We start from the raw sequence: 113,109 nt of genomic DNA, 5'->3' as shown, positions 1-113,109 counted from the left end.
CTCGACAGCTACGAGACCTGACGCCGCATCATCCTGGGTTGTCGGCCGTCCCCCTCGCAACTGAGCCGCCGCGCTGTCGATGATTACCTGGCGAATCGTTACAAGCGACGGCGGACCTCGCGCTCGCGGAGGCCACGGTGCTCGCGTCGACGGGCCAGCCGTGCGATCCAAGTCTCGACCGGCGGAAGTTGGAGTTTGCGGAGAGGGTGCAAGTGGGGTTGGAGTCTCACGTGGCGAACCAACTAAGCGTGGCTTCAGTTCTTCCTGACCGCCATCAACAAGCAAGCCCAGGATGGCTCAGCTCGCGCGCGCATGCTCGTCCAGAAGCGAGAGGAGTACCTGGCGGAGGCGGCCACCTCACGGGCGCGACTGTCCGTCGTTGCCGACCTCATCTTCAAGAACCCGGTCGTTACTGTCGCCGCCGTCCAGGAGGCGTCAGGGTTGACGAACCAAGGTGCCCGGAACCTTGTCCTGGACGCCGTGCACCGAGGGTGGCTGGCCAAGGTGGGGTCGATCAGTGGTCGCCATCTCTGGGTGGCCGCAGAGGTGTACGCGATAATCCATCAACCCGTGAACGAGGATCAGGGGGCACGGGACTGACGCCGGGGCATCAGCATCGAGGTGGAGGCGCTCCCAACCTCGCGGCGGATGGCGGGGCAGAAGGCGGTCCGTACGCTGAGGGCGACCCCGACCAGAGGAGAGAGCTCGTGCTAGACCCCGCGCCCGCGCAGTCGCCGTCCGCCGAGCCGGAGGGCGTACTGCCCGCCGACGGGGCACCCCGGCCGCCCCGTCACCGCGTCGCCCCGGCGGCCCGCACCTACTGGCTGGTGTCGCGCGCGTCGGTGCTGGTCGTGGCGCTCGCGGTGACGGTCGGGCCGGCGCTGGCGTGGGAGCCGGGCCGGACGTGGCTGCTCCTCGTGGCGGCGGCGCTGGCGGTGCTGCTGGTGCCCGGCGTCGTCGTCGCGCCGTGGCTGCGCTACCGCACCCACCGGTGGGAGGCGACCGGGACCGCGGTGTACTCGCGCACCGGGTGGCTGGGGCGCGAGTGGCGAATCGCCCCGCTGTCGCGGGTGCAGACCGTCGAGGCCAAGCGCAACGTGCTCCACCGGGTGCTCGGCCTGGCTGCGGTGTCGGTGACGACCGGGTCCGCGTCGGGCGCCGTCGTCATCCAGGGGCTCGACGCCGACGTCGCCGAGCAGCTCGTCGGGCAGCTGACCGACGCTGTCGCCCGGACGCGGGGGGACGCCACATGACCGTCTCGTCGTCGCCGCAGGAGGCGGCGGAGGCGGACGTGCCGACGGTGCCCTGGCGGCGGCTCGACGCGCGCATCGTGCCGGCCGCGCTGCTGCGGATGCTCGTGCGGCTGGTGCCGGCAGCGGCCGGCTGGTGGTTCTTCAACACCGACAACGACGTCGCCCGGTACACCGTGATCGCGCTGGCCGCGCTCGCGGTGCTCAGCCCGCTCAACCAGGCGCTGAACTACCTCAAGGTCCGGTACCGGCTCACCCCCGAGGAGCTGCGGCACACCACCGGGCTGCTGGTCCGCAAGAGCAACCGCGTGCCGCTGCACCGCATCCGCACCGTGGACATCACGGCCCCGCTGACCAGCCGGCTGTTCGGCCTGGCGGTGCTGCGGGTGGGCACCGGCGGCAACGCGTTCACCGGCACCGGCAGCGGCAGCGGCACCGTCGTCCTTGACGGGCTGCCCCGGCGGGTGGCGCTGCAGATGAGGCACCAGCTGCTCCAGGCGGCCGGGCCGGACGTCACGTCCGAGGTTGACCCCCGGCTGGCCGGTGCGTCCGGCGACGTCGTCCAGACGGTGCGGTGGCGCTGGGTGGTGTTCGCCATGGTGGGTGCGTGGCTCGTCGCCGGGCCGCTGAGCGTCGTCGGTTCCACCTATGGGCTGGTGTCGCTGTTCGGCCAGGAGGAGTGGGTCGGGGACCGGATCAGCTCGCTCGTCGACCAGGTGCCGTGGGGTGCGTGGGCGGCCGCGACCGTGGTGCTCGCCGTCGTCATCGGGGCGGTGGCCGGCGCGGTGGTGTTCACCGAGGCCTGGTGGGGCTTCCGTCTCGTGCGCGAGCCCGGCGGTCGCTTCCTCGCCACCCGCGGGCTGCTCACCACCCGGTCCTTCACCGCCGACCAGGAACGGCTGCGCGGCGTGACGGTCAGCCAGTCGGTCACCATGCGGCTCCTGCGCGGCGCCCGCGTGCTGCCGGTGATGACGGGGGTGAGCCTCCAGCAGATGATGTCCGAGACCGCGGCGCTGCTGCCGACGACCACCCGCGACGTCGCGATCCGGGTGAGCAACACCCTGCTCGACGACGCCGTGCTCGACGACGCCTTCCTGCCGCCCGGCGGCCCGCTCGTCGCGCACCCGCCGGCCGCCCGCCGCCGCGCCGTCGTCCGCTACCTGCTGGCGACGGCGGTGCTCGCCGGGGTGCTCGCCGCGGGGGCCGCCGCCGGCTGGTGGTCGACTGCACTGCTGCTGGTGCCGGCAGTCCTGGTGCCGGTGAGCGTGGTCGCGGGCGTGGGCTACTACCGGGCGCTCGGCCACCGGCTGGCGGGGGACTACCTCTACCTGCGGCGCGGCTTCTTCAACCGCCGGACCGACGTCCTGCAGGTCCGCGGGATCAACGGCGCGCAAGTGCGGCAGAGCCTCATCCAGCGGCTCCTCGGGCTGGCCTCGCTCACGGTGACGACGGCGGCGGGCGAGCAGGGGTACGTCGGCGTCGACCTGGCGCTGGCGGACGCGACGGCGCTCGCGGCGGCGGTGACCGAGGAGCAGCTGCTGGTGGTGTGAGGTCCCCACGGCGGCTTCCGCTGCCCAGGCGGGATGTGGGTGGGGCGCTGGGTCAGTCGCTGGGCGCGGTCGTGTCCCAGGGATTGAGGCAAGGGACGCCGAGAGGTTCGAAGTGCCTGGTGTTCCGCGTTACTACGGTCATCTTGGCGGACTCCGCGACGGCCGCAATGAGTGCGTCGTCGAACGGTGCATGCTCGGGAACCCGATAGTGGCAATCCCCTGAAACTGTAGAGACCTGATTTTGTCTGACTCGGTTTCTTCTGCGGTTCCCCCCGTCCTTGCTCCGCGGTGCCGCTCGCAGCCGTGGTCAAGGCTGGGCCGCAGGCCCACCCCGAAGGGGCATGGCCTTGACCACGGCGAGGACGGTGCCACGCTGGTCGACGGGGTGACCGCAGTGTGTTCATCTACGCCGCCTCCTTGTCAGTCGTCGCGGCCAGGGCCAGCTCGTAGGCGACCGGGGAGATCATGCCCAGCGCGGAGTGGCGCCTGTCGTGGTTGTACTCCTCGATCCAGACAGCCACGCGCACCCGTGCCTGGGCCTTGGTCGCGAAGTGCTCAAGGGCGCGGAGCTCGAACTCTACGGTGGAGTGCCAGCTCTCGATGACCGCGTTGTCCAGCGCGGAGCCGACCCGGCCCATGGACTGGCGGATTTGGCACCGGATGCAGGCCTTGCGGAAGTCCCCGGCGGTGAATTCACTGCCCTGGTCGGTGTGGCATATGACGCCGGCGACCTGGTCGCGCCCGCCGCGCACGGCGACCGCCATCTGTAGCGCCGCGGTGGCCAACGCGGCGTCGTGGTGCTCGCCCAGCGCGAACCCCACGATCCGCCGTGATCCCATGTCCAGCACGCTGTCGAGGTAGAGCTTGCCCTCGTCGGTGATGATCTCGGTACCGTCGCCGTACCACTTGTGATTCAGCGTGCTGGTCGCGAAGTCGCGGCCGATCAGGTCCGGTGCCCGCCACCGTCCCCGCCCCTGGCGGGTGGTCTGCTTGCGCCGCCGCGGGCGCCGAGCGGCCAGGCCCAGTTCGCGCATCAGCGCAGCGACGGTGTTCTCGCTGACCTGCCAACCCTCATCACGTAGGTCGGCGGTGATCCGCGGGGCGCCGTAAGTGCCATGGTGCTTGGCGAACCACCGCCCGATCGCTACCTTCAGCTGCTCGCGGCGGGTGTGGGCCGCCGAGGCGTCGCCGTGGCGCCACTTGTAGAACCACGGCTGGGACACCCCCAGCGCCCGGCACGCGACCGCGTAGGGGACCTGGTGCTCGGCCCTCTGGGTGACGATGAAGGTGGCCACGGCTACCGGCCCATCGCCTCTTCCACCCACAGGGCCGTGGAGCGTTTGAGGACATCACGCTGCATCCGCAGCTCGACGTTCTCCTTACGCAACCGGACCAGCTCCGCACGCTCGTCCTCGCTCAGCCCCGCGTTGCCGCCATCACGCTCGGCACGCGCCTTGGCACACCAGTTACCCAGCGTCCCCTCGTTGATACCCAGATCCCTGGCCACCTGCACGATCGGCTTCCCCGTCTCGGTCACCAACCGCACCGCACCCTGCTTGAAGTCCTCATCGAACTTCCGATACTGCCTGCTCATCGCCGCTCATCTCCCTCAAAGGCGATGTCTCTACGGTACGAGGGGAAACCCATAGGCCGCGAGGATGCGGGCCGCCGGCAAGTCAAAGGACAGCACCCGCCCGGCGAACGTGGGCAAGACGTTCTCGTTGAACCAGCGACGCAGTACATCTCCTTGCTCAGCGTGGGATCGCTCCTTGGCAATGACTCCTCGCTCGATCTCCGCGATGGTGAATGCTGAGACGAACTGGTCGCCGAATGGAATCGATGCCGCCCACACCTCGACGGACCGGTTGGTCGGTGGCGCATCGGGCGTACCCGACATGCAGCGCGCTCATGGCGCACCTCCATGAGATTGGCCCGATCCCGCCGCGGGAATGCGGTCGGCTTGGGCATCAGGCTCGGCGCCCGACCCCACCAGCAAGGCCCTGCCCGTTGCGAGCTGCAAGGGCCGCCGCGCTACCGGTGACCCGGCAGAACAGCCCGCTGCACCGGACGCGTTCCACATGCCACGCTCGGGTGCCCATCGCAGGCCAAGGTGCACCCGAAGCGGGTAGCACTACGGTAGTATTGCGGTATGAAACTCAGCGTCAGTTTGCCAGACGAGGATGTGGCCATCCTCGACGAGTTCGCCCGTACCGCCGGCCTGCCCTCGAGATCGGCTGCGTTGCAACGTGCAGTGCGAATGCTGCGCCTGCCCGACTTGGAACAGGATTACGAAGCCGCATGGCAGGAGTGGGAAACCTCAGGCGATCAGGCGGCGTGGAGCACGACCGCGGCCGACGGGATTGCTGATGTTGCGCGGTGAGATCCGGCTCGTCGATCTGGACCCCGTTCGTGGAAGTGAGGCCAACAATCGCCGTCCGGCTGTGATCGTCAGCAACGACCGAGCGAACTTGATCGCGGCGCGGCTCGGCCGCGGAGTGATCACAGTGGTGCCGGTTACCAGCAACACGGAGCGGATCTTCCCGTTCCAGGCATTCCTGCCCGCAGCCGCGACCGGCCTCCGGCAGGACTCCAAGGCCCAGGCCGAGCAAGTCCGCTCGATCGCAGTCGAGCGGCTCGGCGCCGTCCTCGGCCGAGCTCCCGCCGACGTCATGGCCCACCTCGACGACGCACTGCGCCTCCACCTGCAACTGTAGGGACCGCATGCCAGATGGGGATCCCGAAGCGGTCACGCTCCGCGCGACGCCCCCCGCACTCCCGGTGCGTTCCGGTGACGGAAGAGCAAGACGGTGAACAAGAGTGCAGGACGCTCCTACGGTCTGAGGAGCGCACGAAGTCTAGAGCGAGGCGGCGAGCACCCTGGCGCGCTCGGCGATGGCAACAGCATCAGCCGGCATGTCCGGCTCGAACGGTAGCTCCAGCCGGTCCTTATCTTTGTCGCGGTAACGCGGGATCACGTGCAGGTGGAAGTGGAAGACGGTCTGCCAGGCTTCGGCGCCGCAGCAGTTGAGCAGGTTGACGCCGTCGGCGCCGAGTGCGGAGAGCGCGACTTTGGCGATCCGCTGGGCAGCCAGTGTGGTGGCAACCAGGTCGTCGGCGGAGATCTCGACAAGGTCGGCGCTGTGCCGCTTGGGGATTACCAGCAGGTGGCCGTCCGAGCCCGGATCGATATCCATGAAGGCGAACGTCGTCGCATCCTCGGCCACTTTCGCGCACGGAATCGTCCCTGCGACAATCCCGCAGAACACGCACTGGCCGGTCGAGTCAACCTCTTCTCTCACAACGGCGATGGTAGCGAGTCGCCGCCTGGGCCTCGGAGCGTTTGGCGTACCTCAGCCGGATCGACGGCCGGGGATGCTGCAGCGAAGGGTCGGGGGCGGCGTCAGTGACTCTTGTTGCGCGGGTGGTTCTTGGCTGTGCGCTCGTTGCCATGCTTGTAGTTGCCGGTCAGTCTGGCCATGAGCTCCTGCGGGTCGGCGTCCTCAACATCGGCCAGGAACCGCTTGGCAGTGGCGCCCCGCAGCGTCGTCGCGGGCCGGCCGTGGTGACTGATGAGGACGTCGTCTCCGATGACTCGGTAGACAAAGCTGTCGGGTGAGACCACGACCAGCAGTCTTTCATCCCAGCCGCCTTGGTGCACGTAGATTTTGAAGAGGAGGAGACCTCAATTGAACGAGACCGGACGATGCAGCGACTTACCGCAAGGGGATCCCTTCTGCGACGCAACCCCTACTTGCCGCAATGGAAAGTAGGTGCCAAGTTGCCGTCATGGAAAGTAGAGACGCTGTCACTCCGGACGAGGCCAGAGCCGCCCTCGAGGACCTTACTGGTGCGCAGGAGCGCATCGCCGCTCAGGTCGTCGCACCTTGGTGGTACCGACTCGGGGCGGCCCTGTGTACGGCGTCGCTGTTCGTCGGCATGGGCCTGGTTGTCGGCCAAACCAACCCCAGCGACGCTGCCGAGACCGCCTCTAGCCTCCTGATCGTGCTCGGAGCGGTCGTGGCGGCCATCGCCCTGCTCGCAGGGCTGAAGCGCTCGACGGGGGTGTCGGTCGACCGCTACTCCCAGGGGATGGGGGTCTGGTACGTCATCGTCTTCGGCCTACTGGCCATCGCCTTCGTCCTCCAGCAGTTCGCCGGCGTTCCCTTCGCACTTGCCGGCGGCGGCGTGGGCGCCTTCATCGCCACCGTCTCCAACGAGCGTCGCATCGACGCGCTGCTGGGTGGCCGCGTGCGAACAGGTCGGTGGCGGTCGTGACCCGACCGGCCTTCGACGACATCATCCACGCCCCCAACCGCCTGCAGATATGCGCAATGCTCGCGCCCGTCGACGCTCTGGATTTCGCCACCGTTCGTGAGTCGCTTTCGGTCAGCGACTCTGTCCTCAGCAAGCACGTCAGGGTCCTGACCGACGTCGGTTACCTGCACACGGCCAAGACCCGCCATGCCTCGCGCAGTCGTACCTGGCTCAGCCTCACCGATACCGGCCGGGCGGCCTTGCACTCACATCTGGCCGAGCTGCGTCGCATATCAGCGCTCGCCACCGTCCAAACGTCGACGAGTACGTTACCGGGAACCAATCGCGGGGGCGCTGCCCCGTAAGCCGAACTCGCTGCGGCGCATACGTGCCCGGGAGCTTAGTTGCTGACGCCCCGGCAGGGAATGGCCTTGCGGCCCTCTACCCGACAGCCAATTTTCGTAATACGATCGAGCCATGGTCGCTGACGAGCAGATCCAGAAGTGGGCAGACGAGGCTGAAGCTGGCTACGACGTCGAGAGCTTGAAGCGTCGCGGACGCGGTCGGCCTGGCCGTGGTGCTGAGCCGATGCAGGTCGTTGCTGTGCGCCTCACTGCCGAAGAGCTCGCGGCAGTGGACGAGTTGGCGAAGAGGGAGCACGTGTCACGCTCCGAGGCAATCCGCCGCGCTCTGGCTGCCTTCGCGGCGTGAGGGTCCATGCCAGCGCACTGAAACACGGCATCTCGCCCGAGGATGCGGTCCACGCAGCCGACTGGTCCCAGTGGGTCGAGCCCCTCGAGGAGGATGACTGGCCGAACCGCGAACTGCGGCTTGGCTTTGACACGCACGCACGTTTGCTGGAGACCGTCGTGCTGGTCTTCGAGAACGGCGAGGAACTGGTTATCCACGCCATGCCTGCGAGGCGCAAGTATTGGGACCTGCTGCCATGAGGGCACCCACGCTGGCTCCGGCTGGCGCACGTCCCGCCTGAATTCGCCGATCCCCTTGCGGGACTCCCGAAGGTGGGACGGCCGCTCAATGCTGCGGTGGGATGTGGAAGTCGATCGCGTTGTCGCGGCTCACGCCGTTCTCGTCCCCGACCGAGGCGATCGTGTACGGGTCTAGGTTGATCGTGTCTCCCGCGTAGAGGGGCATCGATCCGTCGAGATCGAGCACCGACGTGGCGTCCCCTCGCCGGATGGCGTTGATCCACTCCAGGTAGGGGTAGTGGTCGATGCAGAAGCGGGTGGCGATGGCCTGCATGGTGTCGCCGGGTGCTGCGACGTATGCGACCGGCTGGTCGTCCTCGTCGTAGGTCACCTCACCGGTGGCACCGGCGATCGGGCCGACGTCGCGCAGGCTGGAGTACCAGTACCCGTGGACGCGGTCCTCGGTGGCGTTGGTCCGCGGTTCCAGGCTGGGAAGTCCCTCGCAGCCATCCCCGCTTCGCTCGGGCACCGTCGCCTGGCCGTCGTCGACGACGTAGTAGCCCTCGGTGCCCGGCTGTTCCGCCCCTGCGCCGGTGCCGGGGGACGGCCGGGTTGTGGCGGTCTGTGAGGGTTCGGGTGACCCGCTAGCGACAGTGTCCTCAGTGGCCGGCACCGATGTAGCCGTCGATGGCGGCTCCTCGGTCGAGCTGCACGCCGACACGGCCGTGATCACCAGGACCACGGCTGCCAGGCCACAAGCACGGCTCTGCGGGCGCCTCCGGGCCGCCGCTGTGTGTCTCATCCGCCGGTGAAGACGTTGATCGCGAGCGGAGCGCCGAGACCGTCACAGACGGCGCCGAGATCGTCCATGGCGTCGTCCCACTCGGGGGAGCGCACACCGGTCGGCTCGTGACCTGCTCCGGATGGGACGGTTGGCGCGATCTCCTGGAGCTGGGCGATCGCAGTGTGCACGGCGCTGTCCCCAGCAGAGGGCAGGTGATCGAGCACGCGGGTTGCCAACTGGTGCCAACCCTCATGCTCTTGCGCCTCCATACGGCCGTCCGCGAGGCCGAGGTCGGCGTTCTCCACGATCGTCAACACATCACCGAAGGCGGTGCAGATGGCGGCGTCATCCAGAGCCTCGGGCACTGGTGCGGCGGCCGAGGAGGGTGACTCGGTGGCGGTGCCGGCCTGCGGTGTCTCGGTCTGACCTGCATGAGCCTCGTCATCGGCACTGCAGCCACCCGCCACCACGGCGCCGAGCACTGCTGCCGATAGCACTGCCCACCGTCTCGCTCGCATCTGTGCGCACTCCTGATGTCGACATCTGATGACTACAGACTATGGGCTTGTAGCCGCCCTGGAAGTGGGTTCTGTCGACGAAGTCGGGGGCTAAGGCAATCTCGGCCTCGCCCGTTCCAATGCTGTATGGCCGCGAGCACGAAGCTGGGATCGAGCGGTAGTTCCTCCCGCCTTCAAAGAGGGCGCCCCGAATCTCACGCCGCTCAGACTTTGCTGAACCGAGCGAGTGCCCTCTCGAGCGGCTCGAGCCTGGCGCGGTCTGCCGTGGCGAGAGGGGCTGGTGACAGTGACGGCCTTCGAGGACGCTGGCGCGACCGCCGCCCGAACAGGTCCGCTGCGGCCCCCGCTAGTGTGCTGACATGCGTTTGCTCGCGCGCTATGTGACCAGCGCACTCACCGCCGTAGGAGTGGTCGCTCTCGCCGGCTGTTCCTCGCCCGCGTCCCTGGGCAAGGAGTCCGCGAGGGACGCCATCGACTACCTGCTCGCACCGACGGTCTTCCACTCGCACGCCTGGGACGTTGTGCAGTTCTCCGAGCACGTCCAAGCAGCTACCGAGGGCACCGAGATCGTCATGCTCGGCGTTGAGGAGGTGGCAGCCGACCAGCAGGTGGCCGGCAAGGCGATCGGCTGGATCACCCTGGGCCTCACGGTCTCCGACAGGCGAGCACCGCGGGGGTACTGGGGCTCACCGGCCGAGCAGGACCCGGGCCCGCACTGCTTCCGGGTCGGGTTCAACAACTGGGGCGTGGATGACGTCCGCGGCGTGGACTGTCCGGGCGAGCTCGTGGCCGCGCCGGCACCGCCGTCTCAGCGTCCCAAGATGGCAGCTAACGCCGAGGAGGCCGTGCGGTCGGCGCTGACAACCCTGCCCGACGACCTGCCGCCAGAGGCGGACGTCGTCGCGGCGGTGACGGCGCTGCTGGAGCCGCACCCGAACGGCGTCACGCCACTCGCAGAGGTCACGGCGAGCATCGAGGGCCGGGCGGTCGCCGTCGCCACGGGCGACGACGACGACTGCGTTCTCGTGGTGCGCTCCAGTAGCGGCGAGGTGCGCGACGTGCATGTGCCGCCGATCTACCTGAAGCCCGGCGAGCTCGGCTGCAGGGCCAGCACGGCGTTCGCAGATCTGCGGCCGCCGCACTGACCACCTCCTCCGCACCCCCCGAGAGCTCGCCGCGAAAGCGGCAGGCACGGTCAGGAAACGGCGGCCCGCCACTCACCGGCAGGGGACTCGCGGCCAGCTTCCCCAGGCAACAGTGTGCCGACCGAAAGAGCCCGGACGTCGGTAGATCCGGACGTCCCGTAAGCCGAACCCTCACCGTGGCGGAGCACGGCACCGGGTCGGCCTGATCGCCGTCTGGGCGGGTGCAGTCCCGTGAGACCCGCCCGCGACTATGCCCGGTGAAGGGAGGCTGACTGGTGAGGAACTCTCGGCCCCAGGCGCCCGGCTGGACGCCGTCGGCCCGCGGTCGGGGTACCAGCGGCCCTACCGCATTCGTCTACACTCCTCCGGGCGGCAACGGGTGCCGTCCACCACTTGGAGGCAATGATGCGCGCACAGATCCGAATCGCCGCGGTCGTTCTCGGCTTCGGTCTCGTGACGGCGGCGTGCTCCGACGCGCCCCAGGAGCCCGCGGAGCCCGAGCCGACCACTGCCGTCGACGCCACGACGGAGCCCACCGAGGACGACGCCGACGCGCACGATCACGGCGGACACACCGACCACGACGCCGAGGCGACCGCCCCGGTGGAGGGCCCGGTCGCCGCCAACGTCCTCGGCACCTCCACCGGCAGCTACGGGGAGCTGGGCGAGGGGCTCGGCAGTGCGACCAACACGCTGGTCGTCGAGGGCACCGCGACGATGGTCAAGAGCGAGTCCGGAACCGAGATCACCACGGAGGTGGAGGGCTTGCTCTCCGGTGAGCCTCACCCGGCTCACTTGCACGACGGGTCCTGCACGGAGTTCGGCGGGCACTACATGAACGACCACTCCGGCCCGATGGCGCCCCCGAACGAGATTTGGCTGTCCTCCTCCGGTGACCCGGAAGGGCCCCTTGAGCCGAGCATGACCGGTTCGGCGACCGGCGCGGGCAGTGCGGACTGGGTGCCGCGTCAGCAGCCGCTGTCGATGATGATCCACGACTCGGAGTTCCCCGGCCTGCCGATCGCCTGCGCCGACTTCGCCGCCTATGACGCGCCGGCCACCCTCGTCCTCGAGGCCACGGCGGACGACGTCGAGACGGTCGAGTACTCGATCAATGACGGCGACTGGCTGGCCTACGACGGCGTCGTCGAGGTCGACGAGCCCGGGTCTTACACCGTCTCCTTCGCGGGCGTCGACGGCGCGGGCGAGCGGAGCGAACCGCAGGAGATCTCGTTCGAGGTCACCGGCGGCGCACTGTAGGGGGCGAGCGGGGGAGCCCGGCGAACGACAGTACCGACGCGCAAGCTCACGGTGATCGCGAGCGAATGGAGCAGTTGGTAGACGGCAATGGCACGCCGCGATCAGTCGAGGGTGCAAGGGACTCGCTCCACCCACCTACTTCTAAGATTGCGTCATGACTCGGTACGGACCACTCAGCAGCAAGGTCGGCGTCCTCGTCATCGGCGACCTATTACGCCATCACGTTCGACTCACCCCCGGCGAACTGGTCCAGCACAACGGCGCGGTCGAGGTCGCCTCGTTCGATTGGGACGACGTCGAGAGCGCGATCTTGCGTTTGCCGAGTACCCGCTTCCGCTTTCCCGGCGCCGTTTCCACAATCGGCTTGGGGGCGCTCGCCGCGGTCCTCCTCGATGATCCCGGCGCCACTCCCGACGACGGTGGAATCGACATCGCGGTCGATGGGGAAACTCACGGGCTCACTATCAGCCGTCATCATGTCGGCGGCTACTGGGTTCGCATCGTGACGCCCACACAAGAGTTATTGGATCGCCTCGTCTCCCGCCGTGCGGCCCGCGACTCCTTGACCCGGCCCGAGAAAGTCATCAAGTTTGTCGCGGAGGCCGCTCGCCGCAATCGATGACGCATCGTGATCGACGATCGCGAACGCGTCGCCGCAACGCCAGGGGGGCGGTGGCTCATTCTGCGGGCGGTCATGTGGTGGTGGTCCGCGCGGTGCGGCGCATCCGGCGCGCTACCTCCGCGCAGACGGCACCGACGGCGATCAGTGCGATGCCCATTGGCCAGGGCAGCTCAGCAACGACCTGATTCTCGAGGAAGCCGGTCGCCAACCCGCCAACGAGCCCGGCCGCCACGACTCCAGCAATCCCCAGCAGGGTCACCGCGCGAGTGCTCAGCTGGCCCCGGTGGTGGCGGATAATGTCCACCGCGATCATCGCCAGGACGGCGACGATGAGGACGACCAGGGGAGGTCCACTGAGCGTGAACGGGTCTTGATCGAGGGTGATCGGCCCCAGGAGGGCCAGGAAGCCGGTGGCCAACGCTAGCGTGGCCGTGGTCCTGAGGGCGGTGGTGAGCCAGGGGCGGGTCCGGTCGGCCGCCATCCAATCTGCTGCAAAGGCAGCGACGTCGGTGCCGACAACCTCATCCGCACGGCGCCCCGCGGTGCTTGCTTCCTGCAAGTGGCCGCGGAGCTCCTCGAGGCGGTCGCGCCGCTCGGGTCGCGGCACTCCGCCGCCTCGCCAGTACCGGTTGACCTGGCGCAGGACATCGTCGATCTGGCGCTCGTGGCCCGATGGGCGTGCGGTGCTCATGGAGGTCCTTCCGGTTTCAGGTGCTGGCCCAAGACGGCCTCTACGCCGCCGGAGACCTGGGCCCAGATGGCAGCAGCGCTGTGCAGCTCTGTCCGGCCGGCGGAGGTAATGGCGTAGTACCGGCGCCGGGGCCCGCTGGCCGATGGGGCCAGATAGCTGTCCAGGTGTCCCTTGTGCTCCAGTCGCGACAGCAGCGGATAGATCGACCCGTCACGCACCAGGCCAAGACCCGCCCCGCGCAGCGCGTCGGCGATCTCGTACCCATATCGGTCACGCTCGGCCACCAGGGCCAGGAGGCAGGCATCCAGGATCCCGCGCAACAGTCGCGAGCTCCTGTCACCACCGTCCCGCACCGCCATTGGGCTATCCTGCTGTACAGGACTCATGTACTGCAAGCGTTCGAGGTGTAGAGCAACTTCGCCGTGCTGACGACTCCGTGTTGACGAGCTCGCCATCGCTCGAGAGGTCGGCGGCGGAATCGGGGCAAGCATCGCGGACGACGCGTTCCTCCTGCTCGCCGCACCCTGAGGTTCTACGGCTCGCCGCGCCGGTCAGCGGCGGAGCTTGCCCGTCGCGCGCTCCACCATCCGGGCGAGCTCGTGAGCAGGACGGCGCCGCAGCAGGCTGAAGGCGACGATCTGCAGGGGGAAGCAACCGCGGAAGGCCTTTGCTCGGGCGGCGGTCGCAGAGTCGACCACCTCGTGGAGTAGGTGCCAGCCGTGCCAGCTCAGCAAGCTCGCGACGTCCTCAGCCGGGTCCTCCTCGCTGGTGAGGTCCCAGTCCAGCAGTCCGCTGACCCGCCCGTCGGCCCACAGCACGTTGCTGCTGGCCAGGTCGCCATGGTTGACGACGACGTCGCCGATGGCCAGGCCTGCGAGGGCATCGATGCGGTGGCGGGCCTCGTCCCGGACGTCTGGTGGCAGCGCCGGGACGACCTGTTCGCGGAGGACGTGCTCCCAGTCTGGCCCGCCGCAGAACGACCTGGCGGGCGCCAGGTGCGGACGCAGTTCCGCTGGCGGCAGACTGTGGACCGCGTCGAGCAACGCCCGCAACTCTGCCGGGTCGCCGCTGCCCGGAGGATGTGCGCTACCCGACAGGCGTCGGGTGGGTACCGCCACCAGTCCGCCGTCGTGGACGGCGTCGCCGATGCTGATGGGGACGGGGAACGGCAGCCGGGGGAGCGCATCGACAAGCCGCTGAGTACGCAGAACCGCGGGGGTGGTCCACGCGTCCCGCGCGACACGGACTGCCGCCGGCCCCGCCAGTACGACGATGCTGCTGGAGCCGGACTCGACCCACTCCCACTCGGCGGGAGCGGCTTGGACTCCGGCTTCTGCCAGTGTGGCCGCCACCAGTCCCTCGAGTACCCCGGCGCTGGGGCGGACGTAGTCGGTCTCCATCATCACGACCTTACGCAGGGTCGATGGCGTGTCAGCCGCGGGGGTCGTGAACGCTGCCGAGGAAGAGCACGACGCCGGTTTCACGGTCACTCACGGTGAACGCGAAGGGCCGGTCGACCTGGAACGGCGGCGGTCCTGTGGATGACGTCGTCATGGCCCCGCCCGTGACGGCCGCGGCCTCGGTGCCCTCCTCGTCGACGCGGATGTAGGTCTTCTGCGCGACGGCGTCGAGGGACGGGTTGGCCGGCGACATCGGGGTGAAGTCCCCGCCGCCGAACGCAGACTCCATCCCGAGCGAATGCAGCACCTCGGTGAGGTCCGCTTCCCACTCGAGCTCGAAGCGCGGCAGCGCGACCCCGGAGACGGTGGCCGGCTGGAGGCCGTCGACCGTCTCCTGCCAGGTCCCGGCGTCGAGGTCGCCGAGCATCTCGTCGAGGGCGACGTCCTCGTCGGGCAGCAGTACCTCCATGCCGAACCGTTCGTCGTCGCCGTAGGGGAGCCGGAGCATCTGGAAGCCGTCCCCGACGGAGGTCTCCAGCTCGGCGGCGCTGCGGTGCATCGTGGGGACATCCACCACGTCGCCGTCGGCCAGCGTGAATGGCGCCGGGCGGGTGTCGTCCTCGTTGAACGTGGTGGTCCACGTCCCGAGGAAGTAGACCGTGTTGAGCAGCACCAGCACCGCCTGCGCGTCGGGCAGGCCGAGGTCCGCGGCGATCTCGTCGATGAGCCCCTCGGTGCCATCGCTGACCCAGTCGTCGATCGTGTCGGCGGCGTCCTGCGAGCCGAGGTCGACCTCGTCGAGAGTCGCCCGGTAGGTGTCCTGCACGAACGAGACGTAGTCGTCCTCGAACGGGTAGCCCTCGGCCGCCCACAGCGAGTTCGCGATCGCCAGCGTCACGTCATCGGTGTCGACCAGATCAGCGAGCAGTGCCGCGTACCGGGTGTCCTGCGGACCGTCGAGGCCCAGCAGCTCGACCATCTCCTCGGCGGTGTCCCCGTCGGCGCCGGCCGTCACCATCGCCAGCAGCACCGACGCCGAGAGCGGTGAGGTGACCGTGTTCTCGCCGTCCTGCGCCACGCCGGTGTGCAGGTCGAAGCCGAACGCATTGACGCCGTCGGCCGCCGCGGCAGCGTCCGCTGCGGACAGGCTGCCCGCGAGATCGGCGCCCAGCGCGTCCCCGGCCCCGTCGCGCGGCTCGCTACCGGCGTCGCCGCAGGCGACGAGGGCGAGCGAGACCGCGGCCGCAGCGGCGATGATTCGTCCAGCGACACGGGTATGAGTGGCTGCCGAGGGATCTGGGCTCATACCCGGATTGTGTCTGCAGGCAGGCGGTCCTTGCAGTCCCTCGGTCCTCAGCGCGCTCGCGCAAACGAACTGCGGCTGTTAAGCGGTGTGCAGGTACGTCGCCAAAGCTTGGCGCACGACTGCGTCGGGCGACTGCCCATCTCGCCGTGCGCGCTCGTCGATGGCCTCGAGGAGGTCGTCTGGCACGAGCTGTAGTCGCTGGAAGTGGGGGTTCGGCTCCGCCACGGTTTCGGCCAGGTCGTATCCGTCCTGAGCCTCCGCGGTCATCGCGGCCACATCTTTGTCGCTGACCCCAGGCACACGGTTGGTGATCTCGAAACTCACGAGTTCCCTCCTCCTTTCGGGTAGTGCTTCTTAGGCAGCTTCATCGCATGGATGACAACCTCGGTCCCATCATCTCCTGGACGGTCACTATCTCCAGGGGTCTCGCGGAGCCGTCGACGCCGACGTACAGCCACCTATCCGGTTCCTCGCCCACGCGGGTTCGTTGCCACGCGCTGGCGATCGCATGCACGATGTCTGCCGGCGTGCACCCGTGCTTGAGTGCCGACTGGAGAATCCGCATGCTCGGAGTCTGTCAGGCACCACCGACGGCCGTGACAACATCCAGCACGTCTTACCCCACACGCCGCGTCGGCTCACGTTGCGCGAGATAGTCGTGTTGAGAGCAACGCTTCGCGGGCCTACTGCTCGCCGCGGCGGTCAGCGGCGGCGGGCGGCGCCGACGGCGGATTCGTTGGTGCGGGCCCCGGTGCCGCGACCGGCCCGGGGACTGCGTGCGACCCGGGCGGCGGCGCCGACGCGGGGAGGCCGCCGACGGTGACCGCCCGCATGAGCCGCTCGAGCGGCCCGCGGCCGAGGAACCGTGCCCACAGCGAGCACGCGACGAGCGTGACGACGATGAACCACACGAGGACGGCGTTGGACTCGGGGTACCAGACGACGTCGACGCCGAGAATCGCGATCGCGACGATGTGCACCGAGTACGCGGTCAGCGCCATCGCGCCGGTGGCGGCGATCGGATAGAGCAGCGCGCGCGCCACCCGGGCGATCGCTGCCGTCGTCGTGAGCAGGAGCAGCACGGCGAGGGTGAGCAGCGCGACGCCGCTGTTGCCCAGCAGCTCGAAGGTCGAGTCCATGTGCGGCTCGGCGCTCACCAGCCGGTACCCCAGCTCGGAGTCGCCGGCGCCGGCGGAGAGCAGGAGATCGGAGCCGCCGTGGCCGACGAGCAGGAGGCCCAGCCCGGTGACCGCCATGGTCAGCTGCACCCGACGTGCTCGCAGGTCCAGCCGCCCGATGGCGAGGCCGAGCAGCATGTACGCCGCCCACACCAGCGCCGGGTAGTGGCCGGTGACGAACAGGTCGAGCACGAAGGCCTCGTCGGTCCCCAGCGTCCGCAGCAGCCAGCTCTCGCCGTCGTCGCCAGAGACGGTCAGCGCCGCCACGAGCGTGGGGCCGGCGACGGCGACCACGCCGGCGAAGAACGCCGCGAGCTGCCACCGGGCGGCGATCGCCGGCATGACGAGCAGGAACGTCACCGCGTAGGACGGCAGGATCACCGCGACCGGCGTCTCCAGCAACATGAGCACGACGCCGATGACGAAGATCGCGATCGCCCGGGTGGCCACCCGCAGGTAGCCGCGGACCAACGCCTCGTCGCGCGGCACGACCCGGCCCCCGGTGAACAGCGCGATCGACACGCCGGCGAGGATCGCGAACAACGACGACGGCCGACCGTCGGCGACGACGAGCCACGACGGCGAGGGCACCCCGTCGACGGCGTAGCCGAGGTGGGCGACGAACATGCCGAGCACGGCGAGACCACGGGCGATGTCCACCGCGATGATGCGTTCCTTCACCGGGCCAGCGTAGTGGCGCGGGGGCCGCAGGAAGGCGTTGGAATCGCCCCTCTCACTCATATCAGCCCTGTTGGAAGGGGCGACCGTTGATCGGGAAGGGCGTGCTGAGCGCTGAGGGGTCCGGGCTACCGGCGTGGGCGGGTCGGGCACCCGCGTCAGCGGGCGTCGCGCCAGGCGATCCAGTCCTTCAGCAGGGACAGGTCGTAGTCGGGGCCCTCGGCGCCGATGGTGAACAGCGTGGCGCCGGCGGCCACCAGCGCGTCGCCGACCTCGGCGGGGGAGTGCTTGACGCCGACCGAGCGCTCGATGCTCGCCGAGTCGCGGCCGACGTCCTCGCAGTGCCGGTCGAGCACCGCGCTCTTGTGCCGCAGCGTGTCGAGGTCGGCGAAGCTGTGCCAGATGTCCGCGTGCTCGGCCACGTACCGCAACGTCTTGCGCTCGCCGCCACCGCCGATGAGGACCGGGATGTCGCGGGTGGGGGCCGGGTTGAGCTGCGACCAGCGGTCCTTGATCCGCGGCAGGGCCTGCCCGAGGTCGGCGAGCCGGCTGCCGGCGGTGCCGAAGTCGTAGCCGTACTCGGTGTAGTCGCGCTCGAACCAGCCGGCGCCGATGCCGAGGATGATGCGGCCGTCGCTGATGTGGTCGACCGTGCGGGCCATGTCGGCCAGCAGCTCGGGGTTGCGGTAACTGTTGCAGGTGACCAGCGCACCGATCTGGGCGCGGCTCGTCGCCTCCGCCCAGGCGCCGAGGACGGTCCAGCACTCGAAGTGCTTGCCGTCCGGCTCGCCGGTGAGCGGGAAGAAGTGGTCCCAGGTGAAGATGACGTCGACGCCGGCGTCCTCCGCGCGCGCCACCGCGTCGCGGATCTGGGCGTAGTCGGCGTGCTGCGGCTTGAGCTGGACGGCGATCCGTACCGGAAATGTCATGGTCGTCATCGTGCCAGCGTCCAGGCACCGCCGCGTCGTCGGGCCGCCTGCGTCTCAGATCGGCCGCGGAGCCCCGCACCGGCCGCGCCGTTGTACCGTGAGCGCCATGCGCATCGCTCGGTTCACCACGGGGGACAGCCCCAAGTACGGCATCCTCGAGGACGGCTCCACCGACCTCGTCGTCATCAACGGCGACCCCCTGTTCACACCCATCTCGACGACGGGGGAGCGGGTCGGCCTCGACGAGGTCCGGCTGCTGTCGCCGATCATCCCCCGCTCCAAGGTGGTGGGCATCGGCCGCAACTACGCCGCGCACGCCGCGGAGATGGGCAACGAGGTGCCCGCCGAGCCGGTGGTCTTCCTCAAGCCGAACACCGCCGTCGTCGGCCCGGACGACCCGATCGTCATGCCCGGCTACACCAACGAGCTCAGCTACGAGGCCGAGCTCGCCGTCGTCATCGCCAAGATGGCCAAGCACGTGCCGGTAGAGAAGGCCCACGAGTACGTGTTCGGCTACACCGTCGCCAACGACGTCACGGCGCGCGACGCCCAGCGGGCCGACGACACGTGGACGCGGGCCAAGGCCTTCGACACTTCCTGCCCGATCGGCCCGTTCCTGGCGCTGGACCTCGACGTCACCGACCTCACGGTCCGCTCCTGGGTCGACGGCGAGCTGCGCCAGGACGGCCGCACCTCGGACATGGTGCGCTCGGTGCCCGAGCTCATCGCCTACGTCTCGACGATCTTCACGCTGCTGCCAGGCGACATCATCCTCACCGGCACGCCGGCCGGCGTCGGGTCGATGGAGCCCGGCCAGCGGGTCGAGGTCGAGGTCGAGGGGATCGGCCGCTTCGGCAACAACGTCGTGCGGCGCTGACCCGGGCGCTGTCCACAACCACGTCGATATTCCGCGCCGCACGCTGGCCAGCTGTGTCATTCTCGGAGCATGACCGCCGATCGTGCCGTTGATGGGGGCAAGTACGGCCTGCTCGACAGGCCGATGTACAGCCACGCTGATGTCGACCGCCACCTCGGTCTCCACTCCGGGACTGCGCGGCGGTGGCTCAACGGCTACCGGCGGGGACGCGACGAGTACCCACCCGTGCTGCGGCCTTCTCCCGCGGGTGAGGATGTCGTCACCTGGGGAGAGTTCGTTGAGACCAGGCTCCTTTCGGAGTATCGGAACAGGGGCGTCTCACTGCAGCGACTTCGGCCGGCGGTTGAAAGGCTGCGAGAGGAATTCGGTCGCTATCCTTTGGCGCACGCACGGCCATTCCTCGAGGTCGAGGGCAGGGAGCTGGTGCGCCGGATCCAGGACGACGTCGGCTTGCCGCGAGAGCTGCAGCTCGTGGTCGTTCGCTCTGGACAGGGACTGATCTCAGCCCGACCGGTCGAGGCGTTCGTCAGGGCGGTCGACTACGCCGACGGCATGGCTGTGCGTCTGCGGCCCGCGAGCAGCGACTCCCTCGTGCTGATTGACCCGGAACGGCAAGGAGGCCGGCCCGTTGTCAGGGCCGTTCCCACGGATGTGCTGCTCGAACAGTTCAACGCCGGTGAGAGCGTGTCGGAGCTCGCCGAGCTCTGGGAACTGAGCACCGAGGAGATCGAGTCCGCTCTCCGCTACGAGGTCGCCGCTTTCTCGGCGTAGCCCATGCACGGCGCCTACCGGTGGTTCGCTGACGAGAGCGTCCTCGGTTTCGGCAAGAAGCTCGCTGCCCGGCGAGGAGACGTCCTGTACCCGGGTCATCCCGACCTGCCCGCAGTCGGCCTCGGCGCTCGCGACGTGGAGTGGATGGCCGTGATCGCCGCGGGCGGGCTGGTCGCATTCCACCGCGACAAACGGATCAGGACCCGTCCGATCGAGGTCACCCGCTACATCGACAACGGTATGCGCTCGATCTGGTTTGGTGGGAAGAAGGACATGTCGTCCGACGACCAGGTGGATCTCGTGGAGCGCCACTGGGCACGGATCGAGCTGTCAGTAGCCGAGCTCGGTCCAGGCCCGTGGAGTCTCACGTTGACGAGCAACGGTCTGGTGGAGCTTCCTTGGCGGCCGGCGAGCGGTTGAACGAGATACCCAGCCGGCCGGGCCGGCCCGCTCAGCGCGCGACGACGCTGGTGTGGAAGCTGTACCGCGATGCGCGGTAAATGTGGGTGCCGTACTCCACCACGGTGTCGGTGTCCGCGATCGCGACGCGCTCCATGGTCAGCACCGCCGCGCGGACCGGCTCCTCCAGCATCCGGGCCTCGGCTGCGGTGGCCTGCCGGGCGCCGATGGTCTGGTGGGCGAGCCGGAGCCGGACCCCGCGGGCGCGCAGCGAGGTGTAGAGCCCGTCGCGCTCGAGCTCGGCGCGGGTGGGCGCGACCTCGGCGACGATGTCGTTGGTCAGCAGCGCGAGCGGCTCACCGTCGGCGTACCGCAGCCGCCGCACGTGCACGACGTCCGACCCGACGGCGACGCGCAGCTTCGCGGCCGTCGCCTCGTCCGCGGGCAGCGTGTCGTAGCTGAGCACCGCGGTGCGCGGTGCGCGGCCGGCCGCCGCGAGGTCGTCGTGCAGGCTGGTGAGCTCCACCGCCCGTCGGATGATCTCCGGGGCGACCGCGGTGCCGACGCCGCGCTTGCGCACGAGCATCCCCTTGTCGACGAGCTCCTGCAGCGCCTGCCGCGCGGTCGGGCGCGACACCCGCAGCCGCTCGGCCATCGCCAGCTCGTTCTCGATCCGGGTGTGCGCGGCGACCTCGCCGGAGACGATCGCGGCGTGGAGCACCGAGGAGATCTGCTGGTACAGCGGCACCGGGCTGTCACGGTCGAGGACGACCTGCGGGCGGTAGACCTGCGCAGCCGCTGTCGCCCTGCCGGACGCTGTCATCTGCGGTCACTCCCGATCAGGCGTTGAGGATGTCGCGACATGGTGGCACGACGAGCGCGCGTCTGGCGAGGCGCTCGGTCGTCACGGAACCGGGACGACGACGTCGCGCACGAGGGCGTCGAGGTCGCCAGTTGCTGACCTCTCCGGCGCTCGACCGCGCACCTGCGCAGGCGTTACCGCGCAACTCCGAGCGTTTGTCCGGACAAATGCTTGACTGCCGATCCTCGCTGCGGCAGGGTTGGGGCAGCGCCCCGGGGGAGGGTGCAGCTGCGACGAGGACGTGAGCAGGAGGATGCGTGCCGTGACAAGCTCGACCACCGCGCCGCTCGACGTCCTGACCATGGGTCGTTGCGGCGTCGACCTCTACCCGCTGACTACGGGCGTCGGGCTCGAGGACGTCGAGACCTTCGGCAAGTTCCTCGGCGGCAGCCCGACCAACGTCGCGGTCGCCGCCGCCCGGCTCGGTCACCGGGCAGCGACCGTCACCGGGGTCGGCGACGACCCGTTCGGCCGCTTCGTGCGCCGCGAGATGGTCCGGCTCGGCGTCAGCGACGCCCACGTCATCACCGTGGCCCACCTGCCCACCCCGGTCACCTTCTGCGAGATCTTCCCGCCGGACAACTTCCCGCTCTACTTCTACCGCGAGCCGAGCGCCCCGGACCTGCAGGTGAGCCCGGCGGACATCCCGGCGGCCGCCGTCGCCGGCGCGCGGATCGTGTGGTTCTCGGTCACCGGGCTGTCCGCCGAGCCGTCGCGCTCGGCCCACCGCGCCGCGCTCGCCGCCCGGCAGCGCCGCGAGCACACCGTCCTCGACCTCGACTACCGGCCGATGTTCTGGGACTCGCCCGAGGCGGCCACCGCCGAGGTGCGCGAGTTCCTGCCCGGTGTCACGGTGGCGGTGGGCAACCGCGAGGAGTGCGCGGTCGCCGTCGGGGAGACCGACCCGGAGCGGGCGGCCGACGCGCTGCTGGAGGCCGGCGTCGAGATCGCCATCGTCAAGCAGGGGCCGCGGGGCGCCCTCGCCAAGACCCGTGAGGAGCGCGTCGAGGTTCCCGCGCCCCTCACCGAGGTGGTCAACGGCCTCGGCGCCGGCGACTCGTTCGGCGGCTCGCTGTGCCACGGTCTGCTCGAGGGGTGGTCGCTGGGGCGCACCATCACCGCCGCGGGAGCCGCCGGCGCCATCGTCGCGTCCCGCCTCGAGTGCTCGACCGCCATGCCGACCGAGGCCGAGGTCCTCGAGGTCGTCGACGCCGGCGCCCGTCCCCAGGACGTCCAGCGGAGGGAAATATGACGACGACGCTGGAGGAGATCCGCCAGCTCCGGCGGCACGAGCCCGAGCGGATCGCCCGTGCGCTGGCCGAGCGCCCCCGCGGACGGCGGCCGTCGGAACCGGGCAGCAAGCTCATGATCATCGCGTGCGACCACCCCGCGCGTGGCTCGCTCGGCGCCGGGCGGGACGCGGCCGCGATGGCGGACCGCGGCGAGCTGCTGCGCCGCTGCGCCGCCGCGCTCGGCCGCCCCGGCGTGCACGGCTTCCTCGGCACCGCGGACATGGTCGAGGACCTCACCCTCATGGGTGCGCTCGACCACAAGCTGGTCTACGGCTCGATGAACCGCGGCGGCCTGCTCGGCGCGAGCTTCGAGATGGACGACCGCTTCACCGGCTACACGACGCGGTCGATCGTCGACGCCGGCCTCGACGGCGGCAAGATGCTGCTGCGCATCGACCCCGACGACCCCGGCTCGCTACGCACCATGGCGGCCAGCGCCCGCGCCGTCGACGAGCTCGCCGACGCGCGGCTGACGGCCATGGTGGAACCCTTCATCACCCGGCGGATCGACGGCCGGGCGACCAACGACCTCACCACCGAGGCAGTGGTGAGGTCGGTGGCGATCGCCGCCGGGCTGGCCGGCAGCTCCGCGTACACCTGGCTAAAGCTGCCGATGGTGCCGGACATGGCGGCTGTCGCGGCCGCCTCGACCTTGCCGGCGCTGATCCTCGGCGGCGCGGTCACCGAGGACGCTGACGCGACCGCGGCGGGCTGGGCGCAGGCGCTGCGCCTGCCCGGCATCGAGGGACTGGTCATCGGACGAGCTCTGCTGTACCCCCACGGCGGCGACGTCGAGGGGGCGGTGGACCGAGCGGTAGGACTGCTGTGAACCACACCAACGACCTCGTCGTCCGCGCCGGGCAGACCGCGCACGGCCGCTACGCCCTGGACATCACCCCCGAGCGAGCCGGCTGGACCTTCACCGGCATCAAGGTCCTCGAGCTGGCCGCCGGGCAGCGCGAGGAGGTAACCACCGGCGACGACGAGATGCTCGTCCTGCCGCTGTCCGGCTCCTGCACCGTGACGGTCGAGGGCCGCAGCCACGAGCTGGCTGGCCGGCCGGACGTGTTCACCGCCGTCACCGACTACCTCTACGTCCCGATCGGGACGACGCTGACGATCACCTCGGCCGACGGCGGTACCTTCGCCCTGCCCAGCGCCCGCGCCACCCGCCGGCTGGCGGTGTCCTACCAGGGGGCCGAGAAGGTCCGCACCGAGCTGCGCGGCGCCGGCCGGGCGTCGCGCCAGGTGAACAACTACGCGCTCGCGAACGACCTCGAGACCGACCACCTGCTCGTCTGCGAGGTCCTCACCCCGGGCGGGAACTGGTCCTCCTACCCGCCGCACAAGCACGACGAGCACAACGACGTCGAGCGCGAGCTCGAGGAGATCTACCTCTTCGACGTCCGTCCCGGGCCGCACGGACCCGGCTTCGCCTTCCACCGCACCTACGGCACCGCCGAACGGCCGATCGAGATCGCCACCGAGGTCCGCGCCGGCGACGTCGTCCTCACCCCGCACGGCTATCACGGCCCCTCGATGGCCGCCCCGGACTACGACCTCTACTACCTCAACGTCATGGCCGGGCCCGCCGAGGATGGCAGCTGGCTGATGACCGACGACCCCACCCACCACTGGGTGCGCGGTACGTGGGACTCCCAGGAGGTCGACCCCCGGCTGCCGATGACCCGACCCGTCGAGACACCCGAGGGGGGACCATGACCGATGCCGCCCAGCCCGGCACCGTCCGGCTGACGGTCGCCCAGGCGCTCGTCCGGTTCCTCTCCGTGCAGTACTCCGAGCGCGACGGCGTCGAGCAGCGGCTGATCGCTGGCGCCTTCGCGATCTTCGGGCACGGCAACGTCGCCGGCATCGGCCAGGCGCTGCTGCAGAACGAGCTCGACCCGGCGCCGGGGGAGGAGCCGGTGACTTTTTACCAGGCCCGCAACGAGCAGGGCATGGTGCACGCCGCGGTGTCCTACGCCCGCACCACGAACCGGCTGCAGACCTTCGCGTGCGCCGCGTCCATCGGCCCCGGCTCGACCAACATGGTCACCGGCGCCGCCCTCGCCACCGTCGACCGCATCCCCGTCCTGCTGCTGCCCTCGGACAACTTCGCCACCCGCTCGCCCGACCCGGTGCTGCAGCAGCTGGAGAATGAGCAGACCCCCGAAGCCTCGGTCAACGACGCCTTCCGCCCGGTGTCGCGGCTCTTCGACCGGATCCACCGGCCCGAGCAGCTGCTCGCCAGCGCGCTCGCGGCGATGCGGGTGCTCACCGACCCGGCCGAGACCGGCGCGGTGACCATCTGCCTGCCGCAGGACGTCCAGTCCGAGGCGTTCGACTGGCCCGAGGAGTTCTTCCGCCGCCGCGTCTGGCACGTCGCCCGCCCGGTGCCCGAGCCGGCGGCCCTCGACCGCGCGGTCGAGGCCATCCGCGGGGCGCGACGGCCCGTGATCGTCGCCGGCGGCGGGGTGGTCTACTCCGAGGCGAGCGCCGAGCTCACCGCCCTCGCCGACGCCACCGGGATCCCGGTCGTCGACACCCAGGCCGGCAAGGGCGCGATCAGCTGGGAGCACCCGGCCGCGGCCGGCGGTGTCGGCTCCACCGGCAGCGCGGCGGCCAACGCGCTGGCCGCCGAGGCCGACGTCGTCATCGGCGTCGGGACCCGGTACACCGACTTCACCACCGCCAGCCGCACCGCGTTCCGTCACCCCGGCGTGCGCTTCGTCAACCTCAACGTCAAGGCGTTCGACGCCGCCAAGAACGCCGCCGAGATGGTCGTCACCGACGCCCGCACCGGACTGGCCGCGCTCACGACGGCGCTCGCCGGCTACCGCGTCGAGGCGGACTACTCCCGGCGGGTGACCGAGCTGGTCGCGGACTGGGCACGGGTCACCGAGGAGTGCTTCCACCGCAACCACTCGCCGCTGCCGGCGCAGACCGAGGTCTTCGGCGCGCTCAACGAGCTCATGGCCGACGACGACATCCTCATCAACGCCGCCGGCTCGATGCCGGGCGACCTCCAGGCGCTGTGGCGGGCCCGCACCCCGGTGCAGTACCACCTGGAGTACGGCTTCTCCTGCATGGGATACGAGATCCCCGCCGCGATGGGCGCCAAGATGGCGCGCCCGGGCAGCGAGGTCGTCGCCGTCGTCGGGGACGGCACCTACCAGATGGCCCCGCAGGAGATCGCCACGATCGTCGCCGAGGGGATCAAGGTCGTCCTCGTCGTCCTGCAGAACCACGGCTGGGCCTCGATCGGCTCACTGTCGCAGGAGCACGGCTCGCAGCGCTTCGGCACCAAGTACCGGATGCGCAACCCCGAGACCGGGCTGCTCGACGGCGCGAAGGTTCCGATGGACATCGCCGCCAACATCCGCAGCTACGGGGTCGAGGTCCTCGAACCCGCTTCGATGACCGAGTTCCGCCAGGCCTACGCCACCGCCGCGGCCAACGACGCCACCACCGCGATCGTCGTCGAGACCGACCTCGAAGGCCCGAACCCGCCGTCGTCGGGCTGGTGGGACGTGCCCGTGGCGCAGACCTCGCGGCTGGCGAGCACCCAGCAGGCCGCCGTCGCGTACCGACCCGCCAAGGCCGCGCAGCACCCCTACCTCTGACCCCGCCCAGCAGACCTACCCGCGACAGCAGACTTGTCACCGACAGCAGACTTGTCGCCGACAGACGACTTGTCCGCGAGAGCAGACTTGTCCGCGAGAGCAGACTTGTCGCCGAGAGCGGACTTGTCGCCGAGAGCAGACTTGTCCGCGAGAGCAGACTTGCCTGCGAGGGCAGACTTGTCGTCGACAGCAGGATTGCCTGCGGCCGTTGTTCACCCGAGAGGACCCCATGCTGAGAATCGCCGTTGTCGGAGCCGGGCGGATCGGCGCCGTGCACGCCGCTACCGTGGCCCGCCACCCCGGCGCCGAGCTGCGGGTGGTGTGCGACCCGGTCGGTGACGCCGCCGCACGCCTCGCCGGCACGTACGGCGCCCGCGCCACCCACGACGTCGAGGACGCCTATACCGCCGAGGACGTCGACGCCGTCATCATCGGCTCCCCGACGCCGATGCACGTGCCGCAGATCATCGCCGCGGTGGCCGCCGGCAAGGCGGTGCTCTGCGAGAAGCCGATCGACCTCGACCTCGCCCGGGCTGACGAGTGCATCGCCGCCATCACCGGCCGCGAGGACCGGGTCATGCTCGGCTTCAACCGGCGCTTCGACCCCACCTTCGCCGAGATCCATGCCCGGGTTGCAGCCGGGGAGATCGGTCCGCTGGAGCAGCTGACGATCATCAGCCGCGACCCCGCACCGCCGCAGGTCGCGTACGTCGCGGTCTCCGGCGGGATCTTCCGTGACATGACGATCCACGACTTCGACACCGCGCGGTACTTCCTCGGCGACATCGTCGAGGTCCGCGCCGTCGGGCAGCTGCTCGACCCGGCACTGGCCGAGACCGGAGACTTCGACGGCGCCGTCACCACCCTCGTCGCCGCGAGCGGCGCGGTCGCCACCATCATCAACGCCCGCCACTGCGCCAGCGGGTACGACCAGCGCCTCGAGGCGTTCGGTCCGCGCGGCTCCCTCGAGGCGGTCAACCACACCGCGACCGCGGTGCGGGCCTCCGGGGCGGCGGCGTCGGGCGCCGCCGGCCCGTACCTGGACTTCTTCCTCGAGCGCTACGCCGACGCCTACCGGCTCGAGCTCGACCACTTCATCGAGAGTATCCAGGCCGGCCGGGCGCCGTCACCGTCGATCGCCGACGGGCGCGCCGCGCTCGTCCTCGCCGACGCTGCGACGCACAGTGCCCGCACCGGCGAACGGGTGCTGCTCGACCGGTCGACGGCCCGTGAGATGTCCTCGGCCGAGTAAGTCACGCGGGCCGCGGGCGCAGCTAGCCGAGCAGCGACCGCAGGTAGGCCAGCGAGGTGCTGACGTCGGCGACCGGCCCCTCACCCTGCGGCTCGGCTGCGAGGATGGTGTCCTGCTCGAGGACGAACCAGCCGTCGAAGCCGACCTTGCGCAGCTCGGCGACGATGACCGTGAAGTCGACGTCGCCCTCGCCCAGCGGTACGTAGATGCCTTGGCGCACCGCGTCGGTGTAGCCCAGCGAGCCGTCCTGGACCCGGCGGGCGAGGTCGAGCCGGACGTCCTTGGCGTGCACGTGGTTGATCCTCGCGGCGTGCTCCCGGGTGAGCTCGACCGGGTCGGTGCCACCGATGAGCAGGTGCCCGGTGTCGAGGCACAGCGGCACGGTGGAGCCGGCGAGCACCCGCTCGACCTCGTCGCGCCGCTCGACCATGGTGCCGACGTGCGGGTGCAGCGTGGCGCGGACGCCGCGGCTCGTAGCGAGCTCGACGAGCCGGTCGAGGTTGGTCAGCAGCGTCCGCCAGCCGGCGTCGTCGAGCACCGGGCGCTCGTCGTAGCCGTCCTGCCCGGAGGCGGCGGCGATGACCAGGACATCCCCACCGGCGGCGGCGAAGCTGTCGAGCTCACGATCCACCTCGGGCACCGGGTCGTGCTCGGGGTAGTGGAGCACGACCGGCACGAACGCGCCGACGGCGCCGAGCCCGTGGCTCTGGACGGCGGCGGCCCGGGCGGCCGGCTCGACCGGCAGCCAGCCCTGCGGGCCGAACTCGGTGGCCGTCAGGCCCAGCTGCTTCATCTCGGGCAGCACGCGGTCGGGCGTGAGCTGGTGGCCCCAGCCGGGGACCTCGCACACGCCCCAGCTGATCGGGGCGGCGGCGATCTTCATGGTGTCTCCTCCAGATGGGGGCGGGTCTCTCTGACGGTACGAGTACCAGGCACCCTGCCAGCGTCGGCTGGATACCTCACGACTCAATTCTGCGGCAAAGTTTGTGCCGACGGGCCGACTACAGCTCGCGCCAGTAGTAGAAGGCCCGCTCGTCCGAGCCGGGCTCGCTGGTGGTGAAGCCGTGGCGGGCGTAGAAGCGCTGGGTGTCGACGTCGCCCTCGTCGACGTTGATCTCCACGAGCCCGGCACCGACCTCGCCGGCGTGCGCGAGGAGCCGCTCGATGATCGCCGAACCGGTTCCGCGACCGCGCAGCTCGGGGACCACGTAGAGCTCGTCGAGGAGCAGCACCGGGCCGGGGTACCAGACGTTCGGGCGGGCGGTGACGAGCGCGACGGCCACCGCCGGGTCCCCGGCGAGGAACGCCGTCGTCGAGGGCCCGGCCAGCAGCCAGCGCAGCCGGTCGGCCAGCACACCGGCGCCCGGCGAGGGGGTGGCGAACTCGGTGTTGAAGTCGTGGAGCAGCCGCGCGACCACCGGGGCCTCGTCCGGCGTCGCGCGGCGAACAGTCGGGACGTCCATGGTGGCGACGGTACTCGGGGATGCAGCTGTGTGGGACTGTCGGCAGCGTGAACTGGCACCGTCGAGTGCAGTGAGGTCGCGAGGCTGAACCGATGAGTGAGGCGCCGCGGCGAGATCCAAAGACGGAGATCCTACGGCGAGGTACTCCGAGCGGACAGGCCTTGAGCTCTACTGCCGGACGTCGTCGAGCTGCACCGTGGTGCGGCCGAGCCGGGAGCGCTCGGCGGCGAACGCCATCCAGTGGCTGTCGAGGGAGGCGGTGAGCGTCGTCGTGACGTTGGCGTCGAAGTTCTCGGACCGCACGGCGTTGACGAACCTGCGGGCGAGCGCGGCGTCACCGCCGCCGTGACCGTTGTAGGCGCCGTCGTCCACGCCCTCGGGCAGCACCCGCCACTCGTGGACCGGGTGGCCGAGCGGGCCGGTTGTCGTGGTGCGGAGGTCGGCGCCGGCGTCGAGCCAGCCGGGCACCGAGGGGTCCTCGTCGGGGGCGAGGTCGCCGACCAGGGTGGGTGCGGGGGAGAACAGCTCGAGCCGCAGCTCGCCGTCCTCCATGTGGCCCGACAGCTCGCCGCGGGTGCCGGTGATCTGGAAGGTACGGGTGTTGGCGCCGGTGAAGGCGGAGGTGGTGAGCGACGCGGTGAGGCCGCTGGGGAAGGCGAAGACCGACTGCTGGTGGTCGACGACGTCGTTGTCCGACTTGTACACGCAGCGCCCGTACGGACTGGTCTCCAGCGCGCGCAGTCGCCCCGCCGGCGTGACGTCGGGGCCGAGGAGGGTGACCGGCCAGCCCTGGACGTCGCTCAGCGCGTCGACGTAGTAGCGCGGCGCGTAGAACGGGCAGGTCGCGGCGGCCGGGCAGCCCTTGACGCAGTGGCTCGGCGCCCCCTCTGGTGCGTTGCCCTCGTGGAAGTGGCGCAGGCTGCCGACGCTGGAGACGTCGACGGGCGGCTCGTCGGCGAGCCAGCGGATGATGTCGAGGTCGTGGGAGGTCTTGGCAAGCACCATCGGGCTGGAGATGTCGGTGCGGCGCCAGTTGCCGCGCACGTAGGAGTGCGCGAAGTGCCAGAACCCGATGTTCTCCTCGAGCCGGATCGTCACGAGGTCACCGAGCGCGCCCGAGGACGTCACCCGGTGGACGGCGCGCCAGAACGGCGTCTCGCGCAGCACATGGGCGACGACGACGCGTGGTGAGAGGGCCTCGAGCTGCTGCTCCAGGTCGCGCAGCGCGTCCTCGTTCGGTGCGATCGGCTTCTCCAGCAGCACCGCCGCGCCGATCCGGGCGGCAGCCACCGTCGGCTCCAGGTGGTCGGCGTCGGGCAGGGCGACGACGACGGCGTCGAGCGCGAGCCGGTCCGCCTCGGCGAACAGCTCGCGCCAGTCGGCGAACCGGTTGGCGCGCGGCACCCCGGCACGGTCGGCGAACGCGTCACGCTTGAAGTCGACGAGCTCGGCGACGGCGACGACGCGGCCGTGCTCGGGATTGGCGACGAACCATCGGCCGTAGGCCTCGGCGCCGCGGCCGCCGGCGCCGAGGACGGCGATCCGGACCGGGGCCTGCCGGTCGGTGGCGCTGGGTTGGTCCGGCGCCGGGGTCTCAGCCGGCTGCCGGGCCAGTGCCTCGGGTGCCGGTGTCTCGGACTCCGGTGGGGCGCCGGCGCTGCGGGCCCGGGTCGAGACGCTCATCGGTCATGGTCCGAACCGGCGCAGCGCGCCGCCGTCCACTGCACAGTCACGCCCGGATCATGGCAGGCTTCCGGGCCGGTAGCGAACCCCGCCACGCGCGTCTCACCGGCCGTCTACGGCCGTTCATCTGGCGGACATCTGCCGTTCGCCGCGCGGCTTGCCAGCCGGGTCGATCACTGCCCGGCCATCACTCTGTCGCATCCGAAAAGCGCCGCACCCCACGCCTGGCTGCCACGAACGGACGGTCAGGCGTGAGGTGCGGCGTCGGTGATGGCGGAGCCGGGCTTACCCGAGCGGACCGTAGAGCACCGGCGATGTTCGCGCCTGCGTTGCCTGCTCGAACGCGTAAGCGAGCCCGAGCAGCTCGCCCTCGGTGTAGTCACGCCCGAGGAGCTCGAGGTTGACGCCGGCACCAGTGATCGTGGCGTCGGCCTCGGTCGCCTGCCCCATCGGCACGGTGAGCGACGGCATCCCGGTGTTCGGGCTGAGCCGCATGTTGGTGCTGTGGGTGCCGTACGGGGTGCCGCTGGGGTAGATGAGTGCGTCGAGCTCGAGGTCGTCCATCAGCTGCGTGACGAGCGTGTGGCCGTCGGCGAGCGCCTGCGTGTGGCTGCCCTCGGGTCCCGCCCACCCCTGGTAGGTCTCCTCGGTCACCGCGTCACGGCTGACGTAGGTGCGCTCGCGCGAGGTGACGTACCGGCCGGAGGCCACGATGTCGGCGAGCGACCGCGCCTCGACGTCGGGGGCGAGGTGGGACGCGATATAGACGTCCAGGTCGTGCTTGAACTCGTTCGTGCTGCCGCTCGGCTCGCCGAGCACGTCGGCGAATCCCGCCGGGGGAGCCACCTCGACGACGGTGGCACCTTGGGCCTCGAGGGCCGCTCGCGCGTCGGTGAACAGCCGGACGGTGGTGGCGTTGCTGCCGACCATCGAGGGGATGTATCCGAGCCGTGCGCCGTCGAGCGACGCGGTGTCGAGGTAGGCGGTGTACGACTCGGGCACGACCTGGTCCGCCGTCGCCGGATCGGCCGGGTCGACGCCGACGACCGCGTCGAGCGCGACCGCGGCGTCGATGACGCTGCGGGTCATCGGACCACCGGTGTCCTGGCTGAGCGCGAGCGGGATGATCCCGTCCCGGCTCGCGAGTCCCACGGTGGGCCGGATCCCGACCAGCTGGTTGTACGACGACGGCACCCGGATCGAGCCGCCGGTGTCGGTGCCGAAGCCGATCCCGGCGAGGTTCGCGGCGATGGCCGCGCCGGTGCCGCCGCTCGAGCCGCCCGCGCTCCGGGCGGTGTTGTACGGGCTGGCCGCGAGCAACGTCTGGCCTGGCTCGAGGAAGGCCGAGAACTCCGAGACGAACCCGAAGGCGAACTCGTCCAGGCTCGCCTTGGCAAGGACGACCGCGCCGGCCTCCCTCAGCCCGGCGACCATCGTCGCGTCGGTGCCGGTCTGGTTCTCGTCCCAGCAGCCGCAGCCGCCGGTGGTCGGCATGTCGAGGGTGTTGTAGTTGTCCTTCACCGCGACCGGCACGCCGAGCAGCGGGTCGGTCATGCCCTCGACGGCGCGGACGGCGTCAGCCACCGCTGCTGCCTCGAGCGCCACGCTGCTCGTCGTGATGATCGAGCTCAGTGGCCGGCCGCCCTCGGCGGGGTCGACGAGCGTCCGGTCGTAGGCGGCGATCCGGTCGAGGTACTGCTGGGTGATCTCGACGGACGTGGTCACCCCGGCGTTCATCGCGGCCTGCATGTCGATGACTGACGCCTCGACGATCTCGAACGGGCCGTCGTCGTAGACGATGCGCTGCGACACCGCGGCCAGGTCACCGACGGTCAGGACACCGTCGGCGTTGACGTCTGCCGCGGCGACGGCGGACCAGTCGTCGGACGTCGACGTCGCCCCGAGGTGCTCGGCGAGGAGGTCGAGGTCGGCAACCGTCACCTGGCGGTCGCCGGTGAGGTCGAGCTCCGTGTAGAACGGCGCGAGGAGCACGCCGGCCGCGGGCTCAGGGGCGTGGACCGTTGGATCGGGGGTATCGACGGTGGCCTGGGCCGCGGTGCCGCCCACGGCGAGGGCCGCGAGCACGGGGATCGAGACGATGATCGCCGTGCTGCGACGTCGGGCGGTCATGGGGGTACTCCTTCGGGACTGGTGCCGGTGAGCCGGGAGGCTCGCGTCGGAACGGGGACGGTGGGGATCGACGACGGCGTTCATCGGGCTCCCGCCTTCCGCAGCCGGGCGGCGCGGGCGGCCAGCAGCAGCGCGCCGACCGCGATGGTGGCGGCGGCGATCAGGCCCGCGGTGAGGACGGCGGCGCCGGTGCTCGGCAGGGCGCTGTCGTCTCCGGCGGAGCTGTTGGGAGACCCCGGGCCGGCGCCTGCGTCGTCGTGGCCGGTGTCGTCGTCGGATCCGTCGCTGTCATCGGGCGCGCTCGGGGTGGGCGACGGATCGTCGCTCGGCGCGGGCGCGGGCGTGGGAGTGGGCGTGGGAGAGACCACCGGGGCGGCGACCTCGACGACGGCGTCGGCCGCGTCCGCCAGCTCGACGGCGCTGCCGTCGGCACCGATGAGCGTCACCGACATCTTGATCGTGCTCGTGCCCGGCGCGACGCCGGTGAGCGGCACGGTGGCGGCGAGGTCGCCGTCGAGCGCCGGGGAGGTGCCGAGCCGGCTGTGGACGACCGTCACCACGCCGTCGTCGACGGCGGTGTCGTCGAACCCGCCTGCCGGACCGGTCGCGTCCTCGGCCGCCGGCTGGAGGACCTGGGGATCGAACTCCGCGGTCAGCTCGTAGGCGTAGATGTCGGCGCCCCCGGTCAGCGCGACCTGGAGGCCGACGGCGTCGCCGACGTCGACTTGCTCCGGCGCGCTGACGGTGACGCTCTCCGTGGCCGGAGCGGCCAGCGCCGGGGCCGGTGTGAGGAGGACGGCGGCGCATATCGCGCCGATGGCGATTGTCGACTCGGGGAGTCTCGAACGCGCGGATGGTCTCATTGGGCTACCTGCTTTCGAAAGATGGCGGTATGTCCGAAGCACGCTATTGCGCTCGACAACACTTGTCATCGCCCTGGCGTGCATCGGATCGGACGTTATTCGCGCCGTGTTTCGCGCAGGGGCGTCGCAGGTTTCAGCGGTGTTTCTCGTGCGAGGTGGGCGTCGGAATGCGAGAAGGGCCGGCAGGACCTCAGGAACCGTTTCTGCGTGTCAAGGGAGACTAGACGATTGTTGTCTAGCGCAACTGGACGTACGCTTACGAAGGTGAGCATCTACGACGTTCAGGTAAACCGCGAGGGGCGCTGGTGGATCGTCGCCGTTCCGGCCGTGGGGAGCGTGACTCAGGCCCGCCGCTTTGCGGAGGTGGAGGCCATGGTGCGAGAACTGATCGAGGTGACGACGGGCGACGTCGACGTCGTTCTGCGGGTCTCGGTGGAGCAGGTGGGTGGCGTCGAGGTCGGCGAACGACTGGCGCAAATTAGGCGGGAGCGCGAGGAAGCCGTGCGGCTGGAGCGCAAGGCCTCTGTGGAGGTGCGCGCGTTGGCGCAGGATCTCGTCGCGCAGGAGATTCCGCTCCGTGACGTGGGGGCCGTTCTGGGGATCTCGCACCAGCGGGCCCACCAGCTCGTGTCGAGCCCAGCGAGCTGACCGTATTGTCTCCCTCGGTTGACGAGCGATGTGCGGCAACGCCGACGTTGATCGGTCCCAAGATGCCGGCGCTGTTCTCCCCCCTCTCTCTGCTCTCGTTGAGCGGGCGAGGGGCGCGAGCGCGGTCGCCTCGTCGGATCCGAAGCTCCGGCGAGTCGTCAATGCGTTACGGCAAGCCGGCTCGGTGTCAGTCGGCGCCGTCAGCCGGGGTGCGACATGGGGGCGACTGCTCCGCAGCGACGGAGGTTGAGCCGGTCAGCGCCACCCGAGTCCCGGCGCGACGTGCGTGAGGATGCCCTCGATGACGTGGGCGTTGTAGTCGACGCCGAGCTGGTTCGGCACGGTGAGCAGCAGGGTGTCCGCGGCGGCGATCGCCTCGTCCTGGGCCAGGTCCTCGATGAGCTTGTCCGGCTCGCCGGCGTAGGACTTCCCGAACCGGGCGAGTCCGCCCTCGAGCTGCCCGACCTGGTCGGTGGAGTGGGTGTCGCGCCAGAACAGCTGGCGGTCGAGGTCGGTGACCAGCGGGAAGATCGAGCGGCTCACCGAGACCCGCGGCTCCCAGCCGTGGCCGGCGGCACGCCAGGCGTCGCGGAAGCGCTGGATCTGCTCGGCCTGGAGCTGGTGGAACGGCGCGCCGGTGTCCTCGGTGAGCAGCGTGGAGCTCATGAGGTTCATCCCCTGCTCGGCCGTCCACTCCGCCGTCGCCCGAGATCCGGCGCCCCACCAGATGCGCTGCCTCAGGCCCGGCGAGTGCGGCTCGATGCGCAGCAGCCCGGGCGGGTTGGCGAACATCGGGCGCGGGTTGGGCTCGGCGAAGCCCTCGCCGCGCAGCACGTCGAGGAACCGCATGGTGTGTGCCCGGGCCATGTCGGCGTCGGTCTGCCCGTCGGCCGGCTCGTGGCCGAAGTACTCGTAGCCGCGGATGACCTGCTCTGGTGAGCCGCGGCTGATCCCCAGCTGGAGCCGGCCGCCGGAGATGAGGTCGGCCGCGCCGGCGTCCTCCGCCATATACAGCGGGTTCTCGTAGCGCATGTCGATGACGCCGGTGCCGATCTCGATGCGGCTGGTGCGCGCCCCGATGGCCGCGAGCATCGGGAACGGCGACGCCAGCTGGCGGGCAAAGTGGTGGACCCGGAAGTACGCGCTGTCGGCACCGAGCTCTTCGGCCGCGACGGCCAGGTCGATCGACTGCAGCAGCGCATCGGACGCCGTCTGCACCTGCGACTCGGGGTGCGGCGTCCAGTGGCCGAAGGACAGGAATCCGATGTTCTTCATAGCGGGGACAACGTCCGTGAGCCCCGGTCGATTCCAGGTGGGCGGCCGAGGTCTTTGCTTAGGTGCGTGTTCTTGGGCTGTGGGAGGGGTAAGAACACACACCCAAGGTCGTGGACGAGGTTCGCCTTGCGCGAGCCGGTGGCGAGACAGACGTCCGCCCGACGGCGCGGATGCTGTCGGGCGGACGCCTGTGAGTGAGCGAGTCGTGCTCGCTGGCTACTCCATGCGTGCGCGAGTCCGTCGCTGGACGGCGAGCAGTCCGCCGCCCACGAGCAGCAGCAGTGCGGTCACCAGTCCGCCGGTTGCGGCGCCTCCGACTCCCGTCGTTGCCAGCGACGGCGCGGGCGTCGCCGCTGGCGAGGACGCCGACGGCGCAGCTGTCGTGGGGGCCTCATCGGCCGGCGGCTCAGGGGTGGGAGTGGCCGACGGCTCGGTCACTGCGGTCACCTGCAGTGCGGCGGTACCGACCGCTGCCCCGTAAGTACCGGTGACCGTGTACTCGCCGGCTGTTGTCGACGTGCAGGTCGCGGCGTTGCAGGTGGCGTCGCCGTTGATGGTGAACGTCGTGTCGGCGGTGGTGTCGGCGATGTGGTTGCCGAACCGGTCGTAGGAGTCGGCCGTGTAGGGCTGCTCCTCGCCCGCGTTGATGGTGGCCGTCGGGGGGCTGAGGACGAGGTGGTCGGCGGCGGTCGGGGTGATCGTGAGGTCGGCGGTGGCGACCATGGCGTCATAGGTGCCGGTGACCGTGTAGACCCCGGCCGTGGTCGAGGTGCAGGCTGCGGCGTCGCAGCTGGCGCCGTCCTCGAGGGCGATTGTGGTGTCGTCGGTGGCGGAGCCGTTGATGGTGAACGTGGTGTCGTTGGTGGTGTCGGCGATGTGGTTGCCGAACTGGTCGTAGGAGTCGGCCGTGTAGGACTGTTCCTCGCCCGCGGTGATGGTGGCCGTCGGGGGACTGAGGATGAGGTGGTCGGCGGCTGCCGGGGTGACCGTGAGCTCGCCGGTGGCGACCATGGCGTCATAGGTGCCGGTGACCGTGTAGACCCCGGCCGTCGTCGAGGTGCAGGCTGCGGCGTCGCAGGTGGCGCCGTCCTCGACGGTGAACGTCGTGTCGTTGGTGGTGTCGGCGATGTGGTTGCCGAACTGGTCGTAGGAGTCGGCGGTGTACGTCTGTTCCTCGCCCGCGGCGATGGTGGCCGTCGCCGGGCTGAGGACCAGGTGGTCGGCGGTCGCCGCGGTGACCGTGAGCTCGGCGGTGGCGACCAGGTCGTCGTGGGTGCCGGTGACGGTGTAGTCGCCGGCCGTGGTCGAGGTGCAGGCCGCAGCGCCGCAACTGGCGTCGCCATTGATGGTGAATGTCGTGTCAGCGGTGGTGTCGGCGATGTGGTTGCCGAACTGGTCGAAGGAGTTGGCTGTGTAGGTCTGCTCTGCTCCCGCGGTGATGGTGGCTGCCGGGGGATTGAGGACGAGGTGGTCGGCGGCTGCCGGGATCACCGTGAGTTCGCCAGTGGCGACCATGCCGTCATACGTCGCGGTGACCGTGTACTCGCTGGCCGTGGTTGAGGTGCAGTTCGTGGCGTCGCAGCTGGCGTCGCCGTCGATGGTGAACTCGGTTTCAGCGGTGGTGTCGGCGATGTGGTTGCCGAACTGGTCGTAGGAGTCGGCGGTGTACGCCTGCTCCTCCCCCGCGGTGGTGGTGGCCGTCGGCGGGCTGAGAACCAGTTGGTCGGCAGCTGCCGGGGTCACGGTCAGCTCGGCGGTGGCGACCATGCCGTCGTGGGTGCCGGTGACGGTGTATTCGCCGGCCGTCGTCGAGGTGCAGTTCGTGGCGTCGCAGCTGGCGTCGCCGTCGATGGTGAACTCGGTTTCGGCGGTGGTGTCGGCGATGTGGTTGCCGAACTGGTCGTAAGAGCCGGCCGTGTAGGTCTGCTCGGCTCCGGCGGAGATGGTGGCCGTCGGCGGGCTGAGAACCAGCTGGTCGGTAGCGGCCGGGGTCACGGTCAGCTCGGCGGTGGCGGCGAGGCCGTCGTGGGTGCCGGTGACGGTGTAGTCGCCGGCCGTGGTCGAGGTGCAGATCGCGGCGTCGCAGCGGGCGTCGCCGTCGATGGTGAACTCGGTGTCGTCGGTGGTGTCGGCGATGTGGTTGCCGAACTGGTCGAAGGTGTCGGCGGTGTAGGCGTGCTCCTCGTCCGCGGCGATGGTCGCCGTCGGCGGGCTGAGGACGAGGTGGTCGGCGGCGGCAGGGGTAACCGTCAGGTCGCCGGTGGCGACCATGCCGTCATAGGTGCCGGTGACTGTGTACTCGCCGGCGGTCGTGGAGGTGCAGACCTCGGCGTCGCAGCTGGCGTCGCCGTCGACGGTGAACTCGGTGTCAGCGGTGACATCTCCGAGAGGAAAGTCTCCGGCGTCGTACGCCTGGGCCTGGTAGGTCACCGACTCACCCGCCGCGATTGTGTGCGGCGAGGGGCTCAGCTCGATCCGGTCGGGAGTGGTGGTGACCGTCAGGTCCACCGTCGTCGTCGCCCGGGACACCAAGGTGATGTTCTGGGCGGCGACGTCGAAGGTCAGCGAGCCGACGTCGGCGTGCGACGGTGCCACCGTGAGCACACAGGTGCTGCGGTCTTCGGAAAGTGCGACGGAGGCGAGTGCGCTCGCGCCGTCCAGGGCGCAGCCCCAGGTGTTAGTCACCGGATACTCGAAAGTCTGGGACTCTCCCGCGCCGACGATGACGTCCTGCGGTCCGGCAATGGTCGGTTCAGCGGGGACGATCATGATGTCGGCCAGCGCGCCGGTCACCGGGATCTCACTCGAGCCGGTGGGGTCGCCCACGCGGTAGTTGAAGGTCAACGGAGTGTTGGAATCGGCGACGAACTGGGTGACCGCTGTGCTCCAGTCGTCCGACGAATCGGGCGTGACAAGAGGCTGATTGGCGACATGCACTGTCGACTGCCAACGGGAGCCGGTCGTGGCGACCTGCTGCCACATGAGGTTGTACTGCGCGCCCGCAACCAGTGGGACCACCTGGGACACGTTGACATTCGCCTGCCACCGGCCGGAGGTGTCCGGATCCGGCGTCGAGGTGACGTAGAGGTACGGCTCGCCGCTGGGCGGCGCCGGAACCACGCCGGTGGTGCCGCTCGCCGGAAGGGTGAACTGACCTTGCGGAACAATGTTCGGGTGGGTGGCCGACCACGCACCGGGCATCGGTAGCGGAATCTCGTCGGCTGCCTGTGCCGCTGGCACCGTCGCTGTCAGCAGGCCGCCGAAGCCCAGCACCATCGTGCTCAGCACCGCCCACCGGCGCCTTCGACCATTGCCCTTCACGTGATCGTTGGAGCCAATGGTCTGGGTGGGTCGTCGCATCCGTGCTTCCCCCGGTATGTACGCAGCGCGTTTATGTCACCAGGTTGACCTGGGACTATGTGAATTCCTTCGGGACGTTAGCAGGTCCGCCCGAATTGCCCACGGCGTCGTCCATGACTGGCGGAACCGGCGCTCAGTCGCCGGCGGCCGCGATCCGCTCGTCGATCTCCTGGGCCGTCGGCGAGGTGGCCGGGCCGCGGCGGGTGACGGCGATCCCGGCGGCGACGTTGGCGCGCTCGAGGCTCTCCTCGAGCGACCGGCCCATCGCCAGGCCTGCGCACAGCACACCGGTATGGGCGTCGCCCGCGCCGTTGGTGTCGACGGCAGTGACCTTGATCCCCGGGAGGAGCATCGCGGTGCTGCCGGGCTTGGCCAGCCAGCAGCCGCCGGCACCCACGCGCACCAGCACGGTGGCGTCAAGGTCGGCGGCGAGCTCGGTGGCGAGCAGCGCCGGGTCCTGCAGGTAGGTCTCGCCGCGCCGCCGGTGGTGGAGGAGCTTGGCCTCGCGCTCGTTGACGGTCCAGATCGTGGCGGAGTGCATGATCGCCGTGAGGACGTCGGGCGGCACGTCCGCGATCACCGGGGCAGCGTCCACGACGATCTCTGCGCGGCCGCGCATCCGCGGCAGGCACCGGACGAGCATGGCCGCGTTGTCCGGGTGGACGAGCGAGTAGCCGCTGACGTAGACGACGTCGCCGTCGCGCAGCTCGATGTCGTCGAGTGCCGAGAGGGGCACGTGCCCCTCGGCGCCGACGGTCGAGACGAAGGTGCGCTCGGCGTCGTCGTCCACGAGGGCGACGCAGAACCCGGAGTCGAGGTCCGGGTGCGGCTCGAGCAGGATGTCGACGCCCTCGCCTGTCAGCTCCCCGCGGACCAGGTCGCCCAGCGGTCCGCTGCCGTGTCCACCGGTGTAGAGGACCGGTGCGCCCTCACGACGGGCGGCGGCCATGACGTTGAAGCCGCCGCCGGTGTGGAGCCCGGTGCGTGAGGCGAACACATCCTGACCGGGCTGCGGGACGGCGTCGACCTCCATGACGACGTCGACGATCGCCTGGCCGGTATGGATCACTCGTGCCGCGCTCACCGCCCGGCCCCCACCGTCAGCGGGCGACGGCCGGCGCGGGCGCCACCGAGCAGTGCGTACAGGGCAGCGGACACCACGAGCGTCGCGACCCAGGCGAGGCCGTTGCTACCGATCCAGGTGGTGGCCCAGGCGCCCTGGAACCACAGCTCGGAGTCACTGACACGGGCGGTGGTGAACAGGAAGCCGACGACGATCGCCACGGCCCAGGACAGCGTGCTGCGCCACTCGACGCCGCCCCGGAACCAGTAGCCCGAGGTGCGCGTGAGGTCCATGAGGGCGTCGCCGTCGTAGTGGCGGCGGCCGATCATGTCGATGACGAACACACCCACCCACGCGGTGATCGGCACGGCCAGCAGCGAGATGAAGGTGATGAACGGGCCGTAGAAGCTCTCGGAGATGAGCATGAAGTAGATGGCCCCGAGCGTGGTGACGACGACGTCGAGGATGACGGCGTTGACCCGCTTGATCCGGATGCCCAGCGTGAGGGTGGTGAGCCCGGCGGAGTAGACCGACAGGTGGTTGGACAGCAGCAGGCCGCCGAAGGCGGTGATGAGGTAGGGGATCGCCACCCAGGCGGGCAGCACCGAGCGCACCGCGGCGACGGGGTCTCCTGCGGCGGCGAGGCTGCTGTCGCCGGCGCCGAGCACGGCCCCCAGGCCGATGATGATGACGAGCGGGATGCCCGCGCCCGCGGAGGCGGAGGCGATGAGCTGCCCGGCCTTGGCGCGGGCGGACTGGTAGCGGGCCATGTCCGCGCCGGCGTTGGCCCAGCCGATGCCGGTACCGGCGGCGATGGTCCCGATCCCGATGATGACGGCGGACATCGGGCCGGCCGGAGTGTCGAGGACCACGCTCCACTCGACGGTGGTCACGAGGAAGGCGGCGACGAAGATGTTCAGCGCACCGAAGATCCATGTGGCCCACTTCTGCACGGTCACGATGAAGGCGTGGCCCATGCCGGAGACCGCGACGGTGCAGGCGACGAAGATCGCGATGCAGACCAGCGCGATGACCGGCACCTGCTTGGCGTCGGCGTTGGTGCCGAAGAGCAGCGCACACAGCGACAGCAGCGCGAACGCCCCTGTGGTGGTGTTGACCGTCTCCCAGCCCAGGCGCGAGCCGAGCGAGACGATCGTGGGGCCGATGTTGCCGCGGACGCCGAAGATCGCCCGGGACAGCGTGAGGCTGGGGGCGCCGCCGCGGCGGCCGGCGATGGAGATGACACCAACGATGGCGAAGGAGCCGAACGCGCCGACGACGGCCGCGACCAGCGCCTGCCACAGGTTCATCCCCAGCGCGATGAGGGTGACGCCGAGCGGGATCCCGAGGATCGAGAGGTTCGCGGCGAACCACACCCAGAACAGCTCGAACGGGTTTCCGTTGCGCTCGCTCGGCGGCACGGGCTCGATGCCGCGCTGCTCGTACTTCGACAGAATGACTTCCTCGGTGCGGCTTGCCGTCGAGGGGGACGGGTCTGCAGGCATGGAACATCCTCCTTTGGATGGATGGGGAAGGCGATGCCGGACGGCGTCGTCGTGGTGGTGGGGCAGTGGTGGGTGGCCGGGGCTGGTCAGGCCGAGGCGGGACGTCGGCGCAGGTGCAGGAGACGGTCGGTGGTGGTGGCGAGGTCGATCCCGCTGACCTCGAGCATCGTGCGGACCTGCCGGGCCGGGAAGGCGACGTCCCCGTGGAGGGCGCCGAGGATCGCCCCGGCCATGGCGGCGATGGTGTCGGTGTCGCCGCCGAGGGAGGCGGCGAAGCAGAGTGCGTCGAAGGGCTCGGCGTGGAAGTGCTGGACGATCACCAACGCCGCGACGACCGACTCCTGGGACTGCACGGACGTGCCGACGACGTCGCTGAGGTAGTCGGCGAGCTCGGCGGTGGTCATCCGGGTGGCCGTGCGTAGCGCCCAGCGGGCGCGCTCGGGCACCGATGCGCCGGCGATCCAGTGGCCGAGCCGCTGCGCCCGGGTGCTGAGGTCCAGCGCGTAGTCCAGCGCGGACGTGAGGTCGGCGCCGTCGATCGCGGCGGAGACGGCCCCGGCCACGGCGGCGGCGCTGGACAGTCCCAGCCCGGTGTTGTGGGTGACGAAGCTGAGGTCGTGCACGGCGCCGAGGAGGGCGTCGGCGTCGGCGGACGGGTAAGCGATGGCCACCGGGGTGACCCGCATGGCGGCGCCGTTGGTAGTGCCGGTGGTACCCGCCGTCGTCGGGTCCCCGCCGGCCGCGATCGCGGAGATCGCCGCGGAGGTGGAGGGGCCGAGCAGGTCGAGCGAGCCCTTGGCCCGCATGGTCTGCTCCCACGCCATGAGGGCGTCGGCGAAGGCGCGGGGGGCGACGGTGCCGCCGCCGTCGAGCAGGAGATCGGCGACGAGGAGGGCCTGCTCGGTGTCGTCGGTGACCGAGCCGGCGGGCATGCCCGGCGCGATCGGCTGGTGTGCCGGGGCATCGACCAGCTCGGTGACGGCGCCCAGCTCGGCGGCGATCTGCTCGCGGGACATCGACTGGGTGGGCATGCCGAGGGCGTCGCCGAGGGCGAGGCCGGTGAGCGCGCCCAGCGCGCGGTCGTCGAGGGTCGTCATGCGGAGGGCTCCTCGCCGAAGGTGAGATGGAGGCTGAAGTGCTGCGGGTCGAGGTAGGACTCGACGTGCTCGACGACGTCGCCGCCGCGGCTGTAGGAGGTGCGGGTGGTGCGCAGGTACGGCGTGCCCGGCTCGTGCTCGAGGGCGGCGGCGATCTCCGGGGTGGTGCGGGCGACGCGGACGTCCTGGGTGCCGTGGTGGGCGACCAGGCCCGCGTGGCGCAGCGTCGTCGTGAGCGAGCCGTCGATGAGCCCGGTCCGGGGGAGGTCGCGCAACGGGCCGCTGGCGGGGATGGTCGCCTGCTCGTAGGAGACGGGGCGCGAGCCCAGCAGTCGGCGGCGGGTCACCACGACCGACTCGGTGCCCTCGAGCTCCGGCACGACGGCGGGTGAGGCGGTGAGGAGGGTGATGCCGAGGATCTCGGTGGTGATCTCGGCGCCGACGTCCGTGAGGGCGCGGGCCCAGCCGACCTCCGGGTCCAGCGGCTGCCCGTCGAAGGTGACGAAGGAGCCGACGCCGGCGCGGGTGGCGATGAGGTCGAGGCGCTGAAGATCCTGCAGCGCCTGGCGAACGGTGCCCCGGGAGACGCCGAACTCCGCGGCGATGGCGCTCTCGCTGCCGAGCTGGTCGCCAGCCTGGAGCTCCCCGGCACTGATGCGCTCGGCGAGGGTCTGGACGATCTTCTCGCGGCGCGTCATCGCTACTTCACGACTCATGTAGACATGTTCATACCTGTACAGTACGGCTGTCAAGCCCGAACATGTGCGCGGCGCCCCACCGTGCCAACCCCCTGGCGCCCCCGTCACCGTTCCACCACACTGGGCCGTGGTACGGACTCGAGGGGGAGACATGACGGCCGTGGCGAAGGAACCGTCGCCGTCGCCCACTCGCGGCCCAGCGGCCGGCGGGCCCGGTGCTCGCAGCCGCACCCTCTCCGCGGCGCTCACCGTCGTGCGCCTCGGCCCGGTCCTGCTGCTGCTGATCATCATGGCGGTGCTGGCCGCGCTCAACCCGCTGTTCCTGTCCCCGGTCAACCTCGGCAACGTCGGCCTCGAGGCGTCGGTGGTCGCGATCCTCGCGCTGGGCCAGCTGCTCGTCATCATCACCGCCGGCATCGACCTGTCGGTCGGCTCGCTCATCGCGATGTCGAGCATCTTCGGCGCGCTATGGATCCGCGAGCTCGACGTGGTCTCCGGCTGGCTGGTGATCCCGACGATGATTCTCGCCGGTGGTCTCGCCGGCGCCGTCAACGGCACGCTGTTCGTCAAGGGCAAGCTGCCCCACCCGTTCCTGCCGACCCTCGCCATGCTCATGGTCGCCCGCGGCGTCGCCCTGATCGTCAGCGAGGGGCAGCCGATCACCGGCATGCCGCCGGCGGTGACGGCCATCGGCTCCGGCCGCATCGGCTACGTGCCGTACGCGGTGATCCTCGTGGCCGTGCTCGCGCTGCTGGTCTACGTGCTGCTGCGGCGGATCACCTGGGGGCAGTGGGTCTACGCCATCGGCGGCAACCGGGAGGCGGCCCGCCGGGTCGGGGTGCCGGTGGACCGGGTGCTCATCTCGGTGTACGTGCTCAGCGGGATGTCGGCGGGCACCGCGGCGATCGTCGTCTCCGGCCAGACCAACTCGGCCTACCCGACCGCGGGCAACCTCATGGAGCTGTCCGCGATCGCCGCCGTCATCATCGGCGGCGCCAGCTTCTTCGGCGGCCGCGGCACGGTGGTCGGCACGCTGGTCGGCGCGCTCATCCTCGGCGTCATCCAGAACGGCCTCAACCTGATGAACGTGCAGAGCAGCTGGCAGTACGTCGCGCTGGGCACCGCCGTCGTCATCGCCGTCGAGCTCGACGTCGTGCGGTCGGGGCTGGAGAACCGGCTGCGCGTGGTCCGCACCGAGGAGTCGGAGGCCTGAGATGACGACGACGGCGCAACAGGCGGGCGGCAGCGGCGCGGCCGAGCCGCCGGTGCTGGAGGTCCGCGGCGCGGTCAAACGGTTCGGCGCGGTCACCGCGCTCGCCGGCGTCGACCTCGCCGTCCGCCCGGGTGAGGTGGTCGGGCTGCTCGGCGACAACGGCGCCGGAAAGTCCACGCTGATCAAGGCGATCACGGGCGTGCACCGGCTCGACGAGGGCGACATCTACCTCGAGGGCACCCGGGTGAGCATCGACAACCCGACCGACGCCCGGCGGCACGGCATCGAGGCGGTCTACCAGGACCTCTCGCTGTTCGACAACCTCGACGTCGTCACCAACCTCTACGTCGGGCAGGAGCTGACCAGGCCGCGCGGCTGGCGCGCGCTGGGCTGGCTGGACCGCAAGGCGATGCAGCGCGACGTCAAGGACCGCCTCGCCAAGATGCAGGTGCACCTGCCGAACCTGCGCGGGCAGGTCGGGCTGATGTCCGGCGGGCAGCGGCAGGCGATCGCGGTCGCCCGTGCGGTGTCCTTCGCCCGCCGGGTGCTCATCCTCGACGAGCCCACCGCCGCGCTCGGGGTGCGCGAGACCCGCAACGTGCTCGACACCGTGCGGCGGCTGCCGCGGGAGCACGGCATCTCCATCATTCTCATCTCCCACAACATGGACCACGTGGTGAAGGTGTGCGACAACGCCGTCGTCATGCGCCAGGGCCGGGTTGTGGGCAGCACGCGTCCCTCGCCGCAGACGGCGCAGGACATGGTCGCGATGATCGTCGGCGCCACCGAGGGCGCCACGCAGAAGGGACACCAGCCATGAAGCTCACCCGCAACGGGGCGGCGCTCGCCGCCACCGTCCTCACCGGCACCCTCGTCCTCGCCGCCTGCGGTGGGGACGGCAATGGCGGCGACGCCGACGGCGGGGACGACGACGCCTACACCGTCGCCGTCGTCCTCAAGACGCTCTCGTCACCGTTCTGGCTGCAGGTCGCCGGCGGCGTCGAGGACGGCGGCGAGGAGACCGGCGCCACCGTCACCCTCGCCGGTGCCACCGCCGAGACGCAGGTGCAGGAGCAGATCGACAAGGTCCGCGCCGCGATCACCCAGCAGGTCGACGCGCTCGTCGTCGCCCCGACGCAGGCCGAGCAGCTCGAGCCGATCCTTCAGCAGGCGGTCGACGCCGACATCCCGGTGCTGCTCGTCGACACCGACATCGCCGACTGGGACGGTAAGGAGACCTTCATCGGCACCGACAACCACGCCGCCGGCGTCACCGCGGGGGAGTACATCCTCGAGCAGGCCGACGCCGGCAGCATCGCCGTCATCCGCGGCGTGCCGGGCAACCCGTCGACCGACGCCCGCGTCGACGGCGTGCTGGAGACCATCGAGGGCAGCGGCATCGAGGTGGTCGCGGACCTCTCGGCCAACTCCGACCGCGCCGAGGGCCGCTCGGTGATGGCCGACATCCTGCTGGCCAACCCGGAGGTGTCGATCGTGTTCGCCGCCAACGACGACATGGCGCTGGGCGCGCTGGAGGCGATCAAGGCCGCCGGGGTGGAGATGACCGACATCCTCGTCGTCGGGGTGGACGGCACTGGCGACGCCGTCGACTCGATGGTTGCCGGCGAGCTGGACGCCAGCATCGCGCAGAACTCCTACGAGATGGGCAAGACGAGCGTGGAGCTCGCGGTCGAGCTGCTCGACGGCGGCACGATCGACGAGCGGGTGGACACCGGGGTGACCGTGGTGACCACCGATAACGCTGAGGAGTACGGCAGCCAGCTCGAGGAGCAGGCCGCCGACGAGGACATCGCCGACGAGGGCTGACGGCAGCGGGACGGTGGGCGAAGGAGCGGCGAGGGTGCTCGATATCGGCGTGGTCGGTGCCGGCGCGATGGGCGCCGACCACGTCCGCACCCTGCTCGCGCACGTGCCCTGCGCGCGGGTGCGGGCGGTCTACGACGCCGCGACCCGTCCGGCGGAGGAGCTCGCCCGGCTCGCCGGCGCGCGGGTGGCCGCCAGCGGCGAGGAGCTCATCGGCCGCGACGACGTCGACGCGGTGATCATCGCGTCGCCCGACGCCACTCATGTGCCGCTGACGCTCGCCGCGATCGTCGCGGGCAAGCCGGTGCTGTGCGAGAAGCCGCTCGGCACGGGGCCGGCGGAGTCCGCGCGGGTGGTGGCGGCGGAGGTCGCGGCCGGCCGCCGGCTGGTGACGGTGGGTTTCATGCGGCGGTTCGACCCCGCCTACTGCGCGCTGCGGCGGGGCGGTGCGCGACGGCGTCGTCGGGGAGCCGCTGCTCGTGCACAACGTCCACCGCAACGCCCGACCGCACCCGGACGCGACCACCGAGGGCGTGGTGGCCAACTCGATGGTGCACGAGCTCGACACCCTGCCGTGGCTGCTCGGGTCGCAGGTGGTCGAGGTGCAGGTGCGGTCGCCGAGGGGTGGGCGGCTCGGTGGCGCAGGGCTGCGCGATCCGCAGCTGGCGACCGTCGAGCTCGCGTCCGGGGTGCTGGCCACCATCGAGGTGTTCCTGTCGGCCGGGTACGGGTACGACGTCCGCTGCGAGGTGGTCGGCGACCGTGGCGCGGTGAGCCTGGGCGCGCCCGGCCACCTGGCGGTGGCGGCCGACGGACTGACCGGCACCCCGGTCCCCGCGGACTTCCGCGCCCGGTTCGCCGAGGCCTACCGAGACGAGCTCGTCGCGTGGGTCGACGCTGCCGGCCGCGGCGGCACGGTGGGGGCCTCGGCGTGGGACGGGCACCGGGCGAACCTCGCCGCGGCGGCGGGGATCGCGTCGCTGCGCAGGGGCGGTGCGGTTCGGGTGGACGACGGCGACCGCGCGGTGCCGGCGATCTACGGGTAGTTTGCGATGGCCAGGGTCGGGGATGAGCTTGGCCCGTCCGGCCGGCGCCCGCCCTGCCGCGCTTAGGTGTGTGGGTTTGGCCGCAGGAGGTCCAGAACGACACACCTTGGCGACGGCGGCCGGCGTGGGCGGGTTGCCGGCGTGGACAAATCGCTTGTCGGTGACGGAGGTTCAAACGCACCCGGCACTCGTCCTTTAGTCGTACCCTACGGAACTGAAGGGGGAGAAGTCCTCCGTGGACCTAGGGATCGACGATGATGCACCCCTCTGCCCCCACCGACGCTCGCCCTGCCGGCGCATCATCTGGTACACCCGACCTGCCCGGCCCGCCCGTGACAGAGCCGGAGCCCGGCGGCAGCCGGATGGTGAAGGTGGCGTTCTTCGTCGCGCTGAGCTTCATACTCCTGCTGGGCGGTGGCGCCATGGGCGGCCTGTTCTACCTGCAGTCGCGGCTGGACGCGAACATCGAGCGGTTCCCCGACCCGTTCGCCGCGCTGGCGGAGCGGCCGGCGCCCGCGCCGCGCACCGCGGCCGACGACGACGGTGCCGCGGCCCGCAGCCCGGTGACCTTCCTGGTGCTCGGCTCGGACAGCAGGATCTCGGCGGGCGAGCCGGAGGAGTGGGAGCTCGGCGCGCAACGCACCGACGCGATCATGCTCGTGCAGCTCTCGGGCGACCGGAAGTCGGTGACGGCGATGTCGATCCCGCGCGACTCGTGGGTCGAGATCCCCGGCCACGGTCACCACAAGCTCAACGCCGCCTTCTCGTTCGGCGGCCCGGCACTGACGGTGGCGACCCTCGAGTCGCTCACCGGGGTGCGCATCGACCATGTCGCGATCGCGGACTTCATTTCGTTCGCGGCGATGACCGACGAGCTCGGCGGGGTCGAGATCCGCCTAGCGCAACCGCTGCAGGTGGGCGACACCGTCCTCGAACCCGGCGAGCGTGTGCTCGACGGCGAGCAGGCACTGCAGTACGTGCGCGAGCGGTACACGTTGCCCGGCGGCGACTTCGACCGCGTGCAGCGCCAGCAGAACTGGATGCGCTCGATCCTCGACGCAACGATCAGCCGCGACGTCCTCACCGACCCGGCACAGCTGTGGGCCGTCCTGGAGAGCTTCAGCCAGTCGCTCGGCGTCGAGGAGACCCTGACGATCGGTGAGATGCGGAACCTGGCGTTCAGCGCCCGGGAGCTGCGCAAGAACGGACTGAGCTTTATCACCGCTCCCTACGAGGGCACCGGATGGAGCCCCGACGGCCGGCAGTCGATCGTCATCCTCGACGATGCGCCCTTCGCGGCGGTCTCCGCGGCCTTCGCCGACGGCACCATCCACGAGTTCCTCGCGGCGAACCCGGACGTCGCGCCGCGGCTGGGTGCCATGACCGGGTGAGGGCCGGAGCCGGGCGGATCGGGTCGGGACGCGTCGCTAGGTGTGTGGTTATGGCCCGGGCAGAGCCAGAACCACACACCTAGGCGCGAAGAGCGCGGTGCTCCCAGTACCTGGGGCGCCGTCGTTCGTGCGCGTAGGCGACGATGGCGACCTCGCTGTCGATCAGGAGAAAGACGATGTCGAACGGAAAGCCGGCGACACTGCGCGAATAGACCTGCGGCGTGCGACGACGATCCTGGTAGAAGCCCCATCCGATCGAGGGGTCGATGATGCTGTCGATCGTCGCGTCGACCGCATCCATGAAGACACTGCCCCAGCCCGTGCGATTCGCCTCGTACCACTGGGCAGCGGCACGATACTCATCGAGAGCCTCGCCGTGCTCGCGCCAGGTGAAGCTCACTTGCGGAGCGCGGCAATCTCGGCACGGACTCGCGTGTGCGCCTCGCCTCCATCAACGAGCTTGGCCGTGCCGCTGACGATCTCCTTGACACGACGGTCGATGACTTCGTCCCATGCCGCGACGATCTCGTCCTGATCTGCATCGGCGTCTCGATCGACACTAAGCAGGAGCTGGTGGGCCGCCTCAAGTCGCTCCTCAGCATCGAGGGCTTTGCCCGCCTCGATGTAGTCCGCCAACTTTGGAGTCATACATCGAGTGTACGGCGACACCCTGACGTCGGCCATGACCGGCTCCACAGGTACGGTTCGGTCCGCTGCCGATCGTCGGAGCTACCCAACGTGCCGGTGATGGGCTGGGATGTGGTGGGGAACGAGGCCGGCCGCGTCATGCCCGGCCGGCCGGCATCACGCCCGCGCGGCCGCCACCACCGCCGCGGCGTCGTCCTCCCGCTCCTCGCGATCCACCCAGTGCTGCACCAGTGCCGCGCGGGTGTGCTCGATGTGCGCCCGGGTGAGGTCGGTTGCGTGGTCGATGTCGCGGCCTATGAGCGCGGCGACGATGTCTTCGTGCTCCGACAGCGAGTGCGGCGCCCGCGACTTCGCGACGGCGGCGAACAGCCAGCGGCCGCGACGGTCGAGCAGGCGGAGCATCTGGACGAGCAGCTTCAAGATCGTGCTGCTGCTCGCCGTGGTGCTGGTGGCGACGTACGTCCTGACCTGGCTCTGATCCTCCAGCAGCGAGGAGGCTGCTGCGACGCAAGTACACTGGCCGGACGCTGCGTGACCACCTCGGTATCCCGTACGAGAACGGGCTCCCGGACTCGGACGGCCAGGACGGAGACGCCGGGCGATGAAGTACTCCCTGGTCGAGCTGGCCCCGGTCAGCCCCGGTGGCAGCAAGCACGACGCGCTGGTCACCGCCCTGGACGCGGCGCGGGAGGCCGAGGAGCTCGGCTACCACCGGATCTGGTACGCCGAGCACCACGACACCCCGGGCTACGCCTCCCAGGATCCGGTCGCGCTCATCGCCGTCGCCGCCCGGGAGACCACCCGCATCCGGGTGGGGTCGGGTGCTGTGCTCCTCAACCATTACAGCTCGTTCAGTGTCGCCGAGCGCTTCCTGCAGCTCGAGGCACTGGCCCCGGGACGGATCGACCTCGGTCTGGGACGAGCCACCGCCGGCCCGCTCGTCGACGCCGCGCTGCGCCGCGACCGGCAGGCGCAACCGGTGGACGACTTCGCCTCGCAGGTCAAGGAGGTCCTCGCGCACATGCACGGCACCTTCGCCGCCGATCACCCGTTCGCCACGTTCGACCTGACCGCGGGCATCGACAGCCTGCCCGAGGTGTGGCTCCTCGGCTCCTCGGGAAACAGTGCTGACCTGGCCGGCAACCTCGCCCTTGGGTACGCCTTCGCGGGGTTCATCAACCCCGACGCCGCCGTTCGCGCCCTCGGCACCCATCGCGACAGCTTCCAGGCCCCGCCCGACGGCGCGGGCCGGCGCGGGGCGATCCTCGCACTCAACATGGTCGCCGCGGATGACGCGGAGACGGCGCACCGGCTGACGTGGCCCGCCCGGCACCTCCGGCAGAAGCTGTTGACCGGCGAGCCGGCGACGACGTCCACCGTGGCCGAGGCGGAGGCCGCCCTCACCCCGGTGATGAAGGCCCTCCCCAGCAGCTTCGACGGGGTGACGATCCCGCGGCAGCTGGCGGGCACCGCCGCGACCCTGCGCAGTCAGCTCGAGCAGCTCGTCCAGCTCACCGGCGCCACCGAGATCATGGTGCAGGACATGCTCGTCGACCCCGAGCGGCGCACTCGGTCACGAGAGCTGATCGCCGAGGCTGTCGCCGCCATCGCCCCGTAGAGACGACTCGGTGGCCACCTGAGCCCCCCTCGCCCGGCCCGAGTGGCGGAGCCACCAAGTGCGGAAGACCGCCAGTCGGTTCGACGTCTCACGCATCGTGGTGAGCGCGGCAGGTGCTACAGCTACAGTGCGCAGATTGCACGAAAGCGGGCGAGGCGGGGCGTCGGCCGTCGGGCTGCGTGACGAGCTGCGGCCGATCTTCAAGATCGTGCTGCTACCCGCGGCGGTGCTGCTCGCCGTGGTGCTGGTGACGAACTACGTCCTGACCTGGGTCTGATTCGGTACGGCGGCTGAGCCAACGGACGAGAATGCCTCGAGCGTCAGTGGCGGGTGAGTTGGAAGTCGTCTGCGACCCTGCGCAACTTCACATCTCGCAACGTGATCTCACCGGCCGGTGCAACCTCCTCCACGCTCGTACCGTCGAAGATCGCCCAGCACTCGAAGGCGCCGGTGCGCGACATGTACCGCAGCCCTGAGTAGACGGGGTGGGCGTCTTCGTCCCTGACCGGCCCGCATGAAACTGGTGCCATCTTCGTCGAGGGCGGCGGCGTGCTGAGCCGGCCGCAATCTGGCTAGCGTTTCGCGGTAGCAGCCTTCGAGATCAGTGGAGGCGTACAGCACTCCACCTCCCGAGACGTCGAACCGATTTCCAGCGTGCTGTGAGGCCGCGTCCACGGGACTGATCTCGGAGAATGTGGTGCCCATCCCGAGTCGTGCCACCCGCCACAGCTTTGCAGGTGGCATCACGACCCGAGGCTGACTCATCCGCCGGAGGCGAATGCCCGCGCCGCCGCCATGGCGGCACGGAGCTCGCCCTCGGCGACGAGCTCAGCTGGGCTGCGGTCCTCCAGCTGAGGGTTCATGCCGATGAACCAGGCGCGGATGACGTGACGTGAGTCGGTCTCCACGAGGTGCTGAAAGATCTGGAACGCGCCGCGGAGCCGTCGCTCGACGTCGGGCTGCGGTGGCTGCTGGGTGCCACGCGCCCAGCGAGCAACGGTCTGCGTGTTCTTTCCGACCATGTACGCGACGAGCCTGGGGCCCAGGTTCTCGTTGAGGTAGGAAGCGATCTGCGCGATGCTCCACTCTTCCGGACGCTGCGGGTACTCACCAGCCATGCGCGACCGGTGACCTGCACGGGCACTGGATGGAGCCACAGGACTAACTCCTCAAGTTGACGAGTTGCGAACTAATGACGCACGTTCGATGTGATTCAGATCCTTTGACGATACCTATTACGACGCGCTTCCGACAGGCCTCCACCCGATTCCAGTGCCGCGTTCGTCGCCTGCCGGCTGATGTCACCACGCGCCGAGGTAGTCCAGGTCGGCCTCGACCCGACGCGCCGCGGCGACGTCGGCCGGGGAGTTGCGCAGCCGCTCCGGCCTCTGCTCGCACGAGGGCGCGGCGGCGCTGCCCCGCCGGCGCAGTCGGGCCGGCGCTCTCGCCGGCAGCGGGCGGCCGTGCGCCGGGCTCGCCGGCCTTAGGTGTGTGGGTTTGGGCGCAGGAGGTCCAGGACTACACACCCAAGCGCCGGGCGCGTGGACAATCCCGCTGTCGGTGACGGGGATGGGGCCGGGCGCGTGGACAAGTCTGCTGTCGGTGACGGGGGGCTGGGGAGCGGCGTGGACAAGTCTGCTGTCGGTGACGGGGGGACGGGGGGACGGGGGGACGGGGGGACGGGGGCTGGGGAGCGGCGTGGACAAGTCTGCTGTCGGTGACTGGAGGACTGCCGCAACTCACCCCGCGCTGGCGCCTTGCGCCTCGGCGGTGGTGCGGGGGAAGAGTCGGGCGAGGACGTCGGCGATGGTCGCCACCGCCACGCTCTGCTCACCGGTGCGGACGATGGCCAGGTGGTTGGACGTCTCGCGCATCCGGGCCAGTGCGGTGTGCAGCAGCAGGTCCGGCGCCAGCTCGAAGACCGGCTGGGTGACGCCGGCGATCGGCTCGTCGTCGGCCATCATCAGCGTGTCCCGCACGTGCACCACGCCCCGGGGCGCCGCGCCGTCCGGCTCCTGGACGAGGATCCGCAGGTGCCCGCTGCGGTGGCTGGCGTCGCGCACCGCGCTCGCCGTCGCGTCGGCCGGCACCATGACGGGTGGCGGATTGTCGGCGACGAGGTCCGCCACGGTGAGCCGGCGCAGGTCCAGCGCGCCGGCGAGCCGGTCGGAGTAGGCAATGTCGAGCGCGCCGACGCTGGTCGAGTGCGCCACGAGGTGCCGCAGGTCCTCCGGGTTCTGGCCCGTGGCCACCTGCTCCGCCGGGGTCACCCCCACCTTGCGCAGGCACCAGTTCGCGGCATTGTTGAGCGCAACGAGCAGCGGCCGGACCGTGACCATGAAGGCCCGCATCGGCAGCGCGAGCATGGTGGCGGACTTCTCCGGGTGGGCGATCGCCCACGACTTCGGTGCCATCTCGCCGACGACGAGGTGCAGGAAGGTCACGATGACCAGCGCGAGGACGAACCCGACGACGTCGGCCGCCCACAGCGGCGCCCCGAGGTCGCTCACCACCGGGGTGATCCAGTGGTGCACGGCGGGCTTGGTGATCGCGCCCAGCGCGAGGGTGCAGACGGTGATGCCGAGCTGTGAGCCGGCGAGCAGCAGGGTGAGCTCGGTGGAGCTGCGCAGCGCGGCGCGGGCCGACCGGCTGGTGGCCGCGGCGTCCTCGAGGCGGTGCCGCTTGGCGGCGAGCAGCGCGAACTCGATGGCGACGAAGAAGGCGCTGAGGCCGATGATCGCGACGGTGATGGCGGCGATGACCCAGGGGTTGCTCATCGGCCCGCCTCCTTGTCGCCAGCCGAGTCAACCGAGTCAGCCGCGTCCGGCGAGCCGGCGCCCGGTGCCCCGGCGTCAGCGAGGGCGGCGCGCAGCAGCGCCGGGACGTGGCGCTCAATCTCCAGCACGGTGAGGCGCAGCTCCCTGTCGGGTGGTGGGTCGGCCAGCGCGAGGTCGGCGAGGTCGGGCGGCAGTGCGATGGTGACCTCGTCGCCGACGTCGGGCAGCGAGCCGTGCACCTCGATCGCGAGGCCGGCGAGCGTCTCGTAGTCGCCGCGGGGCAGGTCGTGGTCGATGGCGCGCTCCACCTCGTCGATGTGGACGTCACCCGCGATGGTCCAGCTGCCGTCGTCCTCGGCGGTGAGGCCGGGCGGCTCGTGGGCGTCGTGCTCGTCGGTGATCTCCCCGACGAGCTCCTCGGCGAGGTCCTCGAGGGTGAGGATGCCGGTGAAGGTGCCGTGCTCGTCGACGATGCACGCCATGACGTTGCGGCTGGCCGACAGCTCGCTCAGCGCGTCGGGCAGCGTCATCGCGGTGGGCAGCACGAGCACCGGCCGCTGCAGGTCAGCGGCGGTGGTGACGTCGGTGACGGTCGCGCCCAGCAGGTCGGTCATGTGGATGACGCCGACGACGTCGTCGTCCTCGTCGAGCACCGGGTAGCGGGAGTGGCCGGTCGCCATCAGCTCGCGCACCCGGGTGAGCGGCAGGTCGGTGCGGACGACGTCGACGCGGGCCCGCGGGATCATCGCGTGCTCCACGTCCTGGCGCGGGAAGTCGAGCACCCGGTCGAGCAGCACGGAGAGGTCGGCGGGCAGGTCACCGCTGAGGCGGGACTCCGCGACGATGTGCTCCAGGTCGCGGGCGGTCGCCGAGTACTCGACGTCGTGGACCGGCTCGATGCGCAGCAGCCGCAGCAGGGCGTTGGACGCGGCGTCGAAGACCTTGATGAGCCAGCCGAACAGCGCGAGGTAGATATTGGTGGAGCGGGCCAGCCACAGCGCGACCGGCTCCGGCCGGGCGATCGCGAGGTTCTTCGGGAACAGCTCACCGAAGAGCATCTGCACGAACGTGGAGAACACCAGCGCGAGCACCGTCCCGACGGCGATGCCCACGCCGGTCGGGATGCCGACACCGCCGAGGGCCTCGCCGAGGGCCTGGCCGATGAGCGGCTCGGCGACGTAGCCGACGAGCAGCCCGGTGACGGTGATGCCGAGCTGCGCCCCGGAGAGCATGAAGGACGTGCGCCGGGTGACCTTCAGCGCCTGTGCGGCGGTGGGGTCACCGCCGTCGGCGCGGGCGGTCAGCCGGGAGCGGTCGACCGCCATGTAGGAGAACTCTTGGGCCACGAAGTAGCCCGTCACCGCGGTGATGAGGAGGACGACGACGACGCCGAGAAGCAGGGAGAGCACCCAGATCAACGGACGCACCTCCGGTGGGTGGCGTCGACAATCTGGGTGCTCGGTCTATGGGACTCGTCCATGGCCCTTTCCGGGTCGTGTCGTGGCGTTGGCGCTCCGTGCGTGCCGGCGTCGGCCGGCGGAGGTACACCGCTCAACGCGACAGCGTACTGGCGGGTTCCCGGCGCGGTCCCGGGAGTGGCGCGAGTCACAACCGCGTTGCCCGCCCCGTCGTGAACCGGGTACTCCGGTGACGATGACGGAGCCCCGGCGGCAACGCTGGGCGCTGCTGGCGGGTCAGCGGGTCAGGTAGATCGTGTTCGCCGAGGAGGCGCCGGAGTAGAAGTTGGGGAAGCTCACTTCCACCGCACGCACCTGGGTGAACACCGCCCGGGCCAGCGCGCAGAAGTCCTCGTCGGGCGGGTCGTTCGACCACAGCGCGAAGACGCCGCCGGGGAGCAGGTGCCGCGCCAGCTCCCGCAGGCCAGCCTCGGTGTAGAAGCGGCCGTGGGCCTCGTTCAGGACGTGGCGGGGTGAGTGGTCGATGTCCAGCAGAATGGCGTGGAAGCGGCGCCCGGGCTGGTTCGCGTCGAAGCCCTCCGCTGACGCGGACCTGGCGAAGAAGTCGCCGACCACCAGCTCGGCACGCGGGTCCTCGGTCAGCTCTGCGGCGCCCGGGAGGAGCCCGCGTCGCTGCCAGTCGATGACGTCCTCCAGGAGGTCGACGACGGTCAGCGATCGCACCCGGTCGTCGGCCAGGGCGGTTCGCGCGGTGTACCCCAGCCCCAGGCCGCCGACGACGACGTCGATGGCCGGTTCGTCGAGCTCGGCCAGCGCCAGCCGAGCCAGCTCTTCCTCAGCCACGGTGAACAGGCTGGACATGAGGAACTCGTCGCCCAGCTTGACCTCGTAGACCTCGACACCGAGCGTCGGCTCCACCCGGCGGCGCAGGCTGAGCTCGCCGATCGCGGTCGACCGCCACGCGAGCTCCTCGAATCGGGGCCTCACCGTCGGTACGTCCGCGCCGCGAGGGCGTCCGCGGTGACTGTCGTGCGTACTGCCACGTTCGATCCTCCAGCTGTCAGGTCGGAGGGCAACCCGCCCTGCGCGGCGACTCTACCCTCGGCGCCGGCAGTCCCGTCGCCAACGCTTAGGTGAAGGGTTGTGGCCCGCAGGCGACCAGAAACCCACACCCAAAGCGAGAGGGTGCGTCGGTGCCCCGGCCGTCAGCCCGTCACCGCGAACGGGGCCACGTGCCGGCCGAGGTGGTCGGCGAGCACGGTGGCGTACAGCTCGGTGTTGACGGTGAGCACCTCACGCAGCGCGGCGTCGAAGTACCGCTGCCCGGCGCCGTCGACGGCGGTGAGCACGTCGCCGTAGCCGACGTGGAGCATCTGGCGGCTGTCGAAGGCGGTCACCAGCTCGGGCAGGTCGGCGTCCGGGACGCTGGCCGGGTCGGGCGTGCGGTCGACGTCGGCCGAGACCTGGTAGCTCGCCCGGGCCTTGCGGTAGGACTCACGGCTGACGCCGTAGATCTCCCGCAGCAGGTCCGGCGCCTGGCGGGCGGCCACCTCGAGCGCGCTGAGATAGCTGGTGCCGGACGTCTTCAGGTGGATCCGGCCCTTGGTGGCCTCGACGGCGGCCGGGTAGATGCTGAACTTGTCCGAGCCGGAGTGCAGCGAGATCTTGTACCCGCCGAACTGTTCGGCGACCGCGGTGTGGCCGCGGAGGTTGGCGGCGAGCGCCTCGACCTGGCCGAGGTACTCCACGCCCTTCTCGAAGCCGTCGGCGTACCGGGGCGCGAGGCTGACCCATCGCACGCCCAGCCGCTCGAGCTCGGCCGCGACGTAGTAGTGCTCGACGGCGCTGGTGACAAGGTCGGTCTCGTCGATCGCGACCTCGATCTCGACGTCGTGCCGGGCGTGGTCGCGCAGGTGGCGGCTCAGCCGCACGGTCTCGGCGATCGCCGCGCCGTACTTCACCGCCGCCCGCAGCAGGTCGTGCTCGGTGGCGGTGACGGTCTCGCCGTCGACGTCGACCTGATGGCCGCCGTAGCGTCGCACCAGCGAGGCTGCGTCGGCCTCGAGGTCGGACCACGGCACCAGCGAGGTGACGTCGCCCGTCACCTGGTCCGGGTCGACGACGTGGTCGCCCGGGTCGAGGGTGAACGTGGTGAAGCCGGCGGCCAGTCCGCGGTCGATGCCCTCGGTGGTCTTGATGTGGTCGGCGTCGGCGCCGACGCCCCCGCTCCAGCCGGCCTCGACGCAGCCGAAGGTGGCGTCGTCGAGCACCTGCTGCGCGGTGCGGCCGAGGCGGTCCATCTCGCGGATCGACTGCTGCGCGAACACCGGGGTGACGCCGTGCCCGTGCTCCTGGAACGCCCGGGCGTGGCCGGGGGTGGCCAGGCCCAGCCGGTCGCCGGTGCCGATGGAGCGACCGGTGCCCAGCGGGCGGGGCCGGAGATTGTCGACGGCGGTGCGCAGCGCGGCCGCGTTGGCGGCGGAGAGCGGGCCGCGCAGCTGGTAGCCGCCCGCTGGTGCGCCGTCGCGTCCCGCAGCGCCGCCGTCGGCCGCAACACTGCTGCCGGCCGGTCCACCGTCGCCCTCGAAGGCGTCGAGGCGGGTGGTGTCCTCGGCGGTCACCACGAGGGTGCGCCGGCCGTGGGCGTCACGCTCGATGGTGGCGGTGAGCGCGTCGGTGCGCAGCGTCATGACGTGCTCGCCGGCGTCATGGATGCCGCGCGGGTGTCCGCGGCCGGGGCGAGCAGCGCGGCGGAGTCGGCGTCGAGGAAGAGCCATGCGTGCGGCTGGCGGCGCAGGATCGAGGCCGGCACGTCCGGGGTGATCGGCCCCTCGAGGGCGGCCCTGACGATGGCGGCCTTGCGAGTCTCGGGGGCGTTGACGATGACGGTCCCGGGACGCAGCAGCGCCGGGATGGTCAGCGACAGCGCGTGCGTGGGTGCGTCGGCCAGCGACGGGAAGTGGCCCTCGCCCACCTGCTGCTGGCGGGAGGCCTCGTCCATCTCGACGAGCCGGACGAGGTCGGACGTCCCGAAGTCGGCCGGCGGGTCGTTGAACGCGAGGTGGCCGTTCTCGCCGATGCCCATGACGCAGATGGCTGGGTCGAGGTCCTGGAGGAGCCGGGTGTAGCGGGCGACCTCCTCCTCGGCGGGCTCGTGATCGCCCCGCACCCCCTCGAACGCCCTGAGCTGGACCTTCTCAGCGACGTTCTCGCGCATCCAGCGGCGGAAGCTTGCCGAGTGGTCGGCGGACATGCCGAGGTACTCGTCCATGTGCAGCACCGTGATCCGCGACCAGTCGATGTCGTCGCGAGCGGTGGCCAGCTCGACGAAGGCCAGCTGGGAGTTACCGGTCGCGAGGATGACCGCGATCTCGTCCTGCGTCGCCAGCGCCTCGTTCACGGCGGCGGCGAAGAGCTCGGCCGCGGCGGTGGCGGACTCCGCGGCGGTCGGCAGAACACTGACCTCGAGGTCGCCGTAGTGGGTGGTGGTCATCAGACTGTTCCTTCCATCGGTGCGGTGGTCTGCCAAGCACCCCGCAGCGCCACGGCGCGCGGGACGAGATCGTGGTCGAGCAGGGTGAGGTCGGCCCAGTAGCCGGGGACGAGGCGCCCGACGTCGGTGAGCCGGGCGGCGCGAGCCGGGACCGCCGTCACCATCGCGACCGCCGCCGGCAGGCTGATGCCCAGCGACTCCTTCGCGATGGGCAGCATCTGGCCCAGCAGCGTGGTGCTGCCGCCGAACGCGTCGCGCTCGCGGGTCATCCCGACGCCGTCGACGACGTCGTAGCTCACGTCCGCCAGCTGGTACCGGCTGCCGTCGGGGAGCCCGGCCCCCGGCGTCGCGTCGGAGACGAGGCAGAGCCGGTCGCCGGCGCCGCGGTGGGCGAGGCGCATGAGCAGCGGCGGCAGGTGCTTGCCGTCGGCGATCATCTCCACGGTGAGGGTGTCCGAGGCGAGCGTCGCCTCGAGCATCCCCGGCACCCGCCAGGGGCCGCGGCGCACCGTGGTGGACTGGCCGGAGAACACGTGGATGACGTGGCTGAGGCCGGCGGCCTCGCAGCGCGCGAGGTCCTCGGCGGTGCCGTCGCTGTGACCGGCGGCGGCGACGATCCCGGCCGCGACGAGCCGCTCGGTGAGCACGACCGAGCCGTCGAGCTCCGGGGCGAAGCTGACCATGGCGACGTCGCCCGCCCGCTCGAGGATGCGGTCGGCCGAGCCGTCGCTGGGCACGCGGAGGGCGTTGATGTCCTGGGCGCCGCGCTGCGCGGGGGAGAAGTACGGTCCCTCGAGGTGGGCGCCGGGGAGCCACGGGCCTGCCGAGCCGCCGAGGCCGGCGAGCGTGTCGAGCGCCGCTTCCAGCGACTCGATCGACGCGCTCGCCAGGGTCGGCAGCGCGGTGGTCACGCCCGCGGCCAGCAGCGCCGAGCCGATCGCGGCGAATGCCTCCGGGGTGGCCTCGTGGTATCCGTGCCCGGCCGCACCGTGCACGTGGATGTCGATGAAGCCGGGGGTCAGATAGCCGGGGCCGAGGTCGGTGGTGGCGATGCCCGCCGGGAGCTGCTCGCGCGGGACGACCGAGTCGATCCGGCCGCCGCTGACGACGACGGCGTGATTCTCGAGGACGGCGTCGTCGGTGACGAGGCGCGGGCCGACGTAGGCGTGCTGGTCGTGGCACATTCCACTGTGTCCCCTCGTCGCTGATGCCGGCGCCACCCCGCGCCGTCGGGCAATGCAGCACACCATAGCAACGTGCTGGGACATGTCGCAACGTTGCCGTTGATCTTGCAAGACCGTAAAGGACATGCGAATCAACGATTGGTGAGTGGCGTGACGGTCTGGAAAGCGACCGGACGCCGGGAGTGCCGCACGTTCTTGCTGCATCGTGCAGCATATCCGGAGCCCTACTTTGCGACGAGGAGTCGGCGCTTGACGGCGACGTTGGGCTGCTCGCGCTGGGCCCTGACGACGACGACGTCGAGTCGATCGACGCGCAGTGAACCGTGGCCCGTCACCTCAGTCGGCTCCGCGGGGACCGGTCGCGACCGTCACCTTCCCGCGCCCCGGCCCGCGGCGACGAGGCCCTCGCCCAAACCCGGGGGTGTCAGTCGCGCGAGGGTGCCGGCGCCGTCGAGCCGCGCACGAGCAGCCGGGTCTCGACCTGCGCCGACCGCTGCAGCGGAGCGAGCGCCTCGCCCTGGAGGTGGGCGTCGATGAGGTCGAGGAGGAGGTCGACGGCCTGGACACCGGCCTGCGCCCCGGGGACGTGCACGGTGGTGAGGGTCGGGTAGGCCATCCCGGACATCGGGCTGTCGTCGATGCCGATGACGCTCAGCTGCGGTCCGACGTGGACGCCGCGCTCGGTCAGCCTGGCCATCACGCCCAGCGCGATGAGGTCGTCGTAGGCGATGACCGCGGTGGCGCGCGAGGCGTGGACGAGGTCGGCGGCGTGCGCGCCGGCCTGGATCTGCGGCTCGTACGGGCCGAACTCGATGAGCTCGATCTCGGAAGCGGCGCAGGCCTCGCGGACCGCGGCCTGGCGCTGGGTGTTGGACCAGGACCGCTTGGGGCCGTTGAGGTAGCTGATCGTGCGGTGGCCGAGCGCCGCGAGGTGCTCCACGGCTTCGAAGATGCCGACGGCGTTCTCGATGGTCACGTTGGACACTTGCGGGTGCTGCCGGTTGACGAGCACGAGTGGCAGCTTCTCGCTCAGCGTCGCCAGCGGCCCGTCGGCGCTGCGAGCGGAGGCGATGATGAGGCCGTCGATCCGGCCGGCCAGCGCCTCGGCACGGCGGATCTCGTCGGCAGCGTGCTCGTCGACGTCGGCGATGACCGCGATGCGGCCGAGGGCGCCGGCGCGGGCCTGGACCGCCTTGATGATCGGCGGGAAGAACGGGTTGGCGATGTCCGGGACGATGAGCCCGATCATGTCGGTGCGGGGCAGGGTGGAGGTGCGCGGTGCGTGCGTCGAGACGTACCCCATCTCGGCGGCGATCGTGCGGATCCGTTTGGCCGTCTCCACGTTCACCTTGTCGGGTGCCGAGAGTGCCCGGGACACCGTCGACGGCGAGATCCCCGCGGCGCGGGCGACGTCGGCCAGGGTGACATTCATGTTGTCCTCCAAATAGTGCTGCAACGATGCAAGGATACGGTGGCGTCCCGGTGGTGCTGCAACAAACGTGCAGCGCCCGGTCGATCCAGGGCGTCAGCCGAGCCGGATCCCGGTGTCCTCGTGCGGGTCCCACCTCGCGGGCAGCGGCGGGCTGATGGGGGCGGTCGAGGTGACCGCCACGGCACCGCCGTCGTCGATGGCTCGCAGCGTCGCCCACATCACCTCGACGACGTGGGCCATCAGCGCGCCGTCGGCCCGGGGCGTGCGGCCGGCGGCGATCGCCCGCGCCATCTCGACGACGCCGATGCCCCGCGTCGTCGTCGTCCCCTCGGTGGGGACCTGGACGGGCTCGTCGCCCCGGTTGGAGTGGATGACGACGTCGCCGGCGAACCGGTTGGGGTCGGGTGCCACGAGCGTGCCGAGCTCGCCGGTGAGGTCGAGCTGCGCGCGGCGCACCCCGGAGTCGAATGAGAAGGTTGCGGCGGCGTGGGCGCCGGACGCGAAGCGCAGCATCGCGCTGACCGTGGTGTCGACGAGCACCGGGAACTCCAGGCCGGCGCGCGGCCCGTCGCCGATCGTCCGGGTCTGCTGCGACGAGGCGCCCAGCGCGGTGACCTCGGTGACCGGCCCGAGCATCTGCACGAGCGCGGTGAGGTAGTAGGGGCCGAGGTCCATCAGCGGGCCGCCGCCGGGGGAGAAGAGGAACTCCGGCGCGGGGTGCCAGCGCTGCGGGCCGGCGGTCGCGAACGCCACCAGCGCGCTGCTCGGCCGGCCGATCAGCCCGTCGGCCACCGCCCGCAGCGCGGTCTGCAGGCCGGCGCCGAGGAAGGTGTCCGGCGCGCCGGCCACCCGCCGGCCGGCGGCACGGGCCGCGTCGAGCAGCGCCGTCGCCGACTCCGGGTCCAGCGCCAGCGGCTTCTCCACCCACAGGTGCTTGCCGGCGGCGAGCACCGCCTGCCCGGTGCTCACGTGGAACGCGGGCTGGGTGAGGTTGACGACGATCTCGGCGTCACCGGCCAGCAGCTCCTCGCCGGTGCCCCAGTGCGGCACGCCGTGCCGCTCGGCCTGCGCGCGGGCCCGCTCGACGTCGAGGTCCGCGACGAAGGTGACGTCGAGGTCCGGGAAGCTGGTGAGGTTGGTCAGGTACTCCTCGGAGATGGTGCCGGCGCCGAGGACGCCCACCCGGACGCTCACGGCCGCACCCCGCTGAGGTAGCGGTAGCTGTGGCGGACGGCGTCGAGGACGTCGCCCCGGTAGTCGTCGAGCTCGATGACCGGCCGGGCGTGCGCCGCGGTCCGTAGGATCTCCGGGATCGGCATGCGGCCCTCGCCGAGCGGCAGCTGGTCGCCGGCGGCCGCGGTCACCGGCCCGTCCTTCACGTGCAGCAGCGCGACCCGGCGCCCGAGGCGCTGCAGCAGCGCGACGGGCTCGAGCCCGCCGACCGCCGCCCAGTAGGTGTCGATCTCGAGGACGACGGCGGGGTCGAGGGCCGCCGCGAGCACCTCGATCGCGCTGTGCCCAGGATCGGTGTGCCACCGCGACTGCTCGAGCTCGAAGGCGTGGTTGTGGTACCCGACCTGCACGCCGCGGCCGGCGGCGATGGCGGCGACCTCGTTGAGCCGCTCGGCCAGCGCGGCCACGGCACCGGCGCTCTGCCAGGTCTCCCGCGGCACCGTCGGCTGGACCACCGTGGCGATGCCCAGCTCCGCGGCGGCGTCGAGGATCGCTCCGGCGTCGGGCCCGATCGTCAGCCGGCCGGGGGCGTCGTCGTCGGCCGGCTGGAGCAGCCGGGCGTGGGCGCTGGGGGCGGTGAGCCCGGCGCCGGCGAGGGCGCGCCGCATGCCGGCGACGTCGAAGTGGAACCGGTGCGGCTCCACCGCGGTGAGACCGATGGCGGCGAGCTCGCGCAGCGTCCCGGGCAGGTCGGCGGCGATGAGCTCGCGCAGCGTGTAGAGCTGGACGGACGTGGCGGGGGTGGTCATCTGCGGCTCCCGGCGGGGTCGTCGGCGGTCGGGCGGAGGCCGAAGGCGGCCGCCAGGCGCGGCGCGAGGCGCTCGGCCATCAGCCGGTAGCCGTCGGCGGTCGGGTGCAGCTGGTCGCTGCCGAGGTGCTGCGCGGCGTCGTTGGCGCCGAGGACCTCGCGACCGTCGAGGTAGGTGAGGCGCGGGTCGTCGATCGCCGCCGCGACCCGGCGGACGGTGTCGCGGACGGCGCCGAGGGTGAGGTCGGCCCGGTTGAGGGTGTCCTCGAGCAGCGGCGCGCAGATCGGTGACATCACGAGCACCGGGATGCCCGGGTGGGCGCGCAGCGTGCGGTCGAGGAAGCCGTGCAGCGCCGAGCCGAGCGAGCGCTCGTCGAACGATCCGCGGCCGTAGATGTTGATCCCCAGGCACAGCGAGAGGAAGTCGAGCGGCTGGTCGGCGATCGTGCGCTCGACGGCGTGGTCGAGGTGGCACTGCCCGCCCAGGCCCAGCCCGTACAGGTCGAGCCCGAGGCTGCGGGCGACCAGCGCCGGCCAGGTCTCCGTGGGGCCGCAAGCCTCCGCGCAGTGCGTGATCGAGCTGCCGTAGCTGAGCCAGCGAGGCCGCGCCGGCGGGGCCTCGGCGGTGGTGACGCCGCGGAGGGTGATCTCGCGCAGCCCGAAGACCTCGGTGTGCGGCAGCCACGCCTCGAGCCGTTTGGGTCCTGCCGGCAGCGCGACGACGTCGGCCACCTCGGCCAGGGCGCCGGGTCCCGGCTGCGGGACGGTCAGCCGGGAGTGGAGCACGCCGTCGACGACGACGTCGATCACGCCCGGCCGCGTCTCTCCGGTACCGGGGCCGAGCGCGCCGGCGACGGTGAGCGACGTCGCGTCGGTGACCACCTCGGCGCGCACGCCGGCGGGGGTACGGACCCGGTGGCTGAAGTGCTCGTTGTGCGCGGTGCTGGTCAGCGCCTGGCTGATCCGCCAGGGGCGCGTGACGCCGTCGTCCGCTTGCCACTCGGCGACGCCGTGCCAGGCCCAGCCGCGGGCGGACGGGTGCAGCGAGATGTCGGTCATGACGTCCGCAGCAGGTCCTGGACGTCGACCGGGCCGCCCTGCGCGATCGACCGCCAGATCGCCTCGCCGGCGGCGACCGCGACGGCGCCCTCGCGGGAGGAGGCGACCAGGCCGAGGCGGGTGGACTCCTCGGTGGGGCCGACGAAGACGTCGTGGCGCAGCAGCGGGTCGGCGCCCTCGTGGCCGCCGAGCACCTGCTCGATGCTCAGCACCTGCGGCTCCTCGAACAGCGGGCGCAGGATGAGCCGGTCGGTGCCGGGCAGCGGCTCGCCCTGCGGGGTGCGGCCGGTCTGCGTCTCGAGCTGGCCGTGGGTGCCGGTGATGATCAGCCGGTATCCCTCCCACGGTGCGGAGAAGTTGATCGAGTAGGAGACCGAGGCGCCGCCGTCGTAGCCGATGAGCGCGGCGTAGTGGTCCTCGATATCGATGGCGTCGTCGTAGAGGTAGTCGTCGCGGCCGGCGGGGTACTGGTGGTGGTAAGGCAGGTCGTAGAGCCCCGTCCGCGCCTGGCGGGCGTCGGGCGTCAGCGCCCCGGAGCCCTGCTGCGCGCGGAAGTAGGGGTCGAGCTCGCGCAGCTCGTCGCGCTGCGCCCACTGCCCGCCCGCCGTGCGCGGCCGGTGCGGGCTGTCGGCGCCGTAGAACGACCGGCCGCCCAGCGCGTGCACCTGGCGCGGCTCGGCGGCGAGCCACCAGCTGACGAGGTCGAGGTGGTGGGTGCTCTTGTGCACCGACAGCCCGCCGGAACGGGCGCGCTCGCGGTTCCACCGCAGGAAGTAGCTCGCGCCATGGCGGACGTCGACGAAGTAGTCGAGCGAGACGTGGACGATCCGGCCGATCGCGCCGTCGAGCAGCAGCTGCTTGATCTGGCGGTGACGCGCCGTGTAGCGCAGGTTGTGGGTGACGAGCACCGTCCCGGCGGACCGCCGCTCGGCGGCCAGCACCCGGGCGGCGCCGGCGGCGGTGGTGACCATCGGCTTCTCGGCGACGACGTCGAGGCCCCGTTCCAGCGCGGCGAGGATGTAGGTCTCGTGGGAGTTGTCCGGGGAGGCGACGATGACGCGCTCGGCGGCCGTCTCCTGCACCATGCGGTCGAAGTCGTCGGGGGAGTAGATGGCCACGGGCGGAGCGGTGTCGGGCACCAGGCGGGCGACGAAGTCCTCGGCGCGCTCGCGGTCCGGGTCCACGACGGCGACCAGCTCGCCGTGCGCGGAGAAGTCCTCGGTGTTGCTGCCGTAGCCGAGGACGGTGTCACGCCCGCCGGTGGTGCCGAGCAGCGGCAGCACGAAGCTGGCGATTCCGCGGTTCGACAGTCCACAGATGGCGTACTTCACGGCCATGTGACAACACTCTTCTCGTAGTCTCGAGGAGGACGTGGCGGCTACGGTACACGGATCTTCAGTACCGTGCATGCACGAACTGCAAAGTTTGCTGAATGTGCAGCGATGAATGGTGGATCAATGGGGCGCTCGCCGATCAGACCGAATCTCGACGGGTATCACGACCCGCGCCACGACCTTCGTGATGCCGTCGCGCGGCGCACGACGGCGCTCTCCGCGGATAACCGAGAGCGCCGGCGGATGGACGCGGGCGGGCTCGAGGAGCTGCAGCGGGAGGTGCGGGCGGCGGTGCTCGACGGCATCGGCGGCCCGCTGCCTGGTGCCGACGGGCCGGTGGTCGCTTCGCATCGCGGCGCCGCCGAGCTGCCGCCGGGCACCCCGTACCGGGTGGAGCGGCTGACGGTCACCGTCCGGCCCGGGGTGCCGGTACCGGCGAACCTCTACCTGCCGGCCTCGCCGGTGCCCGAGGGTGGCCGGCCCGCCGTGCTGTTCCTCGCCGGTCACAGCGACCTCGCCAAGGCTGAGCCGGACTACCAGCGGGCCTGCGGGGCGTTCGCCGCGCGCGGCTACGTGGTGCTGAGCTTCGACCCGGTCGGTCAGGGGGAGCGCCACGGCTACCTCGACGACGACGGGGCACCGCTGGTCGCGCCGGGCACCACCGAGCACACCTACGCCGGGCTCGCGTGCTGGTGGGCGGGGCTGTCCCCGGCGCGCTACTTCGTCGACGACGCCTGCCGGGCGCTGGACTACCTGCTGCAGCGCGACGACGTCGACCCCGCGCGGGTGGTGGCGACCGGGTCGAGCGGCGGCGGCATGCTCACCACGCTGCTGATGGCCCTCGATCCCCGGCTCGCGGGCGCGGCGCCGGCCACCTACGTCACCTCCCGGGAGGCGTACCTGCCCACCGGCGGCCGGCAGGACGCCGAGCAGATCCTGCTCGGCGGCACCCAGGCCGGGGTCGACCATGACGCGCTGCTGATGACGATGGCGCCGCGCGGGGTGTGCGTGCTCGCCGCGCAGTCGGACTTCTTCCCGATCGAGGGGACGCTGGCGACTGTCGAGCGAGCTAAGGAGGCGTGGGCGGTGCTGGGGGTGCCCCGCAATTTTGAGCTGGTGCAGCAGGATTGCGCGCACCGGTACCACCCGGCGCTCGCGGACCGCGCGGTGGTGTTCTTCGACCGGCTGCTCGGGCATGAATCGGCGGTGTCGCTGGCGGCGGCGGAGGTTCCGGTGCTGCCGGCGGGTGAGCTGCAGTGCACTGGCTCGGGTCAGGTGGCTCAGGAGCCGGGTGGGTCACGCTTCATCCATGACCGGCTGCGCGAGGAGGTGGAGCCGGTCCCGTCGGTTGCTGTTGAGGATGCTCGGCGGTGGCTGCGCGAGCAGGTCTACGCCGGGAGAACTCCGGCGGCGGCGCACGTGCGTTACCTGCCGGCTGACGGGGCGGTGCATGCGCTGTGGCAGAGCGACCCGGGCCTGTGGGGCGCGGGCATCCTGCTCGGTGGGCAGCGGCCGCCGGTGGAGCGGATCCTGCTGCTCGACGGAGGGTCGGCGGACCTGACGGATGACGATTGGTTGGCGGACGGGACGACGCTGGTGCTGGATGTCCGGGGCCGCGGTGTGCTCGCGCCGCACGAGCGCGACGGCCGGCGCCCGGAGGATCAGGCGAGCACCGTCTACAAGATCCTCAGCGACCTGCTCTGGCTCGGCGACAGCCTTGCCGCCGGGCAGGTGTTCGACGTCATCCGCGCCATCGAGCTCTTCGCCCCGGACGGGGTGGCGCTGGCCGGCGTGGGGTACGGGGCATATCTCGCGCGGCTTGCGGCGTTCATTGACCCGCGGGTGCGGTCGCTGGCGGTCAGTGACGAGTACGTCGACCCGGACCGCTCCTGGCGCGAGCGCCTCTACGACGAGGGCCGGGGCGCTTGGCACGGCATCATCCCCGGCCTCGTGCGGCGTGCGCCATGGCCGGTGATCGTCGCCGCGACTCACGAGCTGCGGCATTGAGATCCGGAACGACATCGAGCCCTCCCCGGCGTCGCTGACGGCTGAAATGTCAGTAGGTAGTTTCCCTTCGCGCCGACCGCTGGATTGCCCGCAAAGCTCTCCGGTGCCAGTTGAATGGTCCGCGAGCTGCTCGGGAGCACTGCCCCCTGGGGCCCAGGGAGGTAGCGTCGGAAGGTGAGCAACTGATATGATCACTTTATGGTGACAACGACGTCGAGTGAGGGCGCGCATGTGGTGAGGACGAGCTTGAGCTCCGACCTCGTGTCCGCGGTGGTGCGGATGATGACTGACCTGAACCTGAGCCCGGGGGAGCGGCTCGACTCCCAACGGAACCTCGCCGACCACTTCGGCGTTGCCGTCCCCACGATGCGTGAGGCGCTGCGTCAGCTCGAGGGCATGGGGGTGCTGACCTTCCGGCACGGCTCGGGCATCTATGTGGGGACGAACTTCAACCGCAGCGTCGTGCCCAACGCTGTGGCGCCGGCGGCGGACGTGCACCGGCTCGTGGAGCTGGTGCAGGCGCGGGCGATCCTCGAGCCGAGCGTCGCCGCTCGCGCGGCGCAGATGCGTGACCCCGAGGGGCTCGCACGGCTGGAGGGGTTGATCGAGGAGGCCGCGGACTCCCTTGAGCTCGACGACGGCAGGCTCTCGGCGATCAACGTCGACATCCACCGTGCCATCGCCTCGGCGACGGGCAACCGAATCGTCGAGGACGTCCTCGATTCCTTGCTGCTCCTGCACGCCGAGGATCAGCGGCGGATCCTCGTGCTCCACGGCGACCCCCACGCCGACCTGGCGGAGCACAGGGAGCTCGTCCGACTCATCGTGGCCGGGGAAGTCGAGGAAGTCACCGAGCTGATGCGCCGCCACCTGCTCGACGTTGCCACGGAGATTGCCAACAGCGCCGGCAGCGGGGGTGGCAGCAACAACTAACAGCTCTCCCCACGAGGCAAGTCAACTTCCGCTATTCAAAGGAGAATGGAATGAAGCGTCGAAAGATCATCGTGACCTTCGCGGTCGGTAGCCTGATGCTGGCTGCGTGCGCCCAGGGGTCACAGACAGCCGGGGGCGATGCGGACGCAGTCACGTTCATCGGTGACGAGGCCGCGATCCTGCCGCAGCTCGAAGCTGCCAACGAGGTGATCGGGGCCGAGACCGACCTGACGTTCGAGCCCCGTACGGTCCAGTCGACCGAGAACTACCAGCAGGTCATCAGGTCCTCGCTGTCGAGTGACAGCACTACCGACCTGGTCAAATGGTGGAACGGCTACCGGGTGCAGGAGCTCGCGCGAAGCGGCGGCCTGGCGGACCTCACAGACGTCTGGGAGGAAGCTGTCGGTAACGGGTGGGTCAATGACGACACGCGGGACAGCTTCTCCTACGAGGGCAGCGTCTATGCCATTCCGTTCGACAAGGCGTACTGGACCGTCTACTACAACAAGAGCGTATTCGACGACCTCGGCCTGAGTGTGCCCGCCGACTGGGACGAGTTCGTCTCCAACGCCGAGGCGATCGCCGATGCGGACATCACACCCTTCTTTGCGACTATCGAGCCCGGCTGGACCGCATTCATCTGGTTCGAGGAGCTCGTCAGCAAGATCGACCCGGACTTCTATGTCGACCTCACCGAGGGCGACGCGAGCTACACCGACGATGTGGCCCAGCAGGCCATGGAGATCTGGTCCGACTTCTACCAGCGTGGCTTCTTCACGCCCGCGGACACCCCCTGGGACAACGAGGTGCCGATGCTCGAGTCGGGATCGGTCGCAATGACGGTCGCCGGCTCGTGGCGCAACGGCTCGTTCGCGGATGCCGGCCTCACGTCGGACGACTACGGTTCGTTCGTGCTCCCGACCGTCGAGGCAGGCACGGAACAGACCGTCATCGCCGAGAGCGGGATCATCGCCGCCGCAGAGCAGGGCGCGAACCTCGAGGGTGCGAAGCAGTGGCTCACACAGCTGCTGAACCCCGATGCTCAGGCTGAGCTGATTGCCGAGTCGAAGGGGCTGAGCGCCAACCCTGAGGTCGTCTCGGACGACGAGGTGCTCAACAGCGTCCGCGAAGAGGTCCTGGCGGGCGAGATGCGTGAGCTCACCCGGTACTGGGAGGCGAGCCCGCCGGCGCTGATCGAGGGGAACGTGCAGGACATGGCGGCGTTCATGGCCGACCCGAGCCCGGACAACATCAGTTCGACCCTCGAGGCCATGCAATCGCGCGCCGATGCCGAATGGGCAAACTGGGAGGACTAGATGACCGCGCTACATCCCCACGATGGCGGTAGCGAGACCGCCACGGCCACCGTGGGCACGAGTCCCGCCCCGAAGAGGAGGCGAAGGCTCTCGGGGCGGGCCTCGGCCGGGCTGTTCCTCCTCCCCGCGACGGCGTTCGTCGGCATCCTCCTGCTGCTGCCGTTCGTCCTGACCACTGTCCAGAGCTTCACCAGGGACGACGGTCTGCGGACGCCGGTGTTTATCGGCTTCGACAACTACATCGCGCTGCTGGGCGATGCGGCTGTCCAGCAGTCCCTGTTCAACACGCTGCTGTGGACCTTCGGCGCGATCATCCTGCCGGCGTCCATCGGCCTGGGGATCGCCGTCCTGACGAACGCGATGCGGATGGGCAAGCTGTTCCAGCTCGCGTTCATCCTGCCGTACGCGCTCTCGGGCGTGGCGACCGGAACGATCTGGAAGTTCATGCTCAGCACGGAAGGGCCGGCGAACCAGCTGCTCGACTTCCTGGGCATGGAGAGCATCACCCGGGGTTGGCTGCTGAACTGGCCCGACAACACGATCGCGATGATCCTCGTCTACGCCTGGCAGACGTCCGGCGTGGCCGTCATCCTCTTCCTCGTCGGACTGCAGTCGGTCCCGACGGAGACGGTCGAGGCGGCCCGCCTGGACGGCGCCTCCGGCGCGACCCTGTTCTGGCGGATCGTGTTCCCCCAGCTGCGCTCGGTCACCGTCGTCGTCATCGGGATGTCGCTCGCCAACGGACTGCGGGTGTTCGACCTCATCTGGGTCCTCACGGGCGGGGGGCCCGGTCAGATCTCGGAGACGCTCGCCGTCACGATGTATCGCAGAACCTTTGTCCTGGGTCAGTACGGAGTCGGCGCTGCGGTCGCCGTCATGCTGACGATCATCGTCGTGCTGAGCTCGTGGCTCTACCTGCGCACGCAGATGCCGAAGAGAGATTGATACCCCATGCTTCGCAAATCGATCACTTACACGCTGCTCACGCTGGTCTCGGTCATCTGGCTCGTCCCTGTCTACCTGCTCGTCGTCAACGCCATGACGCCGGTGTCGTCTTACGAGGGCCAGGCCACCTGGTGGCCACAAGGGCTTGGGCTCATCGAGAACCTCACCGTTGCCTGGGAACAGGCAAGCCTGGGCACGGGGCTGCTCAACAGCCTGCTCTATGCGACCGCGGCTGGGTTCGTGGCCGTAATTCTCGCGGCACTTGCTGCTTTCGCGGCGGTCGTCATGCCGTCCAAGCGGCCCACGATGTGGTTCTGGATCATCTACAGCGGGACACTCCTGCCGCTGCAGATCTTCCTGCCGCCGCTGTTCCGCTCGTACAACGAGCTGAGGATCTACGACACGCAGATGGGCCTGCTGCTCATCTACACCGCGATCTGCATCCCGTTCGCCTACTTCCTGCTGCGGAACTACCTCACCACCGTGGCTCGTGAGCTGGGTGAGGCGGCCCAGCTCGACGGCGCGAGCTGGCCGCGGGTCTTCTTTCAGATCCATCTGCCGATCATTCGTTCGTCGCTCGTGGCGGCTTTCATCTTCCAGTTCACCTGGGTGTGGAACGACCTGCTCTTCGGCCTGACACTGTCGACGAGCCCGGAGATCAGGCCGGTCATGGCTGCCCTGGCGCAGCTGACCGGTGGCCTGTACAACGTCGGGCCGCCGGTGGCGCTGGCTGCCGCGCTCGTGGTGTCGATACCGACCGTCGTGCTGTTCCTCAGCTCCACGCGGTTCTTCGCCTCCAGCCTGCGGCCGATCGAATGAGCGGCCAGATGCTGACCCTGGTCGGTGACGGCGCCACCGCGGTGCTCGACCCAGCGTGCGGCGCGGACATCCTCAGCTTCGTCGACCACACCACGGGCATCGACGTGCTCTTCGAGACTCCGTGGCGAGAGCGCGCCGACGCCGTGCACGCGGGGCAACGTCCCCTGGCCTTCGACACCAAGAGCAGGTGGCTCGAGCAGTACCGAGGGGGCTGGCAGACGCTGTGCCCGCACGCCGGTGAGGCGGCTACCGTCCACGGCGCCGTCGCGGGCTATCACGGCGAGGCGTCGCTGGTGCCGTGGACGGTCGGCGAGGCCGGGACCGATCACGCGACGCTGACGGTCGACCTCTTCAGCGTTCCGGTGACCATCTGGCGGCACATCCGGCTGACCGGCCGGACGCTGACGGTGGAGGACCACCTCACGAACCAGAGCCCCGCGGACCTGCACCTCACCTATGTGCAGCATCCGGCGCTCAGTGCCCAGTTGCTGACGGGGGACTGCCGTATCGACACCGGTGCTCGCACCTTCGTCCCGAACCTCGCCGAGGACTTCGCGGAGCAGGGCTTCACCTGGCCGTGGGTCACGACGGCCGACGGCCAGACGTGGGACCTGCGCCGGGTCCCAGGGCCATCTGAGCAGCGAGCCGTCTTCGGTTGGCTCGAGGACTTCGAGAGCCACTGGTTCAGCGTGGCTAACAGCGACGTCGGCCTGGGGGTCCGGGGCGAGTGGGACGGGGACCACCTTCCCAATGCGTGGTTCTGGCAGGAGCTCAACGCCTCGGCGGAGTTCCCGTGGTTCGAACGTGCACGGACATTGGCGCTGGAGCCGTCGACAAGCCCCACACGCAGTGACGTCCCCGGGGGACTAGCCCTCGAGGGTGGCGAGACGACAACGATCACGATGTCGCTCGCGATCGAGAGTTTGTAGTGGATGACTTATGGGAGAAGCAGTGATGAGTGAGCGATCGTGGGACGGGCGTGTCGTCCTGGTGACAGGTGCCGCAGCCGGTATCGGCGGCGGTGTGGCGCAGGCACTCACCGGCGCCGGCGCCGTCGTCGTCGGCGTGGATGCCGATGAGCAGGCGTTGGCCGAGATGGCGACGAGCCTCGAGTCGGCCGCCGGGCGCTTCGTGCCGGTAGCGGCGGACGTGACGGACCCGGAGCGGCTCAGTGCCGTGGCCGACGACGTCGCACAGGAGCTCGGCGGGCTCGACGGCGTGGTGTGCGCCGCAGGAATCCAGCGCTACGGCACCGTCGACGCCACTGACCCGGCCGTGTACTCGGCGGTGATGGGCGTCAACGTCGAAGGCGCGTTCAACACCTGCCGGGTCGCGGTGCCGCTGCTGCGAGCGCGCGGCGCGGGGGCGATCGTGCTGGTCTCCTCGGCGCAGGCCTACGCCAGTCAGCGACAGGTCGCCGCGTACACGGCGAGCAAGGCCGCGCTCCTGGGCCTCATGAGGGCGATGGCGCTGGACCACGCGCCGGAGGGGATCCGGGTCAACGCCGTATGCCCGGGATCCATCGACACACCGATGCTGCGATGGGCAGCCGGACTCTTCAGCAACGACAACGAGGTGGAGGACGTCGTGCAGACATGGGGACGAGCGCATCCGCTCGGGCGCGTGGGGAAGGTCCGGGAGGTGGCCGACGCCGTGGAGTTTCTGCTCTCCGACCGTGCGTCGTTCATCACCGGGGCCGACCTCAAGGTCGACGGCGGGCTGACCGCCGGCCTGGGTGTGGCACTTCCGGAGGTCGAGGGATGACGGTCCGAGGAAGCTCCATGCGCATCGCCGATATTCGGGCGACCACGGTCACGGTTCCACTGGAGGCGCCCCTGCGGCACAGCAACGGCGCCCACTGGGGCCGGTTCGTGCGGACGATCGTCGAGATCGAGACGACTGACGGCCTTATCGGGCTGGGGGAGATGGGCGGGGGCGGCGAGAGCGCGGAACAGGCCGTTGCCGCGCTCAAGCCGTACCTCATCGGCCATGACCCGGCCCAGACCGAGGCCTTGCGGTTCATGATCGCCAACCCGACGGCGAGCCTCTACAACAACCGCACCCAGCTGCTCGCCGCGGTCGAGTTCGCCTGCCTGGACCTGCTGGGCAAGCACACCGGACTGCCGGTGCACGCACTCCTCGGCGGTGCACTGCGCGACGAGGTGGAGTTCGCCAGTTACCTGTTCTTCCGGTATCCGGCAGCAGACGGCACGGGAGAGGTACGCACCCCGGACCAGCTCGTCGCCCATGCCCGCGCCCTGAAGGACGAGCACGGGTTTCGGGTGCACAAGCTCAAGGGCGGAGTGTTCGACCCGCAGTACGAGCTCGAGTGCTACCGGGAGCTGGCCCACGCCCTGCCAGGAGACCGCTTCCGCTACGACCCCAACGGGGTGCTGAGCGTCGAGGAGTCCATCCGGTTCGCGCGCGGCATCGAGGACCTCGACAACGACTACCTCGAGGACCCCTGCTACGGGCTGGCCGGCATGCGACGCGTCCGGGAGAACACCCGGATCCCCACGGCGACCAACACCGTCGTCGTGAACTTCGAGCAGCTGGCCGCGAACATTCTGGCACCCGCCGTCGACGTGATCCTGCTGGACACCACCTTCTGGGGGGGCATCCGGCCGTGCGTCAGGGCGGCCGGCGTGGCGGACACCTTCCAGCTGGGTATCGCCGTGCACTCCTCCGGTGAGCTGGGCATCCAGCTGGCGAGCATGCTTCATCTCGGTGCCGTGGTGCCGAACCTCGTGTTCGCCGCCGATGGCCACTACCACCACCTGCAGGACGACATCATCACCGGCGGCAAGCTTCCCTACCGGGACGGCAAGATCGCCGTCCCCGACGCCCCCGGCCTGGGGGTCGAGCTGGACCGCGACAAGCTCGCCGAGTACTCCGAGCTCTACCGGGAGCTGGGCAGCTACCCCTACGACCGCGACCCGGGGCGCCCAGGCTGGTTCCCGCTGCTGCCGAACACCGACTTCGCCGACCCGGCGGTCGGTGGGCGCCCCGCGGCACTCGATGCCACCCCGTTCTAGGAAGGAGTGAGCGCCATGGGCGCTGTCGAGCAGGTGACCGATGTCGTTACCCGGCACGGTGAAGGACCCGTCTGGTCACCCGCGTGGGGCGGTCTGCGTTTCGTAGACATGCTCAACGGTGGTGTCCTCACCTTGGCCGACGACGGCGCCGTGCGACGGATGGACGTCGGACGGGTCGCGGCGTTCGTCCGACCCCGGCGAACGTCGGGGTACGTCGTGGCGACCGAGCACGGCATCGCCTTGGCCGACGACGTCGACGACCTGCCGACGAGGCACGTGACCCTCACGAGCGCTCCCGGTGAGCGGATGAACGAGGGCACCGCGGCGCCCGACGGCAGCCTCTATGCCGGATCCTCGAGCTGGGAAGTGACACCGGGCATCGCCTCGCTCTACCGAGTGACCCCGGATCTGCAGGTCGAGCAGGTGCTTCGCGACGTCACGATCTCCAACGGGATCGACTACTCGCCCGACCACACCCGGGCCTACTACGTCGACGGCGCGACCGGCCGCATCGACGTGTTCGACGCTGACGCTGGGAGCATTCATCACCGGCGCCCGTTCGTGGAGCTGTCACGGGAGATCGGGGACTTCGACGGGCTGGTCGTCGACGCCGACGGCGGTGTGTGGGTCGCGATCTACGGGGCAGGGCAGGTGCGCCGGTACAGCCCGGCGGGAGAGCTCGACACGATCGTGGAGGTCCCTGTTCCACACGTCACGGCCTGCACGTTTGGCGGCGCGGATCTGCGGACGCTGTTCATCACGACCTCGAGGCTCGTGGACGGGGACGCAGCGGTCGCCGGGGCAGGGGCCGTGTTCGCGACTGCGGTGGATGTTCCGGGGCGCCCGGTGCGTCCGTTCGGGGGGTAGGCGCCACACCGTCGCTGGTGTTCAACGGTCGCGCCGGACGAGCTTCACGCGAGCCGACTGTCCGAGGCTGGCAGGGTCGCGTTCCTGCCGCGTTCGGTGAGGCGCCTACTCGATGATGAGGCCGAGGTCTTCGGCGATGAGTTCGGCGAGGTCACGGCCGGGGCCTTCGTAGATGCTGCGAATGCCGGGGTGGCGCCATTCCCACTGCCCTCGGCGGCGGCGCATGGGGTGGCGGTCGCCGAAGAGGACGATGGTCTCGGCTTGCCCGTGGCCCTGCTGGTAGCTGGCGGCCGAGCGGCGCGTCGCCGTGGACAATCCTCGGCCCTCCCGAGGCCACTCCTTGCGCCGACAGCAGGATTGCCCACGGCAACGTGCCGCGTTGCCGTGGACAATCCTGCTTTCGCGAACGGGAGGAGTAGAGCACCGTCCAGCCCGCCCGGGGCGAGAGGCGGACTCGCGCGGCGATCTGGCCGTCGTCGCCCAGGGCGTGAGCCTTCAGGCTTCGGCGTCCTTTCGCGACGCCAGCGCCAGCCGTTCGACGAGGTCGTCCGGGATCGGCTTGCGCGGCGAGAAGGTGATGCCGGTCTTGGTCGCCTTGAGGCCGGCGGCCGCGATTTCGTCGGCGTGTTCGGAGATGGCGCCGGCGAGGAGATACAGCCCGCACTGCTTGCTGAACGCCGCATAGCTCGCGACGACCGAGCCGCCGATGCTGAAGCCCGGCATGTTGTAAGCCACGATCTCCTCCGCTTCCGGCAGGGCTCGGGTCAGTATCGCGCGCAACCGTTTCAGCGATGGTTGGAAGGGCTCGGGCGCCGCGGCAATGTAGGCGTCGTGGTCGACTATCGTCGTCATGGTCTCGTCCCCCTCATGCCTGCTCCCCAGAGTCTTGGTTCCATCCTGCTCAGTATCAACTCCGATTGTCGGCAGTACCGGTGTGGTCGCCGTGGACAATCCAGCTCTCGGCGGGAGGGGAACTGGCGGATCGGCGATCGGGACGGCGGACAGCTCAGCCGTGGCCCTCGGGGGCATGGTCGAGGAAGTCCGCCGAACCGGGGGCCGACGGCAGGACGACGTGGGCGTGGCCCAGGTCTGCCTCGACGTTGATGAAGTCGATCTGGGTGGCCGCGATGGACCAGGTGAAGACTGCGGTACCGCGCTGCTGCCCGGCGATCTCGATGAGGCGTTGCTGTTGTGCACCTTCGGCGGCGAGTGCGGCCTCGTAGGTCGACACGGCGGCCTGGAATTGCTCCACGGCCGCGGTCAGGCTGCTGCGGGCGACGTTGACGGCGGTGCCGGCCGAGGGCGGGTCGCCGAAGGCGGCGAGTGCGTCGTCAACCGACGTGCTCCATGTGGTGACGTCGGTGGCGGACGCCAATGGTCCGAGCGGAGCCGCCTCTTGCGGCGGGATGGCGGCAGCCAGACCCTCAACCGCGGGCCCGAGGTCCTCGGCGACCTCCCGCGCGATCGAGGTCAACTCACGAGTCGTCTCAATGTCACGCTGCTCGTTCGCCTGGTGGATGGCCGTTACGTCCGGTTCGGAGTCGTCGGTCCCCTGCACGAGCGCGTTGATGCCGAGCGCACCACCGGCGCCGAGGAGCAGCGCTGCTCCGGCGACCATTGCGGTGCGTGGCTTCGCGTTCTCCGGCGAAGGGGCGGGGCGGCGGTTCGGTGCGCCGGACCGCGAACCGGACTTCGCGGGGGCCGAGGGGCGCGTGCGCTGGGTGGACAATCGAATCTCCTACTCGGTGTGTGGCGTGAGGCGCGTGCGATGTGCGGGGCGCGCCGCCACGCTGCAACAGCTCCGGCGAGGGACGGCTCCGACAGTGGAGCGGCCACGATGTTACCGGGCGTCCGATCGGCGGGGACTTGGGGTCCGTCCCCCTGTGTCTGCGTGGCGTCGCTGGCGACCTCGACGCGCAGTGCTGACGCTGGTGTGCGCGGCCGATGGAAGGGAGGACCGTGGGGCTGAATGACGTGACTGCACAGCGTGCCTTGGCCCAGCTCGTTGAGCACGGCGTCCTCGTTGAGCGTGCTGGTCAGCGACGCAACCGGGTCTGGCACTGCGTGGCCGGTAGTGGTGGGCGGCCAGATCGTCAGGCTGCCACCGTCTCATTGGCGTGCCGTGGTCGGCGAAGGAGCACAGTGGAGGGAACCCGTAGCCGCGTTTGAACGTCGGGCGGCGTTCTCCTTCTCGCTGTGGGACGCGACCAGCGTGGCGTCCAGATTGAGGAGAACGGCGTCCTGACGCTCGCGTGGTGATCGGGAACGTTCTCCCCGGCCAACGCCCACGCCCTGGCGCGCGCCGCGGCCCACGGGACATCGATGGTGATGGGCGAGGCTGGTATCCCGGCGTGAACGCGGCACGCGGGTGTTGGTCCCGACGGCTACCGTCCATCCATGCGCAAACCACGTTTCGCTCTGGCCGCCGCCGTTCTAGCAGGCGCGCTGATCGTGAGCAGTTGTTCCTCGGGCACCTCGCATCCCGAGGCGCCAGATGTCACTGCCCCTGTGGAGGACGCCGAGGAACAGACCACCGCGACACCAACAGCAGAACCGACTGCAGCCCCTACCCCCACGGTCGTCGCTCCGGTGGACGCCGAGGCGGCCACCGAGGCCATGCGTGCAGCCAATCCGGAGATCACTGCAGTGACGGTGTACGACGAGAACACCGACCCGAACGACCTCATCGGCAGGCCGGGCCAGTACACTTCCGCCGCCCGGATCACCGACGGCCGGGCGGCCGGAGGCGACGGGATCGACGCCGGTGCGGTGGTCGAGGTCTTCGCAACCCCTGAAGATGCGCAGGCCCGGTCCACGTATATCCAGGAGATGCTCACCGAACTGGGCCCAGCGTTTGGAACCGAGTGGCACCACCTGCAAGGCACCCACTTGCTACGAGTCAGCGGCAGCTTGGTCCCGTCGGTGAACGACGAGTACTCCGCGGCCTGGACCGCACTGTTCCCCGTCGGCTGATCCCCACAGATCAGGGCTCGTCGGGCTCTCGCGGGAGTCGCGTTCCCGTGGACAATCCTGCTCTCGGCGAAGTGCCGGTGGAGAAGTCTGCTGTCGGCGGGAGGAGGGCAGACGGGCGGGCGGCGACGGACCGGCATTCACGGCCGGTAGGTGAGGCGGCGCTCCTTCGTCCCGCGGTCCCGCGGGTCGGCGATCGGGACGGCGGAGAGCAGCGTCCGGGTGTAGTCGTGGCGGGGGTCGGCGAACAGCTCGGCGGTGGGGCGGTGCTCGACGACCTCGCCGAAGTACATCACCGCCACCTCGTCGCAGATCTGCTCGACGATCGACAGGTCGTGGGAGATGAACAGGAAGGTGAGGTCGAGCTCTTTCTGCAGCTCGGCGAGCAGCTCGAGCACCTGGGTGCGTACCGAGGTGTCGAGCGCGGAGACGGCCTCGTCGGCGACGACGAGCCGCGGGTTGGTGATGAGCGCGCGGGCGATCCCGATGCGCTGGCGCTCACCGCCGGAGAACGCGTGCGGATAGCGTGCCGCCATCGAGGACTGCAGGCCGACCCGGCGCAGCGCCGCGTGGACGCGGTCGTGGATCTCCGACCGGCGGTACTTCTTGCTCACGATCAGCGGCTCGGCGATGACCTGCTCGACGGTCATCCGCGGGTTGAGCGAGCCGTACGGGTCCTGGAACACCATCCGGATGTCGTGCCGGTAGGGCAGTAGCTCGCGCTGGCTGAGCGTGGCGAGGTCGACCACGGTGCCGTCGGCGCGGCAGTAGTTCAGCTCGCCGGCGGTGGGCTGGTAGGCGCGCAGCACGGCGCGGCCCAGGGTGGTCTTGCCGCAGCCTGACTCCCCGACGAGGCCGATGGTCTTGCCGGTCGGGATGGTCAGCGAGACGTCGTTGACCGCGGTGAGCGACCGCTTGGACTTTCGGCCGAAGAGCTTGCCGGCCACGGTGTCGAACCGCATGGTCAGGTCGCGGATCTCCAGGATCGGCGCGTCCGGTGTCTCCGGGGCGGTGACGGGGGTGCCGTCCTCATGTGGAGAATCCTGCTGTCGACGAGAAGGAGGGGGCGGAGGAGGCGGGTGTGGAGAATCCTGCTGTCGGCGAGAAAGGGTTGGGGGCGGCGCCGCGAGGTCCACCGCTCCACCCGCAAACGGATTCCCCTTCCAGCGTTGGGGGAGGGCGGAGAGGAGGTGGCGAGTGTAGTCGTGCTGGGGGTCGTGGAAGAGCTGATCCACGGGGCCGGTCTCCACCACCTTGCCCTCGCGCATGACGACCACGTTGTCGGCGATCTCGGCGACCACCCCGAGGTCGTGGGTGATGAAGACCATCGTCTTGCCGGCCCGTTCCTTGAGCTCGGTGAGCAGGTCGAGGATCTGGGCCTGGGTGGTGACGTCGAGCGCCGTCGTCGGCTCGTCGGCGATGACCAGCTCGGGGCGGGCGATGAGGGCCATCGCGATCATCGCCCGCTGCCGCATGCCGCCGGAGAGCTGGAAGGTGTAGGCGTCGATCCGCTCCTCGGGGCGGGGGATGCCCACCCGGGCGAGCTCGGCGATGACGCGGTCGCGCACGCTCTTGGCCCTGACGCCCTCGTGGACCGCGAGCACCTCGCTGATCTGGTCCCCGATGGTGTGCACCGGGGACAGCGAGGACATCGGCTCCTGGAAGATCAGCCCGATCTGCTTGCCGCGGATCTTGCGGATCTCCGAGCCCATCGGGTCGAGCGCCGCGATGTCGACCGGTGTCGCGCCGGCGGTGGGCTTGAACCAGATCTGGCCGCCCTCGACCTGGCCGGGCCGGTCGACCACCTGGATGATCGACCGCGCGGTGGCGGACTTGCCGGAGCCGGACTCGCCGACGATGCAGGTGGTCGTGCCGCGCTCGACCTGCAGGTCGATGCCGGCGACGGCGTTGACGACGTCGTCGTCGGTGCGGAACACCGTCTTCAGCCCGCGGATGTCGAGGATGAGGTCGTCGGGCACGTGGGGGCTCTTCGCCGTCATCAGTCGGACCGCTTTCCGTAGGGGTCGGCGGAGTCGCGCAGACCGTCGCCGACGAAGTTGAACGCGACCACCGCAAGGATGACCGCCAGGCCCGGGATGAGCAGCCACGGCGCGGTGGCGACCGTGTTGACGCTCTGCGCGTCCTGCAGCAGCACGCCCCACGAGACCGCCGGCGCCCGCAGGCCGAGCCCGAGGAAGGACAGCGAGGTCTCGGCGAGGATCATCGCCGGCACCGAGAGGGAGACGGTGGCGATGATGTGCGAGGTGAAGGCCGGCATCATGTGCCGGCCGATGATGCGGCCGGTGCTCGCGCCGTCGAGCCGGGCGGCGAGCACGTAGTCCTCGCTGCGGGTCTGCAGCAGCCGCCCGCGGATGACGCGGGCCAGCGACGTCCAGCCGAGCAGCGAGAGGATGACGGTGATCATCAGGTAGGTGGGCACCGCGCCCCAGCCGGGCGGGATCGCGGCCGCCAGGCCCAGCCACATCGGCAGCGTGGGGATGGACATGATGAGCTCGATGAGGCGCTGGATGATGTTGTCCACCCAGCCGCCGAAGTAGCCGGAGATCCCACCGAGCAGCAGGCCGAGGACGAGCGAGATCGCCACCCCGACGAGCCCGATGGACAGCGAGATCTGCGAGCCGAAGATGATCTTGGACAGCACGTCGGCGCCGGAGCGGTCGGCCCCGAGGAGGTAGAACCGCTCACCGAGCTCGGTGGGGCCGAACAGCCGGATGTCGGTGGTCACCAGGCCCAGCAGCTTGTACTCCTCGCCCTGGACGAAGAAGCCGAGCGGCACCTTGCGGCTGGTGTCCTCCTCGAAGACCCGCTCGAGGGTCTCCAGGTCGGTGCTGCCTTCCGTCGGGTGGAAGTACAGGCCGTCGGAGATGCTGAACTGCGGCAGCTGGGGCGGGTGGTAGGCGTGCGTGGACGACGCCGAGTCCTTGTTGTACGGGGCGAAGAAACCGGCGAAGGCCGCGACGAAGTACATGATCAGGAGGATCCACACCCCGATCATCGCCATCTTGTGCTTGCGGAAGCGCCACCAGATGAGCTGGCGCTGCGAGGCGGACCCGACCTCGACGCGTGGCTCGTCGGCCGGCGTCTCGACGTCGTCGGCAACCTCGCTGCCGTCGGTCGGTTCGTCGGTGAGCTTGGTGCCGGGCTCGTCGGGCGGTAGCGGATGCATGCTCATCGTGGGCTCACCTCACGCCTTTCCGAATCGGACACGGGGATCGACCGCGGCGAGCGCGATGTCGGAGAGCAGGGTGCCCAGCACGGTCAGCACCGCGATGATCAGCAGGATGCCGCCGGCGAGGTACATGTCCTGGGAGCGCAGCGCGGCGAGCAGCAGCGGCCCCATGGTGCCCAGGGTCAGCACCTGCGCGACGATCACCTCGCCGTCGAACAGCTGGGGGATGTTCCAGCCGACGGTGGAGATGAACGGGTTGAGCGAGATCCGTACCGGGTACTTGCCGATGACGGTGCGCTCGGGCAGGCCCTTGGCGCGGGCGGCGGTGACGTAGGGCTTGTGGAGCTCGTCGAGCAGGTTGGCCCGCATCGTGCGGATGATGCCGGCGGTGCCGGCGAGCCCGATGACGATCACCGGGATCCACAGGTGCTCGAGGAGGTCGATGAACCGGCCGATGCTCCAGTCGGCGTTGGCGTACTCGGGGGAGAACAGCCCGCCGACGCTGCTGCCGAAGAACGCGAACGCGATGTAGGACAGCACGAGCGCGGCCATGAAGTTCGGCACCGCCAGGGCGATGAAGCCCAGCCCGGAGATCGTGTAGTCACCGATCGAGTGCTGGCGGATGGCGGAGTAGATGCCGGCCGGCAGCGCGATGAGCCAGGTGAAGATGAGGGTCGCGACGCCGAGGGTGATGGTCAGCCCGAGGCGGTCGAGGATGAGGCCGGAGACCGGGCGCTGGTGCTGGAAGGACAGCCCGAAGTCGCCGTGGAAGAGGATCGAGGAGATCCATTTCCAGTACTGCACCCAGAACGGGTCTCCGATCCCGTAGCGCGCTCGCAGCGCCTCGAGCTGGGCCGGGTCGATGCCCTCACCCTGGGACTCGAGGTAGGCGACCTGCGTCGAGAGGAAGTCACCGGGGGGCAGCTGGATGACGAAGAACGCGATGATCGAGACCAGGGCCAGGGTCGGGATGGAGTGCAGCACCCGCAGGCCGATGTAGCGCAGCATGGACAGCCTTCCTGTCGTGCTGCCCGGCCCCGCAGCGGGCCGGGCAGCACGGTCGCGGTCGGTTTACTCGCCGGCGTAGAAGAGCAGCTCGGGCTTCGTGACGCCCTCGCGGCCGTAGTAGAAGGAGAACTTGGGCTGGTCGTCGCGCACGTTGACGAGGTTGTCGGCGGCGATGACGGGCTGGAACGGCAGCTTGAGCAGGCCGACGATGTAGGTGTTCTCGTCGTGCTGGCGCATGATCTCCTGCCCGGCGGCGATCCGGTCCTCGTCGGACTCGGCGCCGCGCAGCGCGTCCCAACTGTCCATGAGCTCCTGGATCTCGGCCGGCGGCTCCATGCCCTCGGCGCCGCCGCTCACGTACCACTGGCCGTAGCCGGGGGCGCTGTGGCTGTTGGGCGCGGTCGGGATGTACCAGACCGGCTCGAGGTCCCAGTCGTCCTCGGCGACCGTGGTGCCGGACATGTCGAAGTCGTTGCCGCCGCGCAGCTCGCCGTACAGCGAGCCGTCGACAGGGCGCAGGATGAGGTCGATGCCGACCTCGGCGAGGTTGGCGCGCACCATGTTGTAGGCGTCGGTGCGCGGGACCATCGCGTTGTCCTCGACGTAGGAGAGCACGATCTCCAGCGGGGTGCCGTCGGCCATCAGCCGGGTGCCGTCCGACTCGGTCTCGGTGAGGCCGAGGCCGTCGAGCAGCCGGTTGGCCTCGTCCGGATCGTGCTCGATGTTGTTCTGGCCGGCGCCCTCGACGTAGTAGTCGCTGCCCTCGGGCGACGTCGGCTGGGTGATGACGCCCAGGCCGCCGAGCAGCCGCTCGTTCATGTCCTCCCGGTCGATGGCCTGGGAGAAGGCCGCCCGGAAGTCGTCCTCGAGGAACAGCTCGCGCATGTCCTCGTCCTTGTGGGAGAGGTTGAAGTTCATCCCGAGGAGGCTGCCGGTGGGTGCCCAGCGCAGCACGTTGTAGCCGCGCTGCTCGGCGTTCTCCAGGTAGACCTGGGTGGTGTTGTACCCGAGGTGGTTGGCCTGGAAGTCGAGGTCACCGTTGGCGGCGCGCAGGTCGAGGGCGTCCTGGGCGAGGACCTGCACCTGGATCTCGTCGATGTAGGGCAGCTGGCGGCCGCTGGGGTCGGTCTTCCAGTAGTACGGGTTGCGCTCGAGCTCGGCGGTCGCGCTCGACGACGACGCCGGGTTGACGACCAGCCAGGCGCCCATGACCGCGCGCTCGGGGTTCGTCCACGAGTTGTCGCGGTCGGCGAAGAGCTGGTCCCAGGAGTCGAAGCCGGCCTCCTGCACCGCGGCGTCGACCTCCGCCGGGTCGGTGTAGTCGGGGTGGAACTGCTCGAGGTAGTGCTTGGGCTTGATGAACTGGTGGCTCACCGCTGGGTGGGCCATGTACTTCTGGAACAGCGCGAACGGCTCGTCGAAGGTGATGGTCAGCGTGAGCTCGTCGGTGGCCTCGGCGTCCGGGGTGCCGTCGCCGTCGGAGAACCAGAACGGCGGGAACGGCATCGTCGTCGCGTTGTTGAGGTAGTCGTCGATGGTGAACATGAGGTCCTCGGTGGTGAACGGCTCACCGTCGGACCACTTGAGGCCCTCACGCAGCGTGAAGGTGTAGGTGGTGTTGTCCTCGGAGACCTCGACGCTCTCGGCGAGGCTCGGCGCCGGGGTGTCGTTCTCCCAGTTCCACTCCATCAGCCCGACGTTGGCGAAGGACTCGAGGACGGCGCGGGCCTGGCCGTCGGTCTGCGCGCGGCGCAGCGTGCCGCCGAAGGAGCCCTCGCTGTGCACCGGCTCGAGGACCATCGGCGTGGCCGGCAGGCGCTCCTCCAGCGGCGGCAGGTCACCGGCGTCGACCAGCTCGGTGAGCATCGGGGACTCCATGGCGGCGTCCGGGGTGCCGGTGTTGTCCGGGACGGCGCCGTCCTCGGGCCCGGGTCCGGCGTCGTCGGTGCAGGCGGCGAGCGTGAGGGAGGCCGCCACGGCCATGGCTGCCAGCCGGACCGCTCGGGGCCGGCGGGTCGTCAGGTGCGTCATCGCAGATTCCTTGTCTTCCGCTGGAGGTCCGACGGCGTTGGGGCCGCCGGCCTGGTGGGGTGGTCGGCAGCGGGCTGCTGACCGTTGTCGAAGTAGTCGCGGATGTGGGCCGACAGTGGGGGCACCACCTGGGCGGAGCCGTCGCCGCGCATCGACGCGGTGGCCAGCGCTCCGGCGGCCACCGCCTCGCGGGCCGCGACCGGCGAGGTCTCGGTGGGCGTGCCGTCGCGGACGAACCGGAGGAACTCGGCGAGCAGCGCGGGATCGGCGCCGTGGTGGCCGCCGATGACCTGCGGGATCGGGAACTCCTCGTCGCCGTGCTCCTTGAACTCGGTGCGCCGGTTCCACAGCCGCACGTAGCCGCCCTCGCCGCCGAGGCCGAAGTTCTCCAGGCGGCCCTCGGTGCCGATGACGGTGTAGTTGCGCCAGTAGTCGGGGGTGAAGTGGCACTCGTTGTAGGTGGCGAAGGCGCCGTTGTCGAGCTGCATGGTCATCATCGAGATGTCCTCGACGTCGACGACCGGGTTGAGGCCGGTGTTGGCCAGCGGCGGCCAGTTGTGGTCGCGGTCGAGCCAGTCGCGCACGAGGCGGTCGCCGGTGCCGTCGTGGCGGTCGGTGATGCCGCCGTAGACGCTCAGCCCGCCCATGGCGCTCACCCGGCGGGAGTAGCCGCCAGCGAGCCAGTGGATGACGTCGATGTCGTGGGCGCCCTTCTGCAGGAGGAGGGAGTTCACGCGGCGGCGGTCGGCGTGCCAGTCCTTGAAGAACCGGTCACCGCCGTCGCCGACGAAGTAGCGGCACCACACCGCCTTGACCTCACCGATACGGCCCTCGTCGACGAGCTGCTTGAGCTGCCGGATGACCGGCATGTGCCGCATGTTGTGCCCGACGTAGAGCTTGGTGCCGGAGTCGTAGGCCGCCTGGAGGATCCGGTCGGCGCCCTCGAGCGTGATCGCCAGCGGCTTGTCGACGAACAGCGGCACGCCGGCGTGCAGGAGCGCCACCGCCTGGTCCTCGTGGGCGTCGTCGGGGGAGGTGAGGAAGACGGCGTCGAGGCCGGTGAGCTCCTCGAGGCTGCCGGCGATGCGGACGTCGGCGCCGAGCTGCTCGCGGGCCCGGCGGTGGGCGGCCGGGTGAGGGTCGTAGACGGCGACGACCTCGCTGTGGCCGTCGGCCGCCGCGGCACGCTGGGCGATGACCCCGCGGTTGCCGTAACCGACGACTCCCAGGCGTAGCTGCTGCTGTGCAGTCATGGACCTTCCCCATCGACAAACCCGCCGCCTTGCGGTCTTGCTGCAACGAGTGATGCAAGAATCAGCAGTATGCAGCACGGTGTGGGGGTGGTCAACCGGAGGCGTGGCGGGCGTCCCTAGCCCGGTGCTTTCACAGCGGCGTTGCTGTGGGGCCGTGTCGCTGAGATAGAAAGTGCTCCTGACCTGGGACGATAGGGATTGTCGAGATCCAGATCGGTACCAGTTCAAGGAGCACCTTCAAGGTGAAGACTACCCGGGCCTATCCCCGTCTTGCTGTCGACACGGCCAACGTGCCCGCGATCGGGCAGGCCGGTGGTGTGCTGCTGACCGAGACGATCGCCGCGACGGGCCTGTCGCGGGAGCTGTCGGCGGCGCTGTCACCGTGGCGCAAGCCGCTGGCGGCCCACGACCCGGCCAAGGTCGTGCTCGACCTTGCGGTGTCGCTGGCGTTGGGCGGTGACACGCTCTCGGACGTCGGCCTGCTGCGCGCCGAGCCGGGGCTCTACGGGAGCGTGGCGTCGGACCCGACGGTCTCGCGCACCATCGACGCGCTGGCCGCCGACGCCCCGGCGGCGCTGGGAGCGATCGATGCTGCCCGGGCCGCGGCGCGGGCGACCGCGTGGGCGCTGGCCGGGGAGGACGCTCCTGATCACGCTACGACGGCGAGGTCGCCGCTGATCATCGACCTGGACGCCACGCTGGTCACCTCCCATAGCGACAAGGAGAACGCCCGTCCTACGTTCAAGCGCGGCTACGGTTTTCATCCGTTGTGCGCGTTCGTCGACCACGGTCCCGACGGCAGCGGGGAACCGCTGTCGTTCCTGCTGCGTGCGGGCAACGCCGGGTCCAACACCGCAACCGACCACATCACCGTCATCAAAGCCGCCCTGAAACAGCTGCCGTCCTACCGGGCCGGCACCCGCCCCGGCCGCAGGGTCCTGATCCGCACCGATGGCGCCGGCTGCACTCACGACGTCGTGGAGTGGATGACCGGCCGGCGACTGTCGTACTCGGTGGGCTTCACGCTGCCCCACCACACCGCCGACCTGCTCGAGCAGATCCCTGCCGAGGTCTGGACCCCGGCCTACGACGCCCACGACCAGATCCGCGACGGGGCCTGGGTCGCGGAGCTCACCGACCTGCTCGATCTGACCGGCTGGCCCGCCGGGATGCGCGTCATCGCCCGCAAGGAACGTCCCCACCCCGGGGCGCAGCTGCGCATCACCGACATCGACGGGCACCGCGTGACCGCGTTCGTGACCTGTACGCCGGTGGCGCGACCGCCGGCGGTCGGGTGCTCGACTTCGTCGACGACGCGTACGTGCGCACGCTGGCGACCGCGGGGGCCGGCGAGCTGGGCGGCAAGGTGGGGGTGGCGCCCCGACTGTTCCTGCGCAAGCTCGTGGACGTGATGGACAGGGTCGACCAGTTCGAGGGCTTCCGGCCCCGGCGCGACTACGTGCTCACCGTCGACGCCGGCGAGCTCAGCGTCACCGAGACCGAGGCGCGCAACCTGGGTGCGGTGCGACTTGCCGCCGGGAGTGTGGATGACGTCGAGCTCGACCTGTGAGCAGCGATACGGGACTGACTGCGGCCGTCGAATACCACGTGGTGAACTCCCTCGGATGGCCGGCGCTCCGGCCGCTGCAACGGGCCGCCGTCGAGCCGGCCAGATCTGGTGCGGACTGCCTGCTCATCGCACCGACCGCCGGCGGCAAGACCGAGGCGGTGATGTTCCCGCTGCTCTCGCAGATGGCGGAGGAGGACTTGCACGGGTTGTCCGTCAACTACGTGACACCGCTGCGCGCGCTGCTGAACAACTTGCAGCCCAGGCTTCCACCAAGGCGTCTACCTCGTCTGGCGCTGCGCCCAGACCGGCGTGCAGCCTATCGTTGCGCCGACCTGACCGCCGGCCGCGCGATGGCCGAACGCATCCTGAGCATCTTCCACACCTGCCCTGTCCCAGAGATCGCGCGACTCGGGCGGAGCCTACGACGCTGAAAGGACGCGTTCCTCGCGTACTTCACCGCCGGGCGGTCCAACAACGGCGGCACCGAATTCATGAACGGCATCATCGAGCTCCACCGGCGTCTGGCCCGCGGCTACCGCAACCCCAACAACTACCGCCTGCAAATGCTCCTCGCCGCCGGAGGACTCAGGACCTGATCCCCACCGGAAGTTCGAAGAGCCGTCAAACCGGGTTTGGCCGGGTTTGGCGGCGTGTCGCGGGCGTCCTCCGGTTCTGGCCGTCGCTAGAGTTACCACCGCGTGCTTCGTGCACCCCTGATCCCGGAGGTCTATCGACGTGGCTGAACCCTGGCTGTCTGCCGAGGAGATCGCCGCCCACTTGGGCATCACGAAAGACACCGTCTACGACTGGATCGCCGACAAGAAGATGCCCGCTCACCGCGTCGGTCGGCTCTGGAAGTTCCAGGTCAGTGAGGTTGACGATTGGGTGCGCAGCGGCGGTGCGGCTCAGCATGCGCCCGACGATAAGGGCGCCTCTTGACCATCGCAGGCGTTGAGGCCCGAACTGTCGGAGGGCCGACGTATCGTAATCAACTTGCCATCATTCAGAGGAGGTGTCCGGTGAACAGCGACTCGGCCGCAGCGCCGCGCTATGCGCTGTCATTCACGACCGGCGGCCTTCTCGCAACCGAAGCGGCCGTGGTCGCGGCGACATACCTGCGAGGTCACGACTGGGCGGCCACCCGCGTGCAGGTCAAGGACGCCAACCTGCTCCAAAGCCGCGTCGCTAGCTCGACCAAGCGGGTTCTCGGCGCCCTGATCCCGAGACTCCAGCTCCTGAGCGAGCCCGAGCTCCAGATCGTGGTCAACGGCACATCGACTGAGCGCGGCCACCTCATGTGGGCAGCCGCCTGTCGTCGCCACGACCTCATCGGGGAGTTCGCCGAGGAGGTGCTCCGTGAGCGCTTCCTCACCTTGGCGGGCACGGTCTCCTACGAAGACTACGACTCTTTCTACCGCGCCAAGGCGATGTGGCACGACGAACTGGACGAGGTCACCGACCTGTCCTACAAGAAGCTCCGCCAGGTGCTCTTCAAAATGCTGGTCGAGGCGGGGCTGCTGACCACGCAGGGCGCTATCGAGCCCGCGCTTCTCTCTGCCCGCGTCGCCGAATGTCTCACCGAGCGAACACCGAGCGACATCCGCTTCTTCCCGACGAGGCTGGTATGATGCCCCAGCAATCCAAGTCCAAACTGGCTCAGCAAGAGAAGCACCTGTTCAAGGTTCTCAGCAGCGAGCGTTTCCTCAAGATGGAGGGCCTTGGCAACGAGGTCGCCCACTTCATCTACGACTATGACCCGACGTGGGCGCTCGACGTCGCTCAGGCGAAGAAGCGCATCAAGACCAAGCTCGACACGGAGCTTGGCATTAAGGTCTTCGAGATCAACCTCTACGACCTCTGCGTCGAGCTGCTCAAGAAGCGCAACGTCTGGGACCGCGTCCTCGCCGCCGAGCCGACGATGGACAAGCGCGATTTTCTCAAAATGCTCCAGAACATGCTCGACCCGCAGATGCATCTGGCTCCGGCGATCAAGGAGCGCATCGCAGCCGAGTCGTTCCAGATACTTTTCCTGACGGGCATCGGCGAGGTGTTCCCGTTCGTGCGCTCGCACACCGTGCTCAACAACCTGCAAACGGTCGTCTCGGACAAGCCGATGCTGATGTTCTTCCCTGGCCGGTATGAGGTGTCGGCCACACAAGGCTCAGCGCTGGTCCTGTTCGGCCAGCTGAAAGATGACTCCTTCTACCGCGCCAAGCGCATCCTCGACCAGGAAGCATGACCCGATGAAACTCAACGAAATCTTCCTTAAGGACGTCACCCGCTCGATCGAGGGCGTCGTCAAGGCCGACGATTTGGAGCACCTTGGCATCGAGGTCGAGGAGTACGTCTTCACGAATGATGCCGCGAAGGGCGTCGCACCGCTGCTGGAGGAGTACACCAACTACACGAACGCTAACGGCGTGTGGATCTCGGGCTTCTTCGGCTCCGGTAAGTCTCACCTTCTCAAGATGCTTGCCCACCTCCTCGGTGACGTCGAGGGCCAGGCGTTCCCGCGCGAGAAGATGAGCGAGAGCTTCCTCGGCAAGACCGATGACGCGATGCTCATCGCCTCGCTCAAGAAGGCCGCCGCGATCCCCGCCAAGAGCCTGCTGTTCAACATCGACCAGAAGGCGACCCTGATCGCCAAGGACCAGACCGACGCCCTGCTCAAGGTGTTCGTCAAGGTCTTCGACGAGAGCCGCGGCTACTTCGGCAACGACGGCGCTGTCGCCCGGTTCGAGGAGGATCTCGACAAGCGCGGCCAGTACGAGGCGTTCAAGGCGGCCTTCGCCAAGCACGCCGGCATTGACTGGTCCCAGGGGCGCGAGCAGACTGCCCTGGAAGGTCACAACATCGACAAGGCGTTCGCCGAGGTCAACGGCGAGGCGAACCCCGGCATCATTGCCCAATACCAGAAGTCCTACGCCGTCTCGATCGAGGACTTCGCCACCTCGGTCAAGGCGTGGATCGACAAGCAACAGCCGGGCTTCCGGCTCAACTTCTTCGTCGACGAGGTGGGCCAGTTCATCGCCGACGACGCCAAGCTCATGCTTAACCTCCAGACGATCGCCGAGTCTCTCAACACCAAGTGCAAGGGACAGTCGTGGGTCTTCGTCACGTCCCAGGAGGACATGGACAAGGTCATCGGCGACCGCACCAGGCAGCAGGGCAACGACTTCTCCAAGATCCAGGCCCGGTTCAGCGCCAAGGTGAAGCTCACCAGCCAGGATGTCGAGGAGGTCATCAGCAAGCGTCTGCTGGAGAAGAACGACGCGGGCGCTGCCGCCCTTACGTCGATCTACTCCAAGGAAGCGGCGAACTTCCCGACGATCTTCAACTTCGTCGAAGGTGCCAAGACTTACCGCAACTACATCGACGAAGCTCGCTTCATCAACACCTACCCGTTCGTCACCTACCAGATCCCGATGTTCCAGGCTGCAATCGAGGGCCTGTCCGACCACAACATGTTCGAGGGCAAGAACAGCTCGGTCGGCGAGCGCTCGATGCTCGGGGTGGTTCAGGAAGTCGCCAAACGCATTGGCGGCGAGCAGGTGGGCTACCTCGCGACCTTCGACCAGATGTTCGCTGGGATTAGCGCCGCCCTGAAGGCGTCAGCCCAGAGCGCGATCCTCCAGGCCGAGAAGCACCTTCCCGACCCTGGCTCCGACGTCACGATCCTCGCCAACCGCCTGTTGAAGGCGCTGTTCCTGGTCAAGTACGTCGAGACATTCAAGGCCACGCCCCGCAACCTCACCGTGCTTGTTTACGACCGCTTCGGGCTTGATCTCCCGGGGCTGGGAGAGCAGGTGCAGGAGGCGCTCAACCTGCTGGAGGCGCAGTCGTACGTCCAGCGCAACGGCAACGTCTACGAGTACCTCACCAACGAGGAGCAGGAGATCGAGAATGAGATCAAGGCGGTCGATGTCGACTCCTCCGAGGTCTCCAGCAAGCTCTTCCGGTACCTCTCGTCCGACATCCTCAAGACCAACAAGCTCAAGTACGCGAAGAACGGCCAGGACTTCTCGTTCGGTTACAAGCTCGATGACATCGTCCAGGGTAACCAGCGTGAGCTGACCATCCACTTCATCACGCCCGAGACGAGCTACAGCGACTCCGAGATCGTGGCGCAGAGCATGGGCAGGGACGAGCTGCGGGTCTTCTTCGGCCGCGACAAGCGGCTGCTGGCGGACCTGCGCCTGTTGCTCAAGACGGAGAAGTACATCAAGCAGCGCACCAATTCCGGTGCGACGCCCTCGATGCAGGCGATCCTCCAGTCCAAGCAGGTACTCAACGCCGACCGCGAGAAGGAACTCATCGAGCGCCTGCGCCAGGCCGTCGGCAACGCGCAGCTGATCATCAACGGCGCGGAAGTCACCTCCAGTTCGCAAGACGCCGTCACTCGCGTGCTGGATGGGTTCCAAAAATTAGCTAGCCGCACGTACACGAGCCTCGGCCTGCTCGGCGGCAAGGTGTTTCCCGAGCAGCTGGTCGCCAGTGTGGTGCAGAACGACGGGGGACTGATCGACGCGGCGCCGCTCAGCGCGCTCAACTCGCCGGGCACCGAGATGGAGTCCTGGATCATCACCCAAACGAGCCTGGGCGAACAGGTGACGATCAAGAAGATCGTCGACCGCTTCGAAGCCAAGCCCTACGGATGGGACCTCGGATCCATCGAGGTGGTGTTGGGCTGGCTCGTCGGCAACGGCAAGTTGGCGCTGAGCGTTGACGCCAACCCGGTCGTTCGGACCGAGGCAGCGTCCCTTATCCGAAACACGGGCAAACACCAGCACGTTGTCGTCTCTCCGCAGAAGGCGTACGACCAGGCGAAGGTCGCTGCGTTCAAGAAGTTCTGCACCGAGTTCTTCGACGAGGGTGCAGTGCCGAGCGACCCCGGCGAGCTGGCCCGGTTCGGCAAGGACAAGCTCGCGTCCAGGCGCGACGAACTCAATGCCCTCGTCAGCAGCTCCCGGTACCCCTTCGTCAACCAGCTCGCCGGCGTCGTAGCGCTGCTCGGCGAGGTCGTTGGCAAGCAGCCCGACTGGTACCTCAGCGAGTTCGACAAGGACGACGAGCTGCTCGAAGCCAAGGCGGACCTGATCGACCCGATCAAGTCCTTCCTCAACGGCCAGCAGGCCAAGATCTTCGACGAGGCGCAGGCCCTCCTAAGTGCCAACACCGGAAATCTCGGCTACCTCCCCGTAGGGAGCGCCGACACGGTCAAAGGACTACTGGGCGATGCCAACGCCTTCCGCGGTAACAAGATGAACCAGCTCAAGGCCGCAGTCGACACCCTGCGAGGGCATATCGACGACGTCGTCACCGCCAGGCGTGCCGAGGTGACCGCGGTGATCGACGGGCGCAAGGCCGAGATCCTCGGCAGCGCCTACTACGCCAACGCCACGGCCGAAGCCCGAGAGAGCGTGACCCGACGAATTGACCAGATCCTCGCGCGACTCGCCAGCGAGAACCAGATTGCTCTCATCCTCCAGACAGGTATGACCTTCGAGCAGGACGACTACCCAAAGCTCCTGAACAAGCTCGTTGAATCGCCTCAACCCGGTCCGGTTGACCCGATCGACCCCGCGGAGCCTAAGCCGAAGCCAAAGCCGATGGTGTCGGTCAAGACGATCAGTGTGCCCGGCGCGTCGGGGGTCCTGGAGTCCGAGGCCGACGTCGACACCTATCTCGCCAAGTACCGCGCCGCGCTCGTCGCGACCCTCAACGATGGAAAGCGAATCACGCTCTGATGGAGACTGCACCGCTCAAGTCCTTCGCCACGTCGGCGCGCGCGGAACTTATCCGCGAAGTGGGCGCGCGCATCACGGCCGTGCTCGCGCAGGGTTCGCCCGAGCGCGTCGAACAGCTGCGCGCCGTGTCTGCGCTGGAACGGGCCATCGCCGCCGGGGGCGGTTGCGACAAGGGCAAGGCGCATGTGGCCGACAAGGTCGCTTACACCTGGTTCAACCGCATCATCGCCCTGCGCTTCATGGACGCTAACGGCTACACCGGCGTCTGCATCGTCTCGCCCGCAGCCGATCAGGTCGGCCAGCCCGAGGTCCTCGCCGCTGCCAAGCGCGGTCAGGTCGACGGTGACGTGGTCAAGGGCGCAAACTCAGCAGCCGTCATCGGGCTGCTCAACGGCACCCGCCAGCCGCGCCCCGGCGTCGATGCCCAAGCCGAGGCATACGCGCTCCTTCTCGCGGACTACTGCCGCTACTGGAACCGGGCCATGCCCTTCATGTTCGAGCGCGAAGGTGACTACACCGAGCTGCTCATCCCCGCCAACCTGCTCGCCGAGGACTCCGTCCTGAGCCGCTCCGTCAAGGTACTCACCGAGGAGGTCTGCCAGGACGTCGAGGTCATCGGCTGGCTATACCAGTTCTACATCTCCGAGCGGAAGGACGAGGTCTTCGCCGGGTTCAAGAAGAACAAGAAAGCCGGCGCCGACGAGATCCCCGCTGCCACCCAGCTCTTCACCCCGCACTGGATCGTCCGGTACCTCGTCGAGAACTCCCTCGGTCGCCTGTGGATGCTCAACCACCCTGAGTCCTCTCTTGCCGAACAGATGGACTACTACATCGCCCCGGTCGACGACGAGACCGACTTCCTCAAGATCACCAAGCCCGAGGAACTCACGGTCATCGACCCCGCCTGCGGCTCGGGGCACATGCTCACCTACGCCTTCGACCTCCTCTACGCGATCTACGAAGAAGAGGGCTACACGCCCTCGCAGATCCCGAGCTCGATCCTCACGAACAACCTCTACGGCACCGAGATCGATCCCCGGGCGGGTGCCTTGGCCGCGTTCGCCCTGACGATGAAAGCCGCAGCCAAGCGCAAGCTCTTCCTCAAGAACCCCGTCGAGCCAAACATCTGCGTGCTGGACCCGATCTCCTTCAGCGCCCACGAGCTGAGCTACCTTGTGACCAAGGATGGCGACCGTCACGCGGAGGAAGCATTCTGGCACCAGTTCGCCGAGGCCGACACCTTCGGTTCCCTCATTCAGCCCGACCCAGATCTGACCGTCCGGCTCGCTGATCACCTCGCGACGCTCGACGACGAAGGCGACATCCTCCGCGCCGACGCGCTCGACTGGGCGCAGAGAGTGCTTACTCAGGCGGAGTATCTCTTGAGTTGCTACGCGGTAGTAGTCGCCAACCCGCCTTACATGGGGACTGCGAGCATGGGGGCCAAACTCGTCGAGTTCGCAACGCGCAACTACCCGCAGTCCAAGAATGATCTCTTTGCGATGTTCATTGAACGCAATCTTGAGCTCGCCCTCCCTCGCGGCGAGGTCGGAATGATCACGATGCAGTCTTGGATGTTCCTCGCAGCGTTCCAGGCGCTCCGAGCACGAATTCTTCGCAGTCACGCCGTAGATACCATGGCTCATCTCGGTGCGGGAGCGTTTGAATCGATCGGAGGTGAAGTCGTCACCACCGTCGCGTTCACTATTCGGACGCGCGTAACCGCCAAAGAGACGTCAGTTGCTCGCCTGATTGATATCTCTCCCGCGAGCGCGAAGGACGCTGCTTTCCGTGGCCTCGTCAAGCAGTGTGAGGGGCCGCGATGGTTCAGGAAGGATCTTCGTAGTCTGCTGAGCGTCCCGAGGAGTCCGCTCGCGTACTGGTTCTCGCGCGAAATGACGAGCCTCTTCGAGAACGGCCGATCAGTTGGTTCCTTCGCCAAGACGGCCAAGGGCATGGTGACGGCAGATAACGCGTCCTTCGTGCGGCAATGGTGGGAGGTCTCGCTCGGCAACATCGGTTTCGACGCACCATCGCGTGCGGCGGCGGAAGCACTTGGCGCCCGTTGGTTCCCATATGCGCGGGGCGGGAGTTACCGGAAGTGGTTTGGGAACATCGACGCTGTTGTCGACTGGTCCCGCGACGGTCACGCTATCCAGACGACGATGACGCCTGATGGTAAGCGCGTGCGAGCGACCAACACGAACCTGACGCGAATCTTCAAAAGGGGGATCAGTTGGAGCAGCATCACGACCGGCCGTCCATCGTTCCGGCTTGTTGACGAGGGGCACTTGTACGACGCTGCTGGCGGGATCTGCCAGTCATCTTTCGACCTCTACTTGATGGGACTTCTGAACTCGCGGGCCATTGAGACCGTGCTTCATGGGCTCAACCCCACGATCAACTTGCCACCTGACTACGTTGGGGCTGTACCGGTCCCGGTGAGTGGCCCGAACCATTCCATCGACGACGAAGTGTCGCGTGCCGTCGAGATTCAGCGTGCGGAGTGGGGTTCTCGCGAGACTGCTTGGGAGTTCGAAGGAATAACAGCAAATGGCCGCGCAGGAAGGGTTCAGGAGATCGTCGAGGCGCGTCTGGCCCAGTCGTCTGCCGGCCAGAATGAACTTGCGGCGCTGGAGCGGCGCCTCGACAAGTACTTTGACGCCGAACTTGGGGTGGTAAGCGACGCGGCCCCAGAAGCAGGCCGTGTAGGGGCGGAAACTGCTGACGCATCGTCTGATGGAGTTCTCGACCTTGTTTCATACGCCGTCGGCTGTATGTTCGGGCGCTACAGCCTCGACGAGCCAGGGCTGATCTTGGCCGACCAGGGCGCAATGTTGCGGGACTTCCGTGCCAAGGTGCCGTCACCGGCGTTCACACCGGATGCCGACAACGTCATCCCCATCGTGGACGGCGACTGGTTCGAGGACGACATCGTCGAGCGGTTACGTCAGTTCCTTCGTGTCGCGTTCGGCGAGCAGCACTTCGAGGAGAACCTGAGGTTTGTCACCAATGCGCTCGGTGTGAAGAACCTGCGCGACTATTTCGTGAGGTCCTTCTACAAGGATCACTGGCAGCGCTACAAGAAGCGCCCAATCTACTGGCTCTTCTCCAGCCCCAAGGGCTCATTCAACGCCCTGATTTACATGCACCGCTACACGCCATCGACGGTCTCGACGGTGCTGGCTTACTTGCGTGAGTACGTGACCAAGCTGGAGTCGGCCCTCCAGCAGGCCGAGCGCGCTGGGAACGCCAAGGAAGCGGATCGGCTTCGTAAGGTGCTCGTCGAACTGAACGAGTACGAGCACGACACGCTCTTCCCGAAGGCGTCCGAGAACGTCGTGATCGACCTTGACGATGGCGTGAAGGCCAACTATCCGAAGTTCGGTGCTGCACTCAAAAAGATCCCCGGATTGGAGGCGGCCAGTGACTGATCTGACGCCCGTCCAGGATGTCCTCCAGAGCCGACTCGCCTCCCAACGAGTCGTTTTCTGGCACGACCCCGCCGGCGAGTACGCCGCCGACCTCGACGCGCTCGATCCTGGCTCGGTCAACGTGATCCGTGTCGAGGACAACGAGTTCGGTGTGAAGAACTTGATCCTCGCCGATCACGTCAGCAAGCACCTCGTCTATCGTTCCGGCGACATCCCCCGCGGCACCGCGAACTGGTTGCTCGATCTCGAACTCGCCTACGGGGTCTTCACGGCCGACAAGACCTCGATGCTCCAGCAGGAGCTTGGCCTCAACGATCCGGCTTTGCCGGTGATCGAGCAGCACCAGAAGTTCTTCGCCGCGACCAGCCGAAAGCAGGCACTGGAGAAGCTCCTGAACGACGGAGACGACGCGGCCCGCCTCCGCGCCAAGATGTGCCAGGTGCTCGTCAAGGCATCGGGCAACAAGCTGACCGACATCGTGCGCGAACTCCTTGTCGAGAACGCCGCCGGGAAGAGCACGAAATTCGACGATCTCGTCACCTTCGGCCTCGACCATTTCTTCTGGGACGGGCTCGCGAGCATCTACAACTACCCGAGCACGACGCCAACGATCGACGACTTCGTCCTCTGGATGTTCAGCCGCGCCATCGAGGACTTCGCCTCGAGCACGCCCGACGAGTTCCGTAACATTCGGAGCGACTTCAACGCCCTTCGCTACGACGTCCGCACCCAGGACGTGATGACAACGCTCGCATCCCACGCGGCCGACGCGCTCGGCCTGCAGTCAAAGATCGAACATCGCGACTACCGCGACCTGGCCGAGATCACGATCTTTGAGGAGATCGACCGCAAGGTGATCGTCGACCTCGCCGCCGCCGTCGCTACTCAGTCGGTGACACCCCGCGAGGTCGCCGACACTGTTCGGCAGCGCCAGCACAGCCTGTGGATCGCCACGTACACCAAGCTCTACGAAGCCATTCAGAGCGCGTCAGAGTTGCTCGCGGCGATCGCTGCGCTGCCGCTAGCCATCGCCTCAACTGCCGGCGGGCTGGAGAAGTACCAGTCCGACTGGTTCCACATCGACCAGCACTACCGCTGGTTCACCTACGCCCACCAGACCGCCGACTTCCAGAAGCCGCTCGAAGCGCTCAAGGCTGAGGTCGATAGGCAGTACGCCAACAAGTACCTCTATGACTTCGGCGGGCTTTGGCAGCAGGCTCTTGACCCCCTGACCGAGTGGAAGTCCGCTGCTCTTGCGCCGCAGGCGGAGTTCTTCGACCGTCACGTCGCTCCTGTGGTCAAGGACGGACGCACCAAGGCGGTCGTGATCATCTCCGACGGCATGCGTTACGAGATCGCCGAGGAACTCGTCTCGATGGTCCGCAGTGAGAACCGGTTCGACGCGTCACTCTCGGCCGTGCTCGGATCGCTGCCGAGCTACACCCAGCTCGGTATGGCGTCGCTGCTCCCGCAGTCGAGCCTGGAACTCGACCCCGCGGGTCTGCCGGTGCTCGCGGACGGGAAGCCGACGAACGGAACCGCGAACCGCGACAAGATCCTGCAATCGGTCAAGGGGCACGCCATTAATGCGGCCCAGGTCCTGGCGATGTCGGGTAGCGAACTTCGCGACCTGTACACGAAGCACCAGATCTTCTACGTCTACCACGACCGCATCGACGCCGCGGGCGACAAGGCCCCGACGGAGCGTACGGTCTTCGAGGCCGCCGAGGAGACCCTCCGCGAGCTGCTCCTTCTCGTGAAGAAGTGGACCAACGCGAACGCGACGAACATCCTGATCACCGCTGACCACGGGTTCCTCTACCAGGACATCCCGCTAGAGGGGTCGTACTACGTCTCGGAGACTCCCCAGGGTGACGCGGTGACGAAGACCAACCGCCGCTACGTGCTCGGCCGGTCTCTGAAGCGGTCCCCGTCCTTCATGACGTTCACCTCGGCCCAGGCTGGACTCGCGGGAGACCTCGACATCCAGATTCCCAAGTCGATCCACCGCATCCCGCAACCGGGCGCAGGCACCCGCTACGTCCACGGCGGCGCATCTCTTCAGGAGATCGTCGTCCCGGTGATCGCGGTCAATAAAAAGCGCAAGAGCGACGTGCGTCCGGTCAACGTCGACCTCATGCCCGAGACCGACAAGATCACCACCGGGCAGCTCGCGGTCAAGCTGCTCCAGCGCGAGGCCGTCACGGACAAGATCCAGCCGCGCCAGGTCCGGCTCGGCCTCTACGTCGGCGACACGCTGATCTCCGACCAGCCCGTCCTCACTTTCGCCAGTTCATCCGACGACCAGCGCGATCGCTACCAGAGGGCCGTGCTGTACCTGACCCAGGACGCCGACCAGTACAACAACCGGCCCGTGGAGCTGCGGCTCGAAGAGCCGATCCCGAACACGACACAATGGAAGTCGTTCTCGAAGGGGAACTACACCATCAAGCGGTCGTTCACGACGGACTTCGACTTCTAGGAGAGTCATGACAAACCTCGAAGACGCACTCGGCGAGATCGATGTCCTCGCCGCTCCGGAGGGGACCGACGCCGCCCCGGCGAAGTCCGCACTCGACGACAAGATCAACGAGCACTTCGCCGGTGCCGTGGTCCGTAAGGACCTCGTCAAAGCGGTCCGCGGGAACGCCGTGGTGCCCTCGTACGTCCTGGAATACCTCCTGGGTCAGTACGCCGCGTCGGACGACGAGGCGACGATCCAGGCCGGGATCGACAGCGTTCGCCAGATCCTGGCGACCCACTACGTCAACCGCAACGAGCACATGCTCGTGAAGTCGGAGATCCGCCGCAAGGGCCGCCACCGCGTGATCGACAAGGTCACGGTCACGCTCAACGAGAAGAACGACGTCCATGAGGCAGAGTTCGAGAACCTCCAGGTCAAGGGTGTCATCATCGATGACGTCACAGTCAAGCAGAACCCTAAGCTCCTCGTCGGCGGAGTCTGGTGCATCTGCGACATCGAGTACTTCCACTCCGACGACCAGCGCGTCGTGCCCTGGATTCTCGGCAGCCTCAAGCCCATCCAGGTCGCCGGCGTCGACATCGAGCACTACTACGACGCCCGCAAGGCGTTCACGACCGAGGAGTGGATCGACCTGCTCATGCAGTCGATCGGCCTCAACCCCGAGCAGTTCAACGAGCGCGGCAAACTCATCGCCCTGACCCGCTTGACCCCGTTCGTCGAGCGCAACTACAACGTCGTCGAACTCGGACCGAAGGGCACCGGAAAGTCGCACACGTTCAGCGAGTTCTCCCCGAACGGCATCCTCATCTCCGGCGGCGAGGTCACTGTCGCCAAGCTCTTCGTCAACAACGCGAGCGGGCGCATCGGCCTGGTCGGCTACTGGGACTGCGTCGCGTTCGACGAGTTCGCGGCCAACCGGCGCACCGACCAGAACCTCATCAACGTTATGAAGAACTACCTCGCAAACAAGTCGTTCTCGCGAGGAACGAGCATCTACGGCGCCGAAGCGTCGATGGCCTTCATCGGCAACACCACGCACACCGTGCCGTACATGCTCAAGAACACCGACCTGTTCGACGAGTTGCCCGATGCCTACCGCGACCCCGCCTGGCTCGACCGCATCCACCACTACATCCCGGGCTGGGAGGTCGCCCCGATCCGCTCGGAGATGTTCTCTACCGGATATGGCTTTGTCGTCGACTACCTCGCCGAAATCCTGCGCGCCAAGCGGTCGGAGGACTTTTCGGACAAGTACAAAGACTACTTCGCGCTCGACAACTCGATTTCGACACGTGACCAGGACGGTGTTCGCAAAACCTTCTCGGGGCTGATGAAGCTTGTACACCCCACAGGGGAGGCCTCGGAGGAGGAGGTTCGCGCGCTGCTCGAGTTCGCCATCGAGGGGCGCAAGCGAGTCAAGGACTCGATCCTGCGGATCGACGCCACGATGCGCGATACGCCGGTCCACTTTCGTTACTCCGACTCAGCCGGGGCATGGCACGACGTCACGACTCTTGAAGAGAGCCAGTACCCGCAGCTCTACCGGCGGGACTGGGATGCCGTGCCCAGTGACGACGGCGGATCTGATGACGGCATGACTATGACGACCCAGTTGGTCGCAACTCCTGGCGCGTCGGGCTCTACTTCTCCGGCCGCGCAGGACGTGCCGACGGAGCGTGCAACTTCACCGCTGACAGAGGGCTACCGTGACTTCACGGCGGGCCAAAAGGGCGTCTCCTACGAGACTCTCCTCCTGCCCTACCTTCGCGGCGCATCCAAGATCACCATCACAGACCCGTACATCCGTATGCCGCACCAAGGACGCAACCTCGCGGATCTGATGAGCTTGCTCGCCGCTGTCAAGGACGACGCGGACGAGATCGACGTCGAGCTTGTCACCACCGAGGAGCCAAAGACCGAGTTCAAGCACAATCAGCTGCTTATGCTGAAATCGATCAAGGACGCGTCCGACGCCGTGGGCGTGCGCCTCGGGGTGCGGCTGGACGACAAGATCCACGACCGTCGTATCGAGACCAACCACGGCTGGCGTATCGACCTCGGCAAGGGTCTCGACATCTGGCAGAAGCCGAGCGACAACCCGTTCGACTTTGGCCGCAACCGCCAGGAGTTCCGCCTGATTGGATCAGCATTCACGGTCCACTACGTGCGGATCCCTGTGGGAGGTGTCGAGGAGCGGTGAGTGCAGCGATAGGTGGTGAAGGGTCGGAACGTCGGGCGGTCGTCGGGCGAGCGCCGAGGCGTCAGCCAAGGACCGGTACCCGCGGCTCTCCGTAGACGCGGAACCTGCGGTGATCGGAGCAGCCGAGATTCGTCATCATCTGTCGTCTCCCGCCGATACGTTGGGCGGTAGCGGGGGGATGCCAGGGCATCGCGGGCGACATGAGGTAGTTGATCAGTGGACAACGCAGACAGTGCGGCAGCAGAGCATACCTTCACCGCCGCCGCAGGTCCGTCGCGACCAGCAGTGGCCGATCACCAACGTCGAACGCGCCACCGACGGCTGGTCCACCCACGCTCAGGGCTTGTCGGAGCTTCCGCGGCACAGAGGCCACCTCCTCCACCGCCCTGGACGACATCCTGGATAGTGCGGAGGAGCCGCAGTGTTGCTAGTTCGATTGGGAAATAGAATGAGCACTGATTACCGAGACCTGATTGACGAGTCGTGGCGCGAAAGGCTCGGCTGGGACAAACTCTCCGAGGCGGAGCAAGATCAACTGGGTCGCTACGCCTTGTACAACTATGGGCTCGGGAAGCACACCCAAGCTGACATCGAGAGTGTCAAGTACGGGGGCCGCCTCGTGACACTCGATGACGGCTCGCGATGGGAAGTCGATTCGCTCGACGAGTATACGGCCGAGCGTTGGGGGTACCTGACCAAGGTCGTAGTAATCGACGACAAGATGTACAACCTCGACGATGCTGAGGCGATCTCCGTCACGGAAGAGACCGACTGAACCTCGATCCCCTCGCACGCACCGACTATGAACCTTGTGTCAGTGCTCCGTGGGACGGTATTGGCTGGTGTCGCGCCCTCGACCAGGAGGGTGGGCAGCAAGGAATCTACGAGAACGGTAGGTCGGCGTGATTACTGCAATGCTTACGGACAAGGAGCGTCAGACCCGCGGGCTCGACGCGTTAGGTTCCGGAGTGGCGCCGCTCGTCGCTGAGCGAATGACACGTGCGACCCACGGCAAGCCGTGGGTGCCGCTCTACGAAGCGAAGGAGACCGCGCGCCTCGGTCGCCCGTACCGTGCCGACGCGGGCGACCCGCGACTCATGCTGCGGATCCTGCGCTACGAGCGTGGCGTGTTCACCGAGATCGACGCCTCGCAAAGAGCATGGATCGACGAGCTTATTCAGGCCTCCAACCGTGCAGCCCACGCGTCCACCGTGACGCGGGCCGAGGCCGATCGTGCCCTAGACACGATGGCATTGCTCGCGGACTCACTCGAGCTGTCCGACGTCGTGTCCGCCCTGACCGCACTCCAGGCGCTCGGGAACACCCCTGCCCCAGACGCAGTGCCGGCACCGCCGGCCCCATGGGACACGACCCCAGCCCCAGCTCCAGTCCCTGCACCGCCGGCAGCCGAGCAGCGCGACGAGATGACTGAGCCTCCGCCCGCGGAGGAGTCGACGCCTGACGTGACTGCGCCGCGTCAGGCGGAGCGCGTGGTCGTCGAGGGCTTTCCTCGTGACGGTATCCGGGTGCTCTCAGCCCGCACGGGCGAGCTCGACGTCGTCGTCCTGTATCGCGAAGCGGTGAACTACGCCCTCGTCCACAACCGGGTCTCGCCGATCGCCGCCGTTCGGGTGCAGAACAACGGCCTCCAGCCGATCACCGACGTCGCCGTGACCATCGAGCTCGACACCCCACCGGCACTGTCCGGATCGCCGGTCGCCTCACCACTCCTGATCCCGATCGGCGTAATCGAGCCAGGCGACCGGCTGGAGGTCCCCGTCCACCAACTCGCCTGGCGGCTCAACCCGGCACCCTTCGTCACGCTCGACGAAGCAATCCTCACCGGCATCCATCTCACGGTTGCAGCCGGCGCCAACGCCGGTAGCGTCTGCGTTCGGGATACTGCCGACGCCCGACTCCTCACCGCTGAGGAGTGGTGGGCTCTCAGCATCCCCGAGAGCCTCGCAGCCTTTGTCCGCCCCAACGATCCCACCGTCATCGCACTCCTGACGGAAGCTAGCGAGCTCCTCGCCACCCGCACTGGATCACCCTCGCTCGAGGGTTACCAGTCCGGCCCGGAGCGAGTCCACCAGATCGCTGAGGCGATCTACGACGCAATGGCTGCACGGCGTATTACCTACGTCGAGGCTCCCTCCTCCTTCGAAGGCACCGGCCAACGCATCCGGAACCACTCCCAGGTCCTCGGGGAGCGACGGGGCACCTGCCTGGATCTGGCCTGCACCTACGCCGCTGCCCTTGAGCAAGCCGGTGTGCACCCCGTCCTCGTCGTCGTCGAGGGCCACGCATTCACCGGCTACCTCACCGAGGAGACGGAGCTCCCGGCCGTGGCGCTCACCGATGAGGGTGCCATTGTCACCGTCGCCGATTCCGACGTCTTCGACGCCGTGGAGACCACTGCGCTGTGCGTGCGAGAGGAACCGGTGCCCTTCGACCAGGCACGCGGCCTCGTGCGCCGCTGGTGGCGGTCTGACCTCGCCAAGGTCGACTACCTTCTCGACATTCACGCCGCTCATCGGCGAGTCAAGCCGCTGCCCTCGATCCGGGTCGAAGGCGGCGTGCGCGTCGTCGAGGTCGTCCGGGAGAACGTGCAGACACCACTGCGCCGCGTGCCTGCCACCACGGCCACGCGTCATGCCCGGGAGACGAGCACCCCGCCGCGCGTTGAGCGGTGGCAACGAGCCCTGCTCGACATGACCTACAACAATCCATTGCTCAAGCTGAAGAACGCATCGAGCACGCCGGTCCACGTGCCCTCCGCCGGTCTCCCTCGACTCGAGGACAAGATCGCCGACGGGCACCAGATCAAGCTCCTGGCCCACGATGAGCTCGCTGCCATCCACCGCGCCCAGGGGGCCCGCACGGCCGCCGACGTCGAAGCTGACGCCCTGCGGCGCATCATGGACGAGGAGAACACGCTCTTCGTCTCCCTCAGCCAGCGCGAGTACGCCACCCGGTTGCGAAACATGCAGCGCAAGGCACGCACCACGCTTGAGGAGACCGGCACCGACAGCCTCTATCTTGCCCTCGGCACACTGGAGTGGTCCGAAGGCGTTCGAGAAGGACGGGCCCCACTCTTCCTTGCGCCCGTCCGCCTCAATGGCGGGCGTGGCGGTACACGCTTCGGTATCGAGTTCGACGAGACCCGAGCGATGGAGCCGAACTACTGCCTCGTGGAGAAGCTTCGCGTGACTTGGGGCCTGGAGATCCCCGAGCTCACTGACCCGGGCGAGGACGAGTCCGGCATTGATATCGCCAACGGACTGGCCGCCGTGCGTTCCGCGCTCCTGCGCGCGAAGCTGATGGACTTTCGCGTTGAGGAGACGGCACACCTCGCCCTGCTGCAGTTCTCCACCCTCGAGATGTGGCGAGAGCTGCGCGAGAACTGGTCACAGTTCATGGATCGTCCGGTGGTTAAGCACCTGGTGGAGAACGCGGGGCAGCCCTTCCTCGACGACATCGAGCCGCCAGCGGCAGACTCTGCCGCCGAGGCAACCACGTACCTGCCGATCCCCGCCGATGGTTCCCAGATCGAGGCCGTGCGATGGGCGGCCGCCGGGAAGTCGTTCATCCTCGAAGGTCCTCCCGGCACCGGCAAGTCCCAGACCATCACCAACCTGGTCGCGCACTGCCTGGCCGAGGGTAAGAAGGTGCTCTTCGTTGCCGAGAAGCAGGCAGCGCTCGACGTCGTGAAGAAGCGGCTCGACGCCATCGGACTCGGCACGCTGAGCCTTGACCTCCACGGCAAGAACCAAACCGTCACCGCAGTGCGGCAACAGATCAGCGACGCGCTCGACGTGCCCGTGCTTGCCTCGTCTTCGTGGGAGGCCCTGCGCTCCAGTTACCGGACCCTAGTGGAGTCCCTCGCGCGCTACCCGCAGCACCTGCACGAGACCGGCCCGGTCGACATGTCCGCCTGGGACGCACGACAGGTCCTCCTCGAGCTCGAGGAAACCATGGACCAGCAGACGGCCCCGGCTCTCGAGGTGCCGCGGGGCGTCGTCATGGGGCAGGTGGCGCTGGGCGACGTATATGAGGCCGGCCGCGACCTCGGCAACGCCCTGATGGACCTCGGCGTCCTGCCTGACCACGCACCCTGGCGCCTCGCTGGCGTCCTCGACCCCGCGACGCTGGACCGCGGCGCTGTTGCGCGAGCGCTCCAGGAGCTTCGCGAGGCCGAAGCTGCCCTCAACGCCTCCGCCGTCCGTGAGGCCGTGGCAATCGCTGGCACCCCTTCGGAGCTCGGCGTGATTGCTGCTTGGCTCGACGCCGTGCATGCCGGCATGGGGCGCAGCTCGGTGGAGGCCGCGCAGATTGTCACACCCGCGTGGCGCGCCCATGCCCAGCAGGCTCGTGAGGCAGTGGGGCACTTCCGCGGGAATCAGGGCCCGCGGCTCGGGGGCTTCCTGCCCCGTGTGCTCGAGCTCGACCTCGACCGGTTCGTTTCCCGGTCGGTCGAGGCCGATGGGCGCATGTTCGGCAAGAAGAAGCGCCGGATGGTGATCCTTAGCGACCTGCAGGAGGTCATGCGTGGGCCGGCGACCTTCCCGCTCAAGGAGCTCACCGCGGTCCTGCGGGGTCTGGCAACCGTGCGCAATGAGATGCGTGGGCTCGTGCAGCATGTCGCCACGCTGCCCGGGATCTCCCTGCCTTACGGGTGGAACCCCCTGGACGAGAGCCAGGCCGAGGAACTGGACCGCGCCATCCACGGTCTCGAGGTGCCCGCGCACATGCGCGCAGTCATCGGCGCGAACCGGCCAGATGCGGAGGCAATCCGGGGGGCAATGGACCGGATGACCGCCGAGGCGTTGAGCGGTCCTGCGCACGCTGTGACCAGCGGTGCCGCAGTCCGGCGCCTCGACAAGGCATGGGGCACCTTCCGCCAGCAGCTCCGTAGCACCGACGACGACGTCGCCCGCTGGCTCGGCTCCCGCACTTGGGGCGAAGCCCTGGCGGCGGACATGCAGCGCTGGACGGCCGATGCGTCCGGTAGAGCGTTCATCGGTCTCCAACGCTGGCTACGGGTGCGGTCCGCGCTCGCGCGACTGGAGGCACTCGGCCTCGACTCGGTGACTGGACCAGTCCGAACCGGCGCCCTGCGCGGCGCTGATGCGGAGAACGCCATACGTCTCGCGGTCGCCCGGGCGGTGCTCGATGAGCGCCTGGACTCCACCGGCCTGGCCGGCTTCGACGGCAGCGAACGCGGGCGCCTGGTCGAGCGGTTCCTCGCCTCCGGCGAAGACGTCCGGCAGCGGATGGTTGCCGAGCTCTCCGCTCGCATCGTGCAAGCCCGCACCTTCGACCCCGCCGCACGCACGGGGATGGTCGCAGAACTACGCCAACAGTTGGGCCGCCGCCGGGGCGGTATGTCGGCCCGCCGCCTACTGCAGCGTTTCGGCTCCCTCATCACCCAGGTCACTCCGTGCTTCCTGATGAGCCCAGCCTCGGTGGCCCGGTTCCTGCCGGCCGACGCGATCGACTTCGACGTCGTCGTCTTCGACGAGGCCTCCCAGATCCGCGTCCCGGAAGCCATCGGAGCAATGGGCCGGGCACGGTCCGTGGTGATCGTCGGCGACTCCAAGCAGATGCCGCCATCGGCAATGTTCGCCGCGGGCGGACCCAGCGAGGACGAGGAGGACGACCTCGCCGACGGCTCCCTCCCAGTCCCGGTGGACCTCGAGTCGATCCTCTCCGAGGGCGTGGAGTCGCGACTGCCGCAGCTGCTGCTCACCTGGCACTACCGCTCCCGCGATGAGTCCCTCATCGCGTTTTCCAACAGCCAGTACTACGAGGGGCGCCTGTCCAGCTTCCCGACACCACCGGCACACGGGAAGATGTCGGCACTGCACCTACGCCGTGTTGACGGGGTGTGGGAGGGCGGCGGCCGCGGCGCCGCACGCATCAACCGTGCTGAGGCCGACGCAGTGGTCGAGGAGATCCGCGCCCGCCTGGCCCGACGCCCCGAGCAGAGCATCGGCGTCGTCACCTTCAACACTCGCCAGCGCGACCACATCCTCAACCTCCTGGACGAAGTGCGCCAACACGACACCAGCGTCGAGAAGGCACTCTCACGGGAGGACGAGCCGCTCTTCGTCAAGAACCTGGAGAACGTCCAGGGAGACGAGCGCGACACCATCTTGTTCACCTTGGCCTTCGCAGCCGACAAGCGCGGAAAAGTGCCGCTCAACTGGGGGCCGCTCAGCCGTGCAGGCGGTGAACGCCGCCTTAACGTCGCGGTGACTCGCGCCAAGGAGCAGGTGGTCGTGTTCTGCTCTTTCGAGCCCCACGAACTGGATCTCGCCCGCTCTTCGTCCAAGGGCCTCGCCGACCTCAAGGACTACCTGCTGGCCGCCCGCAACGGCATTGAAGCCGCCGGGCTACGCCGCGCCGAGGCCCGCGACCTGCACCTCGATGAGGTCGAGCAGGCTCTGCGCGGTGCCGGGCTCGAGGTTCGCACCCACATCGGCCTGTCTGACTTCACCATCGACATCGCGGTACGTGCCGGGACACAGCACCCCTGGGTGGCTGTCATGCTCGACGGTCCGGCGTGGGCAGAACGCGGCAGCGTCGGTGACCGTGAGGGTCTTCCCAGCACCGTGCTCACCGGGCGTATGGGGTGGTCTCGCGTCGAGCGCATCTGGCTGCCCACCTGGGTACGTGACCCAAAGCCGGTGGTCGAACAGATCGTAGCTGCGGCGTCGGAAGCACACGAGCCCGCGCCGATCGACGCGCTCAACTTCCCGCTCGAGTCAACGGGTAGCGAGCGTCCAGAGCGCGACATGGTTGTGCCGGCGACAGCGGAGCCTGGCCAAGACGCTGATGGGGGAGGGGGACGAAGCCGGGCGGCGGACTACGCGCCGCCCCGGGGCATCGAGCCCGTGCGAAACACTGCACTACCGGCACCGGTCATGGCGCCGTCAGTGACCGTTCCGCCGACACAACCCCGCTTCGAGCCGGCCTCGACGTCAATCAAGCACGGCTCGTGGATGCTCGATGACCGCACGCGGTCCTCAGTCGCTGGCATCCGGGAGGAGATCGTCGACGTGATCCAGGCCGAGGGGCCCGTACTGGAGGATCGACTGGTGCGCATCGTGGCAGCGCGCTTCGACCTCAGCCGCGTCCGCGAGTCCCGCCGTACGCAGATCCTTGATCGGGCACCACGCGGGCTCGCGCGGACAGCGAAGAACGGTGACGTCGTCTACTGGACAGAGGGCGTAGACCCCGACTCCTACGCCGCCTTCCGACTTCCCGATGACAAGCGCGACATCCACGACGTGCCCTACCAAGAGCTGCGGAATGCGATGATCGATACCATTCGTGGCGCGCACGGCATGGAACGGGAGGATGCGCTGCGGGAGACCGCGCGTGTGTTCGGCGTGACGCGCCTCGGGGCCAAGGTGCGTGAGCGCCTCGAGGGCGTGCTGGTAGCGACGGTCGCGGAAGGCTTCCTGGCCGAGCGGGACGGGATGGTGTCCGAGGCGTAGCGATACTCAGTTGGTCGCTTGCGTCGGCAGGTGCGGGCCGATGTAGCCGACGTACACACGACCGTCGACCGCCGTCGCGTCGTAGTAGTGGAGACGGGGGGAGACCATCGCGAGCTGGGCGATCTTGAAGTGCGCCCCCATGAAGACTAGACCGCTCCCGTGGACGGTCGTAGGCACACGCAAGGTGCGTGGGCCAGCAAACTTCGGGTTGCTCCTGACGTCCTCACTCTCATTGGCAGCGTGCCGGTTGGCGGAGAACGCCGCGTAGCCCTCGGGTGGCTGCATGAGGTACTGCTGGACCCCGCCCGCGACCGCGCCGGAGCTCTTACCTCGGGCATAGCCCTCGAGTGCCACCAACGCGGTCCAGGCTTTGGCTGCGGCTCCGACGGGCATCTTCTGGTCGAGCACGTCGCAGTGCGTCGGGTCGCCCGTGAAGCGGACGTGGGTGAACTCGTTGAGCCGGACGAGCAGCTCGGCGAAGTTCTCGGGAGCGATCTCCAGCCCCGAGGGCTCATCGAGCTCTGCCCACGCCGACTCGTGCTGGCCGGCCTCCATCAGGCGCCGCCGGAGGGCGAGGACCGTCCGCTCCAGTTCGGAGGCAGTGTGCTCGGCGTCCGCCCACTCCAGCTGAGCATCCTCCGACTCACTGCGGGTCTCGATGAGTTCCTCCTCGAGACGCAGCAACCTGTCGTTGAGAGCGTTCGCGCGGGCCACGGCTCGTTGCTGGGAGGCCAGGAGCTGGACGTGCTCCGCCTCTCGAACCACCGACTGCTCACGTTCGTCCGCGAGCCTTCGCAGGAGGTACTCATCAAGGTCGGCCGCGAACAGTTCCTGGGCGAGCTGCGCGAGCGTGTCCGGTGGGGCGGGAACCGTAGGGGCTGGCAGACTTAGCATCGACCGAGGTGTGGTGTCGCGGGCCGATGGTGCGACGGTCCGGGGAGCGCTCTCGATCAACGGGGTTGTCGTGGCGGTGGGAGATGACGCCTGGTGCGCGTCGCTGGAGTCCTCGTCTTGACCGACCAGGGCAGTTGGCCGCCAGCCCAGGACCCGGGCGTCGGTCGCTGCGAGCAATCGGGACTCCACGCGGCCCGCCCAGCGGGGGACCGGCGTCTTGAGCGCCAGGTCACGGGCCCGAAGACCAAGCGACTTGCGGATTCGCCCCGCCGGGCTCTTCAGGATTGTCTCGGTCGTGAGCAAGCGGTGCCGAAGTGCGTCGAGGTCGCTGCTCGGGTCGAGCCCGGGAAGGTACGTACGCAGTGTGCCGGGCCTGACCGCGTGGCGAGTTCCCACGACCTGCGCGAAGCGCTCAGTAGCTGGGCCGTCGAGTACGTAGCCGGCCGACAGCCCGACCGTTTCGCCGAGCAACGCCTCGACGTACTCTGCCCAGCGCTCGATGGGCAGAGATTCGCTACCCCCTGCTACAAACACGGGCCCGCGGCGCTGGTGGCTGGTGAGCACGTTGACCAGCTCTTCCACTTCACCGGGACCGATGAGTGTGGGAGTAGGAGTCAATGGCGCGCCGTGATCGTCGCCTGGAAGCGTTGCCAGGATCTCTCGTGCGACCCGGGGCCGCGCCGCCCAGACGTCCTCGACACCTTCCTGCTCAACATCGACCCAGACCCACGGGCGCTCACCGGTGGTGCCAGGACTGTGGGCAATGATCTGCGTGATCCAGGCGCCCTTTGGGTCAGAGTCCTCACGAAGGGTGAAGAGTGCGGACGATGAGCCGTCCGCGCTGGTCTCGGTGGTGATCACCGCTTCTGCCCGCTCGCCGACCTGTGCGACGTCGCCATTGGCAGTCAGCAGCTCTGGTGCGTACCGCTTGCTCCGTAGCCACGCGTGTACTTGTGCCAATACGGCCGGGACAGGGTCTTCGGCGACATCGACGGTAAAAAGTGATCGGTACCCCAGCACAGCAACACCCCTCCGCGTGGACCGCCGTTGAGGCCCTTCTCCGCAGACTCTACGGGCTAGTCGAGCTGCGCGTGGGAAGTAGTGGAAGGTGCGGGGGACCGCCCTGACCGACGTGGGCTGATGCGTAAGCGTACGATCGCTCCATGGCCGAGAACGAGCCCGGGGCTCTGCAGGGGGATATCGACAGGCAAGAAGTGATATCGCGATTGTGCATTCGAATCACCGAAGACGTCTTGAGCGAGGGTCCTGAGATCTCGGCCGATGATCCTACGCTCTTGGCCGCCGTCAAGGCGGCGACCCAGTACGTGGAGGGCCGGCAGAACCTCGTGTCCCTCAGGCGTTCTGTGGAGTCGGCGAGATCGGAACTGCAGACTGCTCTTGCCGCTCTACGCGGAGGGGTTATCGCAGCGGCTGACTCTGGTGTCGCGGAAACACAGATAACCAAACAGGCGGGGCTGAATCGGCAAACAGTCCGGACGTACGTGGGGAAGGACTCGTCCAGGCGGGGCAAATGGCACAGCCTCCGCGAGAGCCTGTAAGGGTGTGCGTGGTGCCGGCGACGGTCTTGTCATGAGGTGCCGACGAACCGTTCCGGAGGCGGCGGCACAACACCCCAGTCCTTGTGCGGTGCGGTCTAGAGCGAGAATGGCGTTGTCGGCGGCCGCGATCGTGTCGCGGGCCTGGGCGCCGGCGCCGCCGCAGGCACGGTCACGGTCGGCGTCCTCCGGCAGCCGGAGCGTATTGTCGATCCTGAACCACCGGCGCGGGCCACGACGGTGTGCACGGTGTCACCGCAGCCGGCGGTGCGTGCGATCAGGAACTCGATCTGCTGGACGCGTTGTCTCGCCGTCGGCCATGCAGAGCCAGGTCCCCGGGCCTGGCCAGCGGTACTAGGGCTGGCGGGCGATCTTCAGTACAGGCCCGGCACCGAAGGCTGAGAGGCCGGCGAGAGGTTGGCCGAGTTGTGATCATCGATGACCAGCCAGGGCGACGGAGGCACTGGAGTCTCCTGAGACGCGGATGGCGTCCTTGCGGAACTCCTTGGGAAACGCCTTGGCATGGTGCACAACTTTCGAGCGCCGACGCCGTCGACGCTGATCAGATGGCCCCTCTCCGTGCAGCAGTCGCCTGTCGAGGGACAGTGAGAACTGCCCAGGGACGCGGCACATGCCCGTCGCTGCGGTCATTCGTGTGCTCCGGGCGCGGATCGGAACTTGTCAAGGTGGATGAGACCAGAGGGAGTGAAGCGGCGGCTGTCAGTTCCCCTTGATCTTCCGCAGGCCGGAGCCAGGTGGTTAGCGACGTGCTCCTGCGCGGAGCCCGGACGGCAGACGTCCGGCACCGAGCGGCGTTCCTCAGTGACCCGGAGCCGGGCGCAACCCTGCGTCAGATCGTCAACAGCCGGCTGCGGTCCGTCCTGGAGCGTGCCTCCGGGCTGTCCCTCGACCTGGTGGACCGGCTGCGCGAGCTCGAGCAGCTGCTGGGGATCGACGTGGTGGACGCGCTGCGACGGCGACGGCGATCGCCGCCGTCCTCACGCCCGGTACCCGGGTGTGCTTCGCCGGCACGGTGCGAGCGCCGGACGGCCGCACGATGAGCAGGGAAGAGATGACCGGCCTCGCCACGGACTGCGGCCTGGTGCCGGTGCCCTCGGTGACCAAGACCAAGTGCGACGTCTTGGTTGTCGCCGAGGTCGGCACCCAGTCCGCCGAGGCGCGCAAGGCTAACCCGGAACTTTCACGGGGTGGTGGGCTGAGGCTGTGACGGCGCGGTAGCCGTTTCTGAGGTCGATGATGGCATCGGGGTATGACAGCGGCCCGGGTCTCGCGCCGGGTTGGCGCCGGTTTCAGGGGCCGGTGGTCTTGCAGGAGGTGCTCGGGACGGGGCCTGGCGATCAGGTCGGGGCGGCGAGTTGTCGTAGCCGGGTGATGGCGCCGGCGGCGAGGCGGGCCCATGGTGCCTGGTGGGCGAGGTGGAGCACGACGCGTCGGGCGCTGCGGGCGATGGTGGTGGGGATGGTGAACAGCCGCAGCCGCAAGCGTTTGGGCTCCCAGCGGCGGGCGGGATGATCACCGAGGGCGAGCATCTGCATCCAGGCGGTGATCTCGGC

Annotated in this window: 105 protein-coding genes and 8 pseudogenes (1 of these 113 only partly in view); 57 read left to right on the top strand and 56 right to left on the bottom strand. The window is 69.2% G+C overall.

What is annotated here, in order from left to right; genetic code table 11:
• From V2J52_RS14685 to V2J52_RS14670, 4 genes are all read left to right on the top strand, one after another.
• Window positions 1–21, top strand: partial view of a ribose-5-phosphate isomerase gene (locus tag V2J52_RS14685; RefSeq protein WP_331228477.1) — the final stretch only. Its footprint begins 435 nt before the window's first position; 21 of the gene's 456 nt are visible here — the last part of the coding sequence; its start codon lies beyond the left edge, outside the window; its stop codon occupies window positions 19–21.
• Between the two features lie 291 nt (window positions 22–312).
• Window positions 313–600 carry a hypothetical protein gene (locus V2J52_RS14680; RefSeq protein ID WP_331228476.1) on the top strand — a complete coding sequence of 96 codons (288 nt, stop codon included), beginning with the start codon at window positions 313–315 and terminating at the stop codon, window positions 598–600.
• 107 nt (window positions 601–707) lie between these two features.
• Entirely contained in the window at window positions 708–1,253 is a 546-nt protein-coding gene (locus V2J52_RS14675; protein ID WP_331228475.1) for a PH domain-containing protein, read from the top strand.
• Window positions 1,250–2,800, top strand: a complete 1,551-nt coding sequence (locus tag V2J52_RS14670; protein WP_331228474.1) for a PH domain-containing protein — start codon at window positions 1,250–1,252, stop codon at window positions 2,798–2,800. Before V2J52_RS14675 ends, V2J52_RS14670 begins: the two co-directional genes overlap by 4 nt.
• A gap of 52 nt (window positions 2,801–2,852) precedes the next feature.
• On the opposite strand, the pseudogene V2J52_RS17140 reads toward V2J52_RS14670, so the two are convergent.
• From V2J52_RS17140 to V2J52_RS14655, 4 genes and pseudogenes are all read right to left on the bottom strand, one after another.
• Window positions 2,853–3,008: pseudogene (locus V2J52_RS17140) on the bottom strand (VapC toxin family PIN domain ribonuclease); the annotation flags it as partial.
• A 196-nt stretch (window positions 3,009–3,204) separates the two neighbouring features.
• On the bottom strand, window positions 3,205–4,095 hold the full coding sequence (locus V2J52_RS14665; protein WP_331228473.1) for an IS3 family transposase: 891 nt from the start codon (window positions 4,093–4,095) through the stop codon (window positions 3,205–3,207).
• Window positions 4,096–4,097: 2 nt separating this feature from the next.
• The gene (locus V2J52_RS14660) at window positions 4,098–4,394 is read right to left on the bottom strand and encodes a transposase (RefSeq protein ID WP_331228472.1); all 297 of its coding nucleotides are present in this window, start codon (window positions 4,392–4,394) and stop codon (window positions 4,098–4,100) included.
• Window positions 4,395–4,424: 30 nt separating this feature from the next.
• On the bottom strand, window positions 4,425–4,697 hold the full coding sequence (locus tag V2J52_RS14655; protein ID WP_331228471.1) for a PIN domain-containing protein: 273 nt from the start codon (window positions 4,695–4,697) through the stop codon (window positions 4,425–4,427).
• Between the two features lie 252 nt (window positions 4,698–4,949).
• Here V2J52_RS14655 and V2J52_RS14650 point away from each other — a divergent pair, with 252 nt between their 5' ends.
• Together V2J52_RS14650 and V2J52_RS14645 are read left to right on the top strand one after the other, a co-directional pair.
• Complete coding sequence (locus V2J52_RS14650) at window positions 4,950–5,180, top strand: ribbon-helix-helix domain-containing protein (RefSeq protein ID WP_331228470.1); 231 nt, start codon at window positions 4,950–4,952, stop codon at window positions 5,178–5,180.
• The gene (locus tag V2J52_RS14645; protein ID WP_331228469.1) at window positions 5,167–5,514 is read left to right on the top strand and encodes a type II toxin-antitoxin system PemK/MazF family toxin; all 348 of its coding nucleotides are present in this window, start codon (window positions 5,167–5,169) and stop codon (window positions 5,512–5,514) included. Before V2J52_RS14650 ends, V2J52_RS14645 begins: the two co-directional genes overlap by 14 nt.
• 141 nt (window positions 5,515–5,655) lie before the next feature.
• Here V2J52_RS14645 and V2J52_RS14640 read toward each other — a convergent pair whose 3' ends face one another.
• Both V2J52_RS14640 and V2J52_RS14635 read right to left on the bottom strand, forming a co-directional pair.
• Window positions 5,656–6,099 (bottom strand): HIT family protein, encoded by a 444-nt coding sequence (locus tag V2J52_RS14640; protein WP_331228468.1) that lies wholly within the window; start codon window positions 6,097–6,099, stop codon window positions 5,656–5,658.
• A 101-nt stretch (window positions 6,100–6,200) separates the two neighbouring features.
• Entirely contained in the window at window positions 6,201–6,422 is a 222-nt protein-coding gene (locus tag V2J52_RS14635) for a hypothetical protein (RefSeq protein WP_331228467.1), read from the bottom strand.
• A 164-nt stretch (window positions 6,423–6,586) separates the two neighbouring features.
• Between V2J52_RS14635 and V2J52_RS14630 the strand changes: the two genes are divergently transcribed.
• The 4 genes from V2J52_RS14630 to V2J52_RS14615 all read left to right on the top strand — a co-directional run bounded on the left by V2J52_RS14630 (window position 6,587) and on the right by V2J52_RS14615 (window position 8,004).
• On the top strand, window positions 6,587–7,075 hold the full coding sequence (locus V2J52_RS14630) for a hypothetical protein (RefSeq protein ID WP_331228466.1): 489 nt from the start codon (window positions 6,587–6,589) through the stop codon (window positions 7,073–7,075).
• A complete protein-coding gene (locus V2J52_RS14625; protein ID WP_331228465.1) occupies window positions 7,072–7,419 on the top strand; it encodes a transcriptional regulator in 348 nt (115 codons plus the stop codon). Before V2J52_RS14630 ends, V2J52_RS14625 begins: the two co-directional genes overlap by 4 nt.
• 112 nt (window positions 7,420–7,531) lie before the next feature.
• Entirely contained in the window at window positions 7,532–7,765 is a 234-nt protein-coding gene (locus V2J52_RS14620; protein ID WP_331228464.1) for a ribbon-helix-helix domain-containing protein, read from the top strand.
• On the top strand, window positions 7,762–8,004 hold the full coding sequence (locus V2J52_RS14615; protein WP_331228463.1) for a toxin: 243 nt from the start codon (window positions 7,762–7,764) through the stop codon (window positions 8,002–8,004). Before V2J52_RS14620 ends, V2J52_RS14615 begins: the two co-directional genes overlap by 4 nt.
• A gap of 85 nt (window positions 8,005–8,089) precedes the next feature.
• Here V2J52_RS14615 and V2J52_RS14610 read toward each other — a convergent pair whose 3' ends face one another.
• Complete coding sequence (locus V2J52_RS14610; protein ID WP_331228462.1) at window positions 8,090–8,656, bottom strand: hypothetical protein; 567 nt, start codon at window positions 8,654–8,656, stop codon at window positions 8,090–8,092.
• A 125-nt stretch (window positions 8,657–8,781) separates the two neighbouring features.
• On the bottom strand, window positions 8,782–9,249 hold the full coding sequence (locus tag V2J52_RS14605) for a hypothetical protein (RefSeq protein WP_331228461.1): 468 nt from the start codon (window positions 9,247–9,249) through the stop codon (window positions 8,782–8,784).
• Between the two features lie 395 nt (window positions 9,250–9,644).
• On the opposite strand from V2J52_RS14605, the gene V2J52_RS14600 reads away from it, so the two are divergent.
• The 3 genes from V2J52_RS14600 to V2J52_RS14590 all read left to right on the top strand — a co-directional run bounded on the left by V2J52_RS14600 (window position 9,645) and on the right by V2J52_RS14590 (window position 12,312).
• Window positions 9,645–10,430 carry a hypothetical protein gene (locus tag V2J52_RS14600; RefSeq protein WP_331228460.1) on the top strand — a complete coding sequence of 262 codons (786 nt, stop codon included), beginning with the start codon at window positions 9,645–9,647 and terminating at the stop codon, window positions 10,428–10,430.
• A 405-nt stretch (window positions 10,431–10,835) separates the two neighbouring features.
• Window positions 10,836–11,690, top strand: a complete 855-nt coding sequence (locus tag V2J52_RS14595) for an OmpL47-type beta-barrel domain-containing protein (protein WP_331228459.1) — start codon at window positions 10,836–10,838, stop codon at window positions 11,688–11,690.
• 154 nt (window positions 11,691–11,844) lie between these two features.
• Window positions 11,845–12,312, top strand: a complete 468-nt coding sequence (locus V2J52_RS14590) for a hypothetical protein (protein WP_331228458.1) — start codon at window positions 11,845–11,847, stop codon at window positions 12,310–12,312.
• 70 nt (window positions 12,313–12,382) lie between these two features.
• Here V2J52_RS14590 and V2J52_RS14585 read toward each other — a convergent pair whose 3' ends face one another.
• The 8 genes from V2J52_RS14585 to V2J52_RS14550 all read right to left on the bottom strand — a co-directional run bounded on the left by V2J52_RS14585 (window position 12,383) and on the right by V2J52_RS14550 (window position 18,503).
• On the bottom strand, window positions 12,383–13,003 hold the full coding sequence (locus V2J52_RS14585; protein ID WP_331228457.1) for a hypothetical protein: 621 nt from the start codon (window positions 13,001–13,003) through the stop codon (window positions 12,383–12,385).
• The gene (locus tag V2J52_RS14580; protein ID WP_331228456.1) at window positions 13,000–13,362 is read right to left on the bottom strand and encodes a PadR family transcriptional regulator; all 363 of its coding nucleotides are present in this window, start codon (window positions 13,360–13,362) and stop codon (window positions 13,000–13,002) included. Before V2J52_RS14580 ends, V2J52_RS14585 begins: the two co-directional genes overlap by 4 nt.
• 192 nt (window positions 13,363–13,554) lie before the next feature.
• Window positions 13,555–14,403: a phosphotransferase family protein gene (locus tag V2J52_RS14575; RefSeq protein ID WP_331228455.1), complete on the bottom strand. Its 849-nt coding sequence runs from the start codon at window positions 14,401–14,403 to the stop codon at window positions 13,555–13,557.
• Between the two features lie 31 nt (window positions 14,404–14,434).
• Window positions 14,435–15,709, bottom strand: a complete 1,275-nt coding sequence (locus V2J52_RS14570) for a serpin family protein (RefSeq protein ID WP_331228454.1) — start codon at window positions 15,707–15,709, stop codon at window positions 14,435–14,437.
• A gap of 78 nt (window positions 15,710–15,787) precedes the next feature.
• Window positions 15,788–16,033, bottom strand: a complete 246-nt coding sequence (locus tag V2J52_RS14565; RefSeq protein ID WP_331228453.1) for a ribbon-helix-helix domain-containing protein — start codon at window positions 16,031–16,033, stop codon at window positions 15,788–15,790.
• 40 nt (window positions 16,034–16,073) lie between these two features.
• Window positions 16,074–16,274 (bottom strand): hypothetical protein, encoded by a 201-nt coding sequence (locus V2J52_RS14560; RefSeq protein ID WP_331228452.1) that lies wholly within the window; start codon window positions 16,272–16,274, stop codon window positions 16,074–16,076.
• 118 nt (window positions 16,275–16,392) lie between these two features.
• Window positions 16,393–17,568 (bottom strand): DUF418 domain-containing protein, encoded by a 1,176-nt coding sequence (locus tag V2J52_RS14555; RefSeq protein ID WP_331228451.1) that lies wholly within the window; start codon window positions 17,566–17,568, stop codon window positions 16,393–16,395.
• Between the two features lie 155 nt (window positions 17,569–17,723).
• Entirely contained in the window at window positions 17,724–18,503 is a 780-nt protein-coding gene (locus V2J52_RS14550) for an LLM class F420-dependent oxidoreductase (protein WP_331228450.1), read from the bottom strand.
• 97 nt (window positions 18,504–18,600) lie between these two features.
• Here V2J52_RS14550 and V2J52_RS14545 point away from each other — a divergent pair, with 97 nt between their 5' ends.
• The 3 genes from V2J52_RS14545 to V2J52_RS14535 all read left to right on the top strand — a co-directional run bounded on the left by V2J52_RS14545 (window position 18,601) and on the right by V2J52_RS14535 (window position 20,562).
• Window positions 18,601–19,371, top strand: coding sequence for a fumarylacetoacetate hydrolase family protein (locus V2J52_RS14545; protein WP_331228449.1), 771 nt, complete (start codon window positions 18,601–18,603; stop codon window positions 19,369–19,371).
• A 69-nt stretch (window positions 19,372–19,440) separates the two neighbouring features.
• On the top strand, window positions 19,441–20,142 hold the full coding sequence (locus V2J52_RS14540) for a DUF433 domain-containing protein (RefSeq protein WP_331228448.1): 702 nt from the start codon (window positions 19,441–19,443) through the stop codon (window positions 20,140–20,142).
• Window positions 20,143–20,145: 3 nt separating this feature from the next.
• Window positions 20,146–20,562 carry a PIN-like domain-containing protein gene (locus V2J52_RS14535; RefSeq protein ID WP_331228447.1) on the top strand — a complete coding sequence of 139 codons (417 nt, stop codon included), beginning with the start codon at window positions 20,146–20,148 and terminating at the stop codon, window positions 20,560–20,562.
• A 31-nt stretch (window positions 20,563–20,593) separates the two neighbouring features.
• On the opposite strand, the gene V2J52_RS14530 is transcribed toward V2J52_RS14535, so the two are convergent.
• Window positions 20,594–21,364, bottom strand: coding sequence for a GntR family transcriptional regulator (locus V2J52_RS14530; RefSeq protein WP_331228446.1), 771 nt, complete (start codon window positions 21,362–21,364; stop codon window positions 20,594–20,596).
• Between the two features lie 340 nt (window positions 21,365–21,704).
• On the opposite strand from V2J52_RS14530, the gene iolC reads away from it, so the two are divergent.
• From iolC to iolG, 5 genes are all read left to right on the top strand, one after another.
• Window positions 21,705–22,655, top strand: a complete 951-nt coding sequence (gene iolC / locus V2J52_RS14525) for a 5-dehydro-2-deoxygluconokinase (RefSeq protein ID WP_491062192.1) — start codon at window positions 21,705–21,707, stop codon at window positions 22,653–22,655.
• Window positions 22,652–23,524, top strand: coding sequence for a Cgl0159 family (beta/alpha)8-fold protein (locus tag V2J52_RS14520; RefSeq protein ID WP_331228444.1), 873 nt, complete (start codon window positions 22,652–22,654; stop codon window positions 23,522–23,524). The genes iolC and V2J52_RS14520 overlap by 4 nt, the downstream gene beginning before the upstream one ends.
• On the top strand, window positions 23,521–24,417 hold the full coding sequence (gene iolB, locus V2J52_RS14515) for a 5-deoxy-glucuronate isomerase (RefSeq protein WP_331228443.1): 897 nt from the start codon (window positions 23,521–23,523) through the stop codon (window positions 24,415–24,417). Before V2J52_RS14520 ends, iolB begins: the two co-directional genes overlap by 4 nt.
• On the top strand, window positions 24,414–26,318 hold the full coding sequence (iolD, locus tag V2J52_RS14510) for a 3D-(3,5/4)-trihydroxycyclohexane-1,2-dione acylhydrolase (decyclizing) (RefSeq protein ID WP_331228442.1): 1,905 nt from the start codon (window positions 24,414–24,416) through the stop codon (window positions 26,316–26,318). Before iolB ends, iolD begins: the two co-directional genes overlap by 4 nt.
• Window positions 26,319–26,547: 229 nt before the next feature.
• On the top strand, window positions 26,548–27,570 hold the full coding sequence (gene iolG / locus V2J52_RS14505; RefSeq protein WP_331228441.1) for an inositol 2-dehydrogenase: 1,023 nt from the start codon (window positions 26,548–26,550) through the stop codon (window positions 27,568–27,570).
• 22 nt (window positions 27,571–27,592) lie between these two features.
• Here the strand turns inward: iolG and V2J52_RS14500 are convergent, their stop codons facing one another.
• The 5 genes from V2J52_RS14500 to V2J52_RS14480 form a co-directional block, all read right to left on the bottom strand.
• Entirely contained in the window at window positions 27,593–28,453 is an 861-nt protein-coding gene (locus V2J52_RS14500; RefSeq protein ID WP_331228440.1) for a TIM barrel protein, read from the bottom strand.
• Window positions 28,454–28,571: 118 nt separating this feature from the next.
• Window positions 28,572–29,033, bottom strand: coding sequence for a GNAT family N-acetyltransferase (locus tag V2J52_RS14495; protein ID WP_331228439.1), 462 nt, complete (start codon window positions 29,031–29,033; stop codon window positions 28,572–28,574).
• A 168-nt stretch (window positions 29,034–29,201) separates the two neighbouring features.
• Window positions 29,202–30,716, bottom strand: coding sequence for a Gfo/Idh/MocA family oxidoreductase (locus tag V2J52_RS14490; RefSeq protein WP_331228438.1), 1,515 nt, complete (start codon window positions 30,714–30,716; stop codon window positions 29,202–29,204).
• 285 nt (window positions 30,717–31,001) lie between these two features.
• On the bottom strand, window positions 31,002–32,846 hold the full coding sequence (locus V2J52_RS14485; RefSeq protein WP_331228437.1) for an amidase family protein: 1,845 nt from the start codon (window positions 32,844–32,846) through the stop codon (window positions 31,002–31,004).
• 80 nt (window positions 32,847–32,926) lie between these two features.
• Window positions 32,927–33,709 (bottom strand): cohesin domain-containing protein, encoded by a 783-nt coding sequence (locus V2J52_RS14480; RefSeq protein WP_331228436.1) that lies wholly within the window; start codon window positions 33,707–33,709, stop codon window positions 32,927–32,929.
• Between the two features lie 264 nt (window positions 33,710–33,973).
• On the opposite strand from V2J52_RS14480, the gene V2J52_RS14475 reads away from it, so the two are divergent.
• Complete coding sequence (locus tag V2J52_RS14475; RefSeq protein ID WP_331228435.1) at window positions 33,974–34,357, top strand: hypothetical protein; 384 nt, start codon at window positions 33,974–33,976, stop codon at window positions 34,355–34,357.
• A gap of 255 nt (window positions 34,358–34,612) precedes the next feature.
• Here the strand turns inward: V2J52_RS14475 and V2J52_RS14470 are convergent, their stop codons facing one another.
• The 6 genes from V2J52_RS14470 to V2J52_RS14445 all read right to left on the bottom strand — a co-directional run bounded on the left by V2J52_RS14470 (window position 34,613) and on the right by V2J52_RS14445 (window position 43,373).
• Entirely contained in the window at window positions 34,613–35,632 is a 1,020-nt protein-coding gene (locus V2J52_RS14470) for an LLM class flavin-dependent oxidoreductase (protein WP_331228434.1), read from the bottom strand.
• 216 nt (window positions 35,633–35,848) lie between these two features.
• Window positions 35,849–38,992 (bottom strand): autotransporter outer membrane beta-barrel domain-containing protein, encoded by a 3,144-nt coding sequence (locus tag V2J52_RS14465; protein ID WP_331228433.1) that lies wholly within the window; start codon window positions 38,990–38,992, stop codon window positions 35,849–35,851.
• A 133-nt stretch (window positions 38,993–39,125) separates the two neighbouring features.
• A complete protein-coding gene (locus V2J52_RS14460) occupies window positions 39,126–40,076 on the bottom strand; it encodes a PfkB family carbohydrate kinase (protein ID WP_331228432.1) in 951 nt (316 codons plus the stop codon).
• Window positions 40,073–41,560, bottom strand: coding sequence for a purine-cytosine permease family protein (locus V2J52_RS14455; protein ID WP_331228431.1), 1,488 nt, complete (start codon window positions 41,558–41,560; stop codon window positions 40,073–40,075). The genes V2J52_RS14460 and V2J52_RS14455 overlap by 4 nt, the downstream gene beginning before the upstream one ends.
• Before the next feature lie 86 nt (window positions 41,561–41,646).
• On the bottom strand, window positions 41,647–42,657 hold the full coding sequence (locus V2J52_RS14450; protein WP_331228430.1) for an ADP-ribosylglycohydrolase family protein: 1,011 nt from the start codon (window positions 42,655–42,657) through the stop codon (window positions 41,647–41,649).
• Complete coding sequence (locus tag V2J52_RS14445; RefSeq protein WP_331228429.1) at window positions 42,654–43,373, bottom strand: GntR family transcriptional regulator; 720 nt, start codon at window positions 43,371–43,373, stop codon at window positions 42,654–42,656. The genes V2J52_RS14450 and V2J52_RS14445 overlap by 4 nt, the downstream gene beginning before the upstream one ends.
• A 133-nt stretch (window positions 43,374–43,506) precedes the next feature.
• On the opposite strand from V2J52_RS14445, the gene V2J52_RS14440 reads away from it, so the two are divergent.
• The 6 genes and pseudogenes from V2J52_RS14440 (at window position 43,507) to V2J52_RS14415 (ending at window position 48,829) form a co-directional block, all read left to right on the top strand.
• Window positions 43,507–44,568, top strand: a complete 1,062-nt coding sequence (locus V2J52_RS14440) for an ABC transporter permease (RefSeq protein WP_331228428.1) — start codon at window positions 43,507–43,509, stop codon at window positions 44,566–44,568.
• A 1-nt stretch (window position 44,569) separates the two neighbouring features.
• On the top strand, window positions 44,570–45,388 hold the full coding sequence (locus V2J52_RS14435) for an ATP-binding cassette domain-containing protein (RefSeq protein ID WP_331228427.1): 819 nt from the start codon (window positions 44,570–44,572) through the stop codon (window positions 45,386–45,388).
• Window positions 45,385–46,395 (top strand): sugar ABC transporter substrate-binding protein, encoded by a 1,011-nt coding sequence (locus V2J52_RS14430; RefSeq protein WP_331228426.1) that lies wholly within the window; start codon window positions 45,385–45,387, stop codon window positions 46,393–46,395. Before V2J52_RS14435 ends, V2J52_RS14430 begins: the two co-directional genes overlap by 4 nt.
• Window positions 46,396–46,462: 67 nt before the next feature.
• A pseudogene (locus V2J52_RS17090) lies at window positions 46,463–46,735 on the top strand (Gfo/Idh/MocA family protein); the annotation flags it as partial.
• 103 nt (window positions 46,736–46,838) lie between these two features.
• Window positions 46,839–47,438 (top strand): Gfo/Idh/MocA family oxidoreductase, encoded by a 600-nt coding sequence (locus V2J52_RS14420; protein ID WP_331228424.1) that lies wholly within the window; start codon window positions 46,839–46,841, stop codon window positions 47,436–47,438.
• A 332-nt stretch (window positions 47,439–47,770) separates the two neighbouring features.
• On the top strand, window positions 47,771–48,829 hold the full coding sequence (locus tag V2J52_RS14415) for an LCP family protein (RefSeq protein ID WP_331228423.1): 1,059 nt from the start codon (window positions 47,771–47,773) through the stop codon (window positions 48,827–48,829).
• A 79-nt stretch (window positions 48,830–48,908) separates the two neighbouring features.
• Here V2J52_RS14415 and V2J52_RS14410 read toward each other — a convergent pair whose 3' ends face one another.
• The 3 genes from V2J52_RS14410 to V2J52_RS14400 all read right to left on the bottom strand — a co-directional run bounded on the left by V2J52_RS14410 (window position 48,909) and on the right by V2J52_RS14400 (window position 49,897).
• Window positions 48,909–49,229 carry a hypothetical protein gene (locus V2J52_RS14410; RefSeq protein WP_331228422.1) on the bottom strand — a complete coding sequence of 107 codons (321 nt, stop codon included), beginning with the start codon at window positions 49,227–49,229 and terminating at the stop codon, window positions 48,909–48,911.
• Entirely contained in the window at window positions 49,226–49,477 is a 252-nt protein-coding gene (locus tag V2J52_RS14405) for an addiction module protein (RefSeq protein WP_331228421.1), read from the bottom strand. Before V2J52_RS14405 ends, V2J52_RS14410 begins: the two co-directional genes overlap by 4 nt.
• A gap of 156 nt (window positions 49,478–49,633) precedes the next feature.
• Window positions 49,634–49,897 carry an FCD domain-containing protein gene (locus V2J52_RS14400; RefSeq protein ID WP_331228420.1) on the bottom strand — a complete coding sequence of 88 codons (264 nt, stop codon included), beginning with the start codon at window positions 49,895–49,897 and terminating at the stop codon, window positions 49,634–49,636.
• 181 nt (window positions 49,898–50,078) lie between these two features.
• Here V2J52_RS14400 and V2J52_RS14395 point away from each other — a divergent pair, with 181 nt between their 5' ends.
• On the top strand, window positions 50,079–51,095 hold the full coding sequence (locus V2J52_RS14395) for an MsnO8 family LLM class oxidoreductase (RefSeq protein ID WP_331228419.1): 1,017 nt from the start codon (window positions 50,079–50,081) through the stop codon (window positions 51,093–51,095).
• 136 nt (window positions 51,096–51,231) lie between these two features.
• A complete protein-coding gene (locus V2J52_RS14390) occupies window positions 51,232–51,372 on the top strand; it encodes a hypothetical protein (protein ID WP_331228418.1) in 141 nt (46 codons plus the stop codon).
• Window positions 51,373–51,415: 43 nt separating this feature from the next.
• Here V2J52_RS14390 and V2J52_RS14385 read toward each other — a convergent pair whose 3' ends face one another.
• The 14 genes and pseudogenes from V2J52_RS14385 to V2J52_RS14325 all read right to left on the bottom strand — a co-directional run bounded on the left by V2J52_RS14385 (window position 51,416) and on the right by V2J52_RS14325 (window position 65,776).
• Window positions 51,416–51,556, bottom strand: coding sequence for a hypothetical protein (locus tag V2J52_RS14385; RefSeq protein WP_331228417.1), 141 nt, complete (start codon window positions 51,554–51,556; stop codon window positions 51,416–51,418).
• Between the two features lie 46 nt (window positions 51,557–51,602).
• Window positions 51,603–51,839 (bottom strand): annotated as a pseudogene (locus V2J52_RS17085) (RES domain-containing protein); the annotation flags it as partial.
• A 17-nt stretch (window positions 51,840–51,856) separates the two neighbouring features.
• Window positions 51,857–52,213, bottom strand: coding sequence for a hypothetical protein (locus tag V2J52_RS14380; protein WP_331228416.1), 357 nt, complete (start codon window positions 52,211–52,213; stop codon window positions 51,857–51,859).
• Window positions 52,214–52,834: 621 nt separating this feature from the next.
• The gene (locus tag V2J52_RS14375) at window positions 52,835–53,872 is read right to left on the bottom strand and encodes a CNNM domain-containing protein (RefSeq protein WP_331228415.1); all 1,038 of its coding nucleotides are present in this window, start codon (window positions 53,870–53,872) and stop codon (window positions 52,835–52,837) included.
• On the bottom strand, window positions 53,869–55,290 hold the full coding sequence (locus V2J52_RS14370) for a hemolysin family protein (RefSeq protein WP_331228543.1): 1,422 nt from the start codon (window positions 55,288–55,290) through the stop codon (window positions 53,869–53,871). Before V2J52_RS14370 ends, V2J52_RS14375 begins: the two co-directional genes overlap by 4 nt.
• Before the next feature lie 276 nt (window positions 55,291–55,566).
• Window positions 55,567–56,277: a spermidine synthase gene (locus V2J52_RS14365; protein WP_331228414.1), complete on the bottom strand. Its 711-nt coding sequence runs from the start codon at window positions 56,275–56,277 to the stop codon at window positions 55,567–55,569.
• A gap of 218 nt (window positions 56,278–56,495) precedes the next feature.
• On the bottom strand, window positions 56,496–57,980 hold the full coding sequence (locus tag V2J52_RS14360) for a tagaturonate epimerase family protein (protein ID WP_331228413.1): 1,485 nt from the start codon (window positions 57,978–57,980) through the stop codon (window positions 56,496–56,498).
• On the bottom strand, window positions 57,977–58,783 hold the full coding sequence (locus V2J52_RS14355) for a 6-phosphogluconolactonase (protein ID WP_331228412.1): 807 nt from the start codon (window positions 58,781–58,783) through the stop codon (window positions 57,977–57,979). The genes V2J52_RS14360 and V2J52_RS14355 overlap by 4 nt, the downstream gene beginning before the upstream one ends.
• Window positions 58,783–59,967 carry an N-acetylglucosamine-6-phosphate deacetylase gene (locus V2J52_RS14350; protein ID WP_331228411.1) on the bottom strand — a complete coding sequence of 395 codons (1,185 nt, stop codon included), beginning with the start codon at window positions 59,965–59,967 and terminating at the stop codon, window positions 58,783–58,785. The genes V2J52_RS14355 and V2J52_RS14350 overlap by 1 nt, the downstream gene beginning before the upstream one ends.
• Before the next feature lie 424 nt (window positions 59,968–60,391).
• The gene (locus V2J52_RS14345; RefSeq protein ID WP_331228410.1) at window positions 60,392–61,399 is read right to left on the bottom strand and encodes a LacI family DNA-binding transcriptional regulator; all 1,008 of its coding nucleotides are present in this window, start codon (window positions 61,397–61,399) and stop codon (window positions 60,392–60,394) included.
• A 93-nt stretch (window positions 61,400–61,492) separates the two neighbouring features.
• Window positions 61,493–62,593 (bottom strand): Gfo/Idh/MocA family protein, encoded by a 1,101-nt coding sequence (locus V2J52_RS14340; RefSeq protein WP_331228408.1) that lies wholly within the window; start codon window positions 62,591–62,593, stop codon window positions 61,493–61,495.
• Window positions 62,590–63,381: a sugar phosphate isomerase/epimerase family protein gene (locus V2J52_RS14335; protein ID WP_331228407.1), complete on the bottom strand. Its 792-nt coding sequence runs from the start codon at window positions 63,379–63,381 to the stop codon at window positions 62,590–62,592. Before V2J52_RS14335 ends, V2J52_RS14340 begins: the two co-directional genes overlap by 4 nt.
• A complete protein-coding gene (locus V2J52_RS14330; protein ID WP_331228406.1) occupies window positions 63,378–64,439 on the bottom strand; it encodes a GDSL-type esterase/lipase family protein in 1,062 nt (353 codons plus the stop codon). The genes V2J52_RS14335 and V2J52_RS14330 overlap by 4 nt, the downstream gene beginning before the upstream one ends.
• Window positions 64,436–65,776, bottom strand: a complete 1,341-nt coding sequence (locus V2J52_RS14325) for a Gfo/Idh/MocA family protein (protein WP_331228405.1) — start codon at window positions 65,774–65,776, stop codon at window positions 64,436–64,438. The genes V2J52_RS14330 and V2J52_RS14325 overlap by 4 nt, the downstream gene beginning before the upstream one ends.
• A 240-nt stretch (window positions 65,777–66,016) precedes the next feature.
• Here V2J52_RS14325 and V2J52_RS14320 point away from each other — a divergent pair, with 240 nt between their 5' ends.
• The 9 genes from V2J52_RS14320 to V2J52_RS14280 all read left to right on the top strand — a co-directional run bounded on the left by V2J52_RS14320 (window position 66,017) and on the right by V2J52_RS14280 (window position 75,695).
• Window positions 66,017–67,780 (top strand): alpha/beta hydrolase family protein, encoded by a 1,764-nt coding sequence (locus V2J52_RS14320; protein WP_331228404.1) that lies wholly within the window; start codon window positions 66,017–66,019, stop codon window positions 67,778–67,780.
• Between the two features lie 198 nt (window positions 67,781–67,978).
• On the top strand, window positions 67,979–68,713 hold the full coding sequence (locus V2J52_RS14315) for a FadR/GntR family transcriptional regulator (protein ID WP_331228403.1): 735 nt from the start codon (window positions 67,979–67,981) through the stop codon (window positions 68,711–68,713).
• Between the two features lie 50 nt (window positions 68,714–68,763).
• On the top strand, window positions 68,764–70,029 hold the full coding sequence (locus V2J52_RS14310) for an ABC transporter substrate-binding protein (protein ID WP_331228402.1): 1,266 nt from the start codon (window positions 68,764–68,766) through the stop codon (window positions 70,027–70,029).
• Window positions 70,030–70,974 (top strand): carbohydrate ABC transporter permease, encoded by a 945-nt coding sequence (locus V2J52_RS14305; protein ID WP_331228401.1) that lies wholly within the window; start codon window positions 70,030–70,032, stop codon window positions 70,972–70,974.
• A 6-nt stretch (window positions 70,975–70,980) separates the two neighbouring features.
• Window positions 70,981–71,793, top strand: a complete 813-nt coding sequence (locus tag V2J52_RS14300) for a carbohydrate ABC transporter permease (RefSeq protein ID WP_331228400.1) — start codon at window positions 70,981–70,983, stop codon at window positions 71,791–71,793.
• Window positions 71,794–71,801: 8 nt separating this feature from the next.
• The gene (locus V2J52_RS14295) at window positions 71,802–72,722 is read left to right on the top strand and encodes a DUF4432 family protein (RefSeq protein WP_331228399.1); all 921 of its coding nucleotides are present in this window, start codon (window positions 71,802–71,804) and stop codon (window positions 72,720–72,722) included.
• A gap of 22 nt (window positions 72,723–72,744) precedes the next feature.
• Window positions 72,745–73,557, top strand: coding sequence for an SDR family NAD(P)-dependent oxidoreductase (locus tag V2J52_RS14290; protein WP_491062191.1), 813 nt, complete (start codon window positions 72,745–72,747; stop codon window positions 73,555–73,557).
• A gap of 17 nt (window positions 73,558–73,574) precedes the next feature.
• Window positions 73,575–74,828: an enolase C-terminal domain-like protein gene (locus V2J52_RS14285; protein ID WP_331228397.1), complete on the top strand. Its 1,254-nt coding sequence runs from the start codon at window positions 73,575–73,577 to the stop codon at window positions 74,826–74,828.
• A gap of 15 nt (window positions 74,829–74,843) precedes the next feature.
• On the top strand, window positions 74,844–75,695 hold the full coding sequence (locus V2J52_RS14280) for an SMP-30/gluconolactonase/LRE family protein (RefSeq protein WP_331228396.1): 852 nt from the start codon (window positions 74,844–74,846) through the stop codon (window positions 75,693–75,695).
• A 105-nt stretch (window positions 75,696–75,800) separates the two neighbouring features.
• Here V2J52_RS14280 and V2J52_RS14275 read toward each other — a convergent pair whose 3' ends face one another.
• The 4 genes and pseudogenes from V2J52_RS14275 to V2J52_RS14260 form a co-directional block, all read right to left on the bottom strand.
• Window positions 75,801–76,010, bottom strand: coding sequence for a hypothetical protein (locus V2J52_RS14275; protein ID WP_331228395.1), 210 nt, complete (start codon window positions 76,008–76,010; stop codon window positions 75,801–75,803).
• A 180-nt stretch (window positions 76,011–76,190) separates the two neighbouring features.
• Window positions 76,191–76,547, bottom strand: a complete 357-nt coding sequence (locus V2J52_RS14270) for an iron chaperone (RefSeq protein WP_331228394.1) — start codon at window positions 76,545–76,547, stop codon at window positions 76,191–76,193.
• 154 nt (window positions 76,548–76,701) lie between these two features.
• Entirely contained in the window at window positions 76,702–77,424 is a 723-nt protein-coding gene (locus V2J52_RS14265) for a hypothetical protein (protein ID WP_331228393.1), read from the bottom strand.
• 387 nt (window positions 77,425–77,811) lie between these two features.
• Window positions 77,812–78,004: pseudogene (locus tag V2J52_RS14260) on the bottom strand (IS1380 family transposase); the annotation flags it as partial.
• Between the two features lie 88 nt (window positions 78,005–78,092).
• Here V2J52_RS14260 and V2J52_RS14255 point away from each other — a divergent pair.
• Window positions 78,093–78,668, top strand: coding sequence for a hypothetical protein (locus tag V2J52_RS14255; RefSeq protein WP_331228392.1), 576 nt, complete (start codon window positions 78,093–78,095; stop codon window positions 78,666–78,668).
• Between the two features lie 137 nt (window positions 78,669–78,805).
• Here V2J52_RS14255 and V2J52_RS14250 read toward each other — a convergent pair whose 3' ends face one another.
• From V2J52_RS14250 to V2J52_RS14230, 5 genes are all read right to left on the bottom strand, one after another.
• On the bottom strand, window positions 78,806–80,665 hold the full coding sequence (locus V2J52_RS14250) for an ABC transporter ATP-binding protein (protein WP_331228391.1): 1,860 nt from the start codon (window positions 80,663–80,665) through the stop codon (window positions 78,806–78,808).
• Window positions 80,665–81,852, bottom strand: coding sequence for an ABC transporter permease (locus tag V2J52_RS14245; RefSeq protein WP_491062190.1), 1,188 nt, complete (start codon window positions 81,850–81,852; stop codon window positions 80,665–80,667). The genes V2J52_RS14250 and V2J52_RS14245 overlap by 1 nt, the downstream gene beginning before the upstream one ends.
• Before the next feature lie 18 nt (window positions 81,853–81,870).
• A complete protein-coding gene (locus V2J52_RS14240; protein WP_331228389.1) occupies window positions 81,871–82,863 on the bottom strand; it encodes an ABC transporter permease in 993 nt (330 codons plus the stop codon).
• 63 nt (window positions 82,864–82,926) lie between these two features.
• A complete protein-coding gene (locus V2J52_RS14235) occupies window positions 82,927–84,894 on the bottom strand; it encodes an ABC transporter substrate-binding protein (RefSeq protein WP_331228388.1) in 1,968 nt (655 codons plus the stop codon).
• Entirely contained in the window at window positions 84,891–86,147 is a 1,257-nt protein-coding gene (locus V2J52_RS14230; RefSeq protein WP_331228387.1) for a Gfo/Idh/MocA family protein, read from the bottom strand. Before V2J52_RS14230 ends, V2J52_RS14235 begins: the two co-directional genes overlap by 4 nt.
• A 242-nt stretch (window positions 86,148–86,389) precedes the next feature.
• Between V2J52_RS14230 and V2J52_RS14225 the strand changes: the two are divergent.
• From V2J52_RS14225 to proA, 14 genes and pseudogenes are all read left to right on the top strand, one after another.
• Window positions 86,390–87,415 (top strand): annotated as a pseudogene (locus tag V2J52_RS14225) (IS1380 family transposase); the annotation flags it as partial.
• A gap of 26 nt (window positions 87,416–87,441) precedes the next feature.
• A pseudogene (locus tag V2J52_RS17080) lies at window positions 87,442–87,549 on the top strand (hypothetical protein); the annotation flags it as partial.
• 9 nt (window positions 87,550–87,558) lie between these two features.
• Entirely contained in the window at window positions 87,559–87,717 is a 159-nt protein-coding gene (locus V2J52_RS14220) for a hypothetical protein (protein ID WP_331228386.1), read from the top strand.
• Window positions 87,714–87,962: pseudogene (locus V2J52_RS17075) on the top strand (DEAD/DEAH box helicase); the annotation flags it as partial. The gene V2J52_RS14220 and the pseudogene V2J52_RS17075, both read left to right, overlap by 4 nt.
• Before the next feature lie 43 nt (window positions 87,963–88,005).
• A pseudogene (locus tag V2J52_RS17070) lies at window positions 88,006–88,313 on the top strand (transposase); the annotation flags it as partial.
• Between the two features lie 139 nt (window positions 88,314–88,452).
• Window positions 88,453–88,656: a helix-turn-helix domain-containing protein gene (locus V2J52_RS14205; protein ID WP_331228383.1), complete on the top strand. Its 204-nt coding sequence runs from the start codon at window positions 88,453–88,455 to the stop codon at window positions 88,654–88,656.
• Between the two features lie 80 nt (window positions 88,657–88,736).
• The gene (locus V2J52_RS14200; protein WP_331228382.1) at window positions 88,737–89,345 is read left to right on the top strand and encodes a DUF1819 family protein; all 609 of its coding nucleotides are present in this window, start codon (window positions 88,737–88,739) and stop codon (window positions 89,343–89,345) included.
• The gene (locus tag V2J52_RS14195; RefSeq protein ID WP_331228381.1) at window positions 89,345–89,956 is read left to right on the top strand and encodes a DUF1788 domain-containing protein; all 612 of its coding nucleotides are present in this window, start codon (window positions 89,345–89,347) and stop codon (window positions 89,954–89,956) included. The genes V2J52_RS14200 and V2J52_RS14195 overlap by 1 nt, the downstream gene beginning before the upstream one ends.
• A 4-nt stretch (window positions 89,957–89,960) precedes the next feature.
• A complete protein-coding gene (brxC, locus tag V2J52_RS14190; RefSeq protein WP_331228380.1) occupies window positions 89,961–93,464 on the top strand; it encodes a BREX system P-loop protein BrxC in 3,504 nt (1,167 codons plus the stop codon).
• Complete coding sequence (pglX, locus tag V2J52_RS14185; protein ID WP_331228379.1) at window positions 93,464–96,898, top strand: BREX-1 system adenine-specific DNA-methyltransferase PglX; 3,435 nt, start codon at window positions 93,464–93,466, stop codon at window positions 96,896–96,898. Before brxC ends, pglX begins: the two co-directional genes overlap by 1 nt.
• Window positions 96,891–99,380 (top strand): BREX-1 system phosphatase PglZ type A, encoded by a 2,490-nt coding sequence (pglZ, locus tag V2J52_RS14180; RefSeq protein WP_331228378.1) that lies wholly within the window; start codon window positions 96,891–96,893, stop codon window positions 99,378–99,380. Before pglX ends, pglZ begins: the two co-directional genes overlap by 8 nt.
• 7 nt (window positions 99,381–99,387) lie before the next feature.
• Window positions 99,388–101,583 carry a BREX system Lon protease-like protein BrxL gene (brxL, locus tag V2J52_RS14175; protein ID WP_331228377.1) on the top strand — a complete coding sequence of 732 codons (2,196 nt, stop codon included), beginning with the start codon at window positions 99,388–99,390 and terminating at the stop codon, window positions 101,581–101,583.
• Window positions 101,584–102,031: 448 nt separating this feature from the next.
• Complete coding sequence (locus V2J52_RS14170) at window positions 102,032–102,358, top strand: hypothetical protein (RefSeq protein WP_331228376.1); 327 nt, start codon at window positions 102,032–102,034, stop codon at window positions 102,356–102,358.
• Between the two features lie 139 nt (window positions 102,359–102,497).
• On the top strand, window positions 102,498–109,085 hold the full coding sequence (proA, locus tag V2J52_RS14165; RefSeq protein ID WP_331228375.1) for an anti-phage protein ProA: 6,588 nt from the start codon (window positions 102,498–102,500) through the stop codon (window positions 109,083–109,085).
• 6 nt (window positions 109,086–109,091) lie between these two features.
• Here proA and V2J52_RS14160 read toward each other — a convergent pair whose 3' ends face one another.
• Window positions 109,092–110,840 (bottom strand): hypothetical protein, encoded by a 1,749-nt coding sequence (locus V2J52_RS14160; protein WP_331228374.1) that lies wholly within the window; start codon window positions 110,838–110,840, stop codon window positions 109,092–109,094.
• A 302-nt stretch (window positions 110,841–111,142) separates the two neighbouring features.
• Between V2J52_RS14160 and V2J52_RS14155 the strand changes: the two genes are divergently transcribed.
• From V2J52_RS14155 to V2J52_RS14145, 3 genes are all read left to right on the top strand, one after another.
• On the top strand, window positions 111,143–111,538 hold the full coding sequence (locus V2J52_RS14155; RefSeq protein ID WP_331228373.1) for a hypothetical protein: 396 nt from the start codon (window positions 111,143–111,145) through the stop codon (window positions 111,536–111,538).
• Window positions 111,539–112,302: 764 nt separating this feature from the next.
• Window positions 112,303–112,596, top strand: a complete 294-nt coding sequence (locus tag V2J52_RS14150) for a hypothetical protein (RefSeq protein WP_331228372.1) — start codon at window positions 112,303–112,305, stop codon at window positions 112,594–112,596.
• A complete protein-coding gene (locus V2J52_RS14145) occupies window positions 112,593–112,763 on the top strand; it encodes a BRCT domain-containing protein (RefSeq protein ID WP_331228371.1) in 171 nt (56 codons plus the stop codon). The genes V2J52_RS14150 and V2J52_RS14145 overlap by 4 nt, the downstream gene beginning before the upstream one ends.
• Window positions 112,764–112,893: 130 nt before the next feature.
• Here V2J52_RS14145 and V2J52_RS14140 read toward each other — a convergent pair.
• The coding region (locus V2J52_RS14140) for a transposase (RefSeq protein WP_331228370.1) at window positions 112,894–113,109 on the bottom strand (216 nt) is incomplete at its 5' end.

The organism is Georgenia sunbinii, from assembly GCF_036421875.1.
Taxonomy (GTDB): domain Bacteria; phylum Actinomycetota; class Actinomycetes; order Actinomycetales; family Actinomycetaceae; genus Georgenia_B; species Georgenia_B sunbinii.
This window is presented reverse-complemented; position numbering and strand designations above follow the sequence as displayed.

What these genes read in the sequence shown, in the direction of transcription:
- V2J52_RS14680 (WP_331228476.1), top strand. Translation starts at nt 313, where the DNA reads ATGCTCGTCCAGAAGCGAGAGGAGTACCTGGCGGAGGCGGCCACCTCA.
- V2J52_RS14670 (WP_331228474.1), top strand. Translation starts at nt 1,250, where the DNA reads ATGACCGTCTCGTCGTCGCCGCAGGAGGCGGCGGAGGCGGACGTGCCG.
- V2J52_RS14660 (WP_331228472.1), bottom strand. Translation starts at nt 4,394, where the DNA reads ATGAGCAGGCAGTATCGGAAGTTCGATGAGGACTTCAAGCAGGGTGCG.
- V2J52_RS14655 (WP_331228471.1), bottom strand. Translation starts at nt 4,697, where the DNA reads ATGTCGGGTACGCCCGATGCGCCACCGACCAACCGGTCCGTCGAGGTG.
- V2J52_RS14650 (WP_331228470.1), top strand. Translation starts at nt 4,950, where the DNA reads ATGAAACTCAGCGTCAGTTTGCCAGACGAGGATGTGGCCATCCTCGAC.
- V2J52_RS14645 (WP_331228469.1), top strand. Translation starts at nt 5,167, where the DNA reads ATGTTGCGCGGTGAGATCCGGCTCGTCGATCTGGACCCCGTTCGTGGA.
- V2J52_RS14630 (WP_331228466.1), top strand. Translation starts at nt 6,587, where the DNA reads ATGGAAAGTAGAGACGCTGTCACTCCGGACGAGGCCAGAGCCGCCCTC.
- V2J52_RS14620 (WP_331228464.1), top strand. Translation starts at nt 7,532, where the DNA reads ATGGTCGCTGACGAGCAGATCCAGAAGTGGGCAGACGAGGCTGAAGCT.
- V2J52_RS14600 (WP_331228460.1), top strand. Translation starts at nt 9,645, where the DNA reads ATGCGTTTGCTCGCGCGCTATGTGACCAGCGCACTCACCGCCGTAGGA.
- V2J52_RS14595 (WP_331228459.1), top strand. Translation starts at nt 10,836, where the DNA reads ATGCGCGCACAGATCCGAATCGCCGCGGTCGTTCTCGGCTTCGGTCTC.
- V2J52_RS14590 (WP_331228458.1), top strand. Translation starts at nt 11,845, where the DNA reads ATGACTCGGTACGGACCACTCAGCAGCAAGGTCGGCGTCCTCGTCATC.
- V2J52_RS14585 (WP_331228457.1), bottom strand. Translation starts at nt 13,003, where the DNA reads ATGAGCACCGCACGCCCATCGGGCCACGAGCGCCAGATCGACGATGTC.
- V2J52_RS14580 (WP_331228456.1), bottom strand. Translation starts at nt 13,362, where the DNA reads ATGGCGGTGCGGGACGGTGGTGACAGGAGCTCGCGACTGTTGCGCGGG.
- V2J52_RS14575 (WP_331228455.1), bottom strand. Translation starts at nt 14,403, where the DNA reads ATGGAGACCGACTACGTCCGCCCCAGCGCCGGGGTACTCGAGGGACTG.
- V2J52_RS14570 (WP_331228454.1), bottom strand. Translation starts at nt 15,709, where the DNA reads ATGAGCCCAGATCCCTCGGCAGCCACTCATACCCGTGTCGCTGGACGA.
- V2J52_RS14560 (WP_331228452.1), bottom strand. Translation starts at nt 16,274, where the DNA reads ATGCGGATTCTCCAGTCGGCACTCAAGCACGGGTGCACGCCGGCAGAC.
- V2J52_RS14550 (WP_331228450.1), bottom strand. Translation starts at nt 18,503, where the DNA reads ATGACGACCATGACATTTCCGGTACGGATCGCCGTCCAGCTCAAGCCG.
- V2J52_RS14545 (WP_331228449.1), top strand. Translation starts at nt 18,601, where the DNA reads ATGCGCATCGCTCGGTTCACCACGGGGGACAGCCCCAAGTACGGCATC.
- V2J52_RS14540 (WP_331228448.1), top strand. Translation starts at nt 19,441, where the DNA reads ATGACCGCCGATCGTGCCGTTGATGGGGGCAAGTACGGCCTGCTCGAC.
- V2J52_RS14535 (WP_331228447.1), top strand. Translation starts at nt 20,146, where the DNA reads ATGCACGGCGCCTACCGGTGGTTCGCTGACGAGAGCGTCCTCGGTTTC.
- V2J52_RS14530 (WP_331228446.1), bottom strand. Translation starts at nt 21,364, where the DNA reads ATGACAGCGTCCGGCAGGGCGACAGCGGCTGCGCAGGTCTACCGCCCG.
- iolC (WP_491062192.1), top strand. Translation starts at nt 21,705, where the DNA reads ATGGGTCGTTGCGGCGTCGACCTCTACCCGCTGACTACGGGCGTCGGG.
- V2J52_RS14520 (WP_331228444.1), top strand. Translation starts at nt 22,652, where the DNA reads ATGACGACGACGCTGGAGGAGATCCGCCAGCTCCGGCGGCACGAGCCC.
- iolD (WP_331228442.1), top strand. Translation starts at nt 24,414, where the DNA reads ATGACCGATGCCGCCCAGCCCGGCACCGTCCGGCTGACGGTCGCCCAG.
- iolG (WP_331228441.1), top strand. Translation starts at nt 26,548, where the DNA reads ATGCTGAGAATCGCCGTTGTCGGAGCCGGGCGGATCGGCGCCGTGCAC.
- V2J52_RS14500 (WP_331228440.1), bottom strand. Translation starts at nt 28,453, where the DNA reads ATGAAGATCGCCGCCGCCCCGATCAGCTGGGGCGTGTGCGAGGTCCCC.
- V2J52_RS14495 (WP_331228439.1), bottom strand. Translation starts at nt 29,033, where the DNA reads ATGGACGTCCCGACTGTTCGCCGCGCGACGCCGGACGAGGCCCCGGTG.
- V2J52_RS14490 (WP_331228438.1), bottom strand. Translation starts at nt 30,716, where the DNA reads ATGAGCGTCTCGACCCGGGCCCGCAGCGCCGGCGCCCCACCGGAGTCC.
- V2J52_RS14485 (WP_331228437.1), bottom strand. Translation starts at nt 32,846, where the DNA reads ATGACCGCCCGACGTCGCAGCACGGCGATCATCGTCTCGATCCCCGTG.
- V2J52_RS14480 (WP_331228436.1), bottom strand. Translation starts at nt 33,709, where the DNA reads ATGAGACCATCCGCGCGTTCGAGACTCCCCGAGTCGACAATCGCCATC.
- V2J52_RS14470 (WP_331228434.1), bottom strand. Translation starts at nt 35,632, where the DNA reads ATGAAGAACATCGGATTCCTGTCCTTCGGCCACTGGACGCCGCACCCC.
- V2J52_RS14465 (WP_331228433.1), bottom strand. Translation starts at nt 38,992, where the DNA reads ATGCGACGACCCACCCAGACCATTGGCTCCAACGATCACGTGAAGGGC.
- V2J52_RS14455 (WP_331228431.1), bottom strand. Translation starts at nt 41,560, where the DNA reads ATGCCTGCAGACCCGTCCCCCTCGACGGCAAGCCGCACCGAGGAAGTC.
- V2J52_RS14450 (WP_331228430.1), bottom strand. Translation starts at nt 42,657, where the DNA reads ATGACGACCCTCGACGACCGCGCGCTGGGCGCGCTCACCGGCCTCGCC.
- V2J52_RS14445 (WP_331228429.1), bottom strand. Translation starts at nt 43,373, where the DNA reads ATGAGTCGTGAAGTAGCGATGACGCGCCGCGAGAAGATCGTCCAGACC.
- V2J52_RS14440 (WP_331228428.1), top strand. Translation starts at nt 43,507, where the DNA reads ATGACGGCCGTGGCGAAGGAACCGTCGCCGTCGCCCACTCGCGGCCCA.
- V2J52_RS14435 (WP_331228427.1), top strand. Translation starts at nt 44,570, where the DNA reads ATGACGACGACGGCGCAACAGGCGGGCGGCAGCGGCGCGGCCGAGCCG.
- V2J52_RS14430 (WP_331228426.1), top strand. Translation starts at nt 45,385, where the DNA reads ATGAAGCTCACCCGCAACGGGGCGGCGCTCGCCGCCACCGTCCTCACC.
- V2J52_RS14405 (WP_331228421.1), bottom strand. Translation starts at nt 49,477, where the DNA reads ATGACTCCAAAGTTGGCGGACTACATCGAGGCGGGCAAAGCCCTCGAT.
- V2J52_RS14395 (WP_331228419.1), top strand. Translation starts at nt 50,079, where the DNA reads ATGAAGTACTCCCTGGTCGAGCTGGCCCCGGTCAGCCCCGGTGGCAGC.
- V2J52_RS14385 (WP_331228417.1), bottom strand. Translation starts at nt 51,556, where the DNA reads ATGTCGCGCACCGGCGCCTTCGAGTGCTGGGCGATCTTCGACGGTACG.
- V2J52_RS14380 (WP_331228416.1), bottom strand. Translation starts at nt 52,213, where the DNA reads ATGGCTGGTGAGTACCCGCAGCGTCCGGAAGAGTGGAGCATCGCGCAG.
- V2J52_RS14375 (WP_331228415.1), bottom strand. Translation starts at nt 53,872, where the DNA reads ATGAGCAACCCCTGGGTCATCGCCGCCATCACCGTCGCGATCATCGGC.
- V2J52_RS14360 (WP_331228413.1), bottom strand. Translation starts at nt 57,980, where the DNA reads ATGACGCTGCGCACCGACGCGCTCACCGCCACCATCGAGCGTGACGCC.
- V2J52_RS14355 (WP_331228412.1), bottom strand. Translation starts at nt 58,783, where the DNA reads ATGACCACCACCCACTACGGCGACCTCGAGGTCAGTGTTCTGCCGACC.
- V2J52_RS14350 (WP_331228411.1), bottom strand. Translation starts at nt 59,967, where the DNA reads ATGTGCCACGACCAGCACGCCTACGTCGGCCCGCGCCTCGTCACCGAC.
- V2J52_RS14345 (WP_331228410.1), bottom strand. Translation starts at nt 61,399, where the DNA reads ATGAATGTCACCCTGGCCGACGTCGCCCGCGCCGCGGGGATCTCGCCG.
- V2J52_RS14335 (WP_331228407.1), bottom strand. Translation starts at nt 63,381, where the DNA reads ATGACCACCCCCGCCACGTCCGTCCAGCTCTACACGCTGCGCGAGCTC.
- V2J52_RS14330 (WP_331228406.1), bottom strand. Translation starts at nt 64,439, where the DNA reads ATGACCGACATCTCGCTGCACCCGTCCGCCCGCGGCTGGGCCTGGCAC.
- V2J52_RS14325 (WP_331228405.1), bottom strand. Translation starts at nt 65,776, where the DNA reads ATGGCCGTGAAGTACGCCATCTGTGGACTGTCGAACCGCGGAATCGCC.
- V2J52_RS14320 (WP_331228404.1), top strand. Translation starts at nt 66,017, where the DNA reads ATGGACGCGGGCGGGCTCGAGGAGCTGCAGCGGGAGGTGCGGGCGGCG.
- V2J52_RS14315 (WP_331228403.1), top strand. Translation starts at nt 67,979, where the DNA reads ATGGTGACAACGACGTCGAGTGAGGGCGCGCATGTGGTGAGGACGAGC.
- V2J52_RS14310 (WP_331228402.1), top strand. Translation starts at nt 68,764, where the DNA reads ATGAAGCGTCGAAAGATCATCGTGACCTTCGCGGTCGGTAGCCTGATG.
- V2J52_RS14305 (WP_331228401.1), top strand. Translation starts at nt 70,030, where the DNA reads ATGACCGCGCTACATCCCCACGATGGCGGTAGCGAGACCGCCACGGCC.
- V2J52_RS14300 (WP_331228400.1), top strand. Translation starts at nt 70,981, where the DNA reads ATGCTTCGCAAATCGATCACTTACACGCTGCTCACGCTGGTCTCGGTC.
- V2J52_RS14295 (WP_331228399.1), top strand. Translation starts at nt 71,802, where the DNA reads ATGCTGACCCTGGTCGGTGACGGCGCCACCGCGGTGCTCGACCCAGCG.
- V2J52_RS14285 (WP_331228397.1), top strand. Translation starts at nt 73,575, where the DNA reads ATGCGCATCGCCGATATTCGGGCGACCACGGTCACGGTTCCACTGGAG.
- V2J52_RS14280 (WP_331228396.1), top strand. Translation starts at nt 74,844, where the DNA reads ATGGGCGCTGTCGAGCAGGTGACCGATGTCGTTACCCGGCACGGTGAA.
- V2J52_RS14270 (WP_331228394.1), bottom strand. Translation starts at nt 76,547, where the DNA reads ATGACGACGATAGTCGACCACGACGCCTACATTGCCGCGGCGCCCGAG.
- V2J52_RS14255 (WP_331228392.1), top strand. Translation starts at nt 78,093, where the DNA reads ATGCGCAAACCACGTTTCGCTCTGGCCGCCGCCGTTCTAGCAGGCGCG.
- V2J52_RS14250 (WP_331228391.1), bottom strand. Translation starts at nt 80,665, where the DNA reads ATGACGGCGAAGAGCCCCCACGTGCCCGACGACCTCATCCTCGACATC.
- V2J52_RS14245 (WP_491062190.1), bottom strand. Translation starts at nt 81,852, where the DNA reads ATGCATCCGCTACCGCCCGACGAGCCCGGCACCAAGCTCACCGACGAA.
- V2J52_RS14240 (WP_331228389.1), bottom strand. Translation starts at nt 82,863, where the DNA reads ATGCTGCGCTACATCGGCCTGCGGGTGCTGCACTCCATCCCGACCCTG.
- V2J52_RS14235 (WP_331228388.1), bottom strand. Translation starts at nt 84,894, where the DNA reads ATGACGCACCTGACGACCCGCCGGCCCCGAGCGGTCCGGCTGGCAGCC.
- V2J52_RS14230 (WP_331228387.1), bottom strand. Translation starts at nt 86,147, where the DNA reads ATGACTGCACAGCAGCAGCTACGCCTGGGAGTCGTCGGTTACGGCAAC.
- V2J52_RS14220 (WP_331228386.1), top strand. Translation starts at nt 87,559, where the DNA reads ATGGACAGGGTCGACCAGTTCGAGGGCTTCCGGCCCCGGCGCGACTAC.
- V2J52_RS14195 (WP_331228381.1), top strand. Translation starts at nt 89,345, where the DNA reads ATGCCCCAGCAATCCAAGTCCAAACTGGCTCAGCAAGAGAAGCACCTG.
- brxC (WP_331228380.1), top strand. Translation starts at nt 89,961, where the DNA reads ATGAAACTCAACGAAATCTTCCTTAAGGACGTCACCCGCTCGATCGAG.
- pglX (WP_331228379.1), top strand. Translation starts at nt 93,464, where the DNA reads ATGGAGACTGCACCGCTCAAGTCCTTCGCCACGTCGGCGCGCGCGGAA.
- brxL (WP_331228377.1), top strand. Translation starts at nt 99,388, where the DNA reads ATGACAAACCTCGAAGACGCACTCGGCGAGATCGATGTCCTCGCCGCT.
- V2J52_RS14170 (WP_331228376.1), top strand. Translation starts at nt 102,032, where the DNA reads ATGAGCACTGATTACCGAGACCTGATTGACGAGTCGTGGCGCGAAAGG.
- proA (WP_331228375.1), top strand. Translation starts at nt 102,498, where the DNA reads ATGCTTACGGACAAGGAGCGTCAGACCCGCGGGCTCGACGCGTTAGGT.
- V2J52_RS14155 (WP_331228373.1), top strand. Translation starts at nt 111,143, where the DNA reads ATGGCCGAGAACGAGCCCGGGGCTCTGCAGGGGGATATCGACAGGCAA.
- V2J52_RS14145 (WP_331228371.1), top strand. Translation starts at nt 112,593, where the DNA reads ATGAGCAGGGAAGAGATGACCGGCCTCGCCACGGACTGCGGCCTGGTG.